At 56.5% G+C, this 114,048-nt stretch carries 106 protein-coding genes, 3 tRNA genes, 3 pseudogenes and 1 other annotated feature (2 of these 113 only partly in view); of the genes and pseudogenes, 55 read left to right on the top strand and 57 right to left on the bottom strand.

The window, feature by feature from the left end; genetic code table 11:
* The 6 genes from OQV00_RS23110 to OQV00_RS23085 all read right to left on the bottom strand — a co-directional run.
* Positions 1–819, bottom strand: the 5' portion of a protein-coding gene (locus OQV00_RS23110) for an McrB family protein (RefSeq protein ID WP_100663657.1). Its footprint begins 1,254 nt before the window's first position; 819 of the gene's 2,073 nt are visible here — the first part of the coding sequence; the start codon lies at positions 817–819; its stop codon lies beyond the left edge, outside the window.
* 230 nt (positions 820–1,049) lie between these two features.
* Positions 1,050–1,385 (bottom strand): endoribonuclease SymE, encoded by a 336-nt coding sequence (gene symE / locus OQV00_RS23105; protein ID WP_100663658.1) that lies wholly within the window; start codon positions 1,383–1,385, stop codon positions 1,050–1,052.
* A 340-nt stretch (positions 1,386–1,725) separates the two neighbouring features.
* Entirely contained in the window at positions 1,726–3,351 is a 1,626-nt protein-coding gene (locus OQV00_RS23100; RefSeq protein WP_266279474.1) for a restriction endonuclease subunit S, read from the bottom strand.
* Positions 3,351–4,820, bottom strand: a complete 1,470-nt coding sequence (locus tag OQV00_RS23095) for an N-6 DNA methylase (RefSeq protein WP_064359608.1) — start codon at positions 4,818–4,820, stop codon at positions 3,351–3,353. The genes OQV00_RS23100 and OQV00_RS23095 overlap by 1 nt, the downstream gene beginning before the upstream one ends.
* 74 nt (positions 4,821–4,894) lie before the next feature.
* Complete coding sequence (gene hsdR, locus OQV00_RS23090) at positions 4,895–7,324, bottom strand: EcoAI/FtnUII family type I restriction enzme subunit R (RefSeq protein WP_104895477.1); 2,430 nt, start codon at positions 7,322–7,324, stop codon at positions 4,895–4,897.
* An 864-nt stretch (positions 7,325–8,188) separates the two neighbouring features.
* Positions 8,189–9,601: an aminotransferase-like domain-containing protein gene (locus OQV00_RS23085; RefSeq protein WP_015585221.1), complete on the bottom strand. Its 1,413-nt coding sequence runs from the start codon at positions 9,599–9,601 to the stop codon at positions 8,189–8,191.
* Between the two features lie 177 nt (positions 9,602–9,778).
* On the opposite strand from OQV00_RS23085, the gene OQV00_RS23080 reads away from it, so the two are divergent.
* From OQV00_RS23080 to OQV00_RS23065, 4 genes are all read left to right on the top strand, one after another.
* On the top strand, positions 9,779–9,943 hold the full coding sequence (locus tag OQV00_RS23080) for a DUF1127 domain-containing protein (protein ID WP_004857521.1): 165 nt from the start codon (positions 9,779–9,781) through the stop codon (positions 9,941–9,943).
* A 290-nt stretch (positions 9,944–10,233) separates the two neighbouring features.
* Entirely contained in the window at positions 10,234–10,698 is a 465-nt protein-coding gene (locus OQV00_RS23075; protein WP_004857523.1) for a MarR family winged helix-turn-helix transcriptional regulator, read from the top strand.
* 6 nt (positions 10,699–10,704) lie between these two features.
* Positions 10,705–11,772 carry an HlyD family secretion protein gene (locus OQV00_RS23070; RefSeq protein WP_004857525.1) on the top strand — a complete coding sequence of 356 codons (1,068 nt, stop codon included), beginning with the start codon at positions 10,705–10,707 and terminating at the stop codon, positions 11,770–11,772.
* A complete protein-coding gene (locus OQV00_RS23065) occupies positions 11,762–12,826 on the top strand; it encodes a DUF2955 domain-containing protein (RefSeq protein ID WP_004857527.1) in 1,065 nt (354 codons plus the stop codon). The genes OQV00_RS23070 and OQV00_RS23065 overlap by 11 nt, the downstream gene beginning before the upstream one ends.
* On the opposite strand, the gene OQV00_RS23060 is transcribed toward OQV00_RS23065, so the two are convergent.
* The 5 genes from OQV00_RS23060 to OQV00_RS23040 form a co-directional block, all read right to left on the bottom strand.
* Complete coding sequence (locus OQV00_RS23060) at positions 12,823–13,077, bottom strand: putative Se/S carrier protein (protein WP_004857528.1); 255 nt, start codon at positions 13,075–13,077, stop codon at positions 12,823–12,825. The genes OQV00_RS23065 and OQV00_RS23060 overlap by 4 nt on opposite strands.
* Positions 13,074–13,841 (bottom strand): putative 2-hydroxyacyl-CoA dehydratase activator YjiL, encoded by a 768-nt coding sequence (yjiL, locus tag OQV00_RS23055; RefSeq protein ID WP_266279471.1) that lies wholly within the window; start codon positions 13,839–13,841, stop codon positions 13,074–13,076. The genes OQV00_RS23060 and yjiL overlap by 4 nt, the downstream gene beginning before the upstream one ends.
* 9 nt (positions 13,842–13,850) lie before the next feature.
* Positions 13,851–15,002 (bottom strand): double-cubane-cluster-containing anaerobic reductase, encoded by a 1,152-nt coding sequence (locus OQV00_RS23050; RefSeq protein WP_004857532.1) that lies wholly within the window; start codon positions 15,000–15,002, stop codon positions 13,851–13,853.
* Positions 15,003–15,098: 96 nt separating this feature from the next.
* Positions 15,099–15,338, bottom strand: coding sequence for a DUF2164 domain-containing protein (locus tag OQV00_RS23045; RefSeq protein WP_004857534.1), 240 nt, complete (start codon positions 15,336–15,338; stop codon positions 15,099–15,101).
* 51 nt (positions 15,339–15,389) lie between these two features.
* Positions 15,390–16,316 (bottom strand): LysR family transcriptional regulator, encoded by a 927-nt coding sequence (locus tag OQV00_RS23040; protein ID WP_004857536.1) that lies wholly within the window; start codon positions 16,314–16,316, stop codon positions 15,390–15,392.
* A 224-nt stretch (positions 16,317–16,540) separates the two neighbouring features.
* On the opposite strand from OQV00_RS23040, the gene OQV00_RS23035 reads away from it, so the two are divergent.
* Together OQV00_RS23035 and metC are read left to right on the top strand one after the other, a co-directional pair.
* On the top strand, positions 16,541–17,773 hold the full coding sequence (locus OQV00_RS23035; protein WP_004857539.1) for a dicarboxylate/amino acid:cation symporter: 1,233 nt from the start codon (positions 16,541–16,543) through the stop codon (positions 17,771–17,773).
* Between the two features lie 37 nt (positions 17,774–17,810).
* On the top strand, positions 17,811–19,001 hold the full coding sequence (gene metC, locus OQV00_RS23030) for a cystathionine beta-lyase (RefSeq protein ID WP_015585218.1): 1,191 nt from the start codon (positions 17,811–17,813) through the stop codon (positions 18,999–19,001).
* A 44-nt stretch (positions 19,002–19,045) separates the two neighbouring features.
* Here the strand turns inward: metC and OQV00_RS23025 are convergent, their stop codons facing one another.
* The 3 genes from OQV00_RS23025 to OQV00_RS23015 are packed head-to-tail and all read right to left on the bottom strand — an operon-like array spanning position 19,046 to position 21,846.
* Positions 19,046–20,329, bottom strand: coding sequence for a DUF445 domain-containing protein (locus OQV00_RS23025; RefSeq protein ID WP_004857542.1), 1,284 nt, complete (start codon positions 20,327–20,329; stop codon positions 19,046–19,048).
* Complete coding sequence (locus OQV00_RS23020; RefSeq protein WP_266279468.1) at positions 20,322–20,984, bottom strand: LysE family translocator; 663 nt, start codon at positions 20,982–20,984, stop codon at positions 20,322–20,324. Before OQV00_RS23020 ends, OQV00_RS23025 begins: the two co-directional genes overlap by 8 nt.
* Positions 20,985–21,030: 46 nt before the next feature.
* A complete protein-coding gene (locus tag OQV00_RS23015) occupies positions 21,031–21,846 on the bottom strand; it encodes an AraC family transcriptional regulator (RefSeq protein ID WP_015585215.1) in 816 nt (271 codons plus the stop codon).
* Positions 21,847–22,061: 215 nt separating this feature from the next.
* Here OQV00_RS23015 and OQV00_RS23010 point away from each other — a divergent pair, with 215 nt between their 5' ends.
* Together OQV00_RS23010 and OQV00_RS23005 are read left to right on the top strand one after the other, a co-directional pair.
* Complete coding sequence (locus OQV00_RS23010) at positions 22,062–22,991, top strand: Rpn family recombination-promoting nuclease/putative transposase (RefSeq protein ID WP_048024643.1); 930 nt, start codon at positions 22,062–22,064, stop codon at positions 22,989–22,991.
* A 212-nt stretch (positions 22,992–23,203) separates the two neighbouring features.
* A complete protein-coding gene (locus tag OQV00_RS23005; protein ID WP_004857549.1) occupies positions 23,204–24,574 on the top strand; it encodes an NAD-dependent succinate-semialdehyde dehydrogenase in 1,371 nt (456 codons plus the stop codon).
* Between the two features lie 61 nt (positions 24,575–24,635).
* Here the strand turns inward: OQV00_RS23005 and OQV00_RS23000 are convergent, their stop codons facing one another.
* From OQV00_RS23000 to OQV00_RS27185, 14 genes and pseudogenes are all read right to left on the bottom strand, one after another.
* Entirely contained in the window at positions 24,636–25,181 is a 546-nt protein-coding gene (locus OQV00_RS23000; RefSeq protein WP_004857551.1) for a YfaZ family outer membrane protein, read from the bottom strand.
* Positions 25,182–25,659: 478 nt separating this feature from the next.
* Positions 25,660–26,616, bottom strand: coding sequence for a GTPase (gene yjiA, locus OQV00_RS22995; RefSeq protein ID WP_266279466.1), 957 nt, complete (start codon positions 26,614–26,616; stop codon positions 25,660–25,662).
* Between the two features lie 11 nt (positions 26,617–26,627).
* Positions 26,628–26,831 carry a YbdD/YjiX family protein gene (locus OQV00_RS22990; RefSeq protein WP_004857555.1) on the bottom strand — a complete coding sequence of 68 codons (204 nt, stop codon included), beginning with the start codon at positions 26,829–26,831 and terminating at the stop codon, positions 26,628–26,630.
* 98 nt (positions 26,832–26,929) lie between these two features.
* Positions 26,930–29,080 (bottom strand): pyruvate/proton symporter BtsT, encoded by a 2,151-nt coding sequence (gene btsT, locus OQV00_RS22985; RefSeq protein WP_004857557.1) that lies wholly within the window; start codon positions 29,078–29,080, stop codon positions 26,930–26,932.
* A gap of 334 nt (positions 29,081–29,414) precedes the next feature.
* Positions 29,415–29,927: a 4-hydroxyphenylacetate 3-monooxygenase reductase subunit gene (locus OQV00_RS22980; RefSeq protein ID WP_004857559.1), complete on the bottom strand. Its 513-nt coding sequence runs from the start codon at positions 29,925–29,927 to the stop codon at positions 29,415–29,417.
* Positions 29,928–29,946: 19 nt separating this feature from the next.
* The gene (gene hpaB, locus OQV00_RS22975; protein ID WP_004857561.1) at positions 29,947–31,509 is read right to left on the bottom strand and encodes a 4-hydroxyphenylacetate 3-monooxygenase, oxygenase component; all 1,563 of its coding nucleotides are present in this window, start codon (positions 31,507–31,509) and stop codon (positions 29,947–29,949) included.
* Positions 31,510–31,857: 348 nt separating this feature from the next.
* Entirely contained in the window at positions 31,858–32,748 is an 891-nt protein-coding gene (gene hpaA, locus OQV00_RS22970) for a 4-hydroxyphenylacetate catabolism regulatory protein HpaA (protein ID WP_004857563.1), read from the bottom strand.
* 9 nt (positions 32,749–32,757) lie between these two features.
* A complete protein-coding gene (gene hpaX, locus OQV00_RS22965) occupies positions 32,758–34,116 on the bottom strand; it encodes a 4-hydroxyphenylacetate permease (protein ID WP_004857564.1) in 1,359 nt (452 codons plus the stop codon).
* A 21-nt stretch (positions 34,117–34,137) separates the two neighbouring features.
* Positions 34,138–34,935 (bottom strand): 4-hydroxy-2-oxoheptanedioate aldolase, encoded by a 798-nt coding sequence (gene hpaI, locus OQV00_RS22960; protein WP_004857565.1) that lies wholly within the window; start codon positions 34,933–34,935, stop codon positions 34,138–34,140.
* Between the two features lie 10 nt (positions 34,936–34,945).
* A complete protein-coding gene (gene hpaH, locus OQV00_RS22955) occupies positions 34,946–35,749 on the bottom strand; it encodes a 2-oxo-hept-4-ene-1,7-dioate hydratase (RefSeq protein WP_004857566.1) in 804 nt (267 codons plus the stop codon).
* A gap of 599 nt (positions 35,750–36,348) precedes the next feature.
* A complete protein-coding gene (locus tag OQV00_RS22950) occupies positions 36,349–36,729 on the bottom strand; it encodes a 5-carboxymethyl-2-hydroxymuconate Delta-isomerase (protein ID WP_032716515.1) in 381 nt (126 codons plus the stop codon).
* 9 nt (positions 36,730–36,738) lie between these two features.
* Positions 36,739–37,596, bottom strand: a complete 858-nt coding sequence (gene hpaD / locus OQV00_RS22945) for a 3,4-dihydroxyphenylacetate 2,3-dioxygenase (RefSeq protein ID WP_004857568.1) — start codon at positions 37,594–37,596, stop codon at positions 36,739–36,741.
* Between the two features lie 71 nt (positions 37,597–37,667).
* Complete coding sequence (hpaE, locus tag OQV00_RS22940; RefSeq protein WP_015585210.1) at positions 37,668–39,134, bottom strand: 5-carboxymethyl-2-hydroxymuconate semialdehyde dehydrogenase; 1,467 nt, start codon at positions 39,132–39,134, stop codon at positions 37,668–37,670.
* Positions 39,131–40,524, bottom strand: a pseudogene (locus tag OQV00_RS27185) (fumarylacetoacetate hydrolase family protein). The gene hpaE and the pseudogene OQV00_RS27185 overlap by 4 nt, the downstream one beginning before the upstream one ends.
* 289 nt (positions 40,525–40,813) lie before the next feature.
* On the opposite strand from OQV00_RS27185, the gene hpaR reads away from it, so the two are divergent.
* Positions 40,814–41,269 (top strand): homoprotocatechuate degradation operon regulator HpaR, encoded by a 456-nt coding sequence (gene hpaR / locus OQV00_RS22925; RefSeq protein ID WP_004857572.1) that lies wholly within the window; start codon positions 40,814–40,816, stop codon positions 41,267–41,269.
* A 1-nt stretch (position 41,270) separates the two neighbouring features.
* Here the strand turns inward: hpaR and OQV00_RS22920 are convergent, their stop codons facing one another.
* From OQV00_RS22920 to OQV00_RS22905, 4 genes are read right to left on the bottom strand one after another with little or no spacing between them, the layout of a single operon-like run.
* Positions 41,271–42,536 (bottom strand): FAD-dependent oxidoreductase, encoded by a 1,266-nt coding sequence (locus tag OQV00_RS22920; protein ID WP_004857573.1) that lies wholly within the window; start codon positions 42,534–42,536, stop codon positions 41,271–41,273.
* The gene (locus tag OQV00_RS22915; RefSeq protein WP_054829458.1) at positions 42,517–42,780 is read right to left on the bottom strand and encodes a 2Fe-2S iron-sulfur cluster-binding protein; all 264 of its coding nucleotides are present in this window, start codon (positions 42,778–42,780) and stop codon (positions 42,517–42,519) included. The genes OQV00_RS22920 and OQV00_RS22915 overlap by 20 nt, the downstream gene beginning before the upstream one ends.
* Positions 42,777–43,886 carry an NAD(P)/FAD-dependent oxidoreductase gene (locus OQV00_RS22910; protein ID WP_143722787.1) on the bottom strand — a complete coding sequence of 370 codons (1,110 nt, stop codon included), beginning with the start codon at positions 43,884–43,886 and terminating at the stop codon, positions 42,777–42,779. Before OQV00_RS22910 ends, OQV00_RS22915 begins: the two co-directional genes overlap by 4 nt.
* Positions 43,883–44,830, bottom strand: a complete 948-nt coding sequence (locus tag OQV00_RS22905) for a 4-hydroxyproline epimerase (RefSeq protein ID WP_004857576.1) — start codon at positions 44,828–44,830, stop codon at positions 43,883–43,885. The genes OQV00_RS22910 and OQV00_RS22905 overlap by 4 nt, the downstream gene beginning before the upstream one ends.
* A 310-nt stretch (positions 44,831–45,140) precedes the next feature.
* Here OQV00_RS22905 and OQV00_RS22900 point away from each other — a divergent pair, with 310 nt between their 5' ends.
* The 5 genes and pseudogenes from OQV00_RS22900 (at position 45,141) to OQV00_RS22880 (ending at position 51,293) form a co-directional block, all read left to right on the top strand.
* Positions 45,141–45,968, top strand: a complete 828-nt coding sequence (locus tag OQV00_RS22900; RefSeq protein WP_004857578.1) for an AraC family transcriptional regulator — start codon at positions 45,141–45,143, stop codon at positions 45,966–45,968.
* Between the two features lie 151 nt (positions 45,969–46,119).
* Positions 46,120–47,040 (top strand): dihydrodipicolinate synthase family protein, encoded by a 921-nt coding sequence (locus OQV00_RS22895; protein WP_004857580.1) that lies wholly within the window; start codon positions 46,120–46,122, stop codon positions 47,038–47,040.
* Positions 47,041–47,054: 14 nt separating this feature from the next.
* A pseudogene (locus OQV00_RS22890) lies at positions 47,055–48,654 on the top strand (aldehyde dehydrogenase (NADP(+))).
* A gap of 15 nt (positions 48,655–48,669) precedes the next feature.
* Positions 48,670–50,271, top strand: coding sequence for an APC family permease (locus OQV00_RS22885; protein WP_004857583.1), 1,602 nt, complete (start codon positions 48,670–48,672; stop codon positions 50,269–50,271).
* 11 nt (positions 50,272–50,282) lie between these two features.
* Positions 50,283–51,293, top strand: coding sequence for an Ldh family oxidoreductase (locus OQV00_RS22880; RefSeq protein ID WP_004857585.1), 1,011 nt, complete (start codon positions 50,283–50,285; stop codon positions 51,291–51,293).
* Positions 51,294–51,433: 140 nt separating this feature from the next.
* Here the strand turns inward: OQV00_RS22880 and OQV00_RS22875 are convergent, their stop codons facing one another.
* Complete coding sequence (locus tag OQV00_RS22875) at positions 51,434–52,654, bottom strand: amino acid deaminase (protein WP_032716522.1); 1,221 nt, start codon at positions 52,652–52,654, stop codon at positions 51,434–51,436.
* Between the two features lie 79 nt (positions 52,655–52,733).
* Positions 52,734–52,879 (bottom strand): annotated as a pseudogene (locus OQV00_RS22870) (hypothetical protein).
* On the opposite strand from OQV00_RS22870, the gene OQV00_RS22865 reads away from it, so the two are divergent.
* The 5 genes from OQV00_RS22865 (at position 52,857) to OQV00_RS22845 (ending at position 57,830) form a co-directional block, all read left to right on the top strand.
* On the top strand, positions 52,857–54,296 hold the full coding sequence (locus OQV00_RS22865) for an N-acyl-D-amino-acid deacylase family protein (protein ID WP_163980442.1): 1,440 nt from the start codon (positions 52,857–52,859) through the stop codon (positions 54,294–54,296). The pseudogene OQV00_RS22870 and the gene OQV00_RS22865 sit on opposite strands and share 23 nt — an antisense overlap.
* A gap of 10 nt (positions 54,297–54,306) precedes the next feature.
* The gene (locus OQV00_RS22860) at positions 54,307–54,699 is read left to right on the top strand and encodes a RidA family protein (RefSeq protein WP_004857591.1); all 393 of its coding nucleotides are present in this window, start codon (positions 54,307–54,309) and stop codon (positions 54,697–54,699) included.
* 174 nt (positions 54,700–54,873) lie between these two features.
* On the top strand, positions 54,874–56,361 hold the full coding sequence (locus OQV00_RS22855) for a sodium:solute symporter family protein (protein WP_004857593.1): 1,488 nt from the start codon (positions 54,874–54,876) through the stop codon (positions 56,359–56,361).
* 10 nt (positions 56,362–56,371) lie between these two features.
* Positions 56,372–57,244: a 2-dehydro-3-deoxygalactonokinase gene (locus tag OQV00_RS22850; RefSeq protein WP_163980444.1), complete on the top strand. Its 873-nt coding sequence runs from the start codon at positions 56,372–56,374 to the stop codon at positions 57,242–57,244.
* On the top strand, positions 57,231–57,830 hold the full coding sequence (locus OQV00_RS22845) for a 2-dehydro-3-deoxy-6-phosphogalactonate aldolase (RefSeq protein WP_048024227.1): 600 nt from the start codon (positions 57,231–57,233) through the stop codon (positions 57,828–57,830). Before OQV00_RS22850 ends, OQV00_RS22845 begins: the two co-directional genes overlap by 14 nt.
* On the opposite strand, the gene OQV00_RS22840 is transcribed toward OQV00_RS22845, so the two are convergent.
* Both OQV00_RS22840 and OQV00_RS22835 read right to left on the bottom strand, forming a co-directional pair.
* Positions 57,827–58,690 carry a MurR/RpiR family transcriptional regulator gene (locus OQV00_RS22840; RefSeq protein WP_004857599.1) on the bottom strand — a complete coding sequence of 288 codons (864 nt, stop codon included), beginning with the start codon at positions 58,688–58,690 and terminating at the stop codon, positions 57,827–57,829. The two genes, OQV00_RS22845 and OQV00_RS22840, sit on opposite strands and share 4 nt — an antisense overlap.
* Positions 58,691–58,769: 79 nt before the next feature.
* Complete coding sequence (locus tag OQV00_RS22835) at positions 58,770–59,303, bottom strand: GNAT family N-acetyltransferase (RefSeq protein ID WP_032716524.1); 534 nt, start codon at positions 59,301–59,303, stop codon at positions 58,770–58,772.
* Positions 59,304–59,335: 32 nt separating this feature from the next.
* Here OQV00_RS22835 and OQV00_RS22830 point away from each other — a divergent pair, with 32 nt between their 5' ends.
* On the top strand, positions 59,336–60,169 hold the full coding sequence (locus tag OQV00_RS22830) for a GNAT family N-acetyltransferase (RefSeq protein ID WP_044347499.1): 834 nt from the start codon (positions 59,336–59,338) through the stop codon (positions 60,167–60,169).
* 51 nt (positions 60,170–60,220) lie between these two features.
* On the opposite strand, the gene opgB is transcribed toward OQV00_RS22830, so the two are convergent.
* The 6 genes from opgB to OQV00_RS22800 all read right to left on the bottom strand — a co-directional run bounded on the left by opgB (position 60,221) and on the right by OQV00_RS22800 (position 66,051).
* A complete protein-coding gene (gene opgB, locus OQV00_RS22825; RefSeq protein ID WP_015585196.1) occupies positions 60,221–62,512 on the bottom strand; it encodes a phosphatidylglycerol--membrane-oligosaccharide glycerophosphotransferase in 2,292 nt (763 codons plus the stop codon).
* 257 nt (positions 62,513–62,769) lie between these two features.
* Positions 62,770–63,264, bottom strand: a complete 495-nt coding sequence (locus OQV00_RS22820; protein WP_004857608.1) for a YjjA family protein — start codon at positions 63,262–63,264, stop codon at positions 62,770–62,772.
* A gap of 65 nt (positions 63,265–63,329) precedes the next feature.
* Positions 63,330–64,067 (bottom strand): DNA replication protein DnaC, encoded by a 738-nt coding sequence (dnaC, locus tag OQV00_RS22815; protein ID WP_015585195.1) that lies wholly within the window; start codon positions 64,065–64,067, stop codon positions 63,330–63,332.
* A 2-nt stretch (positions 64,068–64,069) separates the two neighbouring features.
* Complete coding sequence (gene dnaT / locus OQV00_RS22810) at positions 64,070–64,609, bottom strand: primosomal protein DnaT (RefSeq protein ID WP_004857612.1); 540 nt, start codon at positions 64,607–64,609, stop codon at positions 64,070–64,072.
* Positions 64,610–64,810: 201 nt separating this feature from the next.
* Entirely contained in the window at positions 64,811–65,284 is a 474-nt protein-coding gene (locus tag OQV00_RS22805) for a threonine/serine exporter (RefSeq protein ID WP_004857614.1), read from the bottom strand.
* Entirely contained in the window at positions 65,275–66,051 is a 777-nt protein-coding gene (locus tag OQV00_RS22800) for a threonine/serine exporter family protein (RefSeq protein WP_015585194.1), read from the bottom strand. Before OQV00_RS22800 ends, OQV00_RS22805 begins: the two co-directional genes overlap by 10 nt.
* A gap of 286 nt (positions 66,052–66,337) precedes the next feature.
* On the opposite strand from OQV00_RS22800, the gene pobA reads away from it, so the two are divergent.
* From pobA to bglJ, 4 genes are all read left to right on the top strand, one after another.
* Positions 66,338–67,522 carry a 4-hydroxybenzoate 3-monooxygenase gene (pobA, locus tag OQV00_RS22795; protein ID WP_004857619.1) on the top strand — a complete coding sequence of 395 codons (1,185 nt, stop codon included), beginning with the start codon at positions 66,338–66,340 and terminating at the stop codon, positions 67,520–67,522.
* A gap of 22 nt (positions 67,523–67,544) precedes the next feature.
* Entirely contained in the window at positions 67,545–68,414 is an 870-nt protein-coding gene (locus OQV00_RS22790; protein ID WP_004857621.1) for a helix-turn-helix domain-containing protein, read from the top strand.
* Positions 68,415–68,675: 261 nt separating this feature from the next.
* Positions 68,676–69,428 carry a helix-turn-helix transcriptional regulator gene (locus tag OQV00_RS22785; protein ID WP_032716527.1) on the top strand — a complete coding sequence of 251 codons (753 nt, stop codon included), beginning with the start codon at positions 68,676–68,678 and terminating at the stop codon, positions 69,426–69,428.
* The gene (gene bglJ, locus OQV00_RS22780; protein ID WP_053069143.1) at positions 69,428–70,054 is read left to right on the top strand and encodes a DNA-binding transcriptional activator BglJ; all 627 of its coding nucleotides are present in this window, start codon (positions 69,428–69,430) and stop codon (positions 70,052–70,054) included. Before OQV00_RS22785 ends, bglJ begins: the two co-directional genes overlap by 1 nt.
* Before the next feature lie 16 nt (positions 70,055–70,070).
* Here the strand turns inward: bglJ and OQV00_RS22775 are convergent, their stop codons facing one another.
* Positions 70,071–70,529 (bottom strand): YbaK/EbsC family protein, encoded by a 459-nt coding sequence (locus OQV00_RS22775; protein ID WP_004857627.1) that lies wholly within the window; start codon positions 70,527–70,529, stop codon positions 70,071–70,073.
* Between the two features lie 339 nt (positions 70,530–70,868).
* On the opposite strand from OQV00_RS22775, the gene OQV00_RS22770 reads away from it, so the two are divergent.
* Entirely contained in the window at positions 70,869–72,212 is a 1,344-nt protein-coding gene (locus tag OQV00_RS22770) for a PTS cellobiose transporter subunit IIC (RefSeq protein WP_004857629.1), read from the top strand.
* Between the two features lie 43 nt (positions 72,213–72,255).
* Here OQV00_RS22770 and fhuF read toward each other — a convergent pair whose 3' ends face one another.
* Both fhuF and OQV00_RS22760 read right to left on the bottom strand, forming a co-directional pair.
* Positions 72,256–73,044 carry a siderophore-iron reductase FhuF gene (gene fhuF, locus OQV00_RS22765; RefSeq protein ID WP_004857631.1) on the bottom strand — a complete coding sequence of 263 codons (789 nt, stop codon included), beginning with the start codon at positions 73,042–73,044 and terminating at the stop codon, positions 72,256–72,258.
* Between the two features lie 112 nt (positions 73,045–73,156).
* Complete coding sequence (locus OQV00_RS22760; RefSeq protein WP_266279459.1) at positions 73,157–74,203, bottom strand: GGDEF domain-containing protein; 1,047 nt, start codon at positions 74,201–74,203, stop codon at positions 73,157–73,159.
* 264 nt (positions 74,204–74,467) lie between these two features.
* Between OQV00_RS22760 and OQV00_RS22755 the strand changes: the two genes are divergently transcribed.
* Positions 74,468–74,707 (top strand): DUF1435 domain-containing protein, encoded by a 240-nt coding sequence (locus OQV00_RS22755; protein ID WP_032716607.1) that lies wholly within the window; start codon positions 74,468–74,470, stop codon positions 74,705–74,707.
* Positions 74,708–74,728: 21 nt separating this feature from the next.
* Here OQV00_RS22755 and OQV00_RS22750 read toward each other — a convergent pair.
* From OQV00_RS22750 to rsmC, 4 genes are all read right to left on the bottom strand, one after another.
* Positions 74,729–74,815 (bottom strand) — tRNA-Leu (locus tag OQV00_RS22750).
* Positions 74,816–74,846: 31 nt separating this feature from the next.
* A tRNA-Leu gene (locus OQV00_RS22745) sits at positions 74,847–74,933 on the bottom strand.
* A gap of 28 nt (positions 74,934–74,961) precedes the next feature.
* A tRNA-Leu gene (locus OQV00_RS22740) sits at positions 74,962–75,046 on the bottom strand.
* Between the two features lie 169 nt (positions 75,047–75,215).
* The gene (gene rsmC / locus OQV00_RS22735) at positions 75,216–76,244 is read right to left on the bottom strand and encodes a 16S rRNA (guanine(1207)-N(2))-methyltransferase RsmC (RefSeq protein ID WP_032716531.1); all 1,029 of its coding nucleotides are present in this window, start codon (positions 76,242–76,244) and stop codon (positions 75,216–75,218) included.
* Between the two features lie 205 nt (positions 76,245–76,449).
* Here rsmC and OQV00_RS22730 point away from each other — a divergent pair, with 205 nt between their 5' ends.
* The 12 genes from OQV00_RS22730 to deoD all read left to right on the top strand — a co-directional run bounded on the left by OQV00_RS22730 (position 76,450) and on the right by deoD (position 87,910).
* Positions 76,450–76,863, top strand: a complete 414-nt coding sequence (locus OQV00_RS22730) for a DNA polymerase III subunit psi (protein WP_163980445.1) — start codon at positions 76,450–76,452, stop codon at positions 76,861–76,863.
* The gene (gene rimI, locus OQV00_RS22725) at positions 76,832–77,278 is read left to right on the top strand and encodes a ribosomal protein S18-alanine N-acetyltransferase (protein ID WP_004857641.1); all 447 of its coding nucleotides are present in this window, start codon (positions 76,832–76,834) and stop codon (positions 77,276–77,278) included. Before OQV00_RS22730 ends, rimI begins: the two co-directional genes overlap by 32 nt.
* A 101-nt stretch (positions 77,279–77,379) precedes the next feature.
* Positions 77,380–78,057 carry a pyrimidine 5'-nucleotidase gene (gene yjjG, locus OQV00_RS22720; protein WP_004857643.1) on the top strand — a complete coding sequence of 226 codons (678 nt, stop codon included), beginning with the start codon at positions 77,380–77,382 and terminating at the stop codon, positions 78,055–78,057.
* Positions 78,058–78,148: 91 nt separating this feature from the next.
* Positions 78,149–79,738, top strand: coding sequence for a peptide chain release factor 3 (prfC, locus tag OQV00_RS22715; protein WP_004857644.1), 1,590 nt, complete (start codon positions 78,149–78,151; stop codon positions 79,736–79,738).
* A gap of 218 nt (positions 79,739–79,956) precedes the next feature.
* Positions 79,957–80,568 carry a molecular chaperone OsmY gene (gene osmY / locus OQV00_RS22710; protein WP_004857647.1) on the top strand — a complete coding sequence of 204 codons (612 nt, stop codon included), beginning with the start codon at positions 79,957–79,959 and terminating at the stop codon, positions 80,566–80,568.
* A gap of 254 nt (positions 80,569–80,822) precedes the next feature.
* A complete protein-coding gene (locus OQV00_RS22705; RefSeq protein ID WP_004857650.1) occupies positions 80,823–80,984 on the top strand; it encodes a DUF1328 domain-containing protein in 162 nt (53 codons plus the stop codon).
* A 250-nt stretch (positions 80,985–81,234) separates the two neighbouring features.
* On the top strand, positions 81,235–82,308 hold the full coding sequence (locus tag OQV00_RS22700) for a patatin-like phospholipase family protein (RefSeq protein WP_032716534.1): 1,074 nt from the start codon (positions 81,235–81,237) through the stop codon (positions 82,306–82,308).
* Positions 82,305–83,084 carry a metal-dependent hydrolase gene (locus OQV00_RS22695; RefSeq protein ID WP_004857654.1) on the top strand — a complete coding sequence of 260 codons (780 nt, stop codon included), beginning with the start codon at positions 82,305–82,307 and terminating at the stop codon, positions 83,082–83,084. Before OQV00_RS22700 ends, OQV00_RS22695 begins: the two co-directional genes overlap by 4 nt.
* A gap of 468 nt (positions 83,085–83,552) precedes the next feature.
* A complete protein-coding gene (gene deoC, locus OQV00_RS22690) occupies positions 83,553–84,332 on the top strand; it encodes a deoxyribose-phosphate aldolase (protein WP_004857657.1) in 780 nt (259 codons plus the stop codon).
* 156 nt (positions 84,333–84,488) lie between these two features.
* Positions 84,489–85,811 carry a thymidine phosphorylase gene (gene deoA, locus OQV00_RS22685; protein WP_004857659.1) on the top strand — a complete coding sequence of 441 codons (1,323 nt, stop codon included), beginning with the start codon at positions 84,489–84,491 and terminating at the stop codon, positions 85,809–85,811.
* A 52-nt stretch (positions 85,812–85,863) separates the two neighbouring features.
* On the top strand, positions 85,864–87,087 hold the full coding sequence (gene deoB / locus OQV00_RS22680) for a phosphopentomutase (protein ID WP_004857660.1): 1,224 nt from the start codon (positions 85,864–85,866) through the stop codon (positions 87,085–87,087).
* Positions 87,088–87,190: 103 nt separating this feature from the next.
* Positions 87,191–87,910, top strand: coding sequence for a purine-nucleoside phosphorylase (gene deoD / locus OQV00_RS22675; RefSeq protein ID WP_004857662.1), 720 nt, complete (start codon positions 87,191–87,193; stop codon positions 87,908–87,910).
* A gap of 232 nt (positions 87,911–88,142) precedes the next feature.
* Here deoD and lplA read toward each other — a convergent pair whose 3' ends face one another.
* Complete coding sequence (lplA, locus tag OQV00_RS22670) at positions 88,143–89,159, bottom strand: lipoate--protein ligase LplA (RefSeq protein WP_004857664.1); 1,017 nt, start codon at positions 89,157–89,159, stop codon at positions 88,143–88,145.
* Between the two features lie 17 nt (positions 89,160–89,176).
* Entirely contained in the window at positions 89,177–89,812 is a 636-nt protein-coding gene (locus OQV00_RS22665; RefSeq protein WP_004857667.1) for a YtjB family periplasmic protein, read from the bottom strand.
* Positions 89,813–89,915: 103 nt separating this feature from the next.
* On the opposite strand from OQV00_RS22665, the gene serB reads away from it, so the two are divergent.
* The 3 genes from serB (at position 89,916) to nadR (ending at position 93,658) form a co-directional block, all read left to right on the top strand.
* A complete protein-coding gene (gene serB, locus OQV00_RS22660) occupies positions 89,916–90,887 on the top strand; it encodes a phosphoserine phosphatase (RefSeq protein ID WP_004857669.1) in 972 nt (323 codons plus the stop codon).
* A 10-nt stretch (positions 90,888–90,897) separates the two neighbouring features.
* A complete protein-coding gene (gene radA, locus OQV00_RS22655) occupies positions 90,898–92,280 on the top strand; it encodes a DNA repair protein RadA (RefSeq protein WP_004857671.1) in 1,383 nt (460 codons plus the stop codon).
* Positions 92,281–92,425: 145 nt separating this feature from the next.
* Positions 92,426–93,658, top strand: coding sequence for a multifunctional transcriptional regulator/nicotinamide-nucleotide adenylyltransferase/ribosylnicotinamide kinase NadR (nadR, locus tag OQV00_RS22650; protein WP_004857673.1), 1,233 nt, complete (start codon positions 92,426–92,428; stop codon positions 93,656–93,658).
* Positions 93,659–93,726: 68 nt separating this feature from the next.
* Here nadR and ettA read toward each other — a convergent pair whose 3' ends face one another.
* Positions 93,727–95,394 (bottom strand): energy-dependent translational throttle protein EttA, encoded by a 1,668-nt coding sequence (gene ettA, locus OQV00_RS22645; RefSeq protein WP_004857675.1) that lies wholly within the window; start codon positions 95,392–95,394, stop codon positions 93,727–93,729.
* Positions 95,395–95,627: 233 nt separating this feature from the next.
* On the opposite strand from ettA, the gene sltY reads away from it, so the two are divergent.
* Together sltY and trpR are read left to right on the top strand one after the other, a co-directional pair.
* On the top strand, positions 95,628–97,565 hold the full coding sequence (gene sltY / locus OQV00_RS22640; RefSeq protein ID WP_004857677.1) for a murein transglycosylase: 1,938 nt from the start codon (positions 95,628–95,630) through the stop codon (positions 97,563–97,565).
* Between the two features lie 153 nt (positions 97,566–97,718).
* Complete coding sequence (gene trpR, locus OQV00_RS22635; protein ID WP_015585187.1) at positions 97,719–98,045, top strand: trp operon repressor; 327 nt, start codon at positions 97,719–97,721, stop codon at positions 98,043–98,045.
* Here trpR and yjjX read toward each other — a convergent pair.
* Entirely contained in the window at positions 98,032–98,547 is a 516-nt protein-coding gene (gene yjjX / locus OQV00_RS22630; protein WP_004857681.1) for an inosine/xanthosine triphosphatase, read from the bottom strand. The genes trpR and yjjX overlap by 14 nt on opposite strands.
* A 113-nt stretch (positions 98,548–98,660) precedes the next feature.
* On the opposite strand from yjjX, the gene gpmB reads away from it, so the two are divergent.
* Positions 98,661–99,308, top strand: a complete 648-nt coding sequence (gene gpmB / locus OQV00_RS22625) for a 2,3-diphosphoglycerate-dependent phosphoglycerate mutase GpmB (protein ID WP_004857683.1) — start codon at positions 98,661–98,663, stop codon at positions 99,306–99,308.
* Here the strand turns inward: gpmB and robA are convergent.
* Positions 99,305–100,174, bottom strand: a complete 870-nt coding sequence (robA, locus tag OQV00_RS22620; RefSeq protein WP_004857685.1) for an MDR efflux pump AcrAB transcriptional activator RobA — start codon at positions 100,172–100,174, stop codon at positions 99,305–99,307. The two genes, gpmB and robA, sit on opposite strands and share 4 nt — an antisense overlap.
* Positions 100,175–100,383: 209 nt before the next feature.
* On the opposite strand from robA, the gene creA reads away from it, so the two are divergent.
* Positions 100,384–100,857 (top strand): protein CreA, encoded by a 474-nt coding sequence (gene creA, locus OQV00_RS22615; RefSeq protein ID WP_004857687.1) that lies wholly within the window; start codon positions 100,384–100,386, stop codon positions 100,855–100,857.
* A gap of 86 nt (positions 100,858–100,943) precedes the next feature.
* Here the strand turns inward: creA and arcA are convergent, their stop codons facing one another.
* Positions 100,944–101,660, bottom strand: a complete 717-nt coding sequence (gene arcA / locus OQV00_RS22610) for a two-component system response regulator ArcA (RefSeq protein ID WP_002887843.1) — start codon at positions 101,658–101,660, stop codon at positions 100,944–100,946.
* 95 nt (positions 101,661–101,755) lie between these two features.
* Between arcA and yjjY the strand changes: the two genes are divergently transcribed.
* From yjjY to OQV00_RS22575, 7 genes are all read left to right on the top strand, one after another.
* A complete protein-coding gene (gene yjjY / locus OQV00_RS22605; RefSeq protein ID WP_049268126.1) occupies positions 101,756–101,896 on the top strand; it encodes a YjjY family protein in 141 nt (46 codons plus the stop codon).
* Positions 101,897–102,292: 396 nt separating this feature from the next.
* Positions 102,293–102,979 (top strand): tRNA/rRNA methyltransferase, encoded by a 687-nt coding sequence (locus tag OQV00_RS22600; RefSeq protein WP_004857688.1) that lies wholly within the window; start codon positions 102,293–102,295, stop codon positions 102,977–102,979.
* Between the two features lie 212 nt (positions 102,980–103,191).
* Positions 103,192–103,260, top strand: coding sequence for a thr operon leader peptide (thrL, locus tag OQV00_RS22595; RefSeq protein ID WP_071824685.1), 69 nt, complete (start codon positions 103,192–103,194; stop codon positions 103,258–103,260).
* Positions 103,199–103,316 (top strand) — a sequence feature (Thr leader region). (Overlaps the previous gene by 62 nt.)
* 25 nt (positions 103,317–103,341) lie before the next feature.
* Complete coding sequence (gene thrA, locus OQV00_RS22590) at positions 103,342–105,804, top strand: bifunctional aspartate kinase/homoserine dehydrogenase I (protein WP_004857691.1); 2,463 nt, start codon at positions 103,342–103,344, stop codon at positions 105,802–105,804.
* A 1-nt stretch (position 105,805) separates the two neighbouring features.
* Complete coding sequence (gene thrB / locus OQV00_RS22585) at positions 105,806–106,735, top strand: homoserine kinase (protein WP_004857693.1); 930 nt, start codon at positions 105,806–105,808, stop codon at positions 106,733–106,735.
* Positions 106,736–106,738: 3 nt separating this feature from the next.
* Positions 106,739–108,025: a threonine synthase gene (gene thrC / locus OQV00_RS22580; RefSeq protein ID WP_004857695.1), complete on the top strand. Its 1,287-nt coding sequence runs from the start codon at positions 106,739–106,741 to the stop codon at positions 108,023–108,025.
* Positions 108,026–108,250: 225 nt separating this feature from the next.
* Complete coding sequence (locus tag OQV00_RS22575; RefSeq protein WP_032716546.1) at positions 108,251–108,538, top strand: DUF2502 domain-containing protein; 288 nt, start codon at positions 108,251–108,253, stop codon at positions 108,536–108,538.
* Positions 108,539–108,579: 41 nt separating this feature from the next.
* Here OQV00_RS22575 and yaaA read toward each other — a convergent pair whose 3' ends face one another.
* Positions 108,580–109,356 carry a peroxide stress protein YaaA gene (yaaA, locus tag OQV00_RS22570; RefSeq protein WP_004857698.1) on the bottom strand — a complete coding sequence of 259 codons (777 nt, stop codon included), beginning with the start codon at positions 109,354–109,356 and terminating at the stop codon, positions 108,580–108,582.
* A 77-nt stretch (positions 109,357–109,433) separates the two neighbouring features.
* Positions 109,434–110,864 carry an alanine/glycine:cation symporter family protein gene (locus OQV00_RS22565; RefSeq protein ID WP_015585184.1) on the bottom strand — a complete coding sequence of 477 codons (1,431 nt, stop codon included), beginning with the start codon at positions 110,862–110,864 and terminating at the stop codon, positions 109,434–109,436.
* A 203-nt stretch (positions 110,865–111,067) separates the two neighbouring features.
* Here OQV00_RS22565 and tal point away from each other — a divergent pair, with 203 nt between their 5' ends.
* The 3 genes from tal to OQV00_RS22550 form a co-directional block, all read left to right on the top strand.
* Positions 111,068–112,021, top strand: a complete 954-nt coding sequence (gene tal / locus OQV00_RS22560) for a transaldolase (protein ID WP_004857701.1) — start codon at positions 111,068–111,070, stop codon at positions 112,019–112,021.
* 110 nt (positions 112,022–112,131) lie between these two features.
* A complete protein-coding gene (gene mog, locus OQV00_RS22555) occupies positions 112,132–112,719 on the top strand; it encodes a molybdopterin adenylyltransferase (RefSeq protein ID WP_266279452.1) in 588 nt (195 codons plus the stop codon).
* Between the two features lie 122 nt (positions 112,720–112,841).
* On the top strand, positions 112,842–114,048 hold the 5' portion of the coding sequence (locus OQV00_RS22550; protein WP_032716547.1) for an MFS transporter. It continues 104 nt past the right edge of the window; only the first 1,207 of its 1,311 coding nucleotides appear in the window; its start codon is at positions 112,842–112,844; its stop codon lies beyond the right edge, outside the window.

Genomic DNA, 114,048 nt, shown 5'->3' with positions numbered 1-114,048 from the left:
TTCGGTTCTTTCTTTACCATCGAGACGGGAGAATGCCTGAGGTTCGCAGGCACGTACCGCAATTTCAATGGTCTTGTAGGTTTTACCGGTTCCCGGAGGGCCGTAAAGGATTAAGTTTTTTGGCGGTAAAATATCGATTGGCTCATCATCTAGCTCTGCCGTCGTCGATTCTGTAATACTTGCTTCGATTGCAACATTGCTCTCTTCGGCAATTTCCAGGTTATACAGATGCCAGAGAGACATATTTAACTCAATATCATCCTGTTCATCAAGGAACTGCTGCTGAAGCTCTTTTTTTAGTAACAGATTTAACCTGAACCAGGTTGCCGTATCCCAGTTATAGTCTTCCGGGAGTCCGAGGCTGAATTTATTGTTGCAGTAATTATAAACCCGGAAGAAAACATCTTCCTTAATGATACTGGTTAGCTGGTCAGGATAAAATGCGGAAAAGGTGCGGCAAAGAAGCGCACGATAAAACTTTTTCACGATGCCATATTCTTTTAGCTGTTGTAAAAACTGATAGGCACGATCAAAATTTTCCGCTGTACAGCCCGAGGCAATAATTTTTGTTAATTCGCGAAGCTGGTCCTGTGCTTGAGTAAATTCTTCATAAGACATACCACCCTGTTTTAGGCTGGCCACTCTGTTGTCGCGGGTGTACCACAAATCCTGGATGGCCCGGTGGCTAAAATCTGGATTTTCACGCCGCACCCGGGAGGTTATGTCCCGGTATCCAGCCCCCCATTCGGGGTCAAACTCACTATTTTTCTGAGTCAGTGATTTAAAAAATAGTGCCAAAGTCTGCTGATGTGACTCCATTCCGTTCTCCCCGAGTGATATCCGTTTTACAAATGGTTTTTATCATACGAAGCATACCCTTTCGGAAAAAAAGAAAAAGCGATCGCTGTGTCAGCAGAGGGATAAACGAGCGTGGGCCTGAGGGAACCTGGCTTCCTCGAGGCGGGGTTGCGCACCTGTCAGGGATTCCGAACCTGCAGATGGTGGTAAACTTGTAGCCCCGGCCAGCGCAGTGCCCCCGGGGATTGAGCTTATGCCAGCTTAGGTTTTTGCCCGGCGATCGCGTCGATTAACACCTGCACCTGTTTCTGCTTGCGCGCCGACAGCTTGCTGACCCGGCGCAGAGAGGCGGTGAGTTCCGGCTCCGACTGCCTGGCGGTAATCACGATGCAGCCGTTCATCACCTTAAGATCCACTTCGGTGCCGGTGGCAAAACCCGCCGCCGCCAGCCACTGACCCTTCATGGTCAACGCCGGAATACGCTGGTAATCAGGATGACGCGTCGCATAGCTCACGGTTAAATGACGGTTATTCGTTGGAGAGACTTCAGGATCGCACGGATCTGAAATAGAATGCTCGATAGTCATAATTGCTATTCCTTGTAAATAGTGATTGTGATGAGCAGGATGCTCGTGTTGCAGCACGGGCGTCTTGCGTTATACCCAAAATAATTCGCGATGCATGAAGGCGGCCAGGGAGTGAATCCCCAGGAGCGTAAATGAGTACGTGACTGGGGTGAACGAGCGCAGCCAACGCACAGGCAACTTGAAGTATGACGGATATAAATACCTGTACATATCATCAGGGAATAGAAGAAAAGTCCAGCTGAAAATGAATGAAAATAATGGTGTGGATGCGGGGATGCATTATTTCTGGTGATGGGAACGAAGCGGCTATTTAGCCGCTTTATTGGTTTCTGGGGGCGGGTTAATTTATGGCGGCGTCGGTGAGGGCGTCGGCCAGGTGGAGCTGGGTTTGTTGGCTGGTTTGCAGACGAGTTTTAAGATCAGAGCAAATCTTGGTAGCCAGATTCACGAATGCTATGCATTTTTGCTGGGTAGCAATAGATGGAACTATAATCGGAATTTCTTCGACTACTTTCTTGCTGATTTTAGGCATTGTTCCCGATGTTCCGGTCATTCTGTCCCACATAAATCCCCTGGCTAAAGGTGATGATAGCCAAATAGAAGCATATTCGGGTAAGAGATCTTCATTTGTTCTTATTTTCATCATTAGATCTGGATAAATGATATTTTTGTGATTTTCTTTTACCAAAACATTACAGCCAACAAAATTTGCAGAGTTTCCCCTTTGAATTAAAATGTCACCCTCTTTAATATACAGATGGCTGTTATTATCGATGTCAATATCTACAAACTTGGATTCTTGTATATTTAGTTCTCCATAAGAAGTTGCACCAAGCTTTAAGACTTTGAACCGAGTATTATTTTTTGATTCTACAGGAGAAAACCCATTTCTTGGGCCAAAAGAAAGAAACGTTTTTAGCTTTTTATATTCGACAACATCAGTGCTTTGAACCAGTTTACCCATCACCGCCAGTTGCAGAATGGTTTGTTTTAAGGCGTCAATGCTGGCTTCGGTGGTAAACAGTGTGTCGAAATGCTCGCTGATACGCGCCCAGTTTTCGGCCAGTTCATCGGCGTTCTGGCTGTTGGTTAGCGTGGTTAGCAGGGTTTCAACCAGCTGTTGATGGGCGTCCAGACTGGTCAGGGAGTGTTGTTCTAGTTGGTCGCAGAGGGACATGAGATCCTGTACCCTGGATACAATACGAGTTTGTTCTTGGTAAGGTGGCAAAATAACTGGGATCTCTTTTAACTTAGACGCTTTTATTCCTGCCGCAGTCATTCCTGTAGATTTGTCATTTAGTTGTGACTGGAAGGGCATCGCCATAATTTGAATAAGCATAAAAGGGCTTATCTCTGGAATATGCCATTGAAAACAGATAGAACGTTGAGCAAGAGCGAATTTTCCATCTACATCAATAATTGCTGCATTTCCCAGCGGTGCTTCGGTTGTGAATAAAATATCACCACATTTAGGAAAGCCTCTTGTCATCCATGATGTGTAATCTTCTTCAGCTATGAACTCTTCTGGGCTGAGATCAATATAGCCCTTTCGGATATTTTTTGCCGTTATAAGCCTTATGCCATTTTCTTTTTTATGTGGTGTTTTCCCGCGGTAATCGATGAATTTTGCTAAATTACCAAGTCTTATCCATGACCAGTTTTCGGGGGCATCGATATAATATTCATTTCCATGGATATGAGGGCTTGCTGTGGTTTTCATACCCTCATTGCGCGATAATTCTTTTTTCCGTTCTTCATTACGCTCCAGCAGCACCGCCGCTGGTTCGTCGTTCGGATCCTGCGGCACCAGCTTGCCGCGCACTGCCAGTTCCAGAATCAGCTCGCGCAGCTTCTTAATCCCATACAGATCGATCTTGCCGGAGCTGCCGCGCCCGGCCGTAGAGCGAGTTTGCAGCGCCGTGGTCCAGGTATCAATATGGTCGACAATCAGTTTTTCCACCGCCATCAGTTGGCCTCCTTACCGGCGAGCGCCGCGCCGAGGATATCGCGCAATTGGTGGCGCAGGGTCTGGATCGCTTCCTGCTGCTTTGCGTACTGCGCCAGCAGTTCGTCCGGATCGTGGCTGACGGTTTCCGCCTGATGCGGGTTCTTGATATCGAGGTTAAAGTTGCGGCCAATCACCTCGTCGATGCTGACCTTCCACGCTTGCTCGTTTTCGACACGGCTGGCGAAGCCGTCGGCCTCGTTACCCCACCAGTCGATCTCGGCCTGGAACTCCTCAAACTTCATCGGTTTGGTTTTGCTGTAGTTCTTCACGCCCGCCGGGTACGGGTGCTCGTAGAACCAGATTTCTTTGGTCGGCTGGCCTTTGGTAAAGAACAGCAGGTTGGTTTTAATCCCGGTGTACGGGTTAAACACGCCGTTCGGCAGACGCACGATGGTGTGCAGGTTGCACTCCTCGGTGAGCAGCTTTTTAATTTTGGTTTTCACCCCTTCGCCAAACAGCGTGCCGTCCGGCAGCACCACCGCCGCGCGGCCGTTTTTCGCCAGCACTTCAATGATCAACTGCAGAAACAGATCCGCCGTTTCACGGGTCTGCATTTCTGCCGGGAAGTTCTTCTCGATGCCATCCTCTTCAGTGCCGCCGAACGGCGGGTTGGTGACGATGACATCCAGCTGTTCATCCCACGACGACAGCGGCTTGTTGAGGGTGTTGTCGTGACGAATTTGCACCGGCACTTCAATGCCGTGCAGCAGCATATTGGTGGTTGCCAGCAGGTGCGGGAGCTGTTTTTTCTCCACGCCGTGGATCTGCTGTTGCAGCGTCTGGTGATCGGCCACGTTCTGCACGTAGTTATTTTTTACGTGATCGAACGCGCAGGCGAGGAAGCCGCCGGTGCCGCAGGCCGGATCCATAATCGACTCACCGAGCTTCGGATCGACGCGATCGACCATAAAGCGGGTGACGGCGCGCGGGGTATAAAATTCACCGGCATTGCCTGCCGATTGCAGATCTTTCAGGATCTGTTCGTAAATATCGCCGAACAGGTGGCGCTCGCTGGCGCTGGTAAAGTCGATTTCGTTCAGCTTGTTAATCACCTGACGCAGCAGGGTGCCGTTTTTCATGTAGTTATAGGCATCGCTGAACGCCTGCCTGACCACAAAGCCGCGCGGGTTCTTATCAATCGGCGCGGTAAGGTTTTTCAGCGTCGGGAACAGGTCATCGTTGACGAACTCCAGCAGGGAATCGCCGGTAATGCCCTCGGCATTTGCCGCCCAGGTGCGCCACAGGTAGCGCTGCGGGATCGGATACTGGTAGTTATCTTGTTCCAGCTCCAGCGCCTCTTCCTGGGCGTCAAAGATTTTCAGAAACAGCAGCCAGGAGAGCTGGCCGAGGCGCTGCGCATCGCCGTCCACGCCGGCGTCTTTGCGCATAATGTCCTGTAATGATTTGATAACTGAACTGATCGACATGATGTGTTCCATGTTTCATTAACAATAAGGCCTTCTGCTACGCGGTGGCAGCAGAAGGCACAAAAGGGGAGTGGTTACGCGGAGCGGGGCGGTAGGTGGTAGATTTCGCTCTCCAGCTCGCTGATGGCCTGATTATACCCGTTACGGTCGCCGAAACCGCTTTTAATGATCTCCGGCAGCGTACCCATGCTGTCGAACGGCTTGAGCTTCAACACCTGAATACTCTCTATTTCCTGCACGCCCGTGTCGGCGTATTTATCCAGCAGCGTATTCAGCACCGCCTGCGCGGCGTCGGAGTATTTGGTGAAGTAGTTGCGCTTACGCACGTTCTCCGCCCGCTCTTTGCGGGTTAACGGCGGCTGACCATACACCACGTGGCACAGCATGTCGAACGGGTCGAGCTCTTTACCGACCTCTTCCGCCAGCACTTCCCAGATTATACCCTGCTGTTCCAGCTCCTTGATGATGGCCTGTTTGCGCTCGGCGCCCTGCCATTTGCGGGTGAAATCATCCAGCGAGGCGTACTCTTTGAGCAGCGTTTTACGGGTGTAGTCTTTGAAGGATTCGGTGACCAGCTTGCCGTCGGCGTCGTAATACTGCACGCGCTGGGCGATCACGCCGACGGCGACGCCGTTGACGTGGAACTTGCGTACCTTGTTCTCGTCGTCTTCTGGCAACGGACCGACATCGTCTGAACCGGTGGTGGTATAAGGCGCGGGATCTTCATCGGCACCGGTGATGTCGTCGTCGGCCTCTTCCTCGTGCTCGTCGAACTGCTCTTCAAAATCAGACTCCGGGTCGGCGATATCTTGCGGCGTGGTCTCCATCACCTTTTCCGGGATGCCGTCAAAGCGCTCATCGGCGAACAGTTCGGTGGCCTTTTTGAAATCGAGGATGGTGAACCACAGCTTGCCATAGCGTTCATCGATACGGGTGCCGCGGCCGATGATCTGCTTGAATTTGGTCATCGACTGAATGTTTTGGTCCAGCACTACCAGTTTGCAGGTTTTGGCATCCACGCCGGTGGTCATCAGCTCGGAGGTGGTGGCGATAACCGGATAGGCTTTTTTAGGGTTAATAAAGTTATCCAACTGGGCTTTGCCGATGTCGTCATCGCCGGTGATTTTCATCACGTACTTGTCGTTCTTTTTCACCTGTTCCGGGTTGAGATTGACCAGCGCACGGCGCATGCGCTCCGCGTGATCGATGTCGTTACAGAAGATGATGGTTTTATCCATCGGGTTGGTGCGCTTGAGGTAATCCGTGATGGTTTTTGCCACCAGTTCGGTGCGCTCATCAATCACCATCGTGCGGTCAAAATCTTTCTGGTTGTAGATACGGTCGTCGATCAGCTCGCCGTTTTTATCCGTCTGGCCTTTGGTGGGACGCCAGCCCTGAAGATCGACGTCGATATCGACGCGCACCACTTTATACGGGGCGAGGAAGCCGTCTTCGATACCTTCTTTAAGCGAATAGATATACACCGGATCACCGAAGTAATCGGTGCTGGAGACTTCATGAGTCTCTTTCGGCGTGGCGGTTAAACCAACCTGCGTGGCGGCGCTGAAGTAGTCGAGGATTTCGCGCCAGGCGCTGTCTTCCGAGGCGCTGCCGCGATGGCATTCGTCGATCACAATCAGATCAAAGAAATCCGGCGCCACTTGTTTAAAGGCTTTTTGATCTTCTTCCGGGCCGGTGATGGCCTGGTATAGTGCGAGGTGGATTTCAAATGCCGGATCGATAGTGCGCCCGGTGACTTTGGTCATCGCCGCGCCAAATGGCAGGAAGTCGTTATTTTTGGTCTGATCGACCAGAATGTTGCGATCGGCGAGGAACAGGATCCGCTTCTTACTTTTCGCTTTCCATAAGCGCCAGATGATCTGGAAAGCGGTATAGGTTTTCCCCGTCCCGGTAGCCATCACCAGCAGAACGCGGTTTTGCCCGGCAGAGACGGCTTCAATGGTTTTATTGACGGCCTGTAGCTGGTAATAACGCGGCGATTTACCGCTGCCGTCGTCGTAGTAGTCCTGGGTAATCACCGGGAGCTGGGCTGCGGTGTAGCCTTTCCAGACGCAGAGCTTATGCCAGAGTTCATCTGGCGACGGAAACTCGTCCAGAGTAATATGTTTTTCGAGCAGCTCGCCTTCGGCTGCCGTGGCATCGCGGAAAATAAAACCGTCGCCGTTGGTGGCGAAGACGAAAGGAACGTCCAGCAGGCGCGCGTACTCGATGCCCTGCTGCATCCCCTTGCCGATTTCGTGCTTGTTGGCTTTGGCTTCAATGACTGCCAGCGGAATGCCCGGCTTGTGATACAACACGATATCGGCGGATTTCACCGTTCTACGCGCTGCAACCTTACCGCGCACGATGACTTTGCCGTCCCGGAGTTTGACTTCTTGTCTGATTTGCGTTGTGTCGTTCCAGCCAGCATCGAGGATGGCGGGCATAACGCGTTTTGTGATGATGTCTGCTTCCGTCAGGGTACTCAGGTTCAGGTCGGCCATAGTGCTCTCTTTACGTGAACAGGAACTTTCTGATTTTACATAATTATCAATACCGGGAGAAGATATTTATACACGCATTCAAGAATAAGTTTTTATTGATTTCATTAATGTGTAATGGATTGGTTTTTAAATGATAAGATAATTCGCAAAATTCTTTTTTGTTTATTATTTCCTTTCCGTCTATCAATCTTATTTGACTGGATAAATAATAAGAGATGCTTAGTGATAAAAGTAGGATAACTGCACTGGCTGGTCTTTTGTAGTATATCGATAAGTAATGGAATGATGGGACTATTAATAATCTGTATGTAAGTATAAGAGCAAGCATCGACAGTATAAAACCTATGACTAGATCAATATTTCCGGATGGTTTGTTAAAATGTCCAGTAAGGAAAACCCTGTTGATTGCGATGCAAAATAAGAAAAAAACTATTATGTTGATAACCGCGTAGGTTTGAATTACTTGAAAGAAATAAACACTGTGCCACACTTTTCTTTTGAATCTGGTTACTGTAGACATACACAGCCAGAAAAATACACCAAACTTTATAGGTTGAATTAACAAAAGAGTGTACCAATATAGTTGATTAAATATTAATTTAAAACTAGCTATGGGGGCTACATTTATTGAAAGGAAACTGAATGCCGCTATCAAGGATCCTACAATTAGTATTGACTTGAAAAGATTAGCGCCAGAGTTTACCAGTGGAGCATATTCATGAGTGCCATCATATATCTCCGGGTGTTTAATGAATATATACATTTCCGAGAGGAAATCATATCCTGGCATAATACTTAATGCATTTATCAGGAATGACTTTAGGTTACTGGGCATATATTGTTCCAATTAGTTGAAATAAAAACTCACTCCATCGCCACCTTCACCGCCTCCCCCAGCTTCACCATCACCTCCCGGTGCTTATCGATCGGCGGCAGGGCGCAGTTGATCCTTAAACAGTTGCGGTATTTCCCGGACGCCGAGAACAGCGAACCCGGCGCGACCTGGATTTTCAGGCGGCACAGCTGCTTCGCGACGCAGACCATATCGACGTGCTCGGGGAGCTCAACCCACAGCATATAGCCGCCCTTCGGCCGGGTAACGCAGATGCCGCAGGGGAAGTATTCCCGCAGCCAGCAGGTGTAGATCTCCATATTGCGCTGGTAGATCTGCCGCATCCGCCGCACGTGGCGATGGTAGTGGCCTTCGCGGATGAAGTTACAGGCGGCCAGCTGGGTTGAAGGAACGTTGGTCCCGCTGGCGGCGTATTTCATCTGCAGCAGACGATCGTAGTAGCGGCCTGGCGCGATCCAGCCGATGCGCAGGCCCGGCGCGATAGTTTTGGTAAACGAGCTGCAGAGCATCACCCGGCCGTCGATATCCCACGAGTGAATGGTGCGCGGACGCGGGTAGTCGGTGGCCAGCTCGCCGTAAATATCATCTTCGAAAATGACAATATCGTGACGCTGGGCGAGGGTCAGCACCGCGCGCTTGCGGGCATCCGGCATGATAAAACCCTGCGGGTTATTGCAGTTTGGCACCAGGATAACGCCTTTGATCGGCCACTGCTCCAGCGCCAGCTCCAGCGCTTCGATACTGATCCCGCTGTCCGGATCGGTAGGGATCTCAATGGCTTTGATCCCCAGACCGCGCAGCAGCTGCATGGTGCCGTAATAGGACGGAGATTCGACGGCAACGATATCGCCGGGCTGGCACACCGACAGCAGGGCCAGCGACAGGGCGCTATGGCAGCCGCTGGTGATCACTAAATCATCGGCGGTCACCACGGAACCGCCGTCGAGCATCAGGCGGGCAATTTGTTCACGCAGTTCGCGGCGCCCGGCCAGCTCGTCATAGTTCAGCACCTCGCTGAGGTTATGCTGAATCACCCGGCTAAGCTCACGCCACAACGGTTTCAGGCTGGGCTGAGTGACGTCCGGCGAGCCGCCGCCGAAGGGGATGATGGTTTTATCATTGCGCGCGTCGAGCATGGTCAGCACCTGATCCCATTGGGTGATCTCCACCGGGCGCTGAACCGGGCGCGACATCGGCGGTACCGGCGGCTGGGCTTTACGCGGGGCGACAAAATAGCCGGAACGCGGCTGCGGGGTGATCAGCCGCTGCTGTTCCAGCGTCTGGTAGGCCTGCTGGACGGTACTGATGCTGACACCGTGCTCCTGGCTCAGGCTGCGTACCGACGGCAGTTTTTCGCCGTCGCGATACAGCCCTTGCTCAATACGTTCTGCCAGCAGACTGGCCAGATGTTGGTAACGCGTCATGCTGTATCCTTTATTGCCGCCATACAGATAGATAAACCAGTACAGATGGATGAAAAAAAAGCCACGCAGATACCGTTTTAATCAATCTGTATGTTAAAGAAAAGTATTTTGTGCATCTGTATTGTTTGGCTTCAGATCCGCGAAGATAAAGCCTCTGGCAAGGCGAGGAGGTAGAGGATGGAATTTCACGAGAACCGGGCAAAACAGCCGTTTATCGGCTTCGTATTACTGGGCCGAATGATAAGAAAATGGTGGTTACGGCAGCAAACGCGACGGATTTTGCAGCGAATGAGCGATGAACAGCTCAAGGATGTCGGGCTGAGGCGAGATCAGCTCAATTAAAAAATGCGCTTTTCCCCGGATGACGGCGTAAACGTGCTACCCGGGTGACCAATTCATAGCCCCGGTAAGCGCAGCGCGACCGGGATTTTCCCGGAGGCGCTGCTGAGCACCTGTCCGGGCGACAAAACCGCACGAGGCCATAGCCCCGGCAAGCGGTAGCGCGACCGGGGAAATGTCCGCCAGGGTTATTACATTCACAATATTTATCAATTAATGCTTCTGCGCCCACCGTTTCTTGATACTTATCCTGATAAGTATTATTTTCTTCTCAGCTAACTGAGGAAAGAAACATGACCGAAGACGAACTGTTCGCCCGCCGCCCGATGGGAATGCGGATGGCGATGGTGGTACGCCAGTGGCGCGCGACTATTGACTCTGCTATCACCGATACCGGCCTGACCCAGTCAAGCTGGACGGTGCTGATGCAGCTGCATCAGCTGGGGGATAACGTCTCGGTCAGCGAACTGGCGGAGGTGCAGGGTATTGAACTGCCGCCGCTGATGCGCACCCTCACACAGCTGGAAAACCAGGGCTATCTGGTGCGTTCCACATCGCCATATGACAAACGCATACGCCTGCTGACGCTGACGGCGGAAGGCCGGTCGATACTGGAAGAACTGAATCGTGTGATTGAGACCTATCAATCCCGCGTCACCCGGACCATTCCTGCGGCGGATCTCGCCACCTTCAGCGCCACCTTAAATCACATCGCCTGCAATTTGCGGACAATCCGCGAAGAAGATAACAAGATCTAAAAAACTATGATGACCCCTGAACAAAAATTTGCCCGCTGGGTAAGGGTAAGTATTGTCGCGTTCCTGACGATATTCGCCTGGTTTATCGTTGCCGATATCTGGATCCCGCTGACGCCGGACTCGACCGTCATGCGGGTCGTGACGCCCGTTTCACCGCGTGTCTCCGGCTATGTGTCGCAGGTCTATGTGCACAACAATAGCCAGGTGAAGAAAGGAGATCTGCTCTATGAGCTGGATCCGACGCCGTTTATCAACAAAGTCCAGGCCGCGCAGATCGCCTATGAGCAAGCAAAACTGAGCAATCAGCAGCTTGATGCCCAGCTTGCCGCCGCACGCGCCAACCTGCGCACCGCGCAGTTCACCGCCCGCAACGATAAAGTGACTCTGGATCGCTATCAGCGGCTGAGCACCATGCAGAACGTTTCGCAATCGGATCTCGATAAGGTGCGCACAACCTGGCAGACCAGTGAACAGTCGGTCAGCGCGCTGAATGCCAGCATCCAGAATCTGCTGATCCAGCGCGGAGAGCGCGACGATAACCGTAACGTGACGCTGCAAAAATACCGCAACGCGCTGGAAGAGGCGCAGCTCAACCTTGGCTGGAGTAAAGTCTATGCCGAAACGGACGGGATGGTGAGCAACCTGCAGCTCAATCCGGGTCTGTATGCTACCGCCGCCACGCCGCTGCTGGCGCTGGTCAGCAACCATACCGATATCGTCGCTGATTTTCGTGAGAAGAGCCTGCGCCACACCGGGGTGAATACCGACGCTGCGGTGGTTTTCGATGCGCTGCCGGGGAGAGTATTTCCGGCGCACGTGACCAGCAGCGACGCCGGGATTTTAGCCGGCCAGGAAGAGGTTAACGGCCAGCTGTCGCAGCCGGAGCAGTCCACCCGCTGGGTGCGCGATGCCCAGCGGATGCGGATCCACGTCGCGCTTGATGAACCGCTGGACAAACCGCTGCCGACCGGCGCCCGTGCCACGGTTCAGCTCTATAACAGCGAGGGTCCGTTCGCCCGCACCTTTGCCGGCCTGCAGATCCATCTGGTGAGCCTGCTGCACTATGTCTATTAATACGCTGGCTCGCGTTTTCACCCCGCACGGTAATATCGTTTACACGGCGAATGACTTTCGTCAGACGCTGCGGATCGCCTTTGCCGGGATGATAGCGCTGAGTATCTCGACCTTCTACGATGTGCAGTACGGCGTCTTCTTTGTAGTCTATCCGCTGATGCTGCTGTCGCTGGTGCCGGTTTTTAATCGTCACGTCGCCAGGCAGTTTATCTTTAGTGCGGCAGTAAACTGCGTTGAAATGGTATTGATCGTCGGCTATCTGTCGCAATGGCCGATTGTGATGACGCTGGTGGTTTTTGGCCTCTACGTGATGCGTTTTCGCTTCATGAGTCAGGGGCCGCTGTTTCTGCTGGGATCGATGGGGGTGGTCTGTCAGAGCACGATGCTCAACTTTATGAGCTATCCCACCAGCAACTGGCACACGCTGCTGTTCTCTAATATGGAAGCCTGCGTGATGGCGGTGGCGCTCAGCGCGTTAATGAATTACCTGATTCCGGACGTCGAACCGCGTAAGCCGCCGCCGCGAATCGAGAAAGACGCCGCCAGGGTGCGGCATGAATCGCTGCTCTCCGGCACCGTTGCCACCCTGATTTTCGTGGTCTTCCAGATCTGCGATCTCAGCGATTCCCTTTCGGCGCTGATGGCGGGGATCCTGATCCTGTTCCCGATGCACTACCGCGGCGCGGTGATAAGCTCGGTGTGGCGCGTCGCGGGGGTGGTGCTGTCCTGCCTGTATATTCTGGTGGTGCAGCTGCTTATCTACGATTTCAGCAATCATATGGTATTGATGATGCCGTTGATTGGCCTGGGTCTGGCCTTTAGCGCTCGCCTGCACGTGATGGAAAAGGTAGGCGCCGGGGTGGGCTTCGCCAGCATCACCACCATCGGGATCATGTTCGGCCAGAACCTGCATCCGGACCAGGATCTGATCTTCAGCGATCTGTACCGGATTACCTCGGTGACCACCTCGCTTATCGTCACGCTGACGCTGGTTTTCCTCGTGCACCGGATTCTGAACTGTTTTGCGCCGACGCGGTTCGTGATTACCGATTAATCCTTCTGCGGGAAGCTGGCGATGCACTGCCACGCTTCCCCACTCTGCTGATACAGCGCCGCCGTATGCCCCGCGATTATCCAGCTTCGCGCCGCGTCTTCCGTTCCCTCAATCAACACGCACAGACCGCAGCCGCTGCGCAGTTGACGCGGAATATCTTTGATTTGAAAGGCAACCCCGGCAGCCTGCAGCGCCTTGCGGGTCTGTACCACGCCAACGGTTGAATGAAACAGATACAGCCAACTGCTCATTCGCGCCTCCGCAGACGCTGGCCGATTAGCGCCGCGCCGAGCGCCCCGGCGAACTGGGCGTCGGGATGGGTGGCGACCGGCATACCGACATGCGTCTCCAGCATGCGGGCGAAGGCGGCGCAGTGGCTGACGCCGCCGGTAAACAGCAATGGCCCCTGCGCGGACAAGCGGCCGATAAAGTTTGCGCTGCGCCGGGCCATGGTGTTGATCACCCCGGCCAGAATCGCCTCCGGCGCGACTCCGGCTGAACGCAGGCTGATAACTTCCGATTCGGCGAATACCGTGCACATGCTGGTGATGGCGTGCGCTTCAACGCCTTCGGTAATGGCGTCCAGCTGCTCGACGCTGGTGCCGAGGGTTCGCGAAATCACCTCCAGAAAGCGACCGGTGCCGGCCGCGCATTTGTCATTCATCAGAAAGTCGCTGAGGTTGCCCTGCGCATCCAGCTGGATGACTTTGCTGTCCTGGCCGCCGATATCAATAACCGTGCGGGTTTCCGGCGCCAGCAGACGTGCGCCGAGCCCGTGACAGGAAATCTCCGTCACCTGTTTATCGGCAAAATCGACCAGTTGGCGACCATAGCCGGTGAGGGTTAAAAAAGGGGTTTCCGCGAGGCCCGCGCGCAGGGTCTCCCAGGCGTCGTTGATGGCGTCGGCGGGGCGAAAAGGGGTCGGGCAGAGGAAACGGCGCGTAATGACGCCGTCTGCCAGCAGGATGCCTTTTGTCGCGGTGGAACCAGAGTCAATACCTACCGTGTAGATCACGCGCGCTCCTTACAGCATTTCGATAAATGCGGCGACGCGGGTACTGAGCTGGCCGAGATCTGCCGTCGAATAGTCGGTTTCAATCGCGATATAGGGGATGTCGTGCCGCTGACGTACGTGACGCTTAATCGCCAGCGATTCAACGGCGTAGGTATGGCAGGCCTGCAGGATGACGTCGACCACGCCATCGGCCTGATACTCCTCGACCATCTGGCTCAGCAGCTGCAGGCGCCGATCGTTGGGCGAAATGCAGGAGCAGCCAATAGCGAGATATTTATCGGTTAAGGCATCGTAGACGTCGCCATCTTCCGCCACACAGTGCTCGGTAGCTTTCGCGCCGGTGCAGTTCTCATAACCCACCACCCAGCCGCCGTTGTCTTCGATGGCGCGGACCACTTTTTCCGCCGCTCCGCCGATCGGGCAGCCGGTGATCAGAATACGCGGGCGGGCCTCCAGTCGTTGACCTTCCCGCCATTGTTGATGGATACGTTCTGCCATCGCGTTGAGTTCATCAATCAGCGCGGTTTTGTCGAAACGGAAGGTCGCGCCGTAAACCACTTTCAGTATCTCGCCGCCGCTGAGCGCCGGTGGATTTAACTGCCCGAGGCGATAGAAATTGGCCAGCGCCCGGCGTTCGCGATTTTTCAACACGATGGCTTCACGCAGCGCCGTTTCGCTGATTGGTGTTGCGAAACGCGTTTCAATCACCTGCTGCAGACGCTTGATCTCCGCTTTCCACAACGCCCGGGAGGCGGCGTCGCTGGCGCTGTTCGGTAGCTGCATCACGTGCACCGGCTTGAACTCGGCCATGTATTCGTACATCTTTTTTTTGCCATCGCAGGTGGTTTCGCCAACCACCAGGTCAGAGAAATAAAAGTAGGGGCATTTATCGGTTTTGCCGAAGCCATAGCTGCTTTTAATCAGCGGGCAGAGGTTGCGCGGCAGGTCTTTCTCCGCCTCTTCAATGGTCTCATCGGAAGTGGAACACAGCGAGACGACGACAGCGCCCGCCGCCATGGCTATCTCCTGTGGCATAAAGGTACAGTAGGTGCCGACTAGCGGCACATTCTGTTCTTTAAGGTCCATGACGGTGAGAAAACCCTTCTGACGAGCGTCCGAGAATTGGTCGAAGATGGCGGGTAGATCGGTGATGAGCGACATGATTATCCTTCCCCGTACACGGGAGATGATGAAAGAGTCGCCATTATAACCATGTTGTTTGTATGTATTTGTTGATCTTCCACCCATCCCGCGGCGTTAGTAGACCTTCTTCAAATCCATCTCTTCCTGAATGCGCTCGCTGTAAGCCACGTGGGTGCGGATCGCCTCCTCAATCCCGGCGTTATAGAACATAGGGCCGAGCTCTTTCGCGATAAAATCGACAAAGAACTCGGCGTCAAACTGCTCCAGTTCAAGGTCAAAATTCTGTTCGCAGTATGCGCATAGCTTTTCGCGCAGCAGATCGCGCTCGCCGGTCGTCAGGGTAATATCAGCCATTTTTGCTCCTTAAATGGACTCTGAATAAATCAAATGGCAGAGGAGATAAGGCTAGCTGGGGATCCAGCTATCCCACGTGGGCACCGGGCCGAGTTCTGCCACCAGGAAATCGATAAACGATCGTACTTTAGGATTGCTGTATTTGCTGGGGAAATAGAGCGCATACAGTGCGTGGGTTTCGCAGGCGATCGTCCCATCGAGGATCAGCGGCGTGATCTCCTCTTTCTGAATATGATCGCCGATCAGGTAGGTCGGCAGGTAGGCAACGCCCTGATCTTCCAGCACCGATTTTAACAGCACCAGGCTGCTGTTGGCCTGGATAGGCATGTGCAGCTTGAGCTGATGCGGGCGATCGTGTTCGTCGGTCACCTTCAGCACCGGCGTTAAACCGGGATAAACCAGGCAATCATGATTCACCAGATCGCTGCGCCGTACCGGCATCCCTTTTTTAGCCAGATAGCCGGGGGATGCACAATAGGCCCAGCGAATCGAAACCAGTTTGCGCATGGCGTAGTTTTGCGGCGGTGCGGTGGAGATACGCAGAGCGATATCGAAGTCGGTTTCATTGAGGTTGACGAAATTATCGTTCAAATCGATATACAGATTCACATCCGGGTATTGCTGGCGATATTTATCCACCAGGTTGACTAACCGGGAGTAGCCAAAGGCAATGGAGCAGGTAATTCGTAATTCACCCTGCGGGTTGTGATAATAGCCGGACGTGGTATTTAACGTATCATCAAACTCTTTTAGTAACTTATTGGCGCGATTAAAGAGATATTGCCCGGCATCGGTCAGCGTAATACTGCGGGTGGTACGCTTAATTAATGTTGTGCCCAGCGTATCTTCCATTGCCGAGAGGCTTTTACTGACCGCGGAGGGCGAGACGTTAAGCTGTACGGCGGCTTCAGATAATCCCCCGCAGTCGACAATTTTGATAAAAAACTCCAGATGCTTGAGTGAAATTGGCGTGCTCATTTTTTCCTTTAATTCACAAGTGATTTGCAAAAACGGTACGAATGAGCCGTTACATTCGTATCTGAAACATGCAACTATTGAATCACAGGAAACAACTTGCTGGCAAAATGAAAAAATAACAACTTAAGTGAGTTGCATCACAAAATAAAAGGAGGCGTCGCATAAAGTCATTAAATTGTGAATTTAATCTCATTTAATATAATTTTAATTAAAAGGTACCGGTTATGTGGTCACGACTCGAACCCTACAAATCCTCTATTATTTTATTAATTGCCCTGGTGATCGGCGGCCTGACAGGTATTTACGCCCCGGGACTGGCGGGTAAATTACAGCCGATAGGTCAGATATTCCTTAACCTGCTATTCATGATTATTGTCCCGCTGGTGGGAATCAGCGTGATGTCATCGATCGCCAGTATGACCGACCTGAAAAGGCTGGGACGCATTATGGCGATTATCTTTATTGTCTCGATTGCGATGGCCTTTATTCCCGCGGCCGGCATCGTCGCGCTCGCCTTATGGTACAACCCGGCGCAGGGAGTCACCATCGATCTGTCGCAGTCGGTGCAGGCGGGCAGCGGGAAGATGGATTTTGTCAGTATGATCACCACCAGCGATTTTCTCGGGCTGTTCTCGAAGTCCAATATTCTGGCGCTGATCGTGATGGCGATTATTGCCGGTGTGGCCATCGGGCAATCGGAACAGGCGGGTAAACGCATTGCCTCGCTGCTGGAAGATGCCAATACCGTCATCATGAAGATCGTCTCGATCATTATGAAAGTCGCGCCGATAGGTCTGGGCTGCTATTTTGCCGCGACGATGGCCAGCCAGGACTCGGGGCTGCTGCTGACCTTTGCCCGGGCGATCGGCCTGTTTATGGTTGCCACGCTGGCCTATTTTATTTTCGGTTCGATTCTCTATTCCTGGATCGGCGGCGGCATGCCGGCGGTGAAAGCATTCTGGCGTAATGCGGTTGAACCATCGGCGACCGCGCTCGGGACCTGCTCCTCATTAGGGACGCTGCCCGTCACCCTGCGCGCCGGTAAAGCGATGGGCATTAACCCGGAAATCGTCGATGTCTCTATTCCGCTGCTGGTTAACCTGAATAAGGGCGGCGTGGCCATGATCGCCGCACTGAAGATTGTTTTTATCTATTCGGTGCTGGGGATGGAATTCACCACCGAGACCTTCTTCCTGACCATGCTGATCGCCGTGCTCTCCGCCATTATCGTCGGCGGCGTACCGGGCGGCGCATTCCTCGGTGAAATTTTTATCGTCACCACGCTGGGGCTGCCGATGGAGGCGATCCCGATGCTGGTGGTATTGGGCACCATCACCGATGCTCCGGCGACCCTGATCAACGTGATTCATGATTTGAACGCCGCGCAGATTGTGGAACGCTTCGCCGGAAAAAAGCCGGCACAGGCTGAACTGAAATCCACGGCTGCCGCCGTATAAGCTTTCGCACGGATATAAGGATGTTACAGGAGACGTTATGAAGAACTCACTCAAGCTCGACACGCAGTTAATTATCGCCGGACGCGACAAACGCTACACTCAGGGGGCGGTAAACCCGGTTATCCAGCGCGCCTCTTCGCTGGTCTTTGAGACGGTAAAAGATAAAAAGTTTGCTACCGCCAATCGCGCCAACGGCGAGCTGTTCTATGGCCGCCGCGGGACCTACACCCATTTCGCATTTCAGAAAGCGATGAGTGAACTGGAAGGCGGCGCGGGCTGCGCGCTCTATCCGTGCGGGGCAGCGGCGGTGACCAATGCGATTCTGGCGTTCGTGCAAAGCGGCGACCATATCCTGATGACCGGCGCGGCCTATGAGCCAACCCAGGACTTCTGCAATAAGATCCTCAGCAAATTCAACGTTGAAACCACCTATTACGATCCGCTGATCGGCGCCGGGATTGCCGAATTGATCCGCCCGGAGACGAAAGTGGTCTTTCTCGAGTCCCCCAGCTCAATCACCATGGAAGTCCAGGATGTGCCGGGAATGGTCAACGCGATCCGCGCGGTAAATCCGCAGATCGTTATCATGATCGATAACACCTGGGCGGCGGGAGTGCTGTTTAAGGCGCTGGACTACGGGGTGGATATTTCGATTCAGGCTGGCACCAAGTACACCATTGGCCATTCCGACGCCATGCTGGGCACGGCGGTCTCCAACGCCCGCTGCTGGGATCGTCTGCGCGAAAACTCCTATCTGATGGGCCAGACGCTGGATGCGGATACCGCCTATAACGGCAGCCGCGGGCTGCGCACGCTGGCGGTGCGCCTCAGACAGCATCAAGAGAGCAGTATCCACATTGCTCGCTGGCTGTCGGCGAGGCCGGAAGTGGCGCGGGTGAATCATCCGGCTTTAGCAGAGTGTCCGGGCCACGAATATTTTCAGCGGGATTTTACCGGCAGCTCGGGTCTGTTCTCCTTCGTATTGAAGAAGCGCCTGACGGATGAGCAAATGTCGACGTTCCTCGATAACTTCTCATTGTTCCATATGGCCTACTCGTGGGGCGGGTTCGAGTCGTTGATTCTGGCAAACCAGCCGGAAGAGCTGAACAGTATTCGTCCGGCCGGCGAGGTGGATTTCAGCGGGACGTTGGTCAGGGTACATATCGGGCTGGAGGATGTCGGCGATTTGATTGCCGATCTGGAGGCCGGGTTTACCCGCATCGGCTAAACACAGGGCCCCGCCAGCGCGCGGGGCCGCTGTTTTGCGCTCGCTTAATGCAGAAACAGGGTCGGGATCTGCGAGAACAGCCACAGTATCAGGCCGATAGAGCCGCCGACCAGGGTGCCGTTGATACGGATAAACTGCAGGTCTTTGCCGATATTGAGTTCAATTTGCCGCGACATATCCCGCGCATCCCAGCTTTTGACCGTATCGCTGATATGACGAGTCAGGAAGGCGGCAAACTCTGGCGCCACCCGATGGGCCGCCTGCTCCAGGTGTTCGTTTAGCGACTCGCGCAGCGCGTCATCGTGGAGCAGCGTTTCGCCAAACCACTGCCCGGCATCGGCAATCCGCTGTTGAATCCGCGAGTCGTCGCGGGTGACATCGTTCTTGATCCACGCCCGCAGGTCGGCCCATACCTCGCTGAGATAGCGGTTAAAGGCCTCATCATTTTTCAGGTACGCCTTGATGCCCTCCGCTTTTTCCGCCAGCAGCGGATCGGTTTTCAGGTTATCGATCAGTTTTAAGGTGGCGCGATCGAACGCCTGGCGGATCTGATGGCTGCGATCCTGGGTGACTTCGTCGAGCAGCGTATTCACCGCGTCGGTCACCATGTCGGCGCTGTGCTCGCCCAGCCATTCGGTGGGCAGAATTTTGGCCTTCAGCGGATGCTCGGTCTCCAGCCAGTGGACAATACCGCGGGCAATAAACGCGCGCGAACTGTCGCGCTGCAGCAACGCAATGAGCTGGGTAATGAGCGAGTCCAGCAGCTTCTGATGGCGATTGTTGCGGGTTAATCCCTCCAGCATCATGGCGCTGGTCTGCGTCAGATCGACCTTATCAATCGCCTTATGTACCGCCCGGCGCAGCAGACGCTGGATACGGGCGTCGTCGGTCAGTTCCAGAAAACCGCTCATGACCTGCAGCAGATGATGGCCCACTCGGCGGGCGTTTTCCGGCTGGCTGAACCAGTTGCCGAGCATCAGGGCAGGTTCATAGCGACGGATGAGCGCCACCAGCGAGGGCGTATCGAGAAATTTTTCCTGCACGAAATAACCAAGATTATCGGCGATCCTGTCCTTATTGCGGGGAATAATCGCCGTATGTCGGGAGATAAACGGCAGCGGGATACGGCGAAACAGAGCCACCACCGCGAACCAGTCGGCCAGCGCCCCGACCATCGCCGCTTCGGAGATGGCTTTGAGTGCGCTGACCCACGGCGTCGGCGGTAGCAGCAGGGTGGTGATAAAAATGGCGACCGCAATCAGCAGTAGCGACAGCGCCAGCAGTTTGGCGCGTTTCAGTTCAGCGATTTTTTCCATAGGCTTAAGCATATAGCCTGACGGCGGACTCGTGCAAAAACTGCCACACAATCCAGCAGCCAAAAGCCATCAGTACGCCGCCGGCCGCCCGCTCAACGCGCCAGACGACGGTGGAAAGGCGACGCTGCACCGCCGGCAGGGCAATCATCGTCACCAGTAAGAGATCCCACAGCAGCACGATACTGATCATCCAGACTCCGCTGACGGCCTGCTGCATCAACGTGACGTCCGGACCCAGCAACGAGGTCATCAGCGCCAGATAAAACAGGGCGTTTTTAGGATTGAGTAGCGAAGAACCCAGCCCGAGAAGAAGCTGTTTTACCCGCGACGGGCGTGAAGCCGAGGCGCTGCGGACATCCAGCGTCGTCGGGCGGCTTCTCAGCAGCAGGCTGCCAATCCACAGCAGATATGCGGCGCCCAGCAGCTCGACGACGGTGAACAGCAGCGGCGCCTGACGCAGTACGCCCCAGCCGATAATCGCCAGCATAATGTACAGCCCGTTCCCGGCGGCAATACCGACGCACAGGCCGACGCTGCCGCGCAGGCGATAGCGAATGGCGTAGCCCATCAGTAAAAAGAAATCTGGCCCCGGGCTAAGCAGAGCAACGAAGTGGGAGAGCGCCAGCGCCGGAAACGCGGGCGGGAAAAACGACGTAAGCATGTCCATAGCGACCTCACAAAGAACCTGAGATCAGCCTATGGCAAGCGGGGCGCTAATTATTGTCTGATATTGATCGGCCAAGTGCGTACTGGCGCGGCGTAGCGGCGGTGTAGCTGACAAAGGTTTTGTGGAAATGACTCTGGTCGGCAAACCCGGCCTGGTAGCCGACGTCGGCGATCTCATCTCCGGCGCGCAGGCGCGTTTTGGCAAATTCGATGCGTGCCATATTCATAAAGCTGGCGGGCGTCAGGCCAGTGTCCTGCTTAAAGGTGCGAATCAACGTCTCTTTGCGCAGGGCGAACTCGTGGGCCAGCGCATCAAGAGAGGGCGGTTCTTGTAAATCGGCCGCCAGGCGACTGAAGATCCGTGAACTGGTCGCGCGCAGCGGTAGTGGCGGGGCGGCGGATAGCGGGAGCGCCCGCAGCAGTTGCGCGACCTGTTCGGGGAGCGCTGCCGTTTTCTGCCGCTCCATCAGCGCCACAATCTGCTGATATCGTTTGAAAAGCTCAGGATCGCGGATCACGGGCTGCGGCGCGTGTACCTGCGCCTGACTCGGGAAAAGCGGCAGCTGTTGCCGGCACCACGTCATATCGAGGTACAGCATATGGTAGCTGCGCGGCCGGCCATCGCGCGGGTTACAGCTGTGCGGCGCTTGAGCGGGGATAATGATCAGATCGCCGGGACGCAGCAGATATTCCCGCCCGTTGCACAGACAGCACGTTTCCCCTTCGATAATCGCCCCCACAGAGAGCTGCGAATGGCGGTGCCGTTTATAGGCCTGGCGGCTTTGCCGGGTGCTGCGTAGTTCCAGCCAGGGCAGCTGCTCGTCGCGCCAGAAGGTTTGTAGGATATCGCGCGTATGGTTCACGAAAGACTCCTTAGCGAAGGGGATAGGGGTTTATAGCACGCCCGCTGACGCCTGTCTGCGGGGCGTTCTGCGAGCGGGCAGGAAAAAAATTGTCGTTGTTACCGCCGGATAAAAATATCTTCCGTCCCGGCGCGCAAAGAGATAAGCGGCGGCGTGTGCGCTGGGCTAGCGGCGGGTAGAGTCGTTTTAGTGTCCCTCCGCGCAGGCTATTGACCATGCAAAAAGGCTCAACGTCGACGCCGCATGATGCGGTTTTCAAAAAGTTTCTCCGGCATACGGATACCGCGCGAGATTTTTTGGATATCCATCTGCCGTCCTCGCTACGCCAGCTTTGCGAGCTGGAGACGCTACGGCTTGAATCCGCAAGTTTTATTGAGGAGGACCTGCGTGCTTGCTACTCCGATGTGCTTTGGTCGCTAAAAACCACCGCCGGCGAGGGCTATATTTACGTCGTTATTGAGCACCAAAGCTCGCCGGATGCCCATATGGCCTTCAGGCTGATGCGCTATGCCATTGCGGCGATGCAGCGTCATCTGGATGCCGGACATAAACGCCTGCCTCTGGTGATACCCATGCTGTTCTATCACGGTATCGCCACGCCTTACCCTTATTCGTTGTGCTGGCTGGATGGCTTTACCCACCCGGCTCATGCCCGCGGATTATATGCGACCGCTTTTCCGCTGGTGGATATTACGGTGATCCCGGATGACGAGATCGTCCAGCACCGACGCGTAGCGTTGCTGGAGTTCATGCAAAAGCATATCCGCCAGCGCGATTTGACGGGGCTGGTTGAGCAGCTAATTGTCATTTTGGTTAAGGAATATACTAATGACGGCCAGCTAAAAACGTTGTTTAATTACCTGGTATATTCCGGCGATGCCCCCCGTTTTGGCAGGTTTATTCGTGAGCTTGCCCGGCGGGCGCCGCAGCATCATAAGGAGGGGCTGATGACTATTGCGGAAAGACTTCAGGAAGTTGGGCGTAGAAAAGGTAAGCTTGAAGGGCGCCGCGAAGGCCAGATTGCGGGCCAGAGAATCGAAGGGCTGCGTATTGCCCGGATGATGCTGGCGAATGGCATCGCTCTGGAGACGGTGCTGCGTATCACCGGCCTGTCAGAAGAGGAGATTACCGCCGCTAAGCGTTAATTGTGTCGCCACATGGCCTGATCAGACGCCCTGGCCGCTATTACTGACTTCCTCGTTAAGCCTGTTCCGCGCCGGATATCGTCTGACGATCTCCGGCCAGAATCCTCCGTAAATACCTAACTTTACCTTCATGCCCAGCCATCTCTACTAACCTTAATACCCTGAGTAGTTTTTATGACTACGTAAATAGCGATAACAAGGAGACATACGATATGGCTTATCAGACGGTGAATCCTGCAAATAATCAGCTGATTAAACAGTATGCTGCGCACAGCGATGCGGACGTCGAAGCGGCGCTGCAGAAGGCGGATGCGCTCTACCATTCCGCGTGGTCGAAGGGGGATATCGACCGGCGTTTACCCGTTCTGCACAGGCTGGCGGATCTGATCGACAGCCGGGTTGAAGAACTGGCGAAAATCGCCAGTCAGGAGATGGGGAAACTGATTGCGCAAAGCCGCGGCGAGGTGAAGCTCTGTGCGCAAATCGCCCGCTACTATGCCGATAATGCGAAATCGTTTCTGGCTCCGGTGAAATATCCTTCCGCCATCGGCGAGGCCTGGGTTGAACACCATCCCATCGGCGTGCTGATGGCCGTGGAACCCTGGAACTTTCCTTACTACCAGCTGATGCGGGTACTGGCGCCAAATCTGGCGGCGGGGAACCCGGTTATCGCCAAACATGCCAGCATCGTTCCGCATTGTGCGGAGACCTTCGCCCATCTGGTGCGTGAGGCGGGAGCGCCGGACGGCGCGTGGACCAACCTCTTTATCTCCCAGGAGCAGGTGGCGAAAATTATTGCCGACGATCGCGTCCAGGGGGCGGCGCTGACCGGTTCGGAAAAGGCCGGCAGCGTGGTGGCGTCCCAGGCGGCAAAATACATCAAAAAGGCAACCCTCGAACTGGGCGGCAACGATGTGTTTGTGGTACTGGACGATGCCAGTCTGGAGAAGGCGGTGAAGACTGGCGTACAGGCACGGCTCAACAATGCCGGTCAGGTGTGCACTGCAGCGAAACGTTTTATCCTGCACGAAAAAATTGCCGACCAGTTCTTGAGCCAATTTACTGAAGCCTTCCGCCAGGTGAAAATCGGCGATCCGCTGGACGAGAGTACGACGCTGGGTCCGCTCTCCTCGAAAGATGCGCTGGAAACGCTGACCAGACAGGTGGATGAGGCGGTGAAAAACGGCGCCAGAGTGCATCTGGGCGGCAAACCGGCGCCGCGGGAAGGCAGCTTTTTCGAGCCAACCATACTGACCGGCATTACTCGCGATAACCCGGCGTACTTTGAAGAGTTTTTCGGCCCGGTGGCGCAAATCTACGTAGTGAAGGACGACGACGAGGCGGTGAAGCTGGCGAACGATTCGCACTATGGTCTGGGGGGCGCCGTGTTCAGCCAGGATATCGAACGGGCGAAACGGATGGCGTCGCGGATCGAAACCGGGATGGTCTATATCAACTGGTTAACCGATACCGCGCCGGAGCTGCCGTTCGGCGGCGTGAAGCGCTCTGGCTTTGGCCGCGAGCTGTCCGATCTGGGGATTAAAGAGTTTGTGAACCAGAAGCTGGTGGTGATTCGCCGGTAAGATTAGGATGCTAAAAGAAAAAACCTGCCGGATGGCAGGTTTTTTTACGCTTATCGGCGGGTCAGAAGGTGACACCACCGCCAATATAGGCGCCGTCAATCAGGGTGTGGTTTGGACGGCCGTCTTTCCCGTCGACGCTCACGTGACGGTAACCCACTTTCAGCGTTACCGGGGTAATCGGAGTCCAGCTCACGCCGCCGTTGGCTTCAACGTAGTTTTTCACGCTGTTATTCAGGCCTTCCGGCGCGGCATAACCTTCGCCAAATACGTGGATGCTGTCGGTCAGCGCAACGTTAACGCCGCCACCGATTGGGAACGCCACGCCGTTATCGCCTTTTTTCGGCCCAAGGTAGATGGCTTTCGCGCCGGCATTCAGCATCACCGGGCCAACTTCCAGGTTATAACCTGCGCCAACGCCGCCGGTCTGAGTACCATCGTCGGTATTTTTGAGCCAGTGACTTTCGGCATAAAGACCGGAGGAGGATTTACCCAGTTCCATATTAAGGTTGGTAAAGTTTTTCCCCTGCTCGACGGTAAAGCCCATCGCCATTGCGGAGCCGGAAACTGCGGTCAGCGCAGAAAGGATAAGGATATTGAGCTTTTTCATGGTTTATGCCTCGTCATCAAATTAATCTGCAGACACCCTAACAGGTGATATTTACGGCTGCAAATGTGATGTTAATCGATGTTTTATACCGTAAATGTTATCGAAAAACTTTTTTGATGTTGTGAATGCGTTACCTTGTCGCCGCGTCAACGATTAACGTTTTGCCGTTTAGGGTCAGTTTAATTTTTTGCCTAAACAGCAATTGAACAGAGGGGAGATATTGATTGGGGCTGAACTAATTTGCTTTCTAATAATTTCCAGAAATATTTCTATAGTTATAAGTAAATACTTAAATTTACATTTTTGTGATTAAAACTGACTCTAATATCTTAAGTGAAAGCCTGAATTGCATCATGAAGCCATCGTCTGGAAGTACACCGAAGGGAACATTATTTATCGTGATACCCGAAAGGAATTTTGTACCGCCTGATGCCCTCGCGTTGCCCCTCTCCCCCAGGAAGAGGGAACGCCCGAACCGTTATTTGCGCAAGCCGGCAAACGCCGCGCGAATCTCCTCTTCCGGCAAATTAATGCCGATAAACACCAGCGTGCTGTGAGGCGCTTCATCGCCCCACGGGCGATCCCAGTCGGCGCTGTATAAGCGCTGGACGCCCTGGAACAGCAGGCGATTTGGCTCGCCGTCAATCCACAGCATCCCTTTGTAGCGCATCAGCTGTTCGGCGAAAGAGAGCAGCAGGTTTTCCATCACCCGCGACACTTCGCTGATATCGACCGGGTAATCCAGCTCGACCACGATAGACGCGACGTCGTTTTGCTTATCGGCGATAAAGTGGAAGCGCGGCACGCTGCTCACGACATTCTCTTCCAGCATAAAGCCGCTGGTATTAAACAGCTGGCTCAGGTCGATATCACCGTGGACTACGGTATAAACCGGCGCCCGGGCGTTGATCCGCGCCAGCCGTTCGCGCAGCTTGTCGCTGTCGCCCGCCACGTCCGTTTTTGTCAGCAGGATACGATCGGCGTAGCCCACCTGCGACTGGGCGATGGTGAACTGGTTCATCTGTTGGTCGGAATGGACCGCATCCACCAGCGCAATCACCCCGTCGAGCAGATAGCGTTCGCAGAGAATCTCATGAGAGAAGAAGGTCTGAATAATCGGGCCAGGGTCGGCCATGCCGGTGCACTCAATCACCAGCCGGTCAAAATCAATGTCGCCGCGATCGCGGCTGTCGAGCAGGTCGAGCAGCGCGTCTTCCAGCTCGTTGGAACGGGTGCAGCAGATGCAGCCGTTGGTCAGGGTTTTGATCTGCGTGGCGCGGTCGCCAATCAGCTGATCGTCAACGGCGACTTCGCCAAATTCATTTTCGATAACGGCGATTTTAAAGCCGTGCTGTTCGTTAAGAATATGGCGCAGCAGGGTGGTTTTACCCGCGCCAAGAAACCCGGTCAACAGGGTGACTGCAATCGGTGCCATGTTTGCCTCCATTAACAGCAGCGTACGCCGCCTTTGCCGTCGCCGCCGTAGCGGGCCTGCTGGCGTTCGCGGAAGAATTCGTTATAGGTCATGTAAGGCTTATCCGGATGGTTGGCTTTCATATGCTCGACGTAATTGTCGTAGTCCGGAATGCCAATCAGCATTTTGGCTGCCTGACCCAGGTATTTTTTTGCTTCGCCTAAGTTACCAAACATCGTGAGTTCCAGATAGAAAAAGCCCGGTGGCGCTACGCTGACCGGGCCTACAGGACCTTTGCAGACCGGATAAACGTAGCGCTATCCGGTATTAAGGCTTAGTGATGGGAAGAGGTTTTCACGCCGCCTTCCGGTACTGGCACGTACGGGGTCTCTTTGTCGGTGCGGACTTTGTTGTTACGCACGTTGAGCCACGTTTTGATGCCGTAGAAGATGATGCTGTAAACCACCACCAGGAACAGAATACTCAGACCGGCGTTAGTGTAGTTGTTCACCACGATATGGTTCATGTTAGCAATCTGCTGCGCGGTCAGTTCGCCGCCGGAAGCAATCTTCTCTTTATACTGCTGAGCCATGAAGAAGAAGCCTTCCATCTGCGGGTTGGTGCTGAACAGTTTCAGACCCAGCGCCCAGGTGGTGCACAGCAGCAGCCATGCGGCCGGGATCACCGTAACCCAGATGTATTTAGTACGCTGCATTTTGACCAGTACCACGGTACCAAGCACCAGCGCCACGGCGGCCAGCATCTGGTTAGAGATACCGAACAGCGGCCACAGGCTCTTCACGCCGCCCAGCGGATCGACCACGCCCTGATACAGCAGGTAGCCCCACAGTCCGACGCAGCCCGCGGTGCCGATAATGCCGGCCACCAGCGAGTCGGTTTTCTTGAGGAACGGCACGAAGTTGCCCAGCAGATCCTGCAGCATAAAGCGGCCTGCACGGGTACCGGCATCCAGCGCGGTAAGGATAAACAGCGCTTCAAACAGAATACCGAAGTGGTACCAGAAGCCCATATCCGCCATCGGCATGATTTTGTGGAACACGTGAGCGATACCAACGGCCAGAGTCGGCGCGCCGCCCGCGCGGTTCAGTACCGACGGCTCGCCGATATCTTTCGCCGTTTGCAGGATCTGCTCAGGTGAAATCACAAAGCCCCAGGAGCTGACGGTCGCCGCGGCGTGGACGGTCACATCTTTCAGCTGTGCGGCAATCAACGCGGCGTTTTCACCGCCCATTTCGTGCAGGTTCGGCATGGTGATGCCCAGGCCTGCCGGCGGGGTGTTCATCGCGAAGTAGAGGCCCGGCTCGATGATCGACGCCGCAACCAGCGCCATCACCGCCACGAAGGACTCCATCAGCATCGCGCCGTAGCCGATAAAGCGGGCGTCGGTTTCATTGGCCAGCAGCTTCGGCGTGGTGCCGGAGGCGATCAGCGCGTGGAAGCCAGATACCGCGCCACAGGCGATAGTGATAAACAGGAACGGGAACAGCGCACCTTTCCACAGCGGACCGGTACCATCGATGTACTGGGTGACCGCCGGCATTTTCAGATCCGGGTTGAGGATCACGATGCCCAGCGCCAGGCCAACGATAACGCCGATTTTCAGGAAGGTCGCGAGGTAATCACGCGGCGCCAGAATCAGCCACACCGGCAGCAGCGCGGAGATAAACGCGTAGCCGATCAGGGTAAAGGTGATGGTGGTGTCTTTAAAGGTCAGCGCCGGACCCCAGTACGGGTCGTGGGCAATGATGCCGCCGAAGTAAATGGAAGCCACCAGCAGGACGATACCAATCACCGACACTTCACCCACGCGACCCGGGCGCAGGAAGCGCATATAGATCCCCATAAACAGGGCGATCGGGACGGTCGAACAGACGGTGAAGACGCCCCACGGGCTTTCTGCCAGCGCTTTTACCACGATCAGCGCCAGCACCGCGAGGATGATGATCATAATCAGGAAGCAGCCGAATAGCGCAATGGAACCCGGAACCGGCCCCATCTCTTGCTTGATCATCTCACCCAGCGAGGCACCGTTACGACGCGAGGAGATAAACAGCACCATAAAGTCCTGTACCGCCCCGGCCAGTACCACCCCCGCCAGCAGCCACAGGGTACCCGGCAGGTAGCCCATCTGCGCGGCGAGAACCGGACCCACCAGCGGACCGGCACCGGCGATAGCGGCAAAGTGGTGGCCGAACAGCACGTAGCGGTTGGTCGGGACGTAGTTCAGACCATCGTTGTTAATCACCGCCGGCGTAGAACGCGTAGGATCGAGCTTCATCACCTTTTGCGCGATATACAGGCTGTAATAACGGTAGGCGACGAGGTAGACGGAAACTGACGCCACCACGATCCACAGCGCACTGACGTGCTCACCGCGGCGCAGAGCGACGACTGAGAGGCAAAATGCCCCGATGATTCCAAGAATCACCCAGGGTATGTGCTTGAATAACTTTTTAGTATCCATAGTAAAACCTGGCGTTAATAAGATGAATAATGGGCCGAAGCCGTCTGGGTTTAAGTTAGGGTTTGAGGAGGTATTGGTTAGCTATGCTGGGGACGATCTTGCCAGAACTCCGCGCGCGTAAAGTTGGGTAAATCTGTGAGTGGTTATATGTGGGGTTAAGCGGTTGCCAGGCGGGATAAGCGGTTGGGCAGGAAATGAGCAGCGGGTAAACATGTGATTGAGATCACAAGATTTTTTCCACCTCTTTTTCCTCCCCGCAGGGGAGAGGAAAAAGAGAGGAGAACAGAGAACAGGGCACAGAAAAGAGAATGTCAGAAGCGAAGGTGGCAGAACGTTATACCGCGACCTCGATTTCCATCATCACCGGATGGAAACGGCGCTTAAAGTAAATCAGCCCATGGCCTTCCTGGCTCAGGGTGATGTTCTTGATCTCGACCAGATAGACCAGGTGGCTACCGATGGTCTGCACCTGGCTTATCTCCCCTTCAAGGCTGGCCAGCGACCCTTTCAGAACCGGCTGTCCCAGGGCCCCTTTTTGCCAGCAGGAGAGGCTAAAGCGGTCTTCCATGGCCATCCCGGTCATGCCGGCGAAATGGCGGGCCATCACTTCCTGCTCATGGTTCAGCACGTTAACGCACAGTTTGCCGTTGCCCTGGAATACCGGGTTCATCGCGCTGTTGGCATTGATGCACACCATGACCGACGGCGGCGTATCGGTGACCGAGCACACGGCGGTGGCGGTGATGCCGCAGCGGCCGGCGTCACCCTCGGTAGTAATGACGTTGACCGCAGCCGACAGGCTGGACATGGCATCGCGAAAACGCAGTCGTTGTTCATCTAATTGCATTGTGACCTCCCGCTGCGAATTACTTCAGCAGCTTATCCAACATATTGATATCAGAGTTGTTGTGCAGGTGTGGCACCGTCCAGCCGTTCTGGTCGTACTCGGACAGGCAGCGGTCGACCATCGCCATCATTTTGTCCATGTTGCCGGAGCTTTGCGCCTGACGCAGACACTGCAGGCGGATTTCGTCCTGGCTTCCGGAATAGTTGATTTCATACAGCTCGTGGCGGCCGCCGAATTCGCTGCCGATCGCGTCCCACATCAGCTTGAGGATCTTGATACGTTCAACGTGGTCCATGCCGTTGGAGCCGCGAACGTATTTCGCCAGATACTGGTCGATCTGCGGGTTGTTCAAATCGCGTGCGCTGGATGGCAGGTAGATCAGGCCGCTGGTCACGTTACGTTCGATAATATTTTTGATCTTGGCATAGGCCATCGGCGCCATCACGCGGTAGGTCTGCAGCGCGGCGTGATCCGGCAGCCAGGCGCCATTCACCCACGGCGTCGCTTCGGAACACATGGAGTCGCTCAGCGCCCAGAACATATTGCGCCAGGCGACCACTTCGCCGAGATCGGCCTGTACACCGCGGAACTCCATGGTGCCGGTACATTCCAGCGAGCGTTTGAGCAGGGCGGTGATAAAGTCGAGTTTGACCGCCAGGCGTACGCAGGCCTGCAGCGGATACATACGCGCAAAGCCGCCTTCCATCGTCCAGCGACGACAGCGATCGAAATCGCGATAGATCAATACGTTTTCCCACGGAATCAGTACCTTATCCATCACCAGGATCGCATCGTTTTCATCAAAGCGGCTGGAGAGCGGATAGTCGTACGGCGATCCGGTGACCCCGGCAACCATCTCATAGGAGGCGCGGGAGATCAGTTTGACGCCTTCGGCATCCATTGGCGCGACGAACATCAGGGCGAAGTCCGGGTTTTCCCCCATCACCTGCGCAGAACCAAAACCGATCATGTTGTAGTGGGTCAGCGCCGAGTTGGTGGCGACAACTTTCGCGCCGCTGACGATGATCCCGGCATCGGTCTCTTTTTCCAGCTTGATGTAGACGTCTTTCACTTCGTCGGCCGGTTTATGACGGTCAATCGGCGGGTTGACGATGGCGTGGTTAAAGTACAGGCCGGTTTCCTGAATGCGGGTGTACCAGTTGCGGGCGTTCTGTTCGAACTGGCCGTAGAAAGCCGGGTTCGCACCCAGCGCGCAGCCGAAGGCGGCTTTGTAATCCGGGGTACGGCCCATCCAGCCGTAGCTCAGGCGCGACCACTCGGCAATCGCATCGCGCTGCTGGCGCAGATCGTCGGCGCTTTTCGCCACGCGGAAGAATTTGTGGGTATAGCCGCCGCTGCCGGTATCGGTGTTCCAGCACAGGGAGTCCTGCATTTCCGGTTTATGCAGCGCATCGTACAGCTGGGCGACGGAGGCGGCGGCGTTGCGGAAGGCCGGATGCGTGGTGACGTCTTTGACGCGTTCGCCGTAGATGTAAATCTCGCGGCCATCCTGCAGGCTCTTCAGGTACTCTTCACCGGTTAACGGGCGTTTCGCGTCTGTGCGGAAATCTTCAGGTTTCATAGGGGCCTCTTCAGTATTTATCGGAATATCCCGTCCTGCTTCGGGCTGCCTGTCTGGTGGCTGCCTGCGAATGATTTCGGGTATTAATGTTAAATTTATGTTTTGTTTTTGTTGTTCAATTGAAGCGGTTATTGCGTCATTCGTGAAGGGACGTTTGCGACAACGGCAGGTACTTTTCAGGGGGAGTGTGGTTCTGTGATCGAGGTGGTGTTTTCGCTGCAGAGGCCAGCCTTTTTCCCGGCGTAGCTACGCTGGCCGGGTGATGTCCCTGGCGGTATTTCGGCCGCTGGCGCTGCGCTTATCCGACCTGCGGGCCGTCGCCTCGCTAAGCGTAGCGCCAGCGGGGAATTAAGACACCGGTACTTTTTGCGCACGGTAGCTGCTGGGCGAACAGCCGACCTGGCGATTAAAAAAACGAGCGAAATAGGCGGGGTCTTTAAACCCCAATTGCCAGGCTATCTCGTTGACCGCGCTATCGGAAAACAGCAGCAGCCGTTTGGCCTCACGTAGCTGGCGGTCGAAGATCAACCGCTTCGGCGGTCGGTTGGCAAAGCGGCGGCAGATGTCGGTCAGCCGTGATTCGGTAACGTGCAGCTCGTTGGCATAGTCCGGTACCGCCCAGTGCTGGTGGTAGTGACTGTCGATCATCTGGTTAAAGCGCTGAAACAGCTTCAGCTCGCCGCGCATACCGCTGGCGGCATGATCGTCGAGCCTGGCGTTACGCAGCAGCAGAGTGAACACCGCCTGCGCCAGCAGCGCCAGGGTATGTTCGCGCCCCGGCAGCTGCGCGGTCGATTCGCGTTTAATCAGCTGCCAGTAGTGCGCCAGCGCCGTCAGTTCATCGGGTTTATCCGCCAGCGACAGACACATACCCGGCAGCCCGAACGCTTCCCGCGTTCCGGGATAGAGGACTTCCAGCAGCGGCCAGATCAGATCTTCGTGCACGGTCAACACGTGCCCGTCGCTGTCGGACTCGGTGATAAAAGCGTGCGGCACCGACGGCGGCGTCAGGACAAACAGCGGCGCCTGCACCGAATAGCGGTGATCGTCGAGCTGCAGTTCAATCTGCCCGGTATCGAGAAAGTGCATCTGAAAGTACTGGTCGTGTCGATGCGCCTGCATGTCGCGGCCAAAAAAGGCCGCCATGCGGGCAAACGACTGATAGTGCACATCCTCGGTCCCCAGACTCTCATCGTAATCTTTGTTGATATCGATATTAGCGATTGAGGGCTGACACATGGGCACTCCTTAATGACTTTTCTGGGCGGCGAGTCCTGCCTCAGCGGCGGCGTCTTCCCGCGCACTCATCGGAATTCGGGTCAGCACCAGCGCGCCGACGACCAGCAGTCCGGCGACAAACCACAGTCCGGAGCTAAAGCTGCCGGTAGCATCACGCAAAATACCGATCAGCAGCGGGCTGACGGCGGATCCGATATTGCCGATAGCGTTGATGACCGCCAGCGCCACCGCCCGCGATTGCAGGCTGATCACCCGATCCGGGGTGGTCCAGAAAATCGCCATGGCGGTAAAAGAGCCCACGGAGGCCATAATGATGCCGATCAGCTGGATCAGCGCGTGGTGGGTGGCGGAGGCCAGCAGCCATCCGGCAGCGGCGAACAGATAGGGCAGGATGGTATGCATCTTGCGCTCTTTTCGCCGATCGGATCGCCGGCTCCACCAGATCATCCCGAAAATCGTACAGAACTGCGGAATCGCCGCCAGCATCCCGATCACAATGTTGCTACTGCCGGTGTTGAAGCTTTGCAGGATCTGCGGAGTCCAGATATTGATGGCGCTCAGGGTATTGGTCAGACAGAAGTAGGCGAGCGTGTACATCAGCACCGCCGGCGTCAGCACTTCCCGCAGGGTAGAGCGTCCGGAGGCTGGAATCACGGTGGCGCTTTCGCGCTCGCGTGCAATCATCGTTTTCAGCGCCTGCTTCTCCTCCTTATCCAGCCAGCTGGCCTGATCCGGGGTATCGTTGAGGAAGAACCAGGTCACCACGCCGAGCACCACCGACGGCAGCCCTTCCAGCAGGAACAGCCACTGCCAGCCCTTCAGGTTCCACAGGCCATCAAGCGCCAGAATATAGCCGGAGAGGATAGAGCCAAGCATCATAGTCACCGGCATCGCTATCATAAACAGGGCGTTGGCGCGGGCGCGGTGATAGGCCGGGAACCACCAGGTCAGGTAGACCAGGATCCCTGGCAGGAAGCCGGCTTCAGCGATACCAACCAGCATGCGCAGGATATACAGCGTATGCGGGTTGGTGGCAAACATCGTACAGGTTGACGCGATCCCCCACACCACCATGATCCCGGCGATCCAGCGGCGGGCTCCGACCTTCGCCAGCATGATATTGCTGGGGATCCCGCACATCACGTAGGTGACGTAAAACAGCGTCGCCGCCAGGCCAAACATGGTGGAGGTCAGACCGAGATCTTTGCCCATCGTCAGCCCGGCGAAGCCGATATTAATGCGGTCCAGAAATGAGAAAACAAAAAGCACGAACAGGAAGGTGATAAGGCGGCGGAACAGCTTTTTGATCACCCGATTTTCTACTTCAACGACTTTATTTTCATTGTGTTGCAGGGTAGAGGTTGTCATGATGCACTCCACATTATCCGTTCAGTAGACGGATTTATTGTTATCAGTTGTGGTGGTGATTGCGTCGGTAAACCGTGCTGCCAGCGCTTCTGCGCCGCGGGCCAGCAGGGTGGTATCGACACCGACGGCGACGAACAGCGCCCCCAGCTCGAGGTAGCGTTTCGCCAGCTGTTCATTGGCCATCAGAATGCCCGGGGCTTTACCCGCCTCGCGAATCAGGACGATGGCGCTTTCAATGGCCGCCTGCACCTCAGGATGCTGCGGATTACCGCCGAAGCCCATATCCGCGCTCAGATCCGCCGGGCCGATAAACACGCCGTCGACGCCTTCTACCGCGAGAATCTGCGGTAGATTTTTCAACGCCTCGCGAGTTTCAATCTGCACCAGCACGCACATGGCATCGTTGGCCTGATGGATATAGTCCGGAACGCGGTTCCAGCGAGAAGCGCGCGCCAGGGCGCTGCCGACGCCGCGAATACCGGCCGGCGGATAGCGGGTGGCCTTCACCGCCAGCTGCGCTTCTTCGGCGTTTTGTACCATCGGCACCAGCAGTGTCTGTGCGCCGATATCCAGCAATTGCTTAATCTGCACCGGGTCATTCCACGACGGGCGAACCACCGGCTGGCTGGAGTAGGGGGCGATCGCCTGCAGTTGGGTCAACACCGTTTGTACATTATTCGGCGCGTGTTCGCCGTCAATCAGCAGCCAGTCAAACCCGGCGCCGGCCAGCAGTTCGGCGCTGTAGCTGCTGCACAGCCCCAGCCACAGGCCGATTTGTGGCCGTCCGGCCTGCAGCGCCTCTTTAAACGTGTTATTCATCATCTTCCCCTTACACAAAGCGGCAGCTGATTGCGCCCATGTTGCCGTAATCGACGTGGAAGGTATCACCCTTACGCGCCGGTACCGGGCGGGTAAACGAGCCGCCGAGGATGATCTGCCCGGCTTCCAGCTGGACATCGTATGGCGCCAGCTTATTCGCCAGCCAGGCGACGCCGTTTGCCGGATGGTTGAGCACCCCGGCGGCAACGCCGGTCTCTTCGATCACCCCGTTGCGGTACAGCAGGGCGGAGATCCAACGCAGATCCAGCTCGTCGGGCTTAATCGGCCGCCCGCCGAGGATCACCCCGGCGTTGGCGGCGTTATCGGAGATGGTGTCGAAGACTTTGCGCGGGCGCTGGGTTTGCGGATCGATGTTGTGGCAGCGGGCGTCGATCAGCTCCAGCGCCGGGATCACATAGTCGGTGGCGTTATAGACGTCGAACAGGGTGCAGTTCGGACCACGCAGCGGTTTCGCCAGCACGAAAGCCAGCTCGACTTCAATCCGCGGCACGATAAAACGGTCGGTCGGAATGTCGCTACCGTCGTGAAAAAACATATCATCGAGCAGCGCGCCGTAGTCCGGCTCGCTAATTTGCGAACTGGCCTGCATCGCTTTTGAGGTCAGGCCGATCTTATGGCCCTTCAGCACCCGCCCTTCGGCGATCTTCATCTCAACCCACTCGCGCTGGACGGCGTAGGCGTCCTCAATGGTGATCGACGGATAATCCAGCGAGATCGCGCGGATCTGCTCACGTTGTTTTTCGGCCTGATTCAGTCGCTGGGCGATCAGGGTGCGGGTTTGTTTATCGAGCATAGTGGCTTCCTGTTACCTCGTTCGGTGTCGCGGTGTCGCGGCGCCGGGTGGCGCTACGCTTACCCGGCCTACGGTTGGTGCATTGTTCTGGCCGTTGTCGACCCGGTGGCGCTGCGCTTACCCGGTCTACGGTTGGTGCATTGTTCTGGCCGTTGTCGACCCGGCGGCGCTGCGCTTACCCGGCCTACGGTTGGTGCATTGTTCTGACCGTTGCCGACCCGGTGGCGCTACGCTTACCCGGCCTACGGTTGTTGCATTGTTCTGGCCGTTGTCGACCCGGCGGCGCTGCGCTTACCCGGCCTACGGTTGGTGCATTGTTCTGGCCGTTGTCGACCCGGTGGCGCTGCGCTTACCCGGCCTACGGTTGGTGCATTGTTCTGGCCGTTGTCGACCCGGTGGCGCTACGCTTACCCGGCCTACGGTTGGTGCATTGTTCTTCCGTTGTCGACCCGGTGGCGCTACGCTTACCCGGCCTACGGTTGGTGCATTGTTCTGCCGTTGTCGACCCGGTGGCGCTACGCTTACCCGGCCTACGGTGCGTGCATCGTTTTGCCTTTTGTAGGCCCGGTAAGCGCAGCGCCACCGGGCGAAAAGGCGCGCTATTTAAACAAGGCGTGGACATTATTCTGTTTGTAGTTCAGCGTCGGGTGCAGTTCTTCAATCTCAAATGACAGCGCCAGATAGCGGCTCTCCATCAGAGCGGCGAAGTGGCTTTTTATCAGCCCAAACAGCATTTCGCCGACCTCTTCACGGCTCTCCAGGCTACGCCCGCTGCCGATTTTCAGCGTCATATGCACGAAGGCGTAATCCTGCCTGCCGTCGGCCATCTGCCAGGTGTCCAGCCAGATGGCGCGGCTGCGGATGCCACCCAGCGGGAAGATGCCGGTAGCGGCCAGCGCCTGATTGACCTGGGCGAACAGGCCGGGTAAATCAGCCTGTTCGCGGATGTTGTCGGTACACTCAGCGATAAAATGCGGCATGGTGGCTCCTTACGCCTGGGCCGGAAGCGGGAACACAGCGTTGACCTGGCCGGTGCCGGAACTGGCGAACAGGTCGGTAATAAACTCCACCTTGCCGTCATATTTATCCCAGCCGAGCACGCCGAGCAGCATCACCGTGTCGTGCATATTGCCTTCGCCGTAGCAGTAGTCGGCATATTCCGGCAGCATGGTGCAGAACTCTTTGAACTTGCCTTCACGCCACAGCTTGACCACGCGTTCATCCATCTGATGATCAAACTCGCGGGTGTAGCTGTTCATCCCCTCTTCGGCGCGCTGGTCGTCGATAAAGCGGTGCGACAGTGAGCCGCTGGCGAAGACCGCCACGGTACCGTCATACTTTTCAATGGCTTTAACGATGGCTTCGCCCAGCTTGCGGCTGTCGGCAAAATCGTGAACGGTGCAGAACGCGGAAATCGACACCACTTTGAAATGCTTATCGCTGTTCATGTAGCGCATCGGCACCAGCGTGCCGTACTCCAGCTTCAGGCTGGGGATGTTGTGCGCTTTCGCCCGCACGCCCAGTTTGACCGCTTCGTCGGCAATCATCTGACCCAGCTCCGGGTTGCCGTCGTAGTCGTAGGTCATATCGCGGATAAAGTGCGGCAGTTCGTTGCTGGTATAGACGCCTTTGAAATGGTCGGCGCAGTTAATGTGGTAGGCGCTGTTGACCAGCCAGTGGGTATCGAAAACGATAATGGTATCGACGCCCATTTCTCGGCAGCGCTTGCCAATTTCTTTATGGCCGTCGATGGCAGCCTGACGACAACCATGATTTTTCCCCGGCAGTTCAGAGAGATACATTGACGGCACGTGAGTGATTTTGGCGGCTAACGCTAATTTGCCCATGCGGTGTTCTCCTTACATAACCTGAATAGTATGAGCCGCAGCCCGCCAGGGTGCGGCTCGACGGATGACGGTTATACGCCCCATTTCGGGATCGGATGGTCACCCATGGAAATACAGACGTTTTTCATTTCGGCGAACACTTCAAAGCTGTACTCGCCGCCTTCGCGGCCGGTGCCGGAGGCTTTCACGCCGCCAAACGGCTGGCGCAGGTCGCGGACGTTCTGGGTATTGACGAACACCATGCCGGCTTCAATACCGCGCGCCAGACGCAGCACTTTGCTGATGTCCTGGGTCCAGATGTAGGACGCCAGGCCATACTCGATGTCGTTCGCCAGGCGCAGCCCTTCCGCTTCGTCTTTAAACGGCAGCAGGCAGGCCACCGGGCCAAAAATCTCTTCTTGCGCAACGCGCATGCGGTTATCGACGTCCGCCAGCACCGTCGGACGCAGGAAGTTGCCGCCTTGCAGATGCGCAGGCAGATCGGACGGCTTGTCCGGGCCGCCGGCCAGCAGGGTGGCGCCTTCCTCGATGCCGAGGCGAATATAGCCGGAGACTTTTTCCCAGTGCTGCTTGCTGATCAGCGCCCCGACCTGGGTATTCGGATCGGTCGGGTCGCCGACGCGCAGGCGGTTAGCGCGTTCGGCAAAGCGTTTAACGAATTCCGGGTAGATGCTCTGCTGAATGAAGATGCGCGACCCGGCGGTACAGCGTTCGCCGTTGATTGAGAAGATGGTGAACAGGGCGGCATCCAGCGCGCGCTCGATATCGGCATCTTCAAAAATCAGCACCGGTGATTTACCGCCCAGCTCCATGGAGTACTTCTTCAGACCGGCATTTTTCATGATGTTGCGCCCGGTGGCGGTACCACCGGTAAACGACACTGCGCGGACGTCGTGATGACGCACCAGGGCATCGCCGGCGCTGGCGCCGTAGCCCTGCACCACGTTGAGTACGCCGGCCGGAATACCGGCTTCCAGCGCCAGTTCGCCCAGACGATCGGCGGTCAACGGCGACAGCTCAGACATCTTCAGCACCGCGGTATTGCCCAGCGCCAGGCACGGCGCGACCTTCCAGGTGGCGGTCATAAACGGCACGTTCCACGGCGACACCAGCGCGCATACGCCGACCGGCTGCACGAGGGTGTAGTTGAGCATCTTGTCGTCAACCGGATAGGTCTTGCCGTTCATCTGCTGGCACACTTCGGCGAAAAACTCGAAATTGTGCGAAGCGCGCGGGATCAGCACATTTTTGGTCTGATGAATCGGCAGGCCGGTATCGGCGGTTTCCATCGCCGCGATCTCCGGGACGTTCTGGTCAATCAGATCGCCCAGGCGGCGCATCAGGCGCGCGCGCTCTTTCATCGGCAGGTTGGCCCATTTCGGGAACGCTTCTTTCGCGGCGGCAACGGCCTGATTCACTTCGGCTTCACCGCCGGAGGCGACTTCCGCCAGCACTTCGCCGGTGGCCGGGTTGGTGGTATGGAAATATTCTGCGCCCGCGACGTTTTTGCCGTTGATCCAATGGTTAATTTTTTTCATGACAGCTTCTCCTCATACGCTTGCTGGCTGATGATGCGGTTGACCAGGCGGCCGACGCCTTCGACTTCGACGATCGCTTCGTCGCCCGGCACCACGTCGGACAGCCCTTTCGGCGTGCCGGTGGCGATCATGTCGCCCGGTTGCAGGGTCATGAATTCACTCAGGTAAGCGATCAGGAACGGGATGCTGAAGATCAGATCGGCCGTCGTGCCCTGCTGGCGCAGCTCGCCGTTGACCCAGGTGCGCAGAGTCAGGTTATGCGGATCCGGGATCGCCTCTTTGCTCACGATCCACGGCCCGATAGGGGTCAGGGTGTCGCGGCTTTTTACCCGCAGATTCGGCCGGTAGTAATTTTCCAGATAGTCGCGAATGGCGTAGTCATTACAGACGGTGTAGCCGGCGACATAGTCCATGGCATCGGCTTCGGCGACGCGGCGCGCGGTTTTGCCTATCACCACCACCAGTTCGGCTTCGTAATGCATGTACTCCACGTTGTCCGGGCGTACCGACTCTTGTTCATGACCGATAAAGGTGTTCGGCGCTTTGATAAAGACCAGCGGCTCTTCCGGCGGCTTAAACTCCAGCTCGCTGGCGTGGTCGGCATAGTTCAGACCCAGCGCGAACAGCGTTCCGTCGGCGGGAGGCAGCCAGCGAAAGTCGCCTGCTTGAAGCAGGGTGCCATCGGCGAGGCGAACCTGGTCGCGTTCATCGACCTGTACGTCGTAGCGAGCGCCTTGCCATTCAATACGTGCCTGTTTCATGCCAGCTCTCCTTCTGCAACAACCGGGTTTTCCAGCGCCGGGAAACCTTCGGCGAGGATCCGCACGCGATCGCCGGGCTGCAGCGTGACGCGGGCGTGAGGGGTGCCGATCAGAATGGCATCGCCGGGATTCAGGGTGGCAAACTCGCTCAGCGCGCTTAACAGTTCGGCGGCATTGCGCTGTAGATCGCCGGTATTCCAGCTGTCGGCCTCGCGGCCGTTGATTTCAGTGATGATGGTCAGATTGTCCACGCTATCCACCGGGGCGAGGGAACCGATCGGGCAGAAGCCATCGCGGCATTTGGCCTTAATCGCCGGGCGGTAAAAGCTCTCTTCCGGCAGGCTGACGTCATTGGCCAGCGCATAGCCGGCGATAAAAGAGGCGGCGTCGTCGGCGGAAACCTTACGCGCGGTTTTGCCGACAATCAGCGCGACGGTTGCGCCGCTCTGCACGGTTTCACCCTGCGGATAGGGAATTGCCTCGCCGGCACCGATGACGGTATTGCGAGGTTTGATAAACCAGACCGCGGTTTTCGGCGGCGTTTTGTAAGGGGCCTGTTGGAACGCATCGCGCCAGGCGTCAAGCTGGCTGCGATGGTTGAGCGCAACGGCGAAGATGGTACCTTTCATTCACCACTCCTCTGGTACTGATGTCGGATGCTAAGGGATATTCATTAATATGTTAATGATCATCTTTTATTCCTTGTGGCGGGGTTTGGCAAACAGAAGTGAATGTTTTGTGATCTGATTAACAATAAATTTACAGTATAAAATTTTATATGTTATTAATCAGTTTGTTATGGTTTTTTGTCGTCTCGGCTGGTACTTTTCAGGTGCAGAAACCGGTTGCGTCATGGCAGGATAGGCGCTAATTATTAACTTATTAATAAACATAAGAGTGCGATGTTGAGGGTATGTGATGCATGATTCGTTAACCATTGCGTTGTTGCAGGCGCGGGAAGCGGCGATGGGCCATTTCCGACCGATCGTTAAACGCCATAATCTCACCGAGCAGCAGTGGCGTATTGTGCGCATCCTTGCGGAAAATCCGTCGATGGACTTTCACGATCTGGCGTTCCGCGCCTGTATCCTGCGCCCCAGCCTGACCGGTATTCTGACCCGTATGGAGCGCGACGGTCTGGTGCTGCGTCTCAAGCCGGTCAACGATCAGCGCAAGTTGTATATTTCGCTGACGCCGGCGGGCTACACGCTGTATGAAAGCGCGCAGGCGCAGGTGGAAGAGGCCTATCGCCTGATTGAAGCGCAGTTCACCAGTGAAAAGATGCAGCAGCTGACCGCGCTGCTGGAAGAGTTTATTGCGCTCGGCAACCGTCAGGGCGCCGGGCGCAGTGATGAAAGTGATGAGGAAGAGTAGATCAGCGCATCGTTCGGGGGTCGGCCAGCGCGATAAGGGTTTCGGTTCTGGCGGGAGAGAGCGGTTCGCGCGGCTGCGGTAGCGGCCAGCCGTACAGCCAGCGGGCGGTGGTCGCGCAGGTTTTCCCCTGACAGGCGCCCATTCCGCAGCGGCGGGTCAGTTTTGCCTGGTGCCAGCTATCGGCATCGGCTACTTCGCCGCAGCGCACATCTTCACAGCGGCACAGCAGGCTATCCGGCGTGGCGGCGTTTTTCAGGCTCTCTGCCAGGGTGAATGTGCGGTTGACCGCCTGAGCAAATGTCTGCCAGCGCTCGCGACGGGCAAAGTGGGCCTGGGCGCAAGCCTCGGCGTCAGCTGCCGCAAAGCCGGCAATTTCACCCTCTGCCAGCGCCAGTTCGCTGCCGCCGAAGCCGGTGCATTCGCCCGCGGCGTAGATGTTGGCGACGCTGGTCTGCTGCCAGCGATTCACCGCTATTGCCTCGTCAGCTATTGTGCAGCCGAAGTGCAGCGCGGTTTCAATATTGGGTACCAGGCCGTAACCGATAGCCAGCCGCTGGCAGGCGATTGTCCGCTCTACGCCGCGAGCATCGCGCAGCGTAATGGCTTCAAGCTGCGTCTCGCCATGGGCGCGAATCACCTGGCTACCGCTGAGATAGCGTCGCGGGGCGAGGGTGGCCAGCTGGCGAAGTTTTTCCGGCCAGCGCCACAGGCTGCTGCCAAAACGCAGTAAGGCGCTGAGCGGGGCCTGCTCAACAATTTGTCGAACTTCACCTCCGCTTTTTTTCACCGTTGCGGCCACCGCCAGCAGCAGCGGACCGCTGCCGGCAATCACCACTTTTTGCCCCCGCAGCGTCAGACCGTGTTTAATTTGCGCCTGTAACCCCCCGGCGCCGGTGACGCCGGGCAGCGTCCAGCCGGGGAAAGGCAGCGAGAGTTCGCGTGCGCCGCAGCAGAGGATCAGTTTTTGCCATTCGACAACCCCGCTGTCGTCGGCGGTTTCGAACAGGACGCGATGTGCCGAAGGGCGGGCGATAAGCCGGGCGCCGTTCAGCGAGGTGATGTTTTTCTCCGCGGCAACGGCTTCCCGGTAGCGGCGTGCCAGAGCAGGGAGCTGCACCTGCGGACCCTCGCGCCAGATCTGCCCGCCGGGGCGCGGATTATCGTCGAGGATCACGACCTGCTTACCGCAGGATGCGGCCGCCAGCGCGGCGGCGAGACCCGCCGGGCCGGAGCCGAGAATCAGAATGTCACAACGCAGGGTTTGCATGGCAGCTCCTTTCAATCGTCATTCCGGGCTGGCACAGCGTCTGGCAGGCCAGTACCCGGCGTCCGTTGACGGCCACCCGACACTCCTGGCAAATGCCCATGCCGCAAAAAGGGGCGCGGGGCTGGCCGCCGACGGCTATGCGTGTGGTGGGATTCGCCGTCAATGACAGCGCTGCCGCGACGCTGATTCCCACCGGCACATCGCGTTTTTCACCTTCAATCATCACCGGGATAGTCTGGCTCATGCGATAGCCTCTTTTTTCAGCAGGCGGGCCGGGAGCCACGCGTCGGGGGCTAACGGACTGCGTTCGCCCAATAGCTGGGCGACGAGTAGCGCCGCGCTGGCGGGGGCGGTGGTGACGCCGAGCCCTTCATGACCCAGCGCCAGCCACAGACCGGGACGTGACGGGTGGGGACCAATCAGGGGATTTCCGTCCTCTGATGCGGCGCGAAAGCCGCTCCAGCAGCGGATAATATTCAGCCCGGCGAGGGGGGGCAGGAAGTGCCGGGCACGGTCGAGCATCTGTGCCAGCAGCGGCAAATCCAGCTGGCGTTCTGAGTGATCAAACTGCCGCGAAGAGCCGAGCAGCAGCTGTCCGGTGGGGCGCGGCTGCACGTTAAACGCCACCGAGGTGCCGCCGCCGTGGGCGCTGGCGCCGTAGCCCAGTTCGACCAGCTGATGATGGAGTAACGGGCCGTAGCGGTCGGTGATCGCCAGCTGACCTTTCTTGGGCCGCAGCCAGTTTTCCCCCAGCAGCCCATTGGCGCCGAGGCCGCAGGCGACCACGATAGCCGGCGCCCGCAGCCGTTTTCCGCTGGTCAGCGTCACCGCCGGCTCGGCGATTTCCGTGGCGCCTTCGCTGAGACAGGTCAGGTTGTCTCCCGCGTCGGCGATAAACCAGCGCGCGACTTCAGGGGCATAGACGATACCGTCGCCGGGCACCCACAGCCCACCCTGCAGGCCGGCACGCAGCAGCGGTTCTCGCTGCATCAACTGTGTGGGGGTCTGCATCTCGCTGGAGACCTGATATGCGGCCATTCGCCGCTGCTTCTCCCGGGCAATCTCCAGCTCCTGGGGAGTTTCCGCCAGCCACAGAGTGCCGCAGCCGCGCCAGGCGCAGCGCTCGGGCATCCGCGGCGTGAGGGTGCGCCAGCATGCCAGTGACCAGGCGGAGAGCGCGAGTTCGGCGGGATCGTCATCCATACACACCAGATGGCCCATGCCGGCTGCGGTGGCGCCCGGCTGGCGATCGTCGAGCAAAATCACTTTTTGCCCGCGTTTCGCCAGCTGCCATGCGCAGGCGGCGCCGACGATCCCGGCACCGATCACGATGACATCGCCGTGGTTCACGACACGATCCCCCAGCAGAAGGGATCGTCCGGGTTGAGGATCAGCCGGGTATCGCCGCAAACCCAGGCTTCGCCGCGGATCGTCGGAATGATACCGGCGTCGCTGCGCGTATAGCTGGCGGTAAACTGACTGCCGATAATACTGGCCTGGCGCCAGAGTTCGCCGGGCTGCAGCTTGCCATCTTCGGCCAGACAGGCCAGTTTGGCGCTGGTTCCGGTGCCGCACGGCGAGCGATCCCAGGCTTTCCCCGGGCACAGTACGAAACTGCGGCTGTCGGCATCGGCGGCGTCGGCAAAGAGTTCGATATGGTCGATTTCGCCGCCGTCATCGCCGCGGATCCCGGCGGCTTCCAGCCCTGCACGTACGGCCCACGCATACTCGGTAAGCTGCGGAATTTGGGCGGGTTCGAGGGTGAAGGGATGATCGTTGATGAGGAAAAACCAGTTGCCTCCCCAGGCAATATCACCGGTGACGGTTCCCACCGATGTGCTGACGCTGAGCTGTTTTTTACCGCGCCGGGCCGGAACATTCTCCACCGAGACGCTGCCATCTTCATGTAGCGTTGCGCTGACGTTGCCCACCGGCGTTTCAATCAGATGGGTGCCAGGCTTGATGCGACCAAGCCATGCCAGCGAAGCGATAAGCCCGATGGTGCCATGCCCACACATGTTCAGAAAGCCGGCATTGTTGAAGAAAATCACCCCGGCGGTTGCCTGCGGTGAGACCGGCTTGCACAGCAGCGCCCCCACCAGCACATCGTTGCCGCGCGGCTCCAGGATAACCGCCTGGCGCCAGCGATCGAATTCGCGGGCGAAACGTTCGCGGCGCTCCGCCATGCTGCCGTTACCGAGATCCGGAAAACCGTCCACAATCAGGCGGGTCGGTTCGCCGCCGGTATGAGAATCAATGGCTCTGAGTTCAATGGGGTGACGTGGCGCAGTCATGGCTATCTCCGGAGGTTAACGATTTGTTTCATCATGCTGGCGCAACAGACCGCCTCCGGCTTGAACGCTTTCGCCAGAGAAAATGACGAAATCGGCACAATAAACGGCGGCGCCTGTTTATGAATGACATAGTTATTTCTTATTAATCATTCGCTTATTGCTGTGGTAAACCGAAAGTCGCGATCGCGCCAGCGACGTACTCAGGGGAAAATATAAACCGGAGTCAGGATCGCAAAACGCGGTATTGCCGCTTGATGTGTTACCAAAAGGTGAATAAATATCCTCCCGTCACCCGCCATGAGGAAGCCTTATGTTCTGTGTTACTGCTGCTGCTTCGGAGCACGCTCCGGTTGAGGATACGGATCTGGCCGTGGATGAGCTGAGCCAGATTTGCGAAGGGCTGGCGCGCCAGCGCCCGGAAAACATGCCATCGTTGCTCAATGCGCTGGCGCTCATCGCGCCGCTGCTGAACGCGATTCCCCATGTGGTTTTTTTTATCAAAGATGCCCAGGCGCGCTACCTGCTGGCGAACCTGACGCTGGCTCGTCGCTGCGGCTTTAAAAGCGTCTCCTCGCTGTTAGGCAAAACCTCGGCCGACGTCTTTCCATCGGCGCTGGGGCAGGGCTATACCGAACAGGATCTGCGGGTGTTGAGAGAGGGGGTGACCCTGCGCGACCAGCTCGAAATGCACCTCTATAACGGGCGTGAACGCGGCTGGTGTCTGACGCAAAAGCTGGCGCTGCGCGATGTTCACGGCCAGGTGATCGGCATGGCAGGGATCTCGCACGATCTTCAGGAGGCGCATGCCCGACATCCTGCCTGGCAGCGGCTGGCGATCGTCGATGATCATATTCGTCGCCACTACCATCGCCCGATCACCATGGAAGAGCTGACCGGGTTAAGCGGCATGTCCGTGGCGCAGATCGAACGCTATTGCAAACGGATCTTTCACCTCACGCCGCGGCAAATGATCCACAAGGTCCGCCTCGAAAAAGCCACCGAGCTGCTGGCGGGAGAGACGCCGATTACCGATATTGCGCTGCAGTGCGGCTATACCGATCACAGCGCCTTCAGCCGTCAATTTAAAGCGATGACCGGCTCCACGCCGCGCGATTTTCGCCTGACGCTGGCGGGATAATCGTCGGCTCACACTTTTTGCGACTGTGCTAATTTCGTCATCGTATTGGAAGAAAACCGACAAGCCGCCGGGTCCATGAAACGTCAATCTGTCAGTGAAAATTCACCATTCATTCACTTTGACTTAACAAAATGACGACAAGGAACCGAGCATGAGCAAAAAAGCGATTCACTGGAGCGGCGTATTTCCGGCAGTCAGCACGCAGTTTCGTCAAGATTACTCCCTCGATTTAGATGCCACCCATGCGGTGATGAAAAACCTGGTCAGAGACGGCGTCTCCGGGCTGGTGGTGTGCGGCAGCGTCGGGGAAAACACCTCGCTGACAACCGAGGAAAAACTGCAGATTATTGAAGTGGCGAAGGATGCGGCGGGCGGCAAAATTCCGGTGATCGCCGGGGTCGCCGAGTTCACTACCGCGTTTGCGCAGAAGATGGCGAAAGAGGCCGAGCGCGTTGGCGTCGACGGGATTATGGTGATGCCGGCGCTGGTCTACTCCTCGAAGCCGCACGAAACCGCCGCCCACTTCCGCAGCGTGGCCACCGCCACCGACCTGCCGATTATGGTTTATAACAACCCGCCGATTTACAAGAACGACGTCACGCCAGATATCCTCGCCACCCTCACCGATTGCGACAATATCGTCTGCTTCAAAGACTCATCCGGGGACACCCGTCGTTTCGTCGATCTGCGTAACACCGTCGGCGACCGCTTCGTGCTGTTTGCCGGGCTGGATGATGTGGTGGTGGAGAGCATCGCCGTGGGCGCGGAAGGGTGGATTTCCGGCATGTCGAACGCTTTCCCGCGCGAAGGCGAAACCCTGTTCCGTCTTGCCGCACAGAAACGCTATGACGAAGCCATGGCGCTGTATCGCTGGTTTATGCCGCTGCTGCACCTCGATGCGCGTCCGGATCTGGTGCAGTGCATCAAGCTGTGCGAAGAGCTGCTGGGACGCGGCAGCGCCGTCACCCGTCCGCCGCGTCTGGCGCTGGAAGGGGAGACCCGTCAGCAGGTGGTGAACATCGTGGAACAGGCGCTGGCGACGCGTCCTGTGCTGCCGGACGTGGGCCTGTGAGGCGGGGAGCGACGATGAGCGAAACAGAAATGACGGCGGGTCGGCAGTTTATCGCCGGGCGCCGCGTCGCCAGCGGCGAAGCCACGCTCCTCAGCCTGAAGGCTGCGGACGGCGAGGCCACCGGCCACCGTTTTTATCCGGCCTCCCGGGAGGAGGCCGCACTGGCGGCGCAGGCGGCGGCGCAGGCTTTTGCCGCCTATTCCGGAACCTCGCCAGAGACGCGCGCGCGCTTTCTGGAGACCATTGCCGATGAACTGGACGGGCTGGGCGAGAGCTTTTTTGCCATTGCCCATGCTGAGACCGCGCTGCCGCTGGCGCGTTTACAGGGCGAGCGGGCACGCACCAGCGGTCAGCTGCGGATGTTTGCCGGTCTGTTACGCCGCGGGGATGTTCTGGGGGCGCGCATTGATACGGCGCTGCCGGCGCGTCAACCCTTACCGCGAGCGGATCTGCGCCAGTATCAGGTGGCGCTTGGCCCGGTTGCGGTATTCGGCGCCAGCAACTTTCCGTTGGCCTTTTCTACCGCCGGCGGCGATACCGCCTCGGCGCTGGCGGCCGGTTGCCCGGTGGTGGTTAAGGCTCATCCCGGACATATGGCAACCGCAGAGCAGACGGCGCAGGCCATTGTGCGGGCGGTGGAGAAATGCGCCTTGCCCGGCGGGGTGTTCAACATGATTTTTGGTACCGATATCGGGGCCGAACTGGTGCGCCATCCGGCGATTCAGGCGGTGGGATTCACCGGTTCGCTGACGGGGGGGAAAGCGCTACTCCAGCTGGCGCAGCAGCGCCCGCAGCCAATCCCGCTGTTTGCGGAAATGTCGGCGATTAATCCGCTGATTATTCTGCCCCAGGCGCTCGCGCGCGGCGTCGCTGGCCAAAGATCTGGTGGCGTCGTTTACCCTCGGCGGCGGGCAATTTTGTACTCGCCCAGGGTTGATTCTGGCGCTCAAGGGCGAAGGGCTGACGCGCTTTACTGCCGCGTTATGTGAACAGGTTCAGGCCGCGCCCGCTCAGGTTCTGCTCAATGCGCCGACCCTGCAACACTATCGCGCCGGTGTCGAGACGCTCGACGCCTGTCCGGGTGTGCAGCGGCTGGCCAGCGGTGAAGCGGCCTGCGGCCAGCGGGCGCAGGCGTTGTTGTACCTGGCGACGGCGGAGGCGTTCATGGCGCCGGATAGCGTGCTGCAAACCGAGGTGTTTGGCCCGCTGTCGGTACTGGTGGAAGTGGCGGACGAGACGCAGATGATGGCGCTGGTCAGTACGCTGCAGGGACAGCTGACGGCGACGCTGCATGCCGATGCGGACGATCGTCCCCTGGCGGCGCGTCTGCTGCCGCTGCTCAGCGATAAAGCCGGACGGGTGCTGTTCAACGGCTATCCCACCGGCGTGGAAGTGTGCGATGCGATGGTGCACGGCGGCCCCTGGCCGGCCACCACCGACGCGCGCGGCACATCGGTTGGGACCCGGGCGATCGAACGTTTTCTGCGGCCGGTTTGTCTGCAGAACGCCCCTGCCGCGTTGCTGCCGCCGGCCTTGCAGGATGCTAACCCTTTAAACCTGCTGCGCCTGGTGAACGGCCGGTGGACCCGGGAAGCGATTTCCCCCTCATGTTGACGGAAGGGCATCACGATGACTATTCACACTACGCATAACAGTCAAACCCGCGTTGCTGAGTCGGGTAAGTTTAAAAAGCAGCTGACCTTAACCGATCTGACGTTTATTGGCCTGGGGGCGATTTTTGGTTCCGGCTGGCTCTTTGCCGCCAGCCACGTCGCGTCGATTGCCGGGCCCGCCGGGATCGCCTCCTGGGTGATCGGCGGCTTTGCGGTTTTGCTGCTGGGCATCGTTTACTGCGAACTGGGGGCGGCGCTGCCGCGCGCAGGGGGGATTATCCGTTATCCGGTCTTTTCGCACGGTGAGCTGATGGGGTATCTGCTCGGCTTTATTACGCTGATTGCCTTCTCAAGCCTGATTTCTATCGAAATTGTCGCCGCCCGTCAGTATGCCGCCGCCTGGTTCCCGGCGCTGACCCAGCCGGGATCCAGCTCGCCGACTCTGCTGGGCTGGGTGGTGCAGTTCCTGCTGCTGTGCTTTTTCTTTGCGCTTAACTACTACAGCGTCAAAACCTTTGCCCGCTCGAATAACTTTATCAGCGTGCTGAAGTTTCTGGTGCCGCTGCTGGTAGTGATTACCCTGTTCACCTTCTTTAAGCCGGAAAACCTGCATACTCAGGGGATTGCGCCGTTTGGGATGTCCGGGGTGGAAGCGGCGATCAGCGCCGGCGGGATTATCTTTGCCTATCTGGGGCTGACGCCGATTATTTCCGTTGCCAGCGAGGTTCAGCATCCGCAGCGCACGATCCCGGTGGCGCTGATTCTGTCGGTGGTGCTATCGACCATTATCTATGTGCTGCTGCAGCTGGCGTTTCTCGGCAGCATTCCGACGGAAATGTTAAGCGGCGGCTGGGCGGAAGTGAGTAAACAGTTCTCGCTGCCGTATCGCGATATCGCTATCACTCTCGGTATGGGCTGGCTGGCCTTTATGGTGATTAGCGACGCGATCATCTCCCCGAGCGGCACCGGCAATATTTACATGAACGCCACGCCGCGCGTTATCTACGGCTGGGCGAAAGCCGGAACCTTTTTTAAAGCCTTTACCCACATTGATAAAGAGTCCGGCATTCCGCGTCCGGCGCTGTGGTTGACCTTCGGTCTGTCCATCTTCTGGACGCTGCCGTTCCCCTCCTGGGAGCAGCTGATCAGCGTGGTCTCGGCCGCGCTGGTGTTGAGCTATGCGATCGCGCCGGTGACCGCCGCAGGGCTGCGCCGTAACGCGCCGGATCTGCCGCGTCCCTTCCGCGTGCGGGCGTTCGCGATTATTGGACCGGTGTCGTTTATGATCTCCGCGCTGATCGTCTACTGGTCCGGCTGGACCACGCTCTCCTGGCTGCTGGGGCTGCAAATCGTCATGTTTGTGGTCTACATCCTGTGCAAAGGCAAAGTGCCGGTACATACCGTCAGCCTGGCGCAACAGGTGAAATCCTCGCTGTGGCTGATCGTCTTCTATGCGCTGATCATGCTCTTTTCCTGGTTGGGCAGTTTTGGTGGTACTAATGAGATAGCTCACCCCTGGGATACGGTGCTGGTAGCGGTGATGTCGCTGGGAATTTATTACTGGGGCGCGCGCAGCTGTCTCCCCCAGGCTAATTTTAGCGGAGACGAAGAAGAGTAGAGGAGAAGGTCATGGAAACGGTAACCCTGTCGTTACCCGAAGCTTATGCGCTGGCGATGCGGGCGCTGAGCGCTAATGGATTCAGCGAGGATCACGCGGCGGCGGTAGCGCGCAACGTCACCGGCGGGGAGCGTGATGGCTGCGCTTCCCACGGCCTGTGGCGGCTACTGGGGATCGTGGACACCCTGCGTAAAGGTAAGGTCTCCCCGGATGCCGAACCGCAGATTGACGATCGGGCGCCGGGGATTGTGCGCGTCGATGCCGGCGGCGCGTTTTCGCTGCTGGCGTTTGAGCGGGCGCTGCCGCTGCTGGTGGAGAAGGCGCGCCGCAGCGGTATCGCCGCGCTGGCCATCAACCGCTGCGTGCATTTTTCGGCGCTGTTTGCCGATATCGAACCGTTGACGGATGCCGGCCTGGTCGGGCTGGCCTGCACGCCGGGCCATGCATGGGTGGCGCCTGCGGGCGGCAGCCTGCCGCTGTTTGGCACCAATCCTGTCGCCTTTGGCTGGCCGCGGGGGGATAAGCCGCCGTTTATTTTTGATATGGCCACCAGCGTGGCGGCGCGCGGCGAGATTCAACTGCATCAACGTGCCGGGAAAGCGTTACCGGAAGGATGGGGGATTGATCGTCAGGGCCAGCCGACTACGGACGCCGGAGCGGTGCTGGCCGGGGCGATGCTGACCTTTGGTGGCTATAAAGGATCGGCGCTGGCGGCGATGGTCGAGCTGCTTGCCGGGCCGCTGATTGGCGACATGACCAGCGCGGAATCGCTGGCGTGGGACGGTGGTGCGGGCGGGCTACCCTACGGCGGCGAGCTGATTCTGGCGCTGGATCCGCAGCGGTTCCTCGGTGCGGAGGCTGATGCACATCTGGCTCGCGCGGAGACGCTGTTTAACAGCATGCAGGCGCAAGGGGCGAGACTCCCGGGCGAACGGCGCTATCTCTGCCGCCAGGAGAGTGAATGCCAGGGCGTCACCATTAGCCGTTCGTTGTTTGATGAGATTTCCGCGTTGAGCGAGTAGTTGAACCGCCCGCGGAGTTATCGGGGCCTTGGGCGACAGGAGAGCGGCGGTTTCCCCGGCGGCGTTGTGCTTGCCGGGGCGACAGAGAGCGGTGGTTTCTGGCAACCGAATAAGACGTCAGCCGCTAACCGTAAACGTCATCAGAACAAGGTGTCCAGCTCCTCGAGCACGTTGTACTCGTCATCCACCAGCAGCAGGGTTTTCCACTTATCGAAGGTCAGACACGGATGAGAGGTGCCAAACAGCACAATATCGCCGACCTGCACATCGCAGCCCGGCGCCAGGCGCAGCATGCAGTGCTGATCCATAATCCCGACGCTGACTATCTCGTCGGCCTGCAGCGGTAATGCTTTGCCGTGGCGATAGTGGGCGACAGGCTGTGGGAGTCCGGCATCGAAGGCGCAGTCGCGCTTGCCGAAATTGACCACCGCGCGATCCGCCTCCGGGACCGACTGCACCATCGCCATCAGCTCCAGCGCAGAGGTCAGGTCGCCGCCGAGATCGCAGGCGATCGGATCGCGGGCGATCAGCTCCTGCCGGGCAATCTCATAGATCCCCACATCATGAGTGATGTAACAGCCCGGTCGGATCACCACCCGGCAGCGATCCGGCTTCTGTGCGGCCAGCCACACGTTGCACACCACGTCATACCAGACGGTCCCCGCGCCGGTCAGAATAAACTCACCCTCAACCAGCGGCGCCATCTGGCAGGCGAGCCCGGCGGCCTGACGCAGCAGCGCTTCAACCTGCGGCTGCGGATCGTCGCCGTGCAGCACCCCTTCGTACAGTTCCAGCCCGCGAAGCGTCAGGCCCGGTAGCGTGGCGACCTCCTGGGCCAGCGCCAGCGCCGCGTCCACGCTCCGGCAGCCGCAGCGCCCGCCGGGAACGCCCAGCTCAATGAGAACATCCAGCGTTTGCTGGCGCGCGCTGAAGAACGCCGACAGAGTGCGGGCATTCGCCAGGCTATCCACGCAGCAGAGAAAATCCACCGCCCGGTAATGGGCCTTCAGTTGTGAAACCACCTGCATGTTGGCCTGACCGACCAGCTGATTGACCATTAAGACGCGCTCAATTCCGCTGGCCATCGCTGCGCTGGCCTGCCAGGCGCTTCCCACCCCGATACCCCATGCTCCCGCCCGCTGCTGGGCCTGAAAAATCCATGGCGTCATCGTCGTTTTTCCGTGCGGCGCCAGCGAGACGCCGCGGGTATCGGCATAGCGCTGCATCCAGGCAATGTTATTTTCCAGCGCTGTTTTTTTCACCAGCGCCGCGGGCAGGCAGACCTCTTCAGCCAGCAGGTTGGCCGGGCAGGCCATGACGGCGGATTTATGCGGGACAAGCGTATCGGAGTGGTATTTCATAACACTATCCTTTCAAGGTTCAGGTACGGGTTTCAGATGGGTATCATATATAACTTGTTGATATTGATTGTTTTAATACTTAAATATTATCCATTGTGAATAAAAGTATCACAAAACGATCTGGGTTTTGCGTAGTTTTCCACTGTTTTTTCACCTTGTAAATGGTTAACTTGTCGGCATAGTCGAAAGGGAGTAATTGCAAATGAAGGTTGACTGGCTTTTCAAGAACGTCACGGTGATTGATGGAAGCGGCGGACCGCAGTATCGCGGCGACGTGGCGGTGAAGGGCGATCGTATTGTCGACATCGCGCCGGCGCTGAATGTGGCGGCTGACCGCGAGATTGACGGCGAGGGGCGCGTGCTGGCGCCGGGGTTTATTGATGTGCATACCCATGACGATATCAACGTCATTCGTATTCCGGAGTATCTGCCAAAACTGAGCCAGGGCGTGACGACGGTTATTGTCGGGAATTGCGGGATCAGCGCGGCGACGGCGACAATGCGCGGCGATGTTCCTGATCCGATGAACCTGCTGGGTGAACAGGCGCAGTTTATCTATCCCACCGTTGAAGCATACGCGCACGCTGTGGAAGCGGCCCGGCCGTCGCTCAACGTCGGGACGCTGATTGGTCATACCGCGCTGCGCAATAACCATATGGACGATCTGCTCCGTCCGGCAACGGAGAGCGAGATTGCCGGGATGCGCGTCCAGCTGCGCGATGCGTTACGCCAGGGAGCGCTTGGCCTGAGCACCGGGTTGGCCTATGCCAGCGCTTTCCAGTCCACCACCGAAGAGGTGATGGCGCTGGCGGAAGAGCTGGCGGCGGAGAAGGGCATTTATACGACCCATCTGCGTTCTGAATTTGAACCTATTCTGGATGCTCTCGACGAAGCGTTCCGCATCGGGCGTCACGGCAACGTCCCGGTGGTGGTTTCACATCATAAATGCGCCGGGGCAAAGAACTGGGGACGCACGCGGGAGACGCTGGCCTTCTTCGATGAGATGCGCCAGCGCCAGGAGATTGCCTGCGACTGCTACCCGTATTCCGCCAGCTCCTCAACGCTGGATATGAAACAGGTCACCGATGAGTTCGATATTGTGATCACCTGGTCGGAATCCCGGCCGGAACAGGCGGGAAAAACGCTTAAGCAGATTGCCGATGCGTGGCAGATGAGCCTGCATGAGGCGGCGGCGCAGCTGATGCCTGCCGGGGCTATCTACTACAACATGGATGAGCAGGATGTCCGGCGGGTGATGCGCTATCCCGTCACGATGATCGGCTCCGATGGGTTGCCCAACGACCCGATGCCGCATCCGCGTTTATGGGGCGCTTTTCCCCGGGTGCTTGGCCATTACAGCCGTGATGAGCAGCTGTTTCCGCTGACCACGGCGATTCACAAAATGACCGGCCTGTCGGCAGCGCGCTTCCGGCTGGCGCAGCGCGGGCTGGTGAAAGTCGGTTATTTTGCCGATCTGGTGCTGTTCGATCCGCTGACGGTGCGTGATGTGGCCAGCTTCTCCGATCCGAAACAGCCTGCGGAAGGGATCGAGGCGGTGATGGTGAACGGCATCATGAGCTACGGCAGCGATAAAAAAATTACCGGGCGCGCAGGGCGTTTCCTGCGTCGCCAGATGGACTAAGGAGCGGAATATGAGTATCAAACGTTATGGCGTTGAAGGCGGGACCGGAACCGGCGGGCAGCATCTGCCCTTCGCGCGGGCGGTTGAAGCCGGGGGCTGGCTGTATGTCTCCGGCCAGACGCCGATGAAAAACGGGGAAGTGGTAGAAGGCGGCATTGTTGAGCAGTCGCGGCTGGCGATTCAGAACTGCGTCGATATCATGACCGAAGCAGGCTACAGCCTGGCGGATGTGGTGCATGTGAAAGTGATTCTGACCGACTCACGCTATTTCCAGTCATTCAATAAAGTGTTCCGCGAGTTCTTTGCTGAGAATCCCCCCGCACGCATTTGTTGCGTTGCCGATCTGGTGGTGGATTGTAAAGTCGAAGTGGATGTGACCTGCTATAACGTCGCTCGCGTGTAAATAAGAATTCCCCACCGCCGGGTGGGGAGTGACCCATAAAAATGTGACAATCGTGCCAAATTGACTCCATCAATCGGCGCGAGCAGGGTTGCTTTGCCTTTTTTCTGGCATCGTTACGATTAACTCATAATATTCAGCGGTACGAATATTATTTATTACGCCTGGATGTGAGCAATGAATAATATGTCATTCCTGATTTGGTTTTCTGTTTATGCCTGCGCCATGATTACCTTAGGTTGGTATGTTTCTCGCAAGCAAAAAAACGGTGATGATTTTCTACTGGGCGGCCGCTCTCTGCCGATGTTTCTGACGCTGGGTTCGACGGTGGGCACCATGGTCGGCACCGGTTCGAGCGTGGGTGCCGTGGGCTTTGGCTACAGCAACGGCTGGGCGGGGATGCTGTATGGCCTCGGCGGCGCGGTGGGCATTTTACTGGTCGCGTGGTTATTTGCGCCGGTACGTAAATTTCGCTTTATGACTATGAGCGAAGAGATGTCCTATTATACCGGTGGCAGTAAAATTATTAAAAACCTGGTAGCGATCCTTATTTTTATTGCCTCAATTGGCTGGCTTGGCGCGCATATATTAGGCGGCGGGCTCTATCTGGCATGGGCCAGCGGTATTGATATTAATGTCGCCAAAGTCATTATCGCGCTGGCATTTGTGGTTTATGTCGGTATTGGCGGCTATTCCGCGGTCGTCTGGATCGATACGGTTCAATCGATTGTGCTGTTCGTGGGTTTTATTTTGATGGCGATTTTTGCCGTCCAGCACGTGGGCGGCTGGAGCCATATTCAGCAGGCCGTCGACCCGGCAGCACAGAGCCTGTTTGCCGTCGATAAACTCGGGGTGCTGCCCGCGCTCTCGCTGGCGATCGTCATTGGCGTGGGCGTCCTGGCGACGCCGTCCTATCGTCAGCGTATCTACTCGGCGAAAACCGTCTCCTCCGTGCGCCAGTCCTTCACCATCACCGGACTGCTATACCTCGGTTTCTCCTTCCTGCCGGCGATTATCGGCATGGCGGTGTGGACCATGAATGCGAACCTCGAAAACAGCGGCTTTGCCTTCCTGTTTGCCACTCAGGTGCTGCCGCCGGTGCTGGCGATGGCGATCCTGATTGCCGGGATGTCGGCCAATATGTCCTCCGGCAGCTCTGATGCGATTGCCGCGGTGTCTATTATGCTGCGCGACCTCTATACCCTTGTGACCGGCCATATGCCCGCGCCGGAGAAAGCGATTCGTCTGTCGCGAATGTTCCTCGTGCTGGTTATTGCCCTGGCGCTGGTGTTTGCGCTGACCTCTAACGACATCATCAGCTACATCACCAAAATGATCTCGATGATCATGTCCGGCATGTTCATCTGCACCATGCTCGGCCGTTTCTGGACGCGCTTTAACTGGCAGGGGGCGGTAGCCGCTCTGGCTGGTGGGGCTGGGGCATCGGTGGCAGTGCTGATGAACAGCGACTGGCTGGCCTTCTGGGGCAATCCGTGTATCCCGTCGGTACTCACCAGCCTGGTCGCGTCTGTGGTGGTGACGTTGATCACGCCGGCCAGCAGCATGAGCCGGGAAGAGGCGCTGGAGATGATTACCCGCGAACGTGAAAGCCGTCCGGCGGCACCGCCGCTGCCGATTGGCAAACGCCATCCGTCGCAGAGCTAAGGGAGGCGTAATGAAGAGCTATATTGCCGTCGACTGGGGCTCGACACAGCTGCGCGGCTGGCTGATTCGCGACGGAAAATGCGTGGAGACAATGCAGCTTCCTCTCGGGGTCTCGCGGCTCAACGGACAATCGCCGGCGGAGGTTTTCCACCGGTATCTGACGCCGTGGCGTGCAGCCGCGGAGCTACCGGTAGTCATGGCCGGAATGATCGGTAGCGATGCGGGCTGGCAGGCGGTGCCCTACCTGGCCTGCCCGGCGGCGATTGATGAACCGGGGCGTCAGCTGTTTGCCGTTGCTGACGGCGTGTGGATTGTTCCCGGCCTTAAGGTAGAACAGCGCGGGGATTACAACGTGATGCGCGGGGAGGAGACGCAGCTGCTTGGCGCATCGCAGATAGCGCCGGCGACGTGCTACGTGATGCCGGGTACGCACTGTAAATGGGTGCAGGTTGAACGGGGCGTGGTGCGCCACTTCGCCACCGCGATGACCGGAGAGCTGCATCATCTGCTGCTTAGCCAGTCGCTGATCGGTAAACAGCTTCCCGACCAGCAGGCGGATGAGGCGGCATTTACCCTTGGGCTGGAAAAGGGGAGGGAGGCGCCGTCGCTGGTGGTTGACCTGTTCGGCGCCCGCGCCGCGCGGATACTGGGCGCGCTGTCGCCGGCATCGGTCAGCGACTATCTCTCAGGTCTCCTGATTGGCGCGGAGGTGGCGGCGCTCCGCGAACGCTACCGCGCGACGCACATCACGCTGGTGGGGGAACCGGCGCTAAATGAACGCTATCGTCGGGCGATGGCGGCCCACGGAGTGACGGTCAACAGCTGTCGCGGGGATGAGGCATTTCTGCGCGGCATCGCGAGGATTATCCATGAACACGTTTAAACTGGTCGCGATTTTGCGCGGCATTGGTCCGCAAGAGGCGGCGGAGCATATTGAGATGCTGATTGACGCCGGCTTTCGCTATATCGAAATCCCGCTCAACTCGCCGGAGTGGCAGCGCAGTATTCCGCAGATGGTGGCGCAGTTCGGCGCCCGGGCGGTGATTGGCGCAGGGACGGTGCTTAACGTCGGGCAGGTTGATATCCTGGCGCAGGTCGGGGCGAAGCTGATCGTGACGCCCAATACGCAGCCGGCGGTGATTCGCCGGGCGGTCGAGCAGGGGATGCTGGTTTGTGCCGGCTGCGCCACCGCGACAGAGGCCTTTAGCGCGCTGGAGGCCGGGGCACAGTGGCTGAAGATTTTCCCTTCATCCAGCTTTGGCCCGGACTATATTCGTGCTCTTAAGGCGGTGCTGCCGCCTGACGTACCGGTGCTGGCGGTTGGCGGCGTGACGCCGGAAAACCTGGCGACCTGGGTGCAGGCCGGCTGTTCGGGGGCGGGATTAGGCAGCGATCTCTATCGCCCCGGGCAGCCGCCGGAACAGACCCGGGAGCAGGCCAGACGCTTTATCGCTGCGAGCCTGGTTTAATCACCCAGCGGCTGACGGTCGACGCCGCCGCGGTGGCTGTCGAGCGCCAGCTTGATACGGCGCAGCCGATCTTTCGCCTGCGGTTTGTTGGCCATCGCCAGTTCGGTGGCCAGCACATCCACCATCGCCAGCATGGCATAACGGGACGTGCTGGGTTTGAAGATATAGTCGTTTTCGCGTACCAGCAGCGGTAAGACGAGGTCCGCCTGATCGGCCAGCGGCGTTCCCGCTGGCGTAATCGCAATTACTTTCGCGCCGTACTGCCTGGCGATAGCCGCGCTTTCAATCATCTCTTTGGTATATCCTCCGAGCGACAGGACGATCACCACGTCTTTTGGCGTCACGGCGGAGCTCATCATCCGTACCAGCAGGCCGTCGTTCTGACTGACGACCGGCAGGCCGAGGCGGAACAGGCGGTACTGGATCTCCTGGGCGCAGATGGTTGAACCGCCGCCCATGCCGATGGCCAGAATTTGCCGCGCGTCGCTCAGCCAGGAGACGGCGCGCTTCAGCGCCTCAATATCCAGCGCCCGGCGGTTGGTTTCCAGCACGCCGATGATGGATTCGTAAATGCCCTGCACGCCTTCGAGATCCGGCACATCGAGAATAAAGCGCTGACCGACAGCCAGAGACTGCGCGAGCTTCATCTTCAGCTCACGGACATCTTTGCACCCCAACGCCCGGGCGAAACGGGTCACCGAAGCCTGGCTGGTGTTGGTCAAACGGGCGATTTCGGCGATGGGTAACTCTGCCGCCGCGGCGACATCATCGAGGATAAACTGGGCGATGCGCTTTTCGGTGACGGTCAGCTCGAGAAAGCGATCGGTGATGCAGGAAATGATATCGATCGAGTAGGCCATAGGGAGTACCAGACGGTAAAGTTAGCATGATACTTTGTACCATATTCACCCCATAAACACAGCCCTGGCCGGAGACGACTTACAGCGTCAGGCGCATGGCGCAGCGCGTTTCCGGCGGCAGACCGTGCTCCGTTTCCAGCGCCCTTTTTGCCGCCAGTCCCGCCGGCAGCCTTAGCTCGCTCAGCATTGAAAACCCCAGGCGCGTATAAAACGGCGCATTCCACGGCACGTCGCGAAAGGTGGTGAGGGTGACCGCCGGATACGCCGCCTGCCGGGCGCTCTCAATGACCTGCTCCAGCATCATGCGGCCAATGCCTCGCCCCTGCCACGCCTGATGAACGGCGATCTCGACGATAAACAGGGCATCGTCCAGCGGTTCGGTCAGCAGGAAGCCTATCGGTCGTTCATCGGCCACGGCCAGCAGGCTATGGTCAGTTTCAAGAAACAGGCGGTGGCGCTCGGGGCTTATGACTTCGCTTTCCGCCAGCCAGGCCAGCGCCGGAATCTGGCGAAAAGACTGGGCCGCCGAGCGCTCAATCGCGGGCAGGAGAGGAATGTCGTTCTCCTGAGTCAGGCGAAAAGTCGTTGCGGCGGTTATAGTGTTATTTTTCATCGCTTCAGCATAGCAATTTTCGGGAGAAATGCATGGCATTGATAGCCGTCCCAGCTACCGGTTTTAGCAGCGAGCAGTTAAGCACGATCCTCAGCGACTGTTTTGAAGATTACCTGGTGCCGGTTTCACTGCCGGTGGCGGTGTTCGTTCAGCGCTTCGGTTCCGAGGGACTGAGCCTGCTCGACTCCTGCGTCTGGCTGGATGGCGGGACGCCGGCGGCAATCGCCATCGTGGCCCGGCGCGGCGATGAGGCGAGACTGGCGGCTTTTGCGGTGCGTCCGGCCTGGCGCGGCAAAGGCATGGGCCGTCGGCTGATGACGCCGCTCATGGCCTCGCTGCGGGAGCAGGGCGTGCGGCGAATGTGGCTGGAGGTGATCCGCGAAAACTATGCGGCGGTGGCGCTGTACCAGTCTTTAGGCTTTGTTGTACATCATGGGCTGTGCGGATTTGTCAGTACCCGGGCGGAGGATACCGCGGCGGCGCTGGAAGAGGGGGATGTGCTCCCTCTGTTGCGCAGAGCCGGAGCGGAGATCAACGGTCGTCTGCCGTGGCTGATGGATCCGTTGACCTTCGCCACGCTGCCATGCCGGGCGCTCACTCTGAACCAGCAGGCTTTTGCCGTGCTGGCAACCTTAACCTCCACGCCGCAGCTACAGTTTTTGTGGGTTGAGCCCTCCGTTCGCGGCCGCGGGCTGGCGCATGAGATGCTGAGGGCGCTGGCCCGCCAGTTCCCCGGCCTGAGTACTTCGGTGATCATTCCCGAATCATTTACGCCGCTGTTTAGCGCGGCAGGGTATGCGACCCTGGCGCTGAAGCAGTATGAGATGTGCGTGGAGTTCAGCGGGTTACCGCCTGCCGAATGCTAGCGAATGCGCGAAGGCGCCCCGGTTCAGGTCATGAGCCGGGGCGCGGCAGCGTTAACCGTCGCTTTTTACCACTTTAAGATCCACCATGCCGATTCCCAGCTGACGCGGCGCGTGGCCAAGGATATTCCCTTCGTTGGTGGACTGCGGATCCGGCGGAACGATAATCAACGTATCGCTGCGCGACGGATTGTCGAAATGCAGAGTGGTGGTGGAAACCTCGTTGGCCAGGGTGAGGATTTGTTCGCTGTTGCCCACGCGGACCGGGATCGGTTTATTGGCGTTCGGCCCGTAGGCTTTGGCGGTAATCACCAGATCGAATTTTTCCGGTAGCGGCTCTTTATATTCAATCTTCACCTCGCTGCCGAGCTGGGCGTTAGACCAGCGGCCCCACGATTCCGGGCGGGAGATCCCGCTGAACTGCCTGACCTCTTCCGGCGCGCCGGCAACGTTAAAGACAAAGCTGTCGGCTTTGTAACGAATATCGTTATCGACGATCTTCAGGGTATCGACGTTGCCTTTGTAGCGCTGCATATCGATAACGGTATCTTTAAACGCCGTTTTTCCCTGCCACCGGGGCTTATCAACATGCTGCACCTTCTGTTCGCCGCCGAGCTGGCCCTGGGAAACGCACCAGTCGGTGGAGAGCGCCAGCTCAGAGGACCACAGCTGGCCCATTTTGTAGCAGCGATCGATCCACACGAAGTTATCCCGTGGGGCAAAATCGGCCAGCTGGAAGCGCAGCGGGGCGGAATATTCACTCTCCGGCAGCGGCTCAACGCGTTTATCGGATACCCGCAGCAGCAGCGGGAGGCGGAAATGGCTGCCGGAGAATGAGATCGTGTTCTTTTGGCTGTCGATGGTGAAGTTTTTCATCTCTTTCGGGAAGTTCCACAGGCGGATGATATCCGGTTTCCAGGCCAGCACTTTCTCTTTCATATTCATGAAAATACCGGACAGCGATTGCCCGGACAGGCTGCTGCGGCCCAGACCGATAAAGTTATCGCCGCCAAGGATGTCCAGCACCGTGGCGCCGTTGTCCATGGTGTTGCGCTTCACGGCCAGCGTCTCCTGCTGCGGCTGGTCGCCGCGCAGAACAAAGAACAGGTTGCTGCGATCCTGTTTGTTGAGATAGTCCCAGGCGGTGTTTTTCATCGCCAGATGATCGGAAGAGACCACGATGACCGTATTTTTGAAATACGGAGAGGCTTTGATTTTCTCAATCAATGCCGCGATATGCTCCTGACTACAGGTGACCGCGCTAAAGGAGAGATTCTTTTTCCCGCCGATGTCATAGCTTTTACGCTGGCAGGTGCGGGAGATAAAACCGTCCGGATGATGGGTGTCGACCGTCAGCGCAAAGAGCGAGAAGCGTTTGCCGGATTGAGAAAGTTCTTCGAATTTTTTCCAGGTTTCATCCAGAACGGTGTCATCGTAGAAGCCCCAGTCATTGCGGTAAGCGGGGTCGGCAACCGTGGTTTTCAGCTCTTCAGCGCCGTACAGGTAGTCAAAACCGTGTGATTTCAGGAACACATCTTTGCCGGCGAAACGCAGGTTGGCGCCCTGTACGAAATAGTTTTCATAGCCGGAGTTTTTCAGAATGTCGCCGAGGCAGATATTCTGCGGGAAGAAGCTGGAGACCGAGGCGGAGGCGTTGCCTTCAAACGGCGCAAACAGAGGAATACCGCACTGGGAAGCCACCATGCCAGCGATGGTGTAATCGGTACCCGGAAGCTGGGTGGTGTTGCTGAAATCGAGGCCTTCGTTTTTTAGTTTGCCGAGTTCGGGCGTCAGATCGGGAAAGGCGTCGTTATCAAAATAGGTGCGTTCGAGGCTTTCCCCGTAGATATAGACCAGGTTCAGCTTCGGGTTCGGAATGCTCTTCGCCGGCTCTTTGTAATAGGCGATAAAATCGGGATCGCCGTCGCGGGACTGCGATTTGACCAGTTCGCTGATTTGACGAAACGCCGGGCTGGCATCCACGGAGGCCAGCGCCAGAACCAGCGCCAGCAGGCTGTAGCCGAAATGATGAGGATGGTGGCGGCGACGGCGCAACACCCATCCCAGCGCGCTGAATACGGTCACCAGCGCCGCTACCAGCCCGACGCCGGGAAGAATGTATTTGCTGACGCCGGCCCCGGTCAGGCTGTTGGTCAACGTATAGAGGACCGCGTCGTTAATACCGTCCCCGGTGAAGTAGTCGCTGGCATAGAGGGTAATATTAAGCACCACAAACAGCCCCAGCACCGTTAACGTGGCGGCAAACCACCAGGTGTTACGACCGGCTTTTAAGGCATAAATCACCACCGAGGTGAGGAACAAGGCGATGGATAACAACTCTGACACAATTCATCCTCATTAGCGCCAGTTGACCGCTGGCAGGATAGACTATTTTCCACGCTACACTGTAATTGCAGTGCCATATGGCTGCAATTGTAGAGTCATGAAACTGTGCAGTAGTTCAGAATTGGTTTAGAAATGGTCGTTTTTGATCGGGGTCACATCCCTGAACAACGAGGATCGTGTGCTGAAGAATGACGAAAATCATGGCTGGAGCCGCGTTAACAGCGCTAAGGCGTTAAACGCGGCGTCAGTGAAAAAAATCAGGAGAGGAAGTTAACGCCCTGTTTTAAGACCAGATCGCAGGCTTTGGTTTTCACTTTCTCCGCCAGCGGGCTGCTGCCGAGCGTGTTGAGGTTCAGCTGCTGACCGCTATTATTGCTCAGAAGCCCCTGCAACCCTTCCAGATAGCTGGTGTCCTCTTTCTGTTTTTCCGGCGTGCTGAGGCCGAGTTTATCCAGAACCTGATTTTTGACGTTTTCCGTGTTGGTGACCGAGGCCAGTTTTTGTTTGGCGCAGTAGGACATAATCCCGGCGGCATTGTTCATGCTGCTGGCGGTCAGGGACTGACTGCCACCGTTCAGCAGGCTGGTCAGCGAAGACATCGACAGGGCGCCGCTTTCCTGAGAGCCGCTCTGGCTGCTAAGCTGGCTGGCGGCGCTGGAAAGAGAGTCCTGCCAGGAGGCTGCGTGGGCGCCGGCGGCAAAAAAAACGCCGGCAATCAAGGCGGTGCGGAATAAGAATTTTGCAGATTTCATCAGTGTACTCATCATGGTTACTTAAGCATTTCTGCAGTATAACCCCGGCAGAGTTCGGAAATATCTTAATACTCTTTGCCGGTGACCCGATGACGATAGCTGTCCCAGTTGAAGATGACCCACAGGCTGTTGCCAAGACGCATACGATCCATGACGCGCTCGCCGAGCAGCTTGTTCATCTCGTCCATGTTGCTGTTGGTCAGCATCCCGGTCGGGCGCTTTGATGAGGAGCGGCGATCGACTATCTGGTTGATGATCACTTTCTCGTAGCGCGACTCCGTCTGCATCCCGATCTCATCGATCACCAGCAGATCGACCTTGCTCAGATCGTTAAGGAGCTGTTCTTCGCTGGTTTCCCGATTGCCAAACGTCTCTTTCATCGCCGACATAATATCAGCGACGGTGATGATCAATACCGATTTCCCGCGGAGCAGCAGCTCGTTGCAAATGGCGGCAGCCAGATGGTTTTTGCCGGTGCCGGGTTTGCCGGAAAAGATAAAGCTGGCGATGTTGCCGTCAAACTCTTCAACGTACTGGCGTGCTCTGGACAGCGCGTTCATCTGGCCTTCGCACTCGACCCGATAATTTTCAAACGAACAGTTCTGGTGCAGCGGACGGATGCCGGAGCGGTTAAACGTCCGCTGCATTTTCATGGCGCGGTTTTCGCGCTCCAGCGCTTCAGAACGCAGTTTGCCCTGCTCTTTTTGCCAGGCCAGCAGCTCTTCGCCGGTTTTAAACGCCGGTTCGACATGGGCTGGCATCATTTTTTGCAGACGCTTCATCAGGTCGCCAACGTTTTTCATGCTCATCCTCTGAAACCTCGTGGAATATGGCTATCTGGTTCGCTGACCGTATTCACATCGCGCCGCGGCTGGCCGCCGTTGCTGGCCCGGCCGATCTGTACGCTGCGCGCCAGCTTTTGCTGCCATTGCACATGATGAAAGACTTTGCCTTCCGCCTGCCAGTAGGCGACAAACGCCGCCAGCTCTTCCGGCGTCACCGGTTGGCTGAGGGCGATGCCCCACAGCGCGGCCATGCGCTGGAAATCAGCGTCCGGCTGCCAGTCGGCATACATGGCGAATTTCCCCACGGGGATAGCGGTTGGCGCTGCGCCGGGTTCGTCGAAAAACTGCGTATCGAGCGCAACATCGCTGCCGGGGCGAGCCAGTTTTGCTTCCAGCTCCAGCAGCTGCGCCAGACGTTCCGGCGTGAGCGCGTAGAACGCTGGGGCATTGTTAGCAAAAACGGCAACCGCGCCGCTGGCCGATTTTGCGAGAACGGCCGCATGGTCCTGAATAAAATCATCCAGGCCGCTAAAATCGGTGGTTAATATTCGCGAAGACATAACACTATCTCAATTCTGAACAACAATAGAGAGGGGTAATCGCCCCCGGATACCTGTCGTTTTTCAGGTGCTTCATTGCTGACTACGGGCGTTAATCCGACCCGCTGGTTTCAGGCAGCGTATTGGGATCCCCGCGACTGTCGCAGTAAAGCAAACTGAAATCCATTGGCTATAGTAGCACAGCGTCGGGCCAAATCCCTGCTATACCCGCGGGCGCTTACGGTACAGCCAGAGACCCGGAATGGAAAGACCGATAGAGAGGGCGCCAACGATGGAGGAAGCCTTGAGGAAATTACTCAGCAGCATGATCATCATCTCTTCCGAGTAGCCAAAATGGCTGATTTTCACCGCCGAGATCATCGCCGTATAGGCGGAAATACCGGGGAACATCGGGATCACGGCTGCGACGGTGAAAATTTTGGGATGCGCCAGGTACCAGCGGGACCATTGAATGCCGATGCTGCCAACCAGCAGAGCGGCGAGGAACGTCGCCCATTCAATATTGAATCCTGCGGTCATCATCACCATACGCGAACCGTGGCCGATCGCTCCCAGCAGCGCACACCAGCGCAGCGCGCGCTGCGGTACGTTAAACACCATGGCAAACCCGGCGGCCGGAATGGCCGACAGCGCCATATCCTGAAGCAGCGCGCACAGATACGAGATTATGCCCATCCGCGTAGCCCCCACATGGTCATTGCCATCACCACGCCAATGCAGGTGGCCAGCGTCAGCAGACTGGCCAGCGCCCAGCGCGCCAGGCCGGTATTGATATGCCCTTTAAACATATCCGCAACGGCGTTAATCAGCGGGAAGCCGGGCACCAGCAGCAGTACGCTGGCGGCCATCGCCACCGTTGACGTGTTGGTAAAGGCGGGAAGGCGCAGCATCAGCCCGGAGATGGTGGTGGCGACAAAGGCGGTGATACAGAAGTTTATCTGCGGATGCATCGAGCGATGGGTCAGGAGCTGGCGAATATACATGGCGATAGTGCTGGCGCAGAAGGTGACCAGCGCACCGTCCCAGCCACCGTTGTTGAGCTTGCAGAAACAGGCGCAGGAGAGCCCCACCATCAGAACCACCAGCCAGCGCGGATAGCGCAGCGGCTTAATCTGCGTAAAGCGCTTCTCCACATCTTTATAATCCAGCAGCTTATGCTCGGCCATAATCACAATATGCTGCACTTCCGTCACCACGTGCATGTTAATGCCGCGATCGATGTTTTTACGCGTAGAGGTCAGGCACTCGCCGTCTTTAATCGTGGTGAGCACAATCGCATTCGAGGAGATGGCGCTTTCAACGCTGTCCATGCCGAGCGCCCGCCCCAGACGAGTCGAGAGCTCCTCAACCAGCGCGCTCTCTGCGCCATGCTGTAACAAGAAAAGTCCACACTGAATACATAGTCGCGTAATTGTGCGCTGAACTGCCCGATCTGCTTGCATAAATACCCGCTGTCCGTCACATCCGATGCCGTCATGTCTGTTGTTACTTTAACCTGAACTCGCGCTTTCTCTGAGGGGGACCGGATCAAACAATGTGCAAAAAGTCGCCGCAGGCGGCCGAAATAGAATTTGAACTCCGCCACACTTTCTTAAAACTGTTGAAAAGTGCATTTTTTGTACGGATTTTTGCCTTCTTTTTCTCGTCCGGGTTATCAAAAATGCAGGAGAGAACTTTTATTAAACAAAAAACAAACAAATAATTAACCATCGGGCGTGAGGCAATCCTATGAAAACACAGGTCGCGATTATCGGGGCGGGCCCCTCCGGGCTGCTGCTGGGACAACTGTTGCATCGAGCCGGGATCGAAACCGTTATTCTTGAGCGGCAAACGCCGGAATATGTGCTGGGGCGCATCCGGGCGGGGATTCTGGAAAGCGGTACCGTCGACCTGCTGCGAGAGGCCGGAGTATCGCAGCGCATGGATGCGGAGGGGCTGGTGCATCATGGGGTTGAGTTTTTATTTGAGGGGCAGCGGGTACCGGTTGCGCTGACAGAGCTGACCGGTGGCAAAAGCGTGATGGTATACGGCCAGACCGAAGTGACCCGGGATTTAATGGCGGCGCGTGCTGACTGCGGAGCGCCGGTTATTTATGGCGTCAGCGATGTGACGATTCAGGATGCGAAGAGCGATCGGCCGTCAGTCTCCTTCGTCAGCGGCGGGGAAACCTGCCGCCTCGAGTGTGATTTTATTGCCGGTTGCGATGGTTTTCACGGTGTCTCGCGACAAAGCATCCCGCGTGACATTCTTAAAGAGTATGAAAGCGTCTGGCCGTTTGGCTGGCTGGGGCTGCTGTCGGACACGCCGCCGGTCAACCCGGAGCTGATTTATGCTCACCATGAGCGGGGATTTGTTTTGTGTAGTCAGCGCTCACTAACAAGAAGCCGCTACTATCTGCAGGTCCCGCTGAGCGACAAGGTTGACGCATGGTCGGACCAACGTTTCTGGGATGAGCTGAAACGCCGCCTGCCGGAGGAGCTGTCTGGCAAGTTAGTGACTGGTCACTCACTTGAGAAAAGCATTGCACCGCTGCGTAGCTACGTGGTGGAGCCGATGCAGTACGGGCGGCTGTTCCTGGTGGGCGATGCGGCGCATATCGTGCCGCCGACCGGAGCAAAAGGGCTGAATCTGGCCGCTTCCGATGTGAACTATTTGTGGCGCATTCTGCGGGAGTATTATCACCGCGGTCGCACCGATCTGCTGGCGAGCTATTCTCGTTTTGCTCTTGATCGGGTGTGGAAGGGGGAACGGTTCAGCTGGTTTATGACCCGCCTGCTGCATGATTTTCCGCAGCAAAGCGAGTTTGATAAAAAAATGCAGGCGGCGGACCGTCGCTATTACCTCGGATCGCGCGCCGGGTTGACCACCATAGCGGAAAACTATGTGGGTTTGCCCATGGAGCGTGTGGCGTAGGGAATCAACAGCTGGAGTTGTCATGCAGGCCACCAATACCGTTCCCGTTTTTAAATTGTATGGCGAAGAGCGAGACTGGCCTACGCCCGATCTCCTGCACTGCGAGTCGATTTTGCAGCGCAGCAGCCTGTATGAGTGGCATATCCGCATGCATCAGCATGCGGAGATGGTGCAGCTGCTCTATTTGCATAAAGGCAGGGCGGAGATCGAAATTGAGGGGACTACCACCGTGATGACCGAATCCTGTATTCAGGTGGTGCCGGCGTTGTGCATTCATGGGTTTCGTTTTTCACCCGGCACGCAGGGCTATGTTCTGTCGCTGGCGCTGCCGTTGCTTAGCCATTTTGAACGCCAGTTTGGCCGCCAGCTTGATGTCCTCGGCCAGCCGCAGTGCGTGCCCGTTAAGCACTCCCGCGGGCATATCCGTGCGCTGTTTACGGCATTACGGGAAGAGTATTGCGAAGAGCTGGATGCCCGGGAAATGATGCTGCACTCGCTTTTAGGGGCGCTGCTGGTTTGGCTGAACCGGCAGTGCCGCCCGACGTCGGTCGCCGAAGGGAAAGCGGAACGAAAGCGCAGTGTCATGCGCCATTTCTCTCGTCTTATTGAAAGTCATTACCGCGAACATCTGCCGCTGGCGGAATACGCCCGCCAGGTTGGGCTGTCGGCGACGCACCTCAATTATTTGTGTCGTGAATTTCATGGCTGCAGTGCCTTAGGGGTTTTGCACCAAAGACTGATGCTGGAGGCGCGGCGTAATTTGCAATATACCACGATGACTGTGACTCAACTTTCTGATTATTTGGGGTTTTCAGATGCGACTTATTTTTCCCGTTTTTTTCGTCGCTATAGCGGCGTATCGCCAAAAACATTCAGGAATGAAATTAAATAAAATATGATGTGACAGGTTTTGCGTAATTCTTTCTAAAGTCTGCTTTCATTTTTTCTAATTTATTGTTGCTCTTTATGTATGCTAATGTCGTTTATTGCTAAGGCCAGCAATGCAATTCCCCACACTAAAATTGGTACAGAGCGTAAGGCCGAAACGTTCGCCAGGGGTGACATGGATTCACCTGGCAAAATAATATTATGGTTGCCAGGGGGCCATCTGTTTTATGCCAGACGTGAATCTTCTACAGAAAACGGAGGGTTTATGTTACCAGGACATGATCAGTGCGGCATCATCATCAGCAAAATACCGGTTATGCAGTCCGGCTTAAAAACCATCACCAGTGAATGTCTCCCCGACTATATATTCAGCTGCTGCCGTTCGCCGGAGGAGCTCACGCTAACCGAACTGGGTCGAACCCGGCAGGTTATTGTCGACCTGTCCGGTGACCTCAGCCAGCCTCAGGAAGTTTGTGAATATTATTGTTTTTTAATGAGTCAGTATAAAGATATTCACTGGGTTTATATTGTCGGGCGCGCCAGCGATCGCGCGGCCCAGATATTTTTAGTCCGTGATAACAGTACATTAGTTTCCGACATGGCGCCGGTGGTACGTTTAGGCGCAGCGATATGCGCGGCAGAAGCGAGGCGCCCGGAGGATGTGGCTGTCACGAATGATAAAGCGACTTTTCTCAATACGCCAACCGATACGGTATCGATGAGCCCGGAGATGATAAGCACGCTGACTTTATCTGAGCGCAAGGTTTTACGGCTTCTGGCAAAGGGCTGGGGAATTAATCAAATAGCCTCGTTATTGAAAAAAAGTAATAAGACGATTAGCGCGCAAAAAAATAGCGCTATGCGCCGTTTATCTTTGAATGGCAATGCGCAGATGTATGCCTGGATTAATAGTGAACAAGGGATGAAAGAGTTGAATATATACTCAGAACATGGAGAGCTGCAGGAATGGAGAAGCGTAGCGAAGCGCAACGCATTGCTGTCATCGAACCGTGCGTAATGACGGAGACGGCGCTTCGTTTTATCTTAAACGATCGTTATAACGAAAATAGTAGCATTCATTTTTTCAAAGATGTTCAGTCATTGACGCAAACGATGAATATCAGGCAGGTCACTGCGATTATTTTTTCGCTTTCCGGTCATCGTCAGCTGCGTCTGGAAAGTTTGCTTTTTTTTCAGGAGGCTGCTTATACCCATCCAAATATTCTGCGAATTATTCTGGCGAATAGCGGAGCAGAGCGTGACTTAATTACTCAACTGGTGCCATTCCAGCTGCACGGCGTTTTAAATAAAGCCTGCGGCCGTGAAACGCTGCAGGAGCAGCTATTTCGGCTACTTGAGCAACAAATAGCCCCCCGTAATGAACCTGCCAGCCGCAAGGCGCTCTACGGTCATCGCCTCAGTTCTATGGAGCAAACAATTCTTCGCTATATAGCCTGTGGCTATTCATTGTCAGAGATAGCGGTGCAGATGGAGCGGAATATCAAAACCATTCGCGCCCACAAGTGCAATGCGATGGCCAGGCTGGGTATCAGCTCCGATCTCGGGCTGCTGAGCGCAGCCGATATTCTGATTCATTTCCCGCCGCCATGCTGCCAGGACGCTGCGGGGGAAGGGATAGCGTAGCCGTGCTCCAGGTATGCTACTGGCAAACATCAATCCAGGTCGCTTCGGTCAACTGCGCCATTCTGTCCGGTGAAATGCGCACTGCGCTATGGATAGCGCCTGCTGCCGGTAAGACTTCCGGGTACTGTTTTAGCGAAATATCGCAGTAGATCGCCAGCGGATTTTCCAGCCCGAAAGGACACACGCCGCCCACCGGATGCCCGGTCAACATCACGACCTCATCACTGCTGAGCATGCGCGCTTTCGCGCCAAATGCGTCCTTCAGTTTTTTATTATCCAGCCGGGCGTTGCCGCTGGCGACAACAAGGATGACCTGTTCTTTCACTTTTAACGAAAGGGTCTTGGCGATTTGCCCGGGTTCGACATGATGCGCGGCGGCTGCCAGGGCAACGGTGGCCGTACTTTGATTTAGCTCGATGATGTCGATATCGGGGGCATGTTCGGCAAAAAACTGCCGCACGGACTGCAGGCTCATTGGGATCTCCTGATTAATGACCGATTTAATCTGTCACAAGGCCGGAGGAGTGTAAATATTGTTGATTGAGAATCAGGAATTATTCCAATTTCTGGATCTTCTTCACAATCACCGTAACCGGTTACTGTAACCGGTTGCTGTTCTGCTCGCTCAGATGAATACTGGATGGGTAACTTCCCTGTATCACATATAACAAAGAGCCGTGTATGAATCGTGCTGACTTGAACAGTATAGAGAATGGAATGGCCGGCGTGGCTGTCCGTTCACAGAACATCTTTCATCGCAACGGCAGAATAATCGTTGTTGGGCCAGTATCTAAAGCCTGTCAGGAGGGCTGCTATGTCTGCTAACCATGCTGCGTTTAATCTGATATTTCGCTTTGTAGAAAATTATATAAGCCCTGTCGCCGGGCGAATCTCGTCGCAGCGCCACGTGATGGCTATCCGTGACGGTTTCATCTCGGCAATGCCGTTTATGATTGTCGGGTCATTCCTGCTGGTCTTTGCCTACCCGCCGTTTTCGCCAGATACCACCTGGGGGTTTGCACGCGCCTGGCTGGATTTGGCGAAAGAGTTTGAAGGGCGGATTCTGACGCCGTTTGATATGACGATGGGCATTATGTCTATCTACATTTGCGCCGCGATCTCTTATAACCTCGGCAAGCATTATGAGAAGACCCATCAGCTCGATCCCTTCATGTGCAGCATGCTGTCCATTATGGCTTTTCTGCTGGTGGCGGCGCCAAAAACGAACGGCACCCTGCCGGTCGATAGCCTCGGCGGTACGGGGATTTTTACGGCGATTCTGGTGGCCGTGTACTGCGTTGAAATGATGCGTTTCCTGAAGGCGCACAATATCGGTATTCGCCTGCCGGATCAGGTGCCGCCGATGATCAAAAACTCCTTTGATCTGCTCATTCCGGTGCTGGTGGTGGTGTTGACGCTCTATCCGCTCAGCCTGTTTATTCAGCACCATTTTGACATGCTTATTCCGCAGGCCATCATGGCCATCTTTAAACCCCTGGTATCCGCAGCGGACTCGCTGCCGGCGATTTTACTGGCGGTGCTGATCGGCCATCTGCTGTGGTTCGCCGGGATCCACGGCGCGGCGATTGTCTCTGGCATGCTGCAAATGTTCTGGCTGACTAACCTCGGGATGAACCAGCAGGCGCTGGCTCAGGGCGCGCCGCTGCCGCATATCTTTATGGAGGCGTTCTGGACCTTCTTTATTGTTATCGGGGGGTCTGGCGCCACAATGGGCCTGGTCTTCTGCTATCTGCGCAGCCGGTCGGCGCATCTGCGTTCAATCGGTCGACTGAGCGTCGTGCCAAGCCTGTTTAATATTAACGAGCCGGTTATTTTCGGCACGCCTATCGTCATGAACCCGGTCTTCTTTATTCCGTTCCTGCTGGCACCGATGGTTAACGCCGTATTGGCCTGGGCGGCGATGAAGCTGGATCTGATTGGACGAGTGATTTCAGTTGTACCGTGGACGGCTCCGGCGCCCATTGGCGGCGCGTGGGCATTGGGCTGGGATTTCCGGGCGGCAATTCTGGTGGTTATTCTGGCCTGCGTCTCCGCGATTATCTACTTCCCGTTCTTTAAGGTGTATGAGAAACAGCTGTTGGCGCAGGAGGCTGAAGAGGCTCAGCGTCTGGAAGAAGAGAGTCAGCAGACAGCATAAGATAACCGGCGGGCGGCATTCGGGCCGCCCGCCGTGAATGGCATTATTTCAGCGTGCAGTCTCCGCACTGAAGAACGTCTGGCAGACGATTACGTTGACAGCAGGTGCGGCGCACCAGCAATCCTTCCCGCAAAATCACCGTTCGCCACAGCGGATTGTCCTGGCCATCAGCAAACTGCTTTTCAAAGAAGCAGTGTTGACGCAGGGCGGCAACCTGTTCGTCCCCCAGCAGCGCTTTCATTTCTCCCAGATACCAGTTGATCAGATAGCCGGTATTACTCCAGATAAGCTTGCCATTGATATCACCGGTCGCTTCCAGCGCCTGTACCACCGGCAGCAGGGCGTGGGTCACCAGCGTTTCCATACGCGTTTGCGGCGAATGGGGTCTGGCGGAGGAGTCTGCTTTGACATCGATCCAGAAGCAGGCCGCGCGGCCCGTTTCATGAAATTCAACGCGAAAACGCTCCGGGGCAACACTGATGGCGGTCTCTTCACTCAGCAGCGCCAGCATCAGCGGTGGCACTAGCAGGCCGATATACCATTGCGCCCAAAGTGAGAGCAGCGGTTTCTGTTCACGTGGCATCGTCGGCTGGTTGCGATAGATATGATCGGACCAGGTTGCCAGCAGAGAGCTGAGTACCGTGGGCGTTGACCATTCTGCGAGCGTCAATGCGCAAGACGGTGCCTCTTCATCAAGGCGAAGAAAATCCAGCAGATGGGGACGAAGGGTGGTGATTTTTTCCCGAATCGCATTCGCCAACGCATCTTCGGCCGGCAGCAACGGAGCCTGCCAGATGATGTCATTGCGGAATGAAACAGAACGGTAAGCCATCAAATCGCCAGATATGAATCTAAATGATAATGATTAGTGATACTAGTTAGTTGTCCGGGCGATGGCAAGATATTTGTCTGCGTCGCGTGCGTTGTACCACGCGGCGGCGGGATCAACTGGCGAGGATAATGTTGCGTCCCTGGCCCTTTGCTTCATAGAGCGCCGTATCGGCTCTTTTCAGGGCGCCATCAATATCGGAGTCCATGAGGGGCGTCATGCCAATACTAATGGTGACATTGGTGGCGACGCTTTCATTAAACATATGGGGAATTTTCAAATCGTAAACCTGCTGGCGGATACGCTCGGCGGCCAGCGAAGCCGCTTCCGCCGTGCTGTTTGTTAACAGCACCATAAACTCTTCACCGCCAAAGCGCGCGACGATATCACGCGATCGTACGGCATTGCGAATCGCAGCGGAGACCTGAATCAATGCCTGATCGCCCATCATATGACCATAGTGGTCGTTGTAGGCTTTAAAGTGGTCAATATCCAGCAGCAGCACATGATGGTCACTGTCACTCACCGCCAGAAGGGTATCCAGGCGGTTCTGCAGGCCGCGCCGGTTATATAAACCGGTGAGAGGGTCCAACATACTCAGATCGTTCAGGGTGTTGCGTTCCTGCAGTAATTTATCCATCAGCCCCTGGGTGAAGGCATCGCTGCGTTTTTGAATGATGCTCTGCAACATAATGCCGGCAATGGGGAGCGTGAGGCAATACAACATACGTAACCACTGTTCACCTTCGGCAAGAAACAGACAGGCAATAAACGTGGGTAAAGAGTGCAGGTTAAAGGCAATGATATTATTGGGGAATGCGATAGCGCCAATAAACAATATGCTTAATAACGCAATGACCAGAAAGTTAAAATGAGGCACCGGCAGTAACAATGCTTTTTCCGTTATATGCGACGCCCACAGCACACCAAATATCAGAGAAATAAAAGGAATACTTATTTTACGCCGTGAAAATTTCCAGTGCCATAGCGCCAGGGCGGCGCTGAGTATAACGATCAGGGCGCAGGGAAAGGTAAAGCTGACGGGGGTATAGAGCGGACTGATTAGCGAGAAAACCGCAGAAATAAAATTCAGCAGCAAAAAGAGCCGTAAGGAATATTGATATTTTTTATCATAATGTTTTTGCCAGGATTGTGCAGTCATATTGGGCGTGTCGTTATTAGTCATTAAATTTCAAAATGATGGCTGCCAAAAATGAACGATAAAAAGCACTGCACACAGTGCGGTTTTTTGCGAAATAATCAAATATTTTAATACATTACTACGGCGCGTTTAATTTATCACCTTCACCAATCTATGTCATCAGGCCGAACGTAAAGAACGAAATATCCTGATGGGCAAAACATGACAAATGATAAACGCTATCATATGATATTGGTTATCATTATCGATTGGAAAGGTGAGAACATGTTGCAGCGAGCTTTGGGCAGTGGATGGGCAGTGCTGTTGCCTGGGATACTGGTTGCTGTACTGGGAGGGGCTGGCCTGTCGGTAGATGCCTGGCGTGGGCTGATCGCGGTCGGTCTATTGATGACGGCATTGATGATCTGGCATCGGCGTTTACGGCATTTCGTACTGTTGCCGTCATGCGTAGCGTTAATCAGTGGAATGATGCTGATGGCGTTGAATTTGAAGCTGATGGGGTAATACAGAGAAGGGTAAGAATATTGGTGCGAGGGGGGGGACTTGAACCCCCACGTCCGTAAGGACACTAACACCTGAAGCTAGCGCGTCTACCAATTCCGCCACCTTCGCACAGTATTCTTAATTTTTGATATCGCCTCGTTGGTGCGAGGGGGGGGACTTGAACCCCCACGTCCGTAAGAACACTAACACCTGAAGCTAGCGCGTCTACCAATTCCGCCACCTTCGCACAGTGCGAGCGATATCTGCGTGGTTTATGGTGCGAGGGGGGACTTGAACCCCCACGTCCGTAAGGACACTAACACCTGAAGCTAGCGCGTCTACCAATTCCGCCACCTTCGCATACCATCGACACTATGAAAGTATCGTTACCACGGAGGCGCATTCTAGTGGTTTTCAGCTATACGTCAATAGTTAATTGTGTGGCCTGGATTGATTGTTGCAAAAATGGTCGAATTTGAGGGGGGGGGAACCGGCGGCGGGGTTGCCCTGCCGCCGGAGAAGATGAAAATTATTTTTTCGCCTGGCGGGTCATGACGGTACGGTAAACTTTAAAGCGACCGGTTTGGGCAATCACTTCATGGAAGCCGAAGACTTCATCCAGCACATCCGGATACGGCAGGAAGGCGTTGGCGACAATACGCAGCTCCCCGCCGCTGTTCAGATGACGGACCGCGCCGCGAATCAGCGTTTGCGCAGCTTCCTGGCTGGTCTGCAGGCCATCGTGGAACGGTGGGTTGGAGATAATCATGTCGAAACGACCGTTCACCTCGGAGAACACATTGCTGGCGAACACGTCACCTTCAATGCCGTTGGCAGCGAGCGTTGCGCGGCTCGCTTCGACCGCCGGCGCGCTGACGTCGCAGAGCGTCAGGCGGACCTTCGGCGAGTGGCTGGCCAGGACGGTCGCCAGCACGCCTGCGCCGCAGCCGACATCGAGCACTTTACCTTTGGTGTGCGGCGTCAGCGTTGAGAGCAGCAGCTGGCTGCCAATATCCAGTCCGTCACGGCTGAATACGCCTGGCAGCGTTTTAATGGTCAGATTTTCCAGCGGGTATTCGCCCCAGTACTGCTGCGGATCGAACGTCGGCTGTTTTTCCAGACGCCCGTGATACAGCCCGCAGCGACGTGCGCTGTCCACTTTCGTCAGAGGGACATATTCGGCCAGCATCTGTTCGGCGCTGCGAACGCCGCTGCGGTTTTCCCCGACGACGAAAACGTCAATGCCGACCGGTAGCAGCGACAGCAGGTTCATCAGTTGAAACTGCGCTTCCGGTTTGTTCTTGGGCCAGTAGTAAATCAGCGTGTCGCAATCGGCAACGTCGCTGGCTTCGGCGACCAGACTAAAACGTACGTTTTCGCCCATCTGGCCGTTCAGGACTTGCCAGTGGTGAAACTGCTGGGTGTGGGCGCGGCTGGCCGCGGTGTCCAGACGTGCGGGCAGGTCATCCTGCAGGTCACCGGCAAACAGAACGCGTGCGGGTTCGAAATCATCACTGTGGCGCAGCAAGACTTCACTTGCCGGGGTAAAAGCAGACATGAAACACTCCTTCATTAAGACTGGCGCCGATTATACACGTTATCCAGAATGCTGCCTCTTTGTTGGCGCTGCTGGCGCCGCCTGCGCGCGGATAACGCTATACGCCTCACCTCTGAGCGAGCGGCGGGCGCGTCGTTCGTAGTTTGTTGGCGCAGATAAGCGGGATTTGCTATATTGCGCGCTTAATTAACAGGAGTGTTTTGCTATGACTTCCCGACGAGAGTGGCAATTACAGCAGCTGGGTATCACCCGGTGGTCGCTGCGTCGCCCCGGGGCGTTACAGGGTGAAATCGCTATCTCGCTTCCAGGGCATATTCGTTTGGTGATGGTGGCAGAAAACCCGCCGTCGCTGACTGAACCGCTCATCAGCGATATTCTACGTGCTTTGGCGCTGTCGCCGGAACAGGTACTGCAGCTCACGCCGGATCGCGTGGCTATGTTGCCGCAGGATAGCCGCTGCAACAGCTGGCGGCTGGGTACTGACGCACCGTTACTGCTGGCGGGCGCGCAGGTTTCGACGCCCGCTTTTGATGAACTCCAGACCAGCGCGCCTGCCCGTATGGCGCTCTGGCAACAAATCTGCGCTCATGAACACGATTTCTACCCTCAACACGGCTGATTTGCCCCGTGCCTGGCAAATAGAACAACGCGCCCACGCTTTTCCGTGGAGCGAACAAACCTTTGCCAGCAATCAGGGGGAACGTTATCTCAACCTTCAACTAACGGTTGATGGCGAGATGGCGGCCTTCGCGATTACGCAAGTTATCCTCGATGAAGCGACGCTGTTTAACATCGCCGTCGACCCGGCTTTTCAGCGGCGTGGCCTTGGGCGAGCGCTGCTGGAGCAGGTGATTGATGAGGTTGAGAAACGCGGGGTCGCAACGCTGTGGCTGGAAGTGCGTGCGTCGAACGTAGCCGCTATCGCACTTTACGAGAGCTTAGGTTTTAACGAGGCAACCATTCGTCGCAACTATTATCCCACGGCCGACGGGCGTGAGGATGCGATCATAATGGCGTTGCCAGTCAGTATGTAACGGCCTGTTCGCCAGGCTTTTTTAAGGGTAAGTCTGACGCTGTGCTGTTCAGACCTGCTGTAACAAGACGCCTGTGTGGCGGGCAATGACAGGGTGATACGATGAAGTGGGACTGGATTTTCTTTGATGCCGATGAAACGCTGTTTACATTTGATTCTTTTACCGGTCTGCAGCGAATGTTTCTCGACTATAGCGTGACCTTTAGCGCTGAAGATTTTCAGGACTATCAGGCCGTGAACAAACCCCTGTGGGTGGACTATCAAAACGGCACGATCACTGCGCTGCAGCTGCAACATCAGCGTTTTAATAGCTGGGCGGAGCGCCTCAGCGTGCCGCCGGGCGAACTCAACGACGCCTTTATGAATGCGATGGCCGAGATCTGCTCGCCGCTGCCTGGGGCGATATCGCTGCTGAATGCGCTGCAGGGGAAGGTGAAGATGGGGATCATCACCAACGGGTTTACCTCGCTGCAGCAGATTCGTCTGGAACGCACCGGCTTACGCGATCACTTTGATTTATTGATTATTTCTGAAGAGGTCGGCGTGGCGAAGCCGGACGCGCGCATTTTTGAATATGCGCTGGCGCAGGCGGGTCATCCCGATCGTTCCCGCGTGCTGATGGTCGGCGATACGGCAGAGTCCGATATCCGCGGCGGGGTGAATGCCGGCCTTGCCACCTGCTGGCTGAATGCCCATCAGCGTGAATTGCCTGCCGATCTTCACCCCGACTGGACGGTGACCTCTTTAAGCGACCTGGAGCAGCTCCTGTGTAAACACTGATTGCCTCCCCCCCATTGATGGGTAAAATAGCCGCAATTTTTCGTATTCCACATGCGTGGCCGGTTGCCGCGTTTACTAAGAAGAATCAATTATGACGTTGTCTCCTTATCTGCAAGAGGTGGCCAAACGCCGCACTTTTGCCATTATCTCTCACCCGGATGCCGGTAAAACGACCATCACCGAGAAGGTATTACTGTTCGGACAGGCGATTCAGACCGCCGGTACCGTTAAAGGCCGTGGTTCCAGCCAGCATGCAAAATCAGACTGGATGGAGATGGAAAAACAGCGTGGTATCTCCATTACCACGTCGGTGATGCAGTTCCCGTATCACAACAGCCTGGTTAACCTGCTGGATACCCCGGGCCACGAAGACTTCTCCGAAGATACCTACCGTACCCTGACGGCGGTGGACTGCTGTCTGATGGTCATCGATGCGGCAAAAGGCGTTGAAGATCGTACCCGTAAGCTGATGGAAGTTACCCGTCTGCGCGATACGCCGATCCTGACGTTCATGAACAAACTCGACCGTGATATCCGCGATCCGATGGAGCTGCTGGATGAGGTGGAGAACGAACTGCGTATTGCCTGCGCGCCGATCACCTGGCCGATTGGCTGCGGTAAGCTGTTTAAGGGCGTGTACCATCTCTACAAAGATGAGACCTATCTCTATCAGACCGGTAAGGGCCACACGATTCAGGAAGTGCGGATCGTGAAAGGGTTGAATAACCCGGATCTCGATCTGGCCGTCGGCGAAGATCTGGCGCAGCAGCTGCGCGATGAGCTGGAGCTGGTACAGGGCGCTTCAAACGAGTTTGATAAAGATCTGTTCCTCGCCGGCGAAATCACCCCGGTCTTCTTTGGTACGGCCTTAGGTAACTTCGGCGTGGATCATATGCTGGATGGCCTGGTTGAGTGGGCGCCGGCGCCGATGCCGCGTAAAACCGATACCCGTGAAGTGACGGCGGAAGAAGAGAAATTTACCGGTTTCGTCTTTAAAATTCAGGCCAACATGGATCCGAAACACCGTGACCGCGTGGCCTTTATGCGCGTGGTGTCCGGTAAGTATGAGAAGGGCATGAAGCTGCGTCAGGTCCGTACGGGCAAAGACGTGGTGATTTCCGATGCGCTGACCTTTATGGCCGGCGACCGTTCTCATGTGGAAGAGGCCTGGCCGGGCGATATTATCGGTCTGCACAACCACGGCACGATTCAGATCGGCGACACCTTCACCCAGGGCGAGATGATGAAGTTCACCGGTATCCCGAACTTCGCGCCGGAGCTGTTCCGCCGTATTCGCCTGAAGGATCCGCTGAAGCAGAAACAGCTGCTGAAAGGGCTGGTACAGCTTTCTGAAGAGGGCGCGGTACAGGTCTTCCGTCCGATCGCCAATAACGATCTTATTGTCGGCGCGGTCGGTGTGCTGCAGTTTGATGTGGTCGTGGCTCGTCTGAAGAGTGAATACAACGTTGAAGCGATTTACGAATCGGTGAACGTGGCGACCGCGCGTTGGGTGGAATCCACCGACGTGAAAAAATTTGAGGAATTTAAGCGTAAAAACGAAATTCAGCTGGCCCTCGATGGCGGTGATAATCTGACATATATCGCGCCAACTATGGTTAACCTGAACCTGACGCAGGAACGCTATCCTGACGTTCTGTTCCGTAAAACTCGCGAGCACTAATCCCTTCCGGAGCGCGGCTCTCACCGCGCTCCACGCTATTTTTTCGTCGTTTCCCGCGTTATAGAAAGTTCTTAAAGATCCCCGTCAGCGTGACTTTTTGTACATATTTTCCGTCTCTTTCATGACCTTCTACTATATTTAATAAGTAATTTTTAAGATTCTGGCTTAATAAGCTACTTATTTTGCTTTAGCGATATAGAAATAACGAGGACAGAGAGATGACAAGACTAAAGGATGCCGGGACGTTGCTGGCTCTCTTCTTAGGCTCAGCCATGATAAGCGCCTCGGCATATGCAGAAAATCCGCCGGCGAACAGCGCACAATCGGTTGCCACCAGCGCCGGTCAGGCCGTCGACAGCTCGCTGAATAAAGTCGGCGATTTTATGGATGACAGCACCATCACCGCCAGAGTGAAAGCGGCGCTGATTGACGATAAAAATATTCGCAGCAGCGATATCTCTGTGAAAACTGAGAATAAAGTGGTGACACTGAGCGGCTCGGTTGACAGCGCGGAGCAAAAAGATCTGGCGGTGAACGCCGCGAAAACGGTCAAAGGCGTCACCACCGTGAATGACCAGTTGAACGTGGTCGCAGAGAAGTCTGCCAGCCTGGAAGGGTACGCGGGCGATACGGCCATTACCAGTCAAGTTAAAGCCAAACTGTTGGCGGATGACATTGTGCCGTCGCGAAAGGTAACGGTTGAGACCCGTGACGGGACCGTACATTTATCCGGAACCGTTGATTCACGTCAGCAGGCGGATCGCGCGGCAGACATTGCCAAAGCCGTTTCTGGTGTTAAAAACGTAGAAAATAATCTCAGCGTTAAATAAACCCATTCATTTAATAACGTTATTTCCCGCTAACTATTCAACTCTTTGAATTATGCGTTGAATGACATGCGGGAGGTAAACAAATGAATCCTCTGGCGCTTATTCAGGTCATTTTATCGAGGAACACGGGCATCGCCCGACCACCAGCAATTCGACGTATGACGAGTGAAGAAAAAGAGCATGACAGGGTTGATTTATGCGCGGCCTGAGCGCGCAGAAAAGCGACCGTTATCCACTATGGTAAGGAGCACATTATGTTTCGATGGGGCATTATTTTTCTGGTCATTGCACTGATTGCCGCCGCGTTAGGATTTGGTAGCCTGGCGGGTACGGCTGCCTGGGCTGCAAAAATCGTCTTTGTCGTCGGTATTATTCTGTTCCTGGTTAGCCTGTTTACCGGGCGCCGGCGCCCATAGAAAGCGGTCTTTCCCTGCCGCGCAAGACGCGAAAGGCGTTTTAATGACATAGCGTTTTACATAAAGCCAGTCCTCAGGACTGGCTTTCGTGGTTTCAGGGGGGTAATAATTGCAGGACGGCGCGGCGATGGACGTCAGGATTTCAGATCCCTTGCGGGCGGTGAATGCCGCCCGACGGGCCGGGAGCGCCGGGGGGAGACCCTACCGAATGATTTTGGGCTGGTACAATAAAACATAACAGGAAAGCAGGGTGGGACATCGAATTCCCGTAACGCTTGGCAACATTGCGCCGTTGTCTGTCAAACCATTTCTTCCGGGCAAGCTTGGCCTGGTGTGCGAGGGTGGCGGTCAGCGAGGTATTTTTACCGCCGGAGTACTGGATGAGTTTATGCGCGCGGGATTCAACCCCTTTGACATTATGCTGGGGACATCCGCCGGGGCGCAGAACCTGTCGGCCTACATGTGCAACCAGCAGGGCTACGCCCGCAAGGTCATCACCCGTTACACCACGGCCCGGGAATTTTTCGATCCTATGCGTTTTGTCCGCGGTGGTAATCTCATCGATCTTGACTGGCTGGTGGAGACCACGGCGCAAAAAATGCCGCTGGCGATGAGCTATGCGGAGGAGCAGTTCGCCCTGGGGAAAGAGCTGTGGATGTGCGCCTGCCGGGGCGATGATTATACGCCAGACTATTTTGCTCCCACCCAGACCACGTGGCTCGATCTGATCCGCGCCTCCAGCGCGATCCCCGGTTTCTATCGCAGCGGCGTCATGCTGGACGGCATCAGCTATCTGGATGGCGGCGTCAGCGATGCGATTCCCGTACAGGAGGCGGCCCGACGCGGGGCGCAAACCATCGTGGTTATCCGTACGGTGCCTTCGCAGATGTTCTATACCCCGCAGTGGTTTAAGCGAATGGAGCGCTGGCTGGGGGAAAGCAGCCTGCAGCCTTTTGTGAACCTGGTCCAGCATCACGAGGCCACCTATCGCACTACCCAACAGTTTATTGAGAAGCCGCCGGGTAAGCTGCGCATCCTGGAAATTTATCCGCAGAAACCGCTTAAAAGTATGGCGCTGGGAAGCCGTTTACCGGCGCTGCTGGAAGACTACAAGACCGGGCGACAGTGCGGACGTTATTTCCTCGCGACGGTCGGCAAAATGCTGGCCGACCGTCCACCGCTGGTGCGTCATCTGCCGCGAATCACGCAGCCGGCCTCGGTTGTGGTGCCGGCGGCTTCCGTCGCCAACGATTCTCACCCGGCCACTTTCGTGACCGCCCCGCAGGCTAATGATGCCAGCTTTGATAACGAGGATCTGGCATGACGTGGACGTTTATCGATACGCATTGTCATTTTGATTTCCCGCCCTTCGCCGGCCATGCCGCCGAGAGTCTTGCCCGGGCGGCGCAAGCCGGGGTGACGCAGATAATTGTTCCGGCCATTGAAGCGGAAAATTTCCCCCGCGTATTAGCGCTGGCGGAGCAGCATGAAGCGATTTATGCCGCCGTGGGACTGCATCCCATTGCGATCGAGCGGCATGATGAGCGCAGTCTTGAGCGCCTGGAGGAGTGCCTGCGCCAACGCCACCGAAAGCTGGTCGCGGTGGGGGAGACGGGGCTCGATCTGTATCGTGACGATCCGCAGTTTGAGCGCCAGCAGGTCATGCTGGAAGCGCAGCTGCGGCTGGCGAAGCGTTACGATCTGCCGGTGATTCTGCACTCCCGACGTACTCACGATAAGCTGGCGATGCTGCTGAAAAAACATGCCCTGCCGAGAACCGGCGTGGTGCATGGTTTCGCGGGAAGCCTGCAGCAAGCGGAACGTTTCGTTCAGGCAGGTTATAAAATTGGCGTCGGCGGAACCATAACCTACCCACGCGCCAGTAAAACGCGTGATGTCATGGCGCGTCTACCGCTATCGGCACTGCTGCTGGAGACGGATGCGCCGGATATGCCGCTCAATGGTTTTCAGGGGCAGCCAAATCGGCCCGAGCAGGTGGCCCGTGTCTTTGCCTCGCTATGTGAACTGCGGCAGGAACCTGCGGATGTCATTGCCAATGCGTTGATTCACAATACGAAAGCGTTGTTCTGTACCCTGTGACGTCCCACTCTCAGTGATGACGCTCGTGCGTCAGCCGCGGTGAAGAGGCTGCGGCTTCATCGCCGGTATTCCCGGATACCTCCCTTTCTCACTCCTCTGCGGATGTTATAATTCCATCATTTCCTTTTTTTAGTAACTTACTTATTTTTCAGTGGTTATTGCCTGTTTTTCAATTTTTAGCACAAAATGCACTCGCTGTTGTCGAGGTGTCCTGTGGTTTTATGTTATTATATTAACATTCAGTTGCGTCTGCGGATTTTGATTATGCTTAAAGTAAACATGGCGTTTTGCAGCGCAATACTGCACTCATAAAGGTGACTTGAGTCACATTACAGTAATGCAAATTCTCTATGAGTTTTCATTAACTGTGATGAATGTCGAAGTGTAACGGCGAGGTGATGTTACAATAGTAACAGACTCGCAAGGTGAACAAACTATTGAACCGGCAATAAGCCGTCGGAGTGTAAAATGACTGATTTATCTGCAAGCAGCCTGCGCGCGTTGAAACTGATGGACCTGACCACGCTGAATGACGATGACACCAATGAAAAGGTGATCGCTCTGTGCCATCAGGCAAAAACACCGGTAGGGAATACAGCGGCTATCTGCATCTATCCGCGCTTTATCCCGATCGCGCGTAAAACGCTGAACGCGCAAGGCACCCCGGATATCCGTATCGCCACGGTCACCAACTTCCCGCATGGTAACGATGATATCGATATCGCGCTGGCGGAAACCCGTGCGGCTATCGCTTATGGCGCGGACGAAGTTGACGTGGTATTCCCGTACCGCGCGCTGATCGCGGGTAACGAGCAGGTCGGATTCGATCTGGTGAAGGCCTGTAAAGAGGCTTGCGCGGCGGCCAACGTGCTGTTGAAAGTGATCATCGAAACCGGTGAGCTGAAAGAAGAAGCGTTAATTCGTAAAGCTTCTGAAATTTCTATTAAAGCCGGGGCGGATTTCATCAAAACCTCGACCGGTAAAGTCCCGGTAAACGCGACGCCGGAAAGCGCACGTATCATGCTGGAAGTGATCCGCGATATGGGCGTACAGAAAACCGTTGGCTTTAAGCCTGCGGGCGGCGTCCGCAGCGCTGAAGATGCGCAGCAGTTCCTGGCCATTGCCGATGAACTGTTCGGTGCCGACTGGGCGGATTCTCGCCACTATCGTTTCGGCGCATCCAGCCTGCTGGCAAGCCTGCTGAAAGCGCTGGGGCACGGCGACGGTAAGAGCGCCAGCAGCTACTAAGGCGTCACGGTGACAAAACCGTAGCCCGGATGAGGCGCAGCTGCGCCGACGCCGGGAGATTCCCGGCGTCGCGACGCTCGGCCGGGCTACAGGATCTTAGCGCGGGCGCAGATAACGCCGCCCGCCGAATTTGACCTTATTCCTCAGGGGGTTACCTTGTTTCTCGCACAAGAAATTATTCGTAAAAAACGTGACGGCCATGCGCTGAGCGATGACGAAATTCGCTTTTTCATCAACGGGATCCGTGATAACACCGTTTCTGAAGGGCAGATCGCGGCGCTGGCGATGACCATCTTTTTCCACGATATGTCTATGCCAGAACGCGTCTCGTTAACCATGGCAATGCGGGATTCAGGAACCGTTCTGGACTGGAAAAGCCTCAATCTGAACGGCCCGATTGTCGATAAACACTCTACCGGCGGCGTGGGCGATGTGACTTCGCTGATGCTTGGCCCGATGGTTGCCGCCTGCGGCGGCTATGTGCCGATGATCTCCGGGCGCGGCCTCGGTCATACCGGCGGCACCCTCGACAAACTGGAAGCCATTCCGGGTTTCGATATTTTCCCGGATGACGCCCGTTTCCGCGGCATTATTAAAGATGTTGGCGTCGCCATCATCGGGCAGACCAGTTCGCTGGCCCCTGCCGACAAACGTTTCTATGCCACCCGCGATATTACCGCGACGGTGGATTCCATCCCGCTCATCACCGCCTCGATTCTGGCGAAAAAACTGGCGGAAGGCCTGGATGCGCTGGTGATGGACGTTAAAGTAGGCAGCGGCGCCTTTATGCCGACCTACGAACTCTCCGCAGCGCTTGCCGAAGCGATCGTTGGCGTTTCCAACGGTGCCGGCGTGCGGACTACCGCGCTGCTGACCGATATGAACCAGGTGCTGGCATCCAGCGCCGGGAACGCCGTCGAAGTCCGTGAAGCGGTTCGCTTCCTGACCGGCGAATACCGCAATCCGCGTCTGTTTGATGTGACCATGGCGCTGTGCGTGGAAATGCTGATTTCCGGCAAGCTGGCCCAGGATGACGCCGACGCACGGGCGAAACTGCAGGCGGTGCTGGATAACGGCAAAGCGGCGGAACTCTTTGGCCGCATGGTTGCCGCCCAAAAAGGGCCGACCGATTTCGTCGAGAACTACGATAACTATCTGCCTACCGCGATGCTGAGCAAAGCGGTCTACGCTGATGGTGAAGGATTTGTCGCTGAAATGGACACCCGGGCGCTGGGTATGGCGGTGGTGTCGATGGGCGGCGGTCGTCGCCAGGCGTCCGATCCGATTGACTATAGCGTCGGCTTTACCGACATGGCGCGCCTGGGTGACAGCGTTGACGGACAGCGTCCGCTCGCGGTTATCCATGCTAAAGACGAAGCCAGCTGGCAGGAAGCGGCGAAAGCCGTCAAAGCGGCAATTAAACTGGACGATAAGGCGCCGAAAGAAACCCCGACGGTCTATCGCCGAATCACCGAATAACGGTATACTGATCTGATCGCTTTTTTGCAGCGCAAAAGGTACGGAGAATAATATGAAACGTGCATTTATTATGGTGCTGGACTCTTTCGGCATCGGTGCGACTGAAGATGCCGCTCGCTTTGGCGACGTCGGCTCAGACACTATGGGCCACATTGCTGAAGCCTGCGCTAAGGGCGAGGCTGACCATGGTCGCAAAGGCCCGCTGAATCTGCCTAATCTGACCCGTCTGGGGCTGGTCAAAGCTCACGAGGGCTCGACCGGCAAAATCGCTGCCGGGATGGACGCCAGTGCGGACGTCATTGGCGCATACGCCTGGGCGCATGAGCTCTCTTCCGGTAAAGATACGCCGTCCGGCCACTGGGAAATCGCCGGTGTACCGGTTCTGTTCGAATGGGGCTACTTCAGTGACCATCAGAACAGCTTCCCGCAGGAGCTGCTGGATAAACTGGTTAAACGTGCAAACCTGCCGGGCTATCTCGGTAACTGTCACTCCTCCGGGACGGTGATTCTGGATGAGCTTGGCGAAGAACATATGAAAACCGGCAAGCCGATTTTCTATACCTCCGCTGACTCCGTGTTCCAGATTGCCTGCCACGAAGAGACTTTTGGTCTGGATAAACTCTACGAGCTGTGCGAAATCGCCCGTGAGGAACTGACTGAAGGTGGCTACAACATTGGCCGCGTTATCGCGCGTCCGTTCGTGGGTGATAAACCGGGCCACTTCCAGCGTACCGGCAACCGTCACGATCTGGCCGTTGAACCGCCTGCGCCGACCGTGTTGCAAAAGCTGGTTGACGAGAAAGGCGGCCACGTGGTTTCCGTTGGGAAAATCGCAGACATCTATGCCAACTGCGGGATCACCAAAAAGGTGAAAGCGACCGGCCTCGATGCACTGTTTGACGCGACCATCAAAGAGATGAAAGAAGCGGGTGATAAGACCATCGTCTTCACTAACTTCGTGGACTTCGACTCTTCCTGGGGCCACCGTCGCGATATCGCCGGTTATGCGGCGGGTCTGGAACTGTTTGACCGTCGTCTGCCGGAGCTGATGGAGCTGGTGGGTGAAGATGACATTCTGATCCTGACCGCTGACCACGGCTGTGACCCGAGCTGGCAGGGTACTGACCATACGCGTGAGCACATCCCGGTACTGGTCTACGGCCCGAAAGTTAAACCGGGCTCGCTGGGCCACCGTGAAACCTTCGCCGATATCGGCCAGACCCTGGCGAAATACTTTGGTACGTCCGACATGGAATATGGCAAGGCCATGTTCTAAGGTCATTGCCCGGTGGCGCTATGCTGACCGGGCCTACGGTTTTGTAGGCCGGGCAAGGCGCAGGCGCCGCCCGGCAAAAACAACAATATAAAAGGAACTGAAGATGGCAACTCCTCATATTAATGCAGAAATGGGTGATTTCGCTGACGTCGTGTTGATGCCGGGCGACCCGCTGCGCGCGAAGCACATCGCGGAAACTTTCCTTGAAGACGTGCGCGAAGTGAACAACGTGCGCGGCATGCTGGGCTTTACCGGTACCTATAAAGGCCGCAAGATCTCCGTCATGGGCCACGGTATGGGTATCCCGTCCTGCTCCATTTACACCAAAGAGCTGATCACCGATTTCGGCGTGAAGAAGATTATTCGCGTGGGCTCCTGCGGTGCGGTACGGGCTGATGTGAAACTGCGTGATGTGGTGATTGGCATGGGCGCGTGCACCGACTCCAAAGTCAACCGTCTGCGCTTTAAAGATCATGATTTCGCCGCTATCGCTGACTTCGGCATGGTGCGTAACGCGGTTGATGCTGCAAAAGCGCTGGGCGTTGATGCCCGCGTCGGTAACATCTTCTCCGCAGACCTGTTCTATACCCCGGATCCGTCCATGTTCGACGTGATGGAAAAATACGGCATCCTGGGCGTGGAAATGGAAGCCGCCGGTATCTACGGCGTAGCCGCGGAGTTCGGGGCGAAAGCGCTGACTATCTGCACCGTTTCCGATCATATTCGCACGCATGAACAGACGACTGCGGCTGAGCGTCAGACGACGTTCAACGATATGATCAAAATCGCGCTGGAATCCGTTCTGCTGGGCGATAAAGAGTAAAAGTTGTATGGCTATTGCCCGGTGGCGCTGCGCTTACCGGGCCTGGCAAACCGCGTAGAATCTGTAGGCCGGATAGGGCGTAACCGCTATTCTCGTGCTTACCGGGCCAACAAAACCGTGCCGAATCTGTAGGCCGGATAGGGCGTAACCGCTATTCTCGTGCTTACCGGGCCAACAAAATGGTGCCGAATCTGTAGGCCGGATAGGGCGTAGCCGCCATCCGGCTTTTTTATCAGCGCACCGCGCCGGCAATCCACCCCGACAGCTCCCGCAGCTCTTTCTCCTGCTCCGGGAAATCCACTATTAATGCTTCACACGCCTGCTGCAGCACGTCAGCCCGATACGGGCAGCCCTGCAATCGCGTAGCCAGCGCTTCCAGCGGTGCCGGATTGAGACTATCGGTAAAGACCTGCGTACGGGTGATATGGCCTTTCTCAACGTCGAAGTGCAGCTCAACCCCACCCCAGACAAAGCGCTCATCCAGCAGGTGGGAGAAGGCCGGCGCCTGACCAAAATTCCATGCCCAGCTGCTCTGGCGGGCGAAGGTCTCGGCAAAGTTCGGCAGATCCGGCGTCTTATCGGGCGAAATCACTTCCGCGGCGACGCGCTCGCCGTAGTAGGCGAAAAAGGCCTCTTCAATCGCCGAGCAGACCTGCTGGTGCGTAATACCCGGCAGCAGCTCAACCAGATTGGCCACCCGGCCGCGCACCGAGGTGATACCTTTCGCCTGCAGCTTCTTTTTATCCGGGTTGAGATAGTTTGCCAGACGACTTAAATCGGCATTCAACAGCAGCGTGCCGTGGTGAAAACCGCGATCAAGGGTTTCGCGATAGGCTGAGCCGGAGATTTTACGATCGCCTTCGGCTGTTTTGACGACCAGGTCATTGCGCCCGGAGGCTTCAGCCGCGACGCCCAGCGCCGCCAGCGCAGCCAGCACAATCCGGGTGGAGACGGTTTTATCGTACTCGGGCTTGCCCGCCATAAAGGTAAAGCAGGTGTTGCCCAGATCGTGAAAAACGGCGCCGCCGCCGCTGCTGCGGCGGGCCAGGCGCACGTTGTCCTCCTCCATCCGGCGGGTGTTGCACTCTTTCCACGGGTTTTGCGCCCGGCCAATAACCACCGTGTCGGCATTGCGCCACAGAAACAGCACGCGTTGGGTGGCGGGCATCTGGCGGAAAATACACTCTTCAACCGCGAGGTTGAACCAGGGATCCGTGGAGTCTGAGAGCAGCAGGCGTAGCGTCGACATCAGCGATTTCCTTATTCTTATTCATCTTTGTCTTCGTCCTGCACCGGCTTATTGGCAGTGAGCAGGAAGGGCGATTGCTGCCAGCGGGTGCGCTTGCCCTGCAGCAGCGTGCGGGTCAGCACCACGCCGATGGCCAGCGACAGCAGTAGCATCAGACGTAAAATATTGGTGGTATTATCCACCTGTTTCGCCTCGGTGGCTAACGTATGGGTATCCAGCGTCAGACGCAGGTAGCCCAGCGGCCCGTTTTTACCCTGAATCGGCTCCACGATCTGCTGATTGAAGTAACCCCCCGCTTTTTTGCCGTCCAGCGCCAGCCTGTCGCGCACGTTGACCCCTTCGCCCGAGCGGGCGACCAGATCGCCCTGGTCATCATAGACTCCGGCATCAAGGACCCGGCTCTGGCGGGTGAGCAGCTCCAGCAGCTCACCGATCCGTTTTTCATCAGGGGTCTCGCTGCGCATCATTGGCGCCAGATTCAGCGTAACCTGCTGCGCAAGGGTGCGAGCCAGTTCTTCTAACTGTGGATTACGTTGCTTTTGGCTGTTCTGGCTGAACCACGACGCTCCCTGCATCAGGGCAACGAGAAGCGCGAGGCAGATAAGAACAATGACGGCGCGATGCAGTCGGAATTTCAGTTTTGCGCGTACCATATTCCACCTTTAATATTTACAGCTTAATGTTGCCAGAAGCGCTGGTTACAAGGTAGCCTCATGCGTTATTTTCCTGGCCTGAATAAAGAAATGTGGAGCCGTAATGCCAAACAGTTTGACCTGGTGCGATCTGCCCGAAGATGTTTCCCTGTGGCCTGGATTACCGCTTTCGCTGAGCGGTGATGAGGTCATGCCGCTGGATTACCATGCCGGACGCAGCGGCTGGCTGCTCTACGGACGCGGCCTTGATAAACGCCGGCTGACCGCCTGGCAGCGTGAGCTGGGTGCCGCGCTGGTTATCGTTGCCTCCTGGGTTGTCGAAGATTATCAGGTTATTCGTCTGGCGGGCTCTCTGACGCTGCGGGCAACCCGGCTGGCGCACGAAGCGGGGCTGGATGTCGCCCCGCTGGGGAAAATTCCGCATCTGCGTACGCCTGGGCTGCTGGTGATGGATATGGACTCCACGGCGATTCAAATCGAGTGCATTGACGAAATCGCCAAACTGGCCGGAACCGGCGAAATGGTGTCGGAAGTGACCGAACGTGCGATGCGCGGCGAGCTGGATTTCACCGCCAGCCTGCGTCAGCGGGTGGCGACATTGAAAGATGCCGATGCCAATATTTTGCTGCAGGTGCGCGAATCGCTCCCGCTGATGCCGGGGCTGGCGCAACTGGTGCTGAAGCTGGAGACCCTGGGCTGGAAAGTCGCGATTGCCTCCGGCGGATTCACCTTCTTCGCCGAATACCTGCGCGACAAGCTGCATCTTGACGCCGTGGTCGCTAATGAGCTGGAGATTATGGACGGCAAGCTGACCGGGAACGTCATCGGCGATATTGTCGATGCCAAATATAAAGCCGCCACGCTGAGAAAACTGGCGGAAAAATATGCAATCCCGCCGGCGCAGACCGTGGCGATCGGCGATGGCGCCAACGATCTACCGATGATCAAAGCGGCGGGGCTGGGGATCGCGTATCATGCTAAGCCAAAAGTGAATGAACAGGCGGAAGTGACAATCCGTCACGCTGATCTGATGGGCGTCTTCTGTATTCTCTCAGGCAGCATGAATCAAAAGTAAGAGGTAACACGTGGCGAAAGCTCCAAAACGCGCATTTGTCTGTAATGAATGTGGTGCGGATTACCCGCGCTGGCAGGGGCAGTGCAGCGCCTGTCATGCCTGGAATACCATCACCGAGGTGCGTATTGCCGCTTCGCCGCAGGTGGCGAGAAACGAGCGTCTGACGGGCTACGCCGGGAATGCCGGTGCGTCGAAGGTACAAAAACTGTCGGAGATTAGCCTCGAGGCGCTACCGCGTTTCTCCACCGGTTTTAAAGAGTTTGACCGCGTGCTCGGCGGTGGCGTGGTGCCGGGCAGCGCAATTCTGATTGGCGGCAGTCCGGGGGCGGGTAAATCGACGCTGCTGCTGCAGACGCTGTGCCGACTGTCGGAAAACATGAAAACGCTGTACGTAACCGGGGAAGAGTCGTTGCAGCAGGTAGCGATGCGCGCTCACCGCCTGGGGTTGCCGACCGCTAATCTCAATATGCTCTCCGAGACCAGCATTGAACAAATCTGCCAGATAGCCGATGACGAAAAGCCGCAGCTGATGGTTATCGACTCGATCCAGGTGATGCATATGGCTGACGTTCAGTCGTCGCCGGGCAGCGTCGCCCAGGTACGCGAAACGGCGGCCTATCTGACGCGTTTTGCGAAAACGCGCGATGTAGCGATCATCATGGTAGGTCATGTGACCAAAGATGGCTCGCTGGCCGGGCCGAAGGTGCTGGAGCACTGTATTGACTGCTCGGTGCTGCTGGATGGCGATGCCGATTCTCGCTTTCGTACCCTGCGCAGCCATAAAAACCGCTTTGGCGCGGTGAATGAGCTGGGGGTGTTCGCGATGACCGAGCAGGGGCTGCGTGAAATCAGCAACCCTTCGGCGATTTTTCTCAGCCGCGGCGATGAAGTGACTTCCGGCAGCTCGGTGATGGTGGTCTGGGAGGGCACTCGTCCTCTGCTGGTGGAGATTCAGGCGCTGGTCGACCATTCAATGATGTCTAACCCGCGTCGCGTTGCGGTAGGGCTGGAGCAGAACCGCCTGGCGATTCTGCTGGCGGTTCTGCACCGTCACGGCGGTCTGCAGATGGCCGATCAGGATGTTTTTGTTAACGTTGTCGGCGGGGTGAAGGTGGCGGAAACCAGCGCTGACCTGGCGCTGCTGCTGGCCATGGTTTCCAGCCTGCGCGATCGTCCGCTGCCGCACGATCTGGTGGTATTTGGTGAAGTGGGGCTGTCCGGCGAAATCCGCCCGGTGCCCAGCGGCCAGGAGCGCATCTCCGAGGCGGCGAAACATGGTTTTCGTCGCGCCATCGTCCCGGCGGCCAACGTGCCGAAAAAAGCACCAGAAGGGATGCAAATCTTTGGTGTGAAAAAGCTTTCAGACGCGCTAAGCGTGTTTGACGACTTATAATTAAATACCCGCCGCCTGTCCGGCGGCAGAGGGGCTGGCTGCGTGGGTCCGTATGAACGACTGAGTTGCCTCGGTTCATCGTGCTTCGTCCGTCTGCCGGCCGCAACAGGGTATTTCTTCAGTTTTGCTAAAGCAGGAGGCTCTTGTGTCATCTTTCGACTATCTCAAAACCGCGATTAAGCAAAAGGGCTGTACGCTGCAACAGGTCGCGGAAGCCAGCGGAATGACCAAAGGCTATTTGAGCCAGCTGCTGAATGCCAAAATCAAAAGCCCAAGCGCGCAGAAGCTGGAAGCCCTGCACCGTTTTCTTGGCCTGGAATTCCCGCGTCGGCAAAAGAGCGTCGGCGTGGTATTTGGGAAGTTCTATCCGCTGCACACCGGGCATATCTATCTGATTCAGCGCGCCTGTAGCCAGGTGGATGAGCTGCATATCATCATGGGTTACGACGATACGCGCGATCGTCAGCTGTTTGAAGACAGCGCGATGTCGCAACAGCCGACGGTATCCGATCGTCTGCGCTGGCTGCTGCAAACCTTCAAATATCAGAAAAATATCCGTATCCATGCGTTTAATGAAGAGGGGATGGAACCTTATCCCCACGGCTGGGACGTCTGGAGCCGCGGGATCCGCGCATTTATGAGCGATAAAGGGATCCAGCCGAACTGGATCTACACCTCGGAAGAGGCCGATGCGCAGCAATATCGGCAGCATCTGGCGATCGAAACCGTGCTGATCGATCCGAAACGCACCTTTATGAGCATCAGCGGCGGGCAGATCCGTGAAAACCCGTTCCGCTACTGGGAGTACATCCCGACGGAAGTGAAACCGTTCTTTGTACGTACGGTGGCGATTCTGGGCGGCGAATCGAGCGGGAAATCGACGCTGGTCAATAAGCTCGCGAATATCTTTAACACCACCAGCGCCTGGGAGTATGGTCGCGATTACGTCTTCTCGCACCTCGGCGGCGATGAGATGGCGCTGCAGTATTCCGACTATGACAAAATTGCGCTTGGCCACGCGCAGTATATTGATTTCGCGGTTAAATATGCCAATAAGGTGGCGTTTATCGACACCGATTTCGTCAGCACCCAGGCATTTTGCCTGAAGTATGAAGGGCGCGAGCACCCCTTCGTTCAGGCGCTGATCGACGAGTACCGTTTTGACCTGGTGATTCTGCTGGAGAACAATACGCCGTGGGTTGCCGACGGCTTACGTAGCCTCGGTAGCTCGGTGGATCGCAAGGAGTTCCAGACGCTGCTGGTGTCGCTGCTCAAAGAGAATGAGATCGACTTTGTGCATGTGAAAGAGTCGGATTACGACACGCGCTTTCTGCGCTGCGTTGATCTGGTCAAGCAGCTGATGGGTGAACCGGGCTAACTACTGCCTGGAGAGTTCTGGCGCGCGCTGAGCATAAAAAAACGGGTGGCCTGGGCCACCCGTTTTTATTACTTCGCAATACGCTTGTACTTGATTCGCTTTGGCTCCAGCGCATCGGCGCCGAGGGTGCGTTTCTTATACTCTTCGTACTCGGTGAAGTTACCTTCGAAGAATTCGACTTTACCTTCATCCTGGTAATCCAGAATGTGGGTCGCGATACGGTCGAGGAACCAACGGTCGTGCGAGATAACCATCGCGCAGCCCGGGAACTCCAGCAGGGCGTTTTCTAACGCGCGCAGGGTTTCGATATCCAGGTCGTTGGTCGGTTCATCGAGCAGCAGCACGTTACCGCCAACCTGCAGCAGCTTCGCGAGGTGCAGACGACCGCGCTCACCGCCGGAGAGTTCGCCCACGCGTTTACCCTGGTCGACGCCTTTAAAGTTAAAGCGACCGACGTAGGCGCGGCTAGGCATTTCGGTGTTGCCGATCTTCATGATATCCAGCCCGCCGGAGACTTCTTCCCAGACGGTTTTGCTGTTATCCATCGCGTCGCGGAACTGATCGACGGAAGCCAGCTTCACGGTTTCACCCAGGGTGATGGAACCGGCATCAGGCTGTTCCTGACCGGACATCATGCGGAACAGGGTCGATTTACCGGCGCCGTTAGGGCCGATAATCCCGACGATTGCCCCTTTCGGTACCGAGAAGGTCAGATCGTCAATCAGCACGCGGTCGCCGTAAGACTTACGCAGGTTGCTGACTTCAACAACTTTATCTCCCAGACGGGCTCCAGGCGGAATAAACAGTTCGTTGGTTTCGTTACGCTTCTGGTATTCGACGTTATTAAGCTCTTCAAAGCGCGCCAGACGGGCCTTGCCCTTAGACTGACGGCCTTTCGCGCCCTGGCGTACCCACTCCAGCTCTTTCTCGATGGATTTACGGCGCGCCGCTTCCTGAGAGGCTTCCTGCGCCAGACGCTGATCTTTCTGCTCCAGCCAGGAGGAGTAGTTCCCTTCCCACGGAATCCCTTCGCCGCGGTCCAGTTCGAGGATCCAGCCAGCCACGTTATCGAGGAAGTAACGGTCGTGGGTAATCGCCACGACGGTCCCTTCGAAGTCATGCAGGAAGCGTTCCAGCCAGGCCACGGATTCAGCATCCAGGTGGTTGGTCGGTTCGTCGAGCAGCAGCATGTCTGGTTTTTCCAGCAGCAGGCGGCACAGCGCCACGCGGCGGCGTTCACCACCGGACAGGTTGGCGATTTTCGCCTCCCAGTCCGGCAGACGCAGGGCATCGGCCGCACGTTCCAGCTGCACGTTCAGGTTATGACCGTCGTGAGCCTGAATGATCTCTTCAAACTTGCCCTGCTGCGCCGCGAGTTTATCGAAGTCGGCATCTGGCTCAGCGTATTTGGCATACACCTCATCCAGGCCTTTCAGCGCGTTAACCACTTCGGCTACCGCTTCTTCTACCGACTCACGTACGGTCTGCTCCGGGTTGAGCTGCGGCTCCTGCGGCAGATAGCCAATTTTCAGGCCAGGCTGCGGACGGGCTTCGCCTTCGATGTCGGTATCGATGCCGGCCATAATACGTAACAGGGTAGATTTACCGGCACCGTTAAGACCGAGAACGCCGATCTTCGCGCCAGGGAAGAAGCTCAGGGAGATATTTTTCAAAATATGACGTTTCGGCGGAACCACTTTGCCGACACGATGCATGGTATAAACGAATTGAGCCACGGTGGACTTCGCCTCTTTTATTTTGATGAATAGTTTTCAAAGGCGAAGTGTAGCCTTTTTCACGCGTTAAGCCCAGAGAGGCGATGGGATTCACAGAAGAGTAAAAAAATGTCCAGGACGTGGCACGTTTGGCGTTGTCTGGTTAGCATATCTATAGCGACACCGGGACATTTAAAAAGCGGCATGATGCTGCTCTGATGTAGTGAGATGTACTTTTAACAGAGGAAGAGCTTGTGGAAAAAGCCAAAACGATGGCATGGCGTCTTCTGGCGGCCAGCGTGAGTCTGCTGACGCTCAGCCAGTTGGCACATGCGGATTCACTGGATGAACAGCGCAGCCGCTACGCTCAAATTAAGCAGGCATGGGATAGCCGACAGATGTCCGTTGTCGAACAGCTTATGCCAACGCTGACCACCTATCCGCTGTACCCCTACCTTCAGTACCGGCAGATCACCGACGATCTGATGAACCAGCCGGCGCTGGTGGTGAAAAACTTCATTGAAGCGAACCCGACGCTGCCGCCGGCGCGCACCCTGAAATCGCGCTTTGTTAACGAGCTGGCGCGCCGTACCGACTGGAGCGGACTGCTGGCGTTCAGCCCGGAAAAACCCACCAGCACCGAAGCGCAATGTAATTACTACTACGCGAAGCTGAGCGTGGGCCAGGCGCAGGAAGCCTGGGACGGCGCGAAAGCGCTGTGGCTGACCGGTAAAAGCCAACCTAATGCCTGCGACGCGCTGTTTAGCGCCTGGCGTTCTTCCGGCAAGCAGGATCCGTTGGCATATCTTGAGCGTATTCGCCTGGCAATGAAGGCGGGTAACACCGGTCTGGTCAGCGTGCTGGCCCAGCAGATGCCGCCTGAATACCAGACGATTTCGTCAGCGGTTGTGGCGCTGGCAAACGATCCGAATACCGTCATGACCTTTGCCCGCACCACTGGCGCGACGGACTTTACCCGCCAGATGGCGGCGGTGGCCTTCGCCAGCGTGGCGCGCCAGGACGTCGAAAACGCCCGGCTGATGATTCCGTCATTGGTGCAGGCACAGAAGCTGAATGAAGATCAAACCCAGGAGCTGCGGGATATCGTTGCCTGGCGCCTGATGGGCAACGATGTGACCGAAGAGCAGGCCGTCTGGCGCGATGACGCTATTATGCGTTCGCAATCCACCGCGCTAGTTGAGCGCCGGGTGCGAATGGCGCTGGGCGCCGGGGATCGCCACGGGTTGAATACCTGGCTGGCCCGCCTGCCGATGGAGGCGAAAGAGAAAGATGAGTGGCGCTATTGGCAGGCGGATCTGCTGCTGGAACGCGGGCGCGATGACGAAGCAAAAGCGATTCTCCGTTCGTTGATGCAGCAGCGTGGTTTCTACCCGATGATTGCCGCCCAGCGTCTGGGAGAGGATTTCACCTTCCGGATCGATAAAGCGCCAGAGAATCTCGATCCTGCGCTGACCTCCGGGCCGGAAATGGCTCGGGTACGCGAGCTGATGTACTGGAATATGGACAACACCGCCCGCAGCGAATGGGCAAATCTGGTGACCAGCCGGACGAAAGAGCAGCAGGCGCAGCTGGCGCGCTATGCCTTCAACCAGCACTGGTGGGATCTCAGCGTACAGGCAACCATCGCCGGGAAGCTGTGGGATCAGCTGGAGGAACGTTTCCCGCTGGCCTACAACGATCTCTTCGCGCGTTATATCAGCGGCAAAGCCATTCCGCAGAGCTATGCGATGGCGATTGCTCGCCAGGAGAGCGCGTGGAACCCGAAAGTCCGTTCTCCGGTTGGCGCCAGCGGCCTGATGCAAATCATGCCGGGTACGGCGACCCATACGGTGAGTATGTTCAGTATCCCAGGCTACAGCAGTCCGTCGCAACTGCTGGATCCCGAGACCAATATCAATATTGGCACTAGCTATCTGCAGTATGTATACCAGCAGTTTGGCAATAACCGCATTTATGCTTCCGCGGCCTACAACGCCGGTCCGGGGCGGGTGCGAACCTGGCAGGGTAATAGCGCCGGGCGCATCGATGCGGTGGCGTTTATCGAGAGTATTCCGTTCTCGGAAACGCGGGGTTATGTGAAGAACGTACTCTCCTACGATGCCTATTACCGTTACTTTATGGGACAGAAAGCGTCCATGCTGAGCGATGCGGAGTGGCAGCAGCGTTACTGATGCTCAGCAGATTACGCGTGACAAAACGGGCTGAACGCCGCGCTGTTACGCGAAAGCCATAGAGTATTGACCGGAGTATGTTATGCTTTGTACTCGTTAATGAGTACATCCGACAGGCGGCCTTGGTCGCCTGTCTCAACATGGCGGCGTAACATGACCCAACAATCCCCTTATTCAGCGGCTGTAGCCGAACAGCGTCATCAGGAATGGCTTCGCTTTGTGGCGTTACTCCAGCAGGCGTACGCCGACGATCTGCATCTGCCATTGCTGCAATTAATGCTGACGCCCGACGAGCGCGAGGCGCTGGGCACGCGCGTACGGATTATTGAAGAGTTGCTGCGTGGCGAGATGAGCCAGCGCGAGCTGAAAAGCGAGCTCGGCGCCGGAATTGCCACCATTACCCGTGGCTCTAACAGTCTGAAATCAGCGCCACCCGAGCTACGGCAGTGGCTGGAGCAGGCGCTGCTTAACGGTAAATAAGGTTATGGAACGGGCTTAATGCCAGTACTACCGCCTGGTGGTAGACGCTGCTGCGCGTGAGCTTCCCGGCGGTAAAGACGCCGATAGCCCCTTCTTTACGACCAATTTCATCGATGCCGGTATGTTGTGACATCACCGGCCCTAGTGCTTCCCCGGCACGCACTTTTTCCAGAATCACCGCCGGCAGCGGCAGCGTCGCCGAGCGCGCTTCGCCGCGCTGATGACGATCCTCGATCACTACCCAGCTAAAGGTGCTGCCCTCATCGATCCCGGCTTCAATGGCCACCCAGAAGTCAGCATTTGGCTGCACGGCGCGCGCATTGGCGACCCTGTTTCGTGCGCCAGCACGCGTTTCCTCGTTACCAAACGGTTGTTCCGGCACACCACTCTCGACGGAGATGGACTCAATGTGGCAGGATCCTTCGCCGAAGATCTCGTTAAAAGCCTGTAGAATTGCCTGAATTTTGGCGGGATTAGTGGTAGCTGAGACAACATGGTGCATAATCAAACAACTCAGAATAAATTTACGTCATCGCAGTATACTCCAAATCGTTTTCGTTGCAGCGCGCGACGCCGGCAACCGAAATTGTGAAGAGCACAGAACGGAAAAATAGCATGTTACAGGTACACCTTGTTCGCCATGGCGAAACGCAGTGGAACGCCGAGCGGCGCATTCAGGGCCAGTCAGACAGCCCGTTAACCCCTCACGGCGAGCGCCAGGCCTGGCAGGTCGGCGAACGCGCCAGAACGTTAGGCATTACGCATATCATTGCCAGCGATTTGGGGCGTACGCGCCGGACGGCAGAGATTATCGCGGAAGCCTGCGGTTGCGATGTCATCCTTGATTCACGGCTGCGTGAGCTGGATATGGGGGTTCTTGAGAAACGTCATATCGACTCGTTAAGCGAGGAAGAAGAAGAGTGGCGTCGCCGGTTGGTTGATGGGACCCCGGACGGCCGTATCCCGCAGGGGGAGTCGATGCTGGAGCTGAGCGAGCGTATGCACGCGGCGCTGGCGTCCTGCCTGGAACTGCCTGCCGGAAGCCGGCCGCTGCTGGTGAGTCACGGTATTGCGCTGGGCTGTCTGGTCAGTACGATTCTGGGGCTGCCGGCACACGCGGAACGCCGCCTGCGTCTGCGTAACTGCTCAATTTCTCGCGTTGATTATCAGCAGAGTCTGTGGCTGGCATCGGGCTGGGTCGTGGAAACCGCGGGGGATGTGTCGCATCTTGACGCCCCCGCGATGGATGAACTGCAGCGTTAACGACGAATCGGGATCAGGTATTCGCAACGCAGCTGAATCGGCGTTTCTTGATCCCGGCTTTCATCCTCAGGGAAGAAGCGTTCGATATCCAGACCCTTGCGGCGGGTAAGGTTCAGCATTGGCATGCAGGTGCCATACACCGTCAGGATAAACTCCTGCAGTCCGCTTCCTAACCCTTCATAAGTGAACATCACATACTCGCCGCCTTCCAGAATTATCGGATGGGAGTTGTGCAGGTGGCCGTTGGCCATCTCCGGCGTCAGCGCAGTGGTGTAGAAGACCTCTTGCTCGTCATCTTTCTCGAGACTAGGACGCGGTTCATGCAGACCGTACAGCGTAGGCGGAATCGACGGTGAATTGCCGAGGAAATCACGCCAGAACTGAACGCGCATCTGGTTACGGAAGTCGGAGATCTCCTCCAGCTTGCAGGTGTAACTCTGAGTGATGCCAATCAGCTGGGTATTGCTCAGGGTGACAAACTCATGCTGCGGCATTGTGAATTCACCCAGGCGCAGCGGGGGACGCATCCCGTAAGAGCTCCAGTCAGGAGAGCGGCGGTACAGCGCCGGCGTTAACGAAAACTGCTTTTTAAACGCGCGGGTGAAGGTCTGCTGCGAGTCGAAACGATACTGTAGCGCAATGTCGAGAATCGGGCGGGCGGTCAGGCGCAGGGCGACCGCTGATTTGGATAAACGGCGAGCGCGAATATAGGCACCGATGGCTTGGCCGGTCACGTCTTTAAACATTCTTTGCAAATGCCACTTGGAATAACCCGCCTTGGCTGCCACATTATCTAGTGAGAGCGGTTGATCCAGGTGACCTTCCAGCCAGCTAAGGAGATCGCGAATAATCCCTGCTTGATCCATAAAATGTCCTCATCCTTAAACTCAGGTGCCTGCTACTAAGGTAGCGGATAATAGCATTTTTTGATGTTTTAGCATTCAGTGTTTTTTTTGCTTATAAATGCGATTTGTCAGCAAGTTTTTTAGCTGTTTTGGTAACGCTGTGATCTATAAACCTTTTCCGCTGAGTCTATAATCATCACTTAGCAAAATTTTAAGAAAATGGTAACAATATGAAATACAAGAGGTTAGTTGCGGGGCTGCTTTTACTGGCGGGATGTCAGGTTGCGCAGGCGGAACAAATTGGCTCCGTCGATACCGTATTCAAATTCTTTGGTCCGGATCATAAAATCGTCGTTGAGGCTTTCGACGATCCGGATGTTCAGAACGTAACGTGCTATATCAGCCGGGCGAAAACCGGCGGGATTAAGGGCGGTCTGGGTCTGGCGGAAGATACGTCAGATGCGGCAATTTCTTGCCAGCAGGTAGGGCCGATCGAACTGAACGATAAAATCAAAAACGGTAAGTCGCAGGGCGACGTGGTTTTCCAGAAACGTACTTCGCTGGTGTTTAAAAAGCTGCAGGTGGTCCGTTTTTACGATAGCAAACGTAATGCGCTGATCTACCTCAGCTATTCGGATAAAGTCGTTGACGGTTCGCCGAAGAATGCGCTCAGCGCCGTGCCTATCATGCCGTGGAATAAATAACGCGGCGCATCGTGGCATCTGATTCGCACATAAAAAAACGGCGCATTAAGCGCCGTTTTTACGTTGCGGGAGCAGGAAAACGAATGTTATTCCTGCAGGTCACCGCAGAAGCGATAACCTTCGCCGTGAATCGTGGCGATGATTTCCGGCGTATCCGGAGTAGATTCGAAATGCTTACGAATGCGACGGATGGTCACGTCAACGGTACGGTCGTGCGGCTTAAGCTCACGGCCGGTCATTTTCTTCAGCAGTTCAGCACGTGACTGGATCTTGCCCGGGTTCTCGCAGAAGTGCAGCATCGCGCGGAATTCACTGCGCGGCAGCTTGTACTGCTCACCATTTGGGCTGACCAGCGAACGGCTATTGATATCCAGTTCCCAGCCGTTGAACTTGTAGCTTTCTACGCTGCGACGCTCTTCGCTCACGGTACCCAGATTCATGGTACGGGAGAGGAGGTTGCGTGCGCGAATAGTCAGTTCACGAGGGTTGAACGGTTTAGTGATATAGTCATCAGCGCCGATTTCGAGGCCCAGAATCTTATCAACTTCGTTATCGCGGCCGGTAAGGAACATCAGCGCGACGTCAGCCTGTTCACGCAGTTCACGCGCTAACAGGAGACCATTTTTACCTGGCAGGTTGATATCCATGATCACCAGGTTGATATCATTTTCAGACAGGATCTGATGCATTTCCGCGCCATCGGTCGCTTCGAACACATCATAACCTTCTGCTTCGAAAATACTTTTTAACGTGTTGCGTGTTACCAACTCGTCTTCAACGATAAGAATGTGCGGGGTCTGCATGTTTGCTACCTAAATTGCCAACTAAATCGAAACAGGAAGTACCAAAGTCCCTGACCTGCCTGGTACATGTCGCAAATTAACATGCCCGGCGTAACATGACTAAAGTACGTAATTGCGTTCTTGATGCACTTTCCATCAACGTCAACAACATCATTAGCTTGGTCGTGGGTACTTTCCCTCTGGACCCGACGGTGTCAAAAACGGCTGTCATCCTAACCATTTTAACAGCAATATAACAGGCTAAGAGAGGCTGAACACCCCATAAAACTACGCTTCGTTGACATATATCAAATTCAATTGTAGCACGTTAACAGTCTTGTGAAATCATTGCATTAAAATGCTATTTATAGTCACAAATCTTACACAGCTCAAATGGTTGCGCTGGTAAATTGATAAACATGTTGAATCCAATGACCGTTCAGCGCGGTTGCGACAAATATCATTGGCAAACATATGGATAAATGCGTTCTGTTAACATACTCCGTCCCGTGGTTCGTTGGAAACAGTTTAGGCTTTTTTATGGGTAATAACGCGCAATTTTAGTGATTTTTGTTGCAAATTTGTAAATTTTCGCCGCGTAAAATGGGGATGCTTTTCATTTTCGCCGCGTGAGAGAGTAGAAGAGAGCCACCATGCACGTATCTATTGTATTAGTCGCCCCGGCCAGGGCAGAAAACGTTGGCGCGGCGGCACGCGCGATGAAAACGATGGGTTTTCGCGACCTGCGTATCGTTGACAGCGATGCCCACCTTCAGCCTGCGGCGCGTTGGGTTGCGCATGGATCCGGAGATATTCTCGATAACATAAGCACTTATCCAACGCTGGAACAGGCGCTGCATGACGTTGACTTTACCGTTGCGACAACGGCCCGCAGCCGGGCACGCTTCCATTACTACGCCACGCCGCAGCAGCTGCTGCCGCTGATGGCGGAGAAAGCCGGGTGGATGAACCATGCGGCGCTGGTATTTGGTCGGGAAGATTCCGGGCTGACTAACGAAGAGCTGGCCTTGGCTGATGTGCTGACCGGCGTGCCGATGGTGGCCGACTATCCTTCGCTTAACTTAGGGCAGTCGGTGATGGTTTATTGCTATCAATTGAGCGCGTTGGTTCAGCAGACGTCGGCCGTTTCTGCCGGCGTCGATGAAAATCAGCTGCAGGCATTACGTCTGCGGGCGCTCGATTTATTGACCCGACTGGGCGTGGCTGAAGACCTCAAACTGACCGACTGGCTCCAGCAGCGAATTGGGCTTTTAGAGCAGCGAGACACGGCAATGTTGCACCGATTACTACACGATATTGAAAAAAACCTGCCAGAGTAAAGTTCTGCTATAAGTTTTAAGTATGGTTATATCTGCCAGTATCAAGCGCTGCGTATCGAAAATTCAGGTGAATTGTCAGGTCATTGTGGCGCATTGGCCCGCAGCAGCGTAGCGGGTGAAATGTAAAAATTCGTTGACTTAAACCGGCAGATACTTTAACCAATATAGGCACAGGACACAGACAGATAAAAATTACAGAGTACACAACATCCATGAAACGCATCAGCATGATGACAACCATTATCACCATCACCATTACCACAGGTAACGGTGCGGGCTGACGCGTACAGGAAACACAGAAAAAAGCCCGCACCTGAACAGTGCGGGCTTTTTTTTCGACAAAAAATCTAGGGGTAACAACCATGCGCGTGTTGAAGTTCGGCGGTACATCAGTGGCAAATGCAGAACGTTTTCTGCGGGTTGCCGATATTCTGGAGAGCAATGCCAGGCAGGGGCAGGTAGCAACCGTCCTGTCTGCCCCGGCGAAAATTACCAACCATCTGGTTGCGATGATTGAAAAAACCATCGGCGGCCAGGACGCGCTCACCAATATCTCCGACGCTGAACGCATTTTTGCTGAACTGCTGCAGGGCCTCGCCGACGCGCAACCGGGGTTCCCGCTGGCACAGCTGAAAGCCGTTGTCGCGCAAGAGTTTGCCCAGATTAAACACGTGCTGCACGGTATCAGCCTGCTTGGTCAGTGCCCGGATAGCGTCAACGCCGCGCTGATTTGCCGCGGTGAGAAGCTATCTATCGCCGTCATGGCGGGCCTGCTGGAAGCTCGCGGGCACAAAGTTAGCGTGATAAATCCCGTCGAAAAACTGCTGGCCGTTGGCCATTACCTCGAATCCACTGTCGATATCGCTGAATCGACTCGCCGCATTACCGCCAGCCAAATTCCGGCCGACCATATGGTGCTGATGGCCGGGTTTACCGCCGGGAACGAAAAAGGGGAGCTGGTGGTGCTGGGACGCAATGGCTCAGACTACTCTGCTGCCGTGCTGGCCGCCTGCCTGCGCGCCGACTGTTGTGAAATCTGGACCGACGTCGATGGGGTATATACCTGCGACCCGCGTCAGGTTCCCGATGCGCGTCTGCTGAAGTCGATGTCATATCAGGAAGCGATGGAGCTCTCCTACTTCGGGGCGAAAGTTCTGCATCCGCGCACCATTGCTCCTATCGCTCAGTTCCAGATTCCCTGCCTGATCAAGAATACCGGTAATCCACAGGCGCCAGGCACGCTGATCGGCGCCAGCCTTGATGAAGACGGTCTGCCGGTCAAAGGCATTTCTAACCTCAATAATATGGCGATGTTTAACGTCTCCGGTCCGGGGATGAAAGGCATGGTCGGTATGGCCGCCCGCGTGTTTGCCACCATGTCCCGCGCCGGAATTTCAGTCGTGCTGATTACCCAGTCGTCATCGGAATACAGCATCAGTTTCTGCGTACCGCAGAGCGACTGTGCACGCGCAAAACGGGTGATGGAAGATGAGTTCTATCTGGAGCTGAAAGAGGGCCAGCTGGAGCCGCTGTCGATCATGGATCGTCTGGCGATCATCTCCGTGGTGGGCGACGGTATGCGTACGCTGCGCGGGATCTCGGCGAAGTTCTTCGCCGCGCTGGCCCGCGCTAATATCAATATCGTGGCGATTGCCCAGGGCTCTTCCGAGCGTTCTATTTCCGTGGTGGTCAGCAATGATGATGCGACCACCGGAGTACGCGTAACTCACCAGATGCTGTTCAACACCGATCAGGTGATTGAGGTCTTTGTTATCGGCGTCGGCGGCGTCGGCGGCGCGCTGATTGAACAGATCAAGCGTCAGCAGGGCTGGCTGAAGAACAAACATATCGACCTGCGCGTCTGCGGCGTGGCTAATTCACAGGCCTTGCTGACTAACGTGCACGGGCTGAATCTCGAGAACTGGCGCGCGGAGCTGGCCGAAGCGAAAGAGTCTCTGAACCTGGGCCGCCTGATTCGTCTGGTCAAAGAGTACCATTTGCTGAACCCGGTTATCGTCGACTGTACCTCCAGTCAGGCGGTCGCCGATCAGTACGCCGATTTCCTGCGCGAGGGTTTCCACGTGGTGACGCCGAACAAAAAGGCCAATACCTCCTCGCTGGATTATTACCATCAGCTGCGCCATGCCGCCAGCAGCTCGCGACGCAAATTCCTCTACGACACCAACGTTGGCGCCGGTCTGCCGGTAATTGAAAACCTGCAAAACCTGCTCAACGCTGGCGATGAGCTGCTGCACTTCTCCGGTATTCTTTCCGGATCTCTGTCGTTTATTTTCGGTAAGCTGGATGAGGGCATGAACCTCTCCGAGGCAACAACGCTGGCGCGCGAGATGGGGTATACCGAACCGGATCCGCGAGACGATCTTTCAGGCGTCGATGTTGCGCGCAAGCTGCTGATTCTGGCTCGTGAAACCGGCCGTGAGCTTGAGCTGTCTGACATTGTCGTCGAACCGGTACTGCCTGCACAATTTGATGCCAGCGGCGACGTTGAGAGCTTTATGGCACGCTTGCCTTCGCTGGATAACGAGTTTGCTTCCCGGGTTGCCCAGGCTCGTGATGAAGGTAAAGTCTTGCGTTACGTCGGTAACATCGAAGAGGATGGAACCTGTCGCGTGAAAATTGCCGCCGTTGACGGTAACGATCCGCTGTTCAAAGTGAAAAATGGTGAAAACGCCCTGGCCTTTTACAGCCATTATTATCAGCCGCTGCCGCTGGTGCTACGCGGCTATGGTGCAGGTAACGACGTTACGGCGGCCGGTGTGTTTGCTGACCTGTTGCGCACCCTGTCATGGAAGTTAGGAGTTTAAGATGGTCAAAGTATATGCCCCGGCTTCCAGTGCCAATATGAGCGTCGGGTTTGATGTGCTGGGCGCGGCGGTGACGCCGGTCGATGGCACCCTGCTGGGGGACAACGTTTCGGTCGAGGCGGCGGACAGTTTCAGCCTGCAAAACGTTGGCCGCTTTGCCAGCAAGCTGCCCTCAGCGCCGCAGGAAAACATTGTTTACCAGTGCTGGGAGCGTTTCTGTCAGGAAATCGGCAAAAAGGTTCCGGTGTCGATGGTACTGGAAAAAAACATGCCGATTGGTTCCGGTCTCGGCTCCAGCGCCTGTTCTGTCGTCGCCGCGCTGGTGGCGATGAATGAATTCTGCGGTAAGCCGCTGAATGAGATGCGCATGCTGGCGCTGATGGGGGAGATGGAAGGGCGCATTTCCGGCAGCATCCACTATGACAACGTTGCGCCCTGCTACCTGGGCGGCATGCAGCTGATGATTGAAGAGAATGGCATCATCAGCCAGCAGGTTCCGGGTTTTGACGAATGGCTGTGGGTGCTGGCTTATCCGGGAATTAAAGTTTCGACGGCGGAAGCGCGTGCCATCCTCCCGGCGCAGTATCGCCGCCAGGACTGTATCGCTCACGGTCGTCACCTGGCGGGCTTTATTCATGCCTGCTACACCCGCCAGCCGCAGCTGGCAGCGAAATTGATGAAAGATGTAATTGCCGAACCGTATCGCACCAAACTGCTGCCGGGCTTCAGCGAAGCGCGTCAGGCGGCGATGGAGATCGGTGCGCAGGCGTGCGGCATCTCAGGCTCCGGCCCGACGCTGTTTGCGCTATGCGATAAGCCGGAAACCGCGCAGCGCGTCGCGGACTGGCTGGGCACGCATTATCTGCAGAATCAGGAAGGCTTCGTTCATATTTGCCGGCTGGATACGGCGGGCGCACGAGTAGTGGGATAACCAATGAAACTCTATAATTTAAAAGATCATAACGAACAGGTCAGCTTTGCGCAGGCCGTTACGCAGGGGCTTGGCAAGCAACAGGGGCTGTTCTTTCCGCACGATCTGCCGGAATTTAGCCTGACTGAAATTGACGACATGCTGGAGATGGATTTGGCCTCCCGCAGCGCCAGAATTCTGTCGGCCTTTATTGGCGACGAGATCCCGCAGGAGATCCTCAAAGAGCGCATCGCCGCCGCTTTCACCTTCCCGGCTCCGGTCAGCAAGGTGCAGGATGATATTGGCTGCCTGGAGCTGTTCCACGGCCCGACGCTGGCGTTTAAAGATTTCGGCGGCCGCTTTATGGCGCAGATGTTGACCCATATCGCCGGCGACAAACCGGTGACGATTCTGACCGCCACCTCCGGTGATACCGGCGCGGCAGTTGCGCATGCGTTTTACGGCCTGCCGAATGTCAAAGTCGTTATTCTGTATCCGCGCGGCAAGATCAGCCCGCTGCAGGAAAAACTGTTCTGCACCCTGGGCGGCAACATTGAAACCGTGGCGATTGATGGCGATTTCGACGCCTGCCAGGCGTTGGTGAAACAGGCGTTTGACGACGAAGAGCTGAAGGTTGCTCTGGGCCTGAACTCGGCGAACTCCATCAATATCAGTCGTCTGCTGGCGCAGATTTGCTACTACTTCGAAGCGGTCGCACAGCTGCCGCAGGAAGCCCGCAACCAGCTGGTCATCTCCGTACCGAGCGGTAACTTTGGCGATCTGACCGCCGGTCTGCTGGCGAAGTCTTTAGGGCTGCCGATTAAGCGCTTTATTGCCGCCACCAACGCCAATGATACCGTGCCGCGCTTCCTGCAGGACGGCAACTGGGCGCCGAAAGCGACTCAGGCGACGCTGTCTAACGCCATGGACGTCAGCCAGCCGAACAACTGGCCGCGCGTGGAAGAGCTGTTCCGTCGCAAAATCTGGCGTCTGAACGAGCTGGGCTATGCCGCCGTGGACGATGAAACCACCAAACAGGCGATGCGCGAGCTAAAAGCTATTGGTTACACCTCAGAGCCGCACGCCGCCATCGCCTGGCGCGCGCTGCGCGACCAGCTGCAGCCGGGCGAATACGGTCTGTTCCTCGGTACCGCGCACCCGGCGAAATTCAAGGAGAGCGTCGAAGAGATCCTCCAGGAGACGCTGCCGCTGCCGAAAGAGCTGGCCGATCGCGCCGACCTGCCGCTGCTGTCGCATAATCTGCCGGCGGATTTCGCCGCGCTGCGCCAGCTGATGATGGGCAAAGCATAACGGCCTTTTTTCGCCGCACGATGTTCTCAGGCCGGGCCTCTACGCCCGGCTTTTTTATCGGCGAAAAAGGAGGAATTATGCAGAAAAAAGGCAGGGAAAATGGATGAATTACCAATAAATGCCGGGGGGCAAAGATTAGGATTGCGGAGAATAACCCGCGCCGTTGCTCAGGGGTAATCTTTGGTTATCGCCCCCATGCGGGGACTGTTAATGAAGGGGAAACCTATGTCAACGCTGAAGTCTGTGATCCTTGCGCTTTCGATGTCGCTGGTGGCTCCTGCTGTGGTTCACGCATCGGAGATCACGCTGGTGCCGGCAGTCAAACTGCAAATTGGCGATCGCGACAATTACGGTAACTACTGGGACGGCGGTCGCTGGCGCGACCACGAATGGTGGGGCCGTCATTATGACTGGCGCGATAACCACTGGCGCGCGCACGATGAGCATCGCCATGATCATCATGATGACCACGATCGTGGCCGCGGCCCGGATCGTGACTGGCGCCATCACTAAGTCTTCCCTCCCGGTCGCCATGAGGGCGGCCGGGAAGGGAATTAGCGTTCGTGGCGTTTAAAGACCATCTCATCTTTCTGACCGGAGGCTTCGGCGTCGAAGAAATAGCCTTCGCTGTTGAAACGGGTTAGCTGTTCAGGCTGGGTTAAGCGGTTTTCAATGATATAGCGGCTCATTAACCCGCGCGCCTTTTTGGCATAGAAACTGATCACTTTAAACTGGCCGTTTTTCTCATCGAGGAACACGGGCTTAATGATTCTTCCCTGCAACTGTTTTGTCTTCACCGACCGGAAGTATTCGTCAGAAGCCAGGTTAATCACGATATCGTCTCCCTGAGCTTTCAGCGCCTGATTGAGTTTATCGGTAATCACCTCGCCCCAGAACTGGTAGAGATCTTTGCCTTTGCTATTTTCCAGCTTAATGCCCATCTCCAGACGATAGGGCTGCATCAGATCCAGCGGGCGCAGCACGCCGTAGAGGCCGGAAAGCATACGCAAATGTCGCTGGGCAAAATCGAAATCGTCTTCGCTGAGGGTTTCTGCCTGCAGTCCGGTATAAACGTCGCCTTTAAAAGCCAGAATGGCCTGGCGCGCGTTTTGCGGCGTGAAGTCCGGCTGCCAGTCATGAAAGCGGGTCGCATTCAGATCCGCCAGCTTATCGCTGATGCTCATCAGTTTGCCGATCTGTGGCGCCGAGAGCCGGCGCGCGACGCCGATCAGCTCCTGGGAATACTCCAGAAGTTCAGGCTGGGTGTAGCGTGCTGTGGCCAGCGGGCTTTGGTAGTCGAGCGTTTTGGCAGGTGAAATAAGAATCAGCATATCCGGTCCTTGCAGGGAATTTTCCGTGACTTTAACAAAAAAAGAGCGCGGTGGGATCGATAGCTGCGATTGCCGCGCTATTCACGCGGCACTTCATCCCAGGCTCCAGGCGCCAGCTGCTGGTTAATTTCCGGGTAGCGCGTGGCGTCAAAGGTCGGTCGTACGCCCAGTCGTCGCTGGGTGAGATAATCACTGGCCAGGATCCGTACCGTAGGCGACAGCAGTAAAATAGCGGTCAGGTTAGTGATGGCCATCAGCGCCATAATGGTATCCGCCAGCTGCCAGACAACCGGCAAACCGACCAGCGTGCCGGCGATAACCATGACCAGAGTGAGGATCCGCAGCGCCCAGATATGACGAGGGCTGTTAATGCGCAGAAATATCAGGTTATTTTCAGCGTAGATGTAGTTTGCGACGATAGAACTGAAGGCAAAGAGCAGCACGACGATCGCCACGAATCCCGCCCCCCAGCCGCCGACCAGTGATGTCATGGCGTGCTGGATGCTCTGGATACCGTTCGCGGCATCTTCCGCGTCGTCCAGCGGCGCCAGCATGATAATGACGGCGCTGGCGGTACAGATAACTATCGTATCGATGAGGACGCCAATCATTTGCACGATCCCCTGCGCCGCCGGATGCGGAGGCCAGGAAGCCGCTGCCGCCGCGGCGTTAGGCGTTGACCCCATCCCCGCTTCGTTCGAGAACATACCGCGCTGAAAACCACTGGTCAGCGCCTGGCTGATGGTATAGCCCACTGCGCCGGCGGCGGCTTCCTGCCAGCCGAACGCGCTGCGGAAAATGGACTCGAAAATGGCCGGCAGCGCCGTAATGTGCCAGAGGCCAATCAGCAGGCTGGTAGTCACCCAAAGCAGAGCCATCAGCGGCACAATCCACTGCAATAGCTTCGCCACGCCCCGCAAACCCCGCACGATAACCAGCAGGATCACCAGTGCCAGCGCGCAACCGGTAACGATAGCGGGAAGGTCAAAGGCATAGGTCATCGCATTCGCGATGGAGTTGGCCTGCACGGTGTTAAAAATAACCCCATAGGCCAGCAGGAGCAGGATAGAAAACACGATGCCCATCCAGCGCATTCCTAAACCCCGGGACATATACCAGGCCGGGCCGCCGCGAAATTGCCCGTGGGCATCGCGTTCTTTGTAGAGCTGGGCAAGAGAACATTCGGCAAAGCTGCTGGCCATGCCGAGCAGCGCAGAAACCCACATCCAGAAGACGGCGCCGGGTCCGCCGGCGGAGATAGCCAGCGCGACGCCGACCAGGTTGCCGCTGCCCACGCGCGCCGCGAGGCTGGTGCACAGGGCCTGGAAAGAGGTTAATCCGCCGGGCTGAGGCTGGAGGCTTTTCTTTAGACTTTTCCCAAACTGGCGAACATAACGAAACTGAATGAATTTTGTTCGCCAGGTAAACCAGATGCCGGCGCCCAGTAACAGATAAATCATTACGGAGCCCCAGAGTATTTCATTGATAAAAGAGAAAAAATCAGGCATTAACCATCCTCTTGTCCATGCCGGAACGCTAGTGTAAGCGTTACCAATTCAGTGACAATCCCTTAGCTTTCAGAGAATTAATTCATCCAGTTTATCACACTCTGCGCTCTTGCATGGTCCGCAGTTGCGCTGAACATGCAGCGTGTTATCATCTTGGCAGACCGGTTACATCCCCTTAACTGCTGTTTAAGAGAAACACTATCATGACGGATAAATTGACTTCTCTGCGTCAGTACACCACTGTCGTAGCTGATACCGGAGATATTGCGGCAATGAAGCTGTATCAGCCTCAGGATGCCACGACTAACCCTTCTTTGATCCTCGGCGCGGCTCAGATTCCTGAGTACCGTAAGCTGATTGATGACGCTGTCGAGTGGGCCCGCGGCCAGAGCAGCGATCGCGCTCAGCAGATTATCGATGCTTCCGATAAGCTGGCGGTGAACATTGGTCTCGAAATTCTTAAGCTGATTCCAGGCCGTATTTCGACCGAAGTTGATGCGCGCCTCTCGTATGACACCCAGGCATCTATCGCGAAAGCGAAACGCATCATCAAACTGTATAACGATGCGGGCATCGGCAACGATCGCATTCTGATTAAACTGGCTTCCACCTGGCAGGGTATTTGCGCTGCCGAGCAGCTGGAAAAAGAAGGCATCAACTGTAACCTGACTCTGCTGTTCTCCTTCGCTCAGGCTCGCGCTTGTGCTGAAGCGGGTGTATTCCTGATCTCTCCGTTCGTTGGTCGTATTCTCGACTGGTACAAAGCGAACACCGATAAGAAAGAGTACGCGCCGGCTGAAGATCCGGGCGTCGTTTCCGTCAGTGAGATCTACGAGTACTACAAGCAGCACGGTTATGAAACTGTCGTGATGGGCGCAAGCTTCCGTAACGTCGGTGAAATCCTTGAGCTGGCCGGCTGCGATCGCCTGACTATCGCTCCGGCTCTGCTGAAAGAGCTGGCGGAAAGCGAAGGGGCTATCGAGCGTAAACTGGCGTTCAGCGGCGAAGTAAAAGCGCGTCCGGAACGCATCACCGAAGCCCAGTTCCTGTGGCAGCACAACCAGGATCCGATGGCGGTGGACAAGCTGGCGGAAGGTATCCGTAAGTTTGCGATCGACCAGGAAAAACTGGAAAAAATGATCGGCGACCTGCTGTAATCATTTGGGCGTGGCCGGGCTCCCGGTCACGCTACTTCTCCTGAACTCTGTCTGTATTTCCTTCCAGCGTGTATCATTCCGTCTAATTGTACTGTTTGAACGGAATAACGATGAATACCTTACGAATCGGCTTAGTTTCCATTTCCGATCGCGCCTCCAGCGGCGTCTATCAGGATAAAGGCATCCCGGCACTTGAAGAGTGGCTGGCGCGTGCGCTGACGACCCCCTTTGAGCTCGAGACCCGTCTGATCCCTGACGAACAGGTGATTATCGAACAAACGCTGTGTGAGCTGGTTGACGAGATGGCCTGCCATCTGGTGTTAACTACCGGCGGGACCGGTCCGGCCCGACGCGACGTGACGCCGGATGCCACCCTGGCCGTCGCCGACCGCGTTATGCCAGGATTTGGTGAGCAAATGCGCCAGGTTAGCCTACACTTCGTTCCGACGGCTATCCTTTCTCGTCAGGTTGGCGTTATCCGCAAGCAGGCGTTGATTTTGAATCTGCCGGGCCAGCCGAAAGCCATTCAGGAAACCCTTGAAGGCGTTAAAGATGCTGACGGCAAGGTTCTGGTGCACGGGATCTTCGCAAGTGTACCTTATGGTGTACAGTTGCTGGAGGGGCCGTATGTGGAGACAGACGCGGAAGTTGTAGCGGCTTTTCGCCCAAAAAGCGCGAGGCGCGAAACTTTATCCTGAATTTAATACTTTCCTGACATAACCTGCATTGTCGGTGGTGTGCCGTTTTATTTACGATATAGTGTTTTTTACTTTACACATTTCGTGATGACACCTACACACCTCTGGATGAATCGCTTGTTATGTCACAACATACCCGACCTCTGAATCGACAAGATTATAAAACCCTGACGCTGGCCGCCCTTGGCGGCGCGCTGGAGTTTTATGATTTCATTATCTTTGTCTTCTTCGCCGCCGTCGTTGGCGAACTGTTCTTCCCGGCGGATATCCCGGAATGGCTGCGTCAGGTGCAGACCTTCGGCATCTTTGCCGCGGGCTACCTGGCGCGTCCACTGGGCGGCATTATTATGGCCCACTTCGGCGATCTGGTCGGGCGCAAGAAGATGTTCACCCTGAGCATTCTGCTGATGGCATTGCCGACGCTGGCGATTGGTCTGCTGCCGACCTACGCGTCGACAGGCATTGCCGCGCCGCTGCTGCTGTTGCTGATGCGCATTCTGCAGGGGGCGGCTATCGGAGGGGAAGTGCCCGGCGCCTGGGTTTTTGTCGCCGAACACGTGCCGGAAAAGCGCATTGGTATCGCCTGCGGCACCCTCACTGCGGGCCTGACGGTTGGCATTCTACTGGGATCGGTGGTCGCGACGCTGATTAATACCAGCCTGACGCCGCAGGGGATTCACGACGGCGGCTGGCGTATTCCCTTCCTGTTAGGCGGCGTATTTGGTCTGGTGGCCATGTATCTGCGTCGTTGGCTGCAGGAGACGCCGATATTTCTCGAAATGCAGCAGCGTAAGGCGTTAGCACAGGAGCTGCCGGTCAAATCGGTGGTGCTGAAACACCAGAAAGAGGTGGTGGTTTCCATGCTGCTGACCTGGCTGTTATCCGCCGGCGTGGTGGTGGTGATCCTGATGTCACCGGTCTGGCTACAAAAGCACTACGGTTTTGCCCCGGCCATCACCCTGCAGGCCAACAGTATTGCCACCATTATGCTCTGCATCGGCTGTCTGCTGGCAGGGCTGGCGGCGGATCGTTTTGGCGCCAGCCGCACGTTCATCGTCGGCAGTTTGCTACTGGCGCTCTCCAGCTGGGCGTTCTATCACCTTTCCGGCAGCAGTCCACAGCAGCTGTTCCTGCTGTATGGCACGGTGGGATTATGCGTCGGGGTTGTGGGCGCCGTACCTTACGTCATGGTGCGCGCTTTCCCGGCGGAGGTTCGCTTTACCGGCATTTCCTTCTCATATAACGTCTCTTACGCCATTTTTGGCGGTCTGACGCCGATTGCCGTGACCATGCTGATGGGCGTTTCGCCGATGGCACCTGCATGGTACG

The sequence above is a fragment of the Klebsiella sp. DY2415 genome (assembly GCF_026314315.1).
GTDB classification, from domain to species: Bacteria; Pseudomonadota; Gammaproteobacteria; order Enterobacterales; family Enterobacteriaceae; genus Klebsiella; species Klebsiella ornithinolytica.
Note: the sequence above shows the minus strand (reverse complement) of the source record. Positions and strands in the feature narration are given on the sequence as shown.

Coding starts and splice junctions, on each gene's coding strand:
- symE (WP_100663658.1), bottom strand. CDS start 1,385: ATGACTATCGAGCATTCTATTTCAGATCCGTGCGATCCTGAAGTCTCT.
- OQV00_RS23100 (WP_266279474.1), bottom strand. CDS start 3,351: ATGGCGGTGGAAAAACTGATTGTCGACCATATTGATACCTGGACCACG.
- OQV00_RS23095 (WP_064359608.1), bottom strand. CDS start 4,820: ATGTCGATCAGTTCAGTTATCAAATCATTACAGGACATTATGCGCAAA.
- hsdR (WP_104895477.1), bottom strand. CDS start 7,324: ATGGCCGACCTGAACCTGAGTACCCTGACGGAAGCAGACATCATCACA.
- OQV00_RS23085 (WP_015585221.1), bottom strand. CDS start 9,601: ATGACGCGTTACCAACATCTGGCCAGTCTGCTGGCAGAACGTATTGAG.
- OQV00_RS23080 (WP_004857521.1), top strand. CDS start 9,779: ATGGAATTTCACGAGAACCGGGCAAAACAGCCGTTTATCGGCTTCGTA.
- OQV00_RS23075 (WP_004857523.1), top strand. CDS start 10,234: ATGACCGAAGACGAACTGTTCGCCCGCCGCCCGATGGGAATGCGGATG.
- OQV00_RS23070 (WP_004857525.1), top strand. CDS start 10,705: ATGATGACCCCTGAACAAAAATTTGCCCGCTGGGTAAGGGTAAGTATT.
- OQV00_RS23065 (WP_004857527.1), top strand. CDS start 11,762: ATGTCTATTAATACGCTGGCTCGCGTTTTCACCCCGCACGGTAATATC.
- OQV00_RS23060 (WP_004857528.1), bottom strand. CDS start 13,077: ATGAGCAGTTGGCTGTATCTGTTTCATTCAACCGTTGGCGTGGTACAG.
- OQV00_RS23050 (WP_004857532.1), bottom strand. CDS start 15,002: ATGTCGCTCATCACCGATCTACCCGCCATCTTCGACCAATTCTCGGAC.
- OQV00_RS23045 (WP_004857534.1), bottom strand. CDS start 15,338: ATGGCTGATATTACCCTGACGACCGGCGAGCGCGATCTGCTGCGCGAA.
- OQV00_RS23040 (WP_004857536.1), bottom strand. CDS start 16,316: ATGAGCACGCCAATTTCACTCAAGCATCTGGAGTTTTTTATCAAAATT.
- OQV00_RS23035 (WP_004857539.1), top strand. CDS start 16,541: ATGTGGTCACGACTCGAACCCTACAAATCCTCTATTATTTTATTAATT.
- metC (WP_015585218.1), top strand. CDS start 17,811: ATGAAGAACTCACTCAAGCTCGACACGCAGTTAATTATCGCCGGACGC.
- OQV00_RS23025 (WP_004857542.1), bottom strand. CDS start 20,329: ATGCTTAAGCCTATGGAAAAAATCGCTGAACTGAAACGCGCCAAACTG.
- OQV00_RS23020 (WP_266279468.1), bottom strand. CDS start 20,984: ATGGACATGCTTACGTCGTTTTTCCCGCCCGCGTTTCCGGCGCTGGCG.
- OQV00_RS23010 (WP_048024643.1), top strand. CDS start 22,062: ATGCAAAAAGGCTCAACGTCGACGCCGCATGATGCGGTTTTCAAAAAG.
- OQV00_RS23005 (WP_004857549.1), top strand. CDS start 23,204: ATGGCTTATCAGACGGTGAATCCTGCAAATAATCAGCTGATTAAACAG.
- OQV00_RS23000 (WP_004857551.1), bottom strand. CDS start 25,181: ATGAAAAAGCTCAATATCCTTATCCTTTCTGCGCTGACCGCAGTTTCC.
- yjiA (WP_266279466.1), bottom strand. CDS start 26,616: ATGGCACCGATTGCAGTCACCCTGTTGACCGGGTTTCTTGGCGCGGGT.
- OQV00_RS22990 (WP_004857555.1), bottom strand. CDS start 26,831: ATGTTTGGTAACTTAGGCGAAGCAAAAAAATACCTGGGTCAGGCAGCC.
- btsT (WP_004857557.1), bottom strand. CDS start 29,080: ATGGATACTAAAAAGTTATTCAAGCACATACCCTGGGTGATTCTTGGA.
- OQV00_RS22980 (WP_004857559.1), bottom strand. CDS start 29,927: ATGCAATTAGATGAACAACGACTGCGTTTTCGCGATGCCATGTCCAGC.
- hpaB (WP_004857561.1), bottom strand. CDS start 31,509: ATGAAACCTGAAGATTTCCGCACAGACGCGAAACGCCCGTTAACCGGT.
- hpaA (WP_004857563.1), bottom strand. CDS start 32,748: ATGTGTCAGCCCTCAATCGCTAATATCGATATCAACAAAGATTACGAT.
- hpaX (WP_004857564.1), bottom strand. CDS start 34,116: ATGACAACCTCTACCCTGCAACACAATGAAAATAAAGTCGTTGAAGTA.
- hpaI (WP_004857565.1), bottom strand. CDS start 34,935: ATGAATAACACGTTTAAAGAGGCGCTGCAGGCCGGACGGCCACAAATC.
- hpaH (WP_004857566.1), bottom strand. CDS start 35,749: ATGCTCGATAAACAAACCCGCACCCTGATCGCCCAGCGACTGAATCAG.
- OQV00_RS22950 (WP_032716515.1), bottom strand. CDS start 36,729: ATGCCGCATTTTATCGCTGAGTGTACCGACAACATCCGCGAACAGGCT.
- hpaD (WP_004857568.1), bottom strand. CDS start 37,596: ATGGGCAAATTAGCGTTAGCCGCCAAAATCACTCACGTGCCGTCAATG.
- hpaE (WP_015585210.1), bottom strand. CDS start 39,134: ATGAAAAAAATTAACCATTGGATCAACGGCAAAAACGTCGCGGGCGCA.
- hpaR (WP_004857572.1), top strand. CDS start 40,814: ATGCATGATTCGTTAACCATTGCGTTGTTGCAGGCGCGGGAAGCGGCG.
- OQV00_RS22920 (WP_004857573.1), bottom strand. CDS start 42,536: ATGCAAACCCTGCGTTGTGACATTCTGATTCTCGGCTCCGGCCCGGCG.
- OQV00_RS22915 (WP_054829458.1), bottom strand. CDS start 42,780: ATGAGCCAGACTATCCCGGTGATGATTGAAGGTGAAAAACGCGATGTG.
- OQV00_RS22905 (WP_004857576.1), bottom strand. CDS start 44,830: ATGACTGCGCCACGTCACCCCATTGAACTCAGAGCCATTGATTCTCAT.
- OQV00_RS22900 (WP_004857578.1), top strand. CDS start 45,141: ATGTTCTGTGTTACTGCTGCTGCTTCGGAGCACGCTCCGGTTGAGGAT.
- OQV00_RS22895 (WP_004857580.1), top strand. CDS start 46,120: ATGAGCAAAAAAGCGATTCACTGGAGCGGCGTATTTCCGGCAGTCAGC.
- OQV00_RS22885 (WP_004857583.1), top strand. CDS start 48,670: ATGACTATTCACACTACGCATAACAGTCAAACCCGCGTTGCTGAGTCG.
- OQV00_RS22880 (WP_004857585.1), top strand. CDS start 50,283: ATGGAAACGGTAACCCTGTCGTTACCCGAAGCTTATGCGCTGGCGATG.
- OQV00_RS22875 (WP_032716522.1), bottom strand. CDS start 52,654: ATGAAATACCACTCCGATACGCTTGTCCCGCATAAATCCGCCGTCATG.
- OQV00_RS22865 (WP_163980442.1), top strand. CDS start 52,857: ATGAAGGTTGACTGGCTTTTCAAGAACGTCACGGTGATTGATGGAAGC.
- OQV00_RS22860 (WP_004857591.1), top strand. CDS start 54,307: ATGAGTATCAAACGTTATGGCGTTGAAGGCGGGACCGGAACCGGCGGG.
- OQV00_RS22855 (WP_004857593.1), top strand. CDS start 54,874: ATGAATAATATGTCATTCCTGATTTGGTTTTCTGTTTATGCCTGCGCC.
- OQV00_RS22850 (WP_163980444.1), top strand. CDS start 56,372: ATGAAGAGCTATATTGCCGTCGACTGGGGCTCGACACAGCTGCGCGGC.
- OQV00_RS22845 (WP_048024227.1), top strand. CDS start 57,231: ATGAACACGTTTAAACTGGTCGCGATTTTGCGCGGCATTGGTCCGCAA.
- OQV00_RS22840 (WP_004857599.1), bottom strand. CDS start 58,690: ATGGCCTACTCGATCGATATCATTTCCTGCATCACCGATCGCTTTCTC.
- OQV00_RS22835 (WP_032716524.1), bottom strand. CDS start 59,303: ATGAAAAATAACACTATAACCGCCGCAACGACTTTTCGCCTGACTCAG.
- OQV00_RS22830 (WP_044347499.1), top strand. CDS start 59,336: ATGGCATTGATAGCCGTCCCAGCTACCGGTTTTAGCAGCGAGCAGTTA.
- OQV00_RS22820 (WP_004857608.1), bottom strand. CDS start 63,264: ATGAAATCTGCAAAATTCTTATTCCGCACCGCCTTGATTGCCGGCGTT.
- dnaC (WP_015585195.1), bottom strand. CDS start 64,067: ATGAAAAACGTTGGCGACCTGATGAAGCGTCTGCAAAAAATGATGCCA.
- dnaT (WP_004857612.1), bottom strand. CDS start 64,609: ATGTCTTCGCGAATATTAACCACCGATTTTAGCGGCCTGGATGATTTT.
- OQV00_RS22805 (WP_004857614.1), bottom strand. CDS start 65,284: ATGGGCATAATCTCGTATCTGTGCGCGCTGCTTCAGGATATGGCGCTG.
- OQV00_RS22800 (WP_015585194.1), bottom strand. CDS start 66,051: ATGCAAGCAGATCGGGCAGTTCAGCGCACAATTACGCGACTATGTATT.
- pobA (WP_004857619.1), top strand. CDS start 66,338: ATGAAAACACAGGTCGCGATTATCGGGGCGGGCCCCTCCGGGCTGCTG.
- OQV00_RS22790 (WP_004857621.1), top strand. CDS start 67,545: ATGCAGGCCACCAATACCGTTCCCGTTTTTAAATTGTATGGCGAAGAG.
- OQV00_RS22785 (WP_032716527.1), top strand. CDS start 68,676: ATGTTACCAGGACATGATCAGTGCGGCATCATCATCAGCAAAATACCG.
- bglJ (WP_053069143.1), top strand. CDS start 69,428: ATGACGGAGACGGCGCTTCGTTTTATCTTAAACGATCGTTATAACGAA.
- OQV00_RS22775 (WP_004857627.1), bottom strand. CDS start 70,529: ATGAGCCTGCAGTCCGTGCGGCAGTTTTTTGCCGAACATGCCCCCGAT.
- OQV00_RS22770 (WP_004857629.1), top strand. CDS start 70,869: ATGTCTGCTAACCATGCTGCGTTTAATCTGATATTTCGCTTTGTAGAA.
- fhuF (WP_004857631.1), bottom strand. CDS start 73,044: ATGGCTTACCGTTCTGTTTCATTCCGCAATGACATCATCTGGCAGGCT.
- OQV00_RS22760 (WP_266279459.1), bottom strand. CDS start 74,203: ATGACTGCACAATCCTGGCAAAAACATTATGATAAAAAATATCAATAT.
- OQV00_RS22755 (WP_032716607.1), top strand. CDS start 74,468: ATGTTGCAGCGAGCTTTGGGCAGTGGATGGGCAGTGCTGTTGCCTGGG.
- rsmC (WP_032716531.1), bottom strand. CDS start 76,244: ATGTCTGCTTTTACCCCGGCAAGTGAAGTCTTGCTGCGCCACAGTGAT.
- OQV00_RS22730 (WP_163980445.1), top strand. CDS start 76,450: ATGACTTCCCGACGAGAGTGGCAATTACAGCAGCTGGGTATCACCCGG.
- rimI (WP_004857641.1), top strand. CDS start 76,832: ATGAACACGATTTCTACCCTCAACACGGCTGATTTGCCCCGTGCCTGG.
- yjjG (WP_004857643.1), top strand. CDS start 77,380: ATGAAGTGGGACTGGATTTTCTTTGATGCCGATGAAACGCTGTTTACA.
- prfC (WP_004857644.1), top strand. CDS start 78,149: ATGACGTTGTCTCCTTATCTGCAAGAGGTGGCCAAACGCCGCACTTTT.
- osmY (WP_004857647.1), top strand. CDS start 79,957: ATGACAAGACTAAAGGATGCCGGGACGTTGCTGGCTCTCTTCTTAGGC.
- OQV00_RS22705 (WP_004857650.1), top strand. CDS start 80,823: ATGTTTCGATGGGGCATTATTTTTCTGGTCATTGCACTGATTGCCGCC.
- OQV00_RS22695 (WP_004857654.1), top strand. CDS start 82,305: ATGACGTGGACGTTTATCGATACGCATTGTCATTTTGATTTCCCGCCC.
- deoC (WP_004857657.1), top strand. CDS start 83,553: ATGACTGATTTATCTGCAAGCAGCCTGCGCGCGTTGAAACTGATGGAC.
- deoB (WP_004857660.1), top strand. CDS start 85,864: ATGAAACGTGCATTTATTATGGTGCTGGACTCTTTCGGCATCGGTGCG.
- deoD (WP_004857662.1), top strand. CDS start 87,191: ATGGCAACTCCTCATATTAATGCAGAAATGGGTGATTTCGCTGACGTC.
- lplA (WP_004857664.1), bottom strand. CDS start 89,159: ATGTCGACGCTACGCCTGCTGCTCTCAGACTCCACGGATCCCTGGTTC.
- OQV00_RS22665 (WP_004857667.1), bottom strand. CDS start 89,812: ATGGTACGCGCAAAACTGAAATTCCGACTGCATCGCGCCGTCATTGTT.
- serB (WP_004857669.1), top strand. CDS start 89,916: ATGCCAAACAGTTTGACCTGGTGCGATCTGCCCGAAGATGTTTCCCTG.
- trpR (WP_015585187.1), top strand. CDS start 97,719: ATGACCCAACAATCCCCTTATTCAGCGGCTGTAGCCGAACAGCGTCAT.
- yjjX (WP_004857681.1), bottom strand. CDS start 98,547: ATGCACCATGTTGTCTCAGCTACCACTAATCCCGCCAAAATTCAGGCA.
- gpmB (WP_004857683.1), top strand. CDS start 98,661: ATGTTACAGGTACACCTTGTTCGCCATGGCGAAACGCAGTGGAACGCC.
- robA (WP_004857685.1), bottom strand. CDS start 100,174: ATGGATCAAGCAGGGATTATTCGCGATCTCCTTAGCTGGCTGGAAGGT.
- creA (WP_004857687.1), top strand. CDS start 100,384: ATGAAATACAAGAGGTTAGTTGCGGGGCTGCTTTTACTGGCGGGATGT.
- arcA (WP_002887843.1), bottom strand. CDS start 101,660: ATGCAGACCCCGCACATTCTTATCGTTGAAGACGAGTTGGTAACACGC.
- yjjY (WP_049268126.1), top strand. CDS start 101,756: ATGACTAAAGTACGTAATTGCGTTCTTGATGCACTTTCCATCAACGTC.
- OQV00_RS22600 (WP_004857688.1), top strand. CDS start 102,293: ATGCACGTATCTATTGTATTAGTCGCCCCGGCCAGGGCAGAAAACGTT.
- thrA (WP_004857691.1), top strand. CDS start 103,342: ATGCGCGTGTTGAAGTTCGGCGGTACATCAGTGGCAAATGCAGAACGT.
- thrB (WP_004857693.1), top strand. CDS start 105,806: ATGGTCAAAGTATATGCCCCGGCTTCCAGTGCCAATATGAGCGTCGGG.
- thrC (WP_004857695.1), top strand. CDS start 106,739: ATGAAACTCTATAATTTAAAAGATCATAACGAACAGGTCAGCTTTGCG.
- OQV00_RS22575 (WP_032716546.1), top strand. CDS start 108,251: ATGTCAACGCTGAAGTCTGTGATCCTTGCGCTTTCGATGTCGCTGGTG.
- yaaA (WP_004857698.1), bottom strand. CDS start 109,356: ATGCTGATTCTTATTTCACCTGCCAAAACGCTCGACTACCAAAGCCCG.
- OQV00_RS22565 (WP_015585184.1), bottom strand. CDS start 110,864: ATGCCTGATTTTTTCTCTTTTATCAATGAAATACTCTGGGGCTCCGTA.
- tal (WP_004857701.1), top strand. CDS start 111,068: ATGACGGATAAATTGACTTCTCTGCGTCAGTACACCACTGTCGTAGCT.
- mog (WP_266279452.1), top strand. CDS start 112,132: ATGAATACCTTACGAATCGGCTTAGTTTCCATTTCCGATCGCGCCTCC.